The sequence below is a fragment of the Bacteroides gallinarum DSM 18171 = JCM 13658 genome (assembly GCF_000374365.1).
Taxonomy (GTDB): Bacteria; Bacteroidota; Bacteroidia; order Bacteroidales; family Bacteroidaceae; genus Bacteroides; species Bacteroides gallinarum.
The window spans coordinates 1-103,823 of sequence record NZ_KB894131.1; the positions used below are offsets into that span (position 1 = coordinate 1).

64 protein-coding genes and 1 tRNA gene are annotated in these 103,823 nt (G+C 49.2%); 46 read left to right on the top strand and 19 right to left on the bottom strand.

All coding sequences use genetic code 11. The features are described 5' to 3' along the window. Positions 1–352: 352 nt before the first annotated feature. Positions 353–1,552: an acetate kinase gene (locus tag C233_RS0110890; protein ID WP_018667626.1), complete on the bottom strand. Its 1,200-nt coding sequence runs from the start codon at positions 1,550–1,552 to the stop codon at positions 353–355. Between the two features lie 110 nt (positions 1,553–1,662). Beyond that, positions 1,663–2,679: a phosphate acetyltransferase gene (gene pta / locus C233_RS0110895; protein WP_018667627.1), complete on the bottom strand. Its 1,017-nt coding sequence runs from the start codon at positions 2,677–2,679 to the stop codon at positions 1,663–1,665. Between the two features lie 233 nt (positions 2,680–2,912). Between pta and C233_RS0110900 the strand changes: the two genes are divergently transcribed. The 4 genes from C233_RS0110900 (at position 2,913) to C233_RS0110915 (ending at position 5,993) form a co-directional block, all read left to right on the top strand. Beyond that, positions 2,913–3,251, top strand: coding sequence for a CidA/LrgA family protein (locus C233_RS0110900; RefSeq protein WP_018667628.1), 339 nt, complete (start codon positions 2,913–2,915; stop codon positions 3,249–3,251). Continuing rightward, the gene (locus C233_RS0110905; protein WP_018667629.1) at positions 3,248–3,943 is read left to right on the top strand and encodes an LrgB family protein; all 696 of its coding nucleotides are present in this window, start codon (positions 3,248–3,250) and stop codon (positions 3,941–3,943) included. Before C233_RS0110900 ends, C233_RS0110905 begins: the two co-directional genes overlap by 4 nt. Positions 3,944–3,996: 53 nt before the next feature. Next, positions 3,997–4,911, top strand: a complete 915-nt coding sequence (locus tag C233_RS0110910) for a DUF2156 domain-containing protein (protein ID WP_018667630.1) — start codon at positions 3,997–3,999, stop codon at positions 4,909–4,911. 65 nt (positions 4,912–4,976) lie between these two features. Further along, complete coding sequence (locus tag C233_RS0110915) at positions 4,977–5,993, top strand: GNAT family N-acetyltransferase (RefSeq protein ID WP_018667631.1); 1,017 nt, start codon at positions 4,977–4,979, stop codon at positions 5,991–5,993. Positions 5,994–5,998: 5 nt separating this feature from the next. Here the strand turns inward: C233_RS0110915 and C233_RS0110920 are convergent, their stop codons facing one another. The 4 genes from C233_RS0110920 to folP form a co-directional block, all read right to left on the bottom strand. Next, positions 5,999–7,318 carry a TldD/PmbA family protein gene (locus C233_RS0110920; RefSeq protein ID WP_018667632.1) on the bottom strand — a complete coding sequence of 440 codons (1,320 nt, stop codon included), beginning with the start codon at positions 7,316–7,318 and terminating at the stop codon, positions 5,999–6,001. Between the two features lie 28 nt (positions 7,319–7,346). Beyond that, the gene (locus C233_RS0110925; RefSeq protein ID WP_025069145.1) at positions 7,347–8,885 is read right to left on the bottom strand and encodes a TldD/PmbA family protein; all 1,539 of its coding nucleotides are present in this window, start codon (positions 8,883–8,885) and stop codon (positions 7,347–7,349) included. A gap of 211 nt (positions 8,886–9,096) precedes the next feature. After that, positions 9,097–9,861: a diadenylate cyclase CdaA gene (gene cdaA, locus C233_RS0110930; protein WP_025069144.1), complete on the bottom strand. Its 765-nt coding sequence runs from the start codon at positions 9,859–9,861 to the stop codon at positions 9,097–9,099. Positions 9,862–9,915: 54 nt separating this feature from the next. Beyond that, positions 9,916–10,779: a dihydropteroate synthase gene (folP, locus tag C233_RS0110935; protein ID WP_018667635.1), complete on the bottom strand. Its 864-nt coding sequence runs from the start codon at positions 10,777–10,779 to the stop codon at positions 9,916–9,918. Positions 10,780–10,956: 177 nt separating this feature from the next. On the opposite strand from folP, the gene C233_RS0110940 reads away from it, so the two are divergent. Next, positions 10,957–12,255, top strand: a complete 1,299-nt coding sequence (locus tag C233_RS0110940) for a UDP-N-acetylmuramoyl-tripeptide--D-alanyl-D-alanine ligase (protein WP_025069143.1) — start codon at positions 10,957–10,959, stop codon at positions 12,253–12,255. Here the strand turns inward: C233_RS0110940 and C233_RS0110945 are convergent. Beyond that, positions 12,246–12,650, bottom strand: a complete 405-nt coding sequence (locus C233_RS0110945; protein WP_018667637.1) for a VanZ family protein — start codon at positions 12,648–12,650, stop codon at positions 12,246–12,248. The genes C233_RS0110940 and C233_RS0110945 overlap by 10 nt on opposite strands. A gap of 103 nt (positions 12,651–12,753) precedes the next feature. On the opposite strand from C233_RS0110945, the gene C233_RS0110950 reads away from it, so the two are divergent. Both C233_RS0110950 and C233_RS0110955 read left to right on the top strand, forming a co-directional pair. Next, positions 12,754–14,121 carry a sodium-dependent transporter gene (locus tag C233_RS0110950; protein WP_018667638.1) on the top strand — a complete coding sequence of 456 codons (1,368 nt, stop codon included), beginning with the start codon at positions 12,754–12,756 and terminating at the stop codon, positions 14,119–14,121. 6 nt (positions 14,122–14,127) lie between these two features. After that, positions 14,128–15,060 carry a ComEA family DNA-binding protein gene (locus C233_RS0110955; protein ID WP_018667639.1) on the top strand — a complete coding sequence of 311 codons (933 nt, stop codon included), beginning with the start codon at positions 14,128–14,130 and terminating at the stop codon, positions 15,058–15,060. 16 nt (positions 15,061–15,076) lie between these two features. Here the strand turns inward: C233_RS0110955 and C233_RS0110960 are convergent, their stop codons facing one another. From C233_RS0110960 to C233_RS0110970, 3 genes are all read right to left on the bottom strand, one after another. Further along, the gene (locus tag C233_RS0110960; protein WP_018667640.1) at positions 15,077–15,733 is read right to left on the bottom strand and encodes an ABC transporter ATP-binding protein; all 657 of its coding nucleotides are present in this window, start codon (positions 15,731–15,733) and stop codon (positions 15,077–15,079) included. 183 nt (positions 15,734–15,916) lie between these two features. After that, a complete protein-coding gene (locus C233_RS0110965) occupies positions 15,917–16,627 on the bottom strand; it encodes a tRNA threonylcarbamoyladenosine dehydratase (protein WP_018667641.1) in 711 nt (236 codons plus the stop codon). An 80-nt stretch (positions 16,628–16,707) separates the two neighbouring features. Further along, the gene (locus C233_RS0110970; protein WP_018667642.1) at positions 16,708–18,831 is read right to left on the bottom strand and encodes a cation:proton antiporter; all 2,124 of its coding nucleotides are present in this window, start codon (positions 18,829–18,831) and stop codon (positions 16,708–16,710) included. A 153-nt stretch (positions 18,832–18,984) separates the two neighbouring features. Here C233_RS0110970 and C233_RS0110975 point away from each other — a divergent pair, with 153 nt between their 5' ends. Further along, positions 18,985–19,992: an aspartate-semialdehyde dehydrogenase gene (locus C233_RS0110975; protein WP_018667643.1), complete on the top strand. Its 1,008-nt coding sequence runs from the start codon at positions 18,985–18,987 to the stop codon at positions 19,990–19,992. Between the two features lie 242 nt (positions 19,993–20,234). Here C233_RS0110975 and C233_RS0110980 read toward each other — a convergent pair whose 3' ends face one another. The 4 genes from C233_RS0110980 to C233_RS0110995 form a co-directional block, all read right to left on the bottom strand. Then, positions 20,235–21,260 carry a hypothetical protein gene (locus C233_RS0110980; protein ID WP_018667644.1) on the bottom strand — a complete coding sequence of 342 codons (1,026 nt, stop codon included), beginning with the start codon at positions 21,258–21,260 and terminating at the stop codon, positions 20,235–20,237. Positions 21,261–21,328: 68 nt separating this feature from the next. Next, complete coding sequence (locus C233_RS0110985) at positions 21,329–22,981, bottom strand: SusD/RagB family nutrient-binding outer membrane lipoprotein (protein ID WP_025069142.1); 1,653 nt, start codon at positions 22,979–22,981, stop codon at positions 21,329–21,331. A 19-nt stretch (positions 22,982–23,000) separates the two neighbouring features. Beyond that, the gene (locus tag C233_RS0110990; protein ID WP_244149067.1) at positions 23,001–26,207 is read right to left on the bottom strand and encodes a SusC/RagA family TonB-linked outer membrane protein; all 3,207 of its coding nucleotides are present in this window, start codon (positions 26,205–26,207) and stop codon (positions 23,001–23,003) included. A 421-nt stretch (positions 26,208–26,628) separates the two neighbouring features. Next, positions 26,629–27,477 (bottom strand): hypothetical protein, encoded by an 849-nt coding sequence (locus tag C233_RS0110995; protein WP_025069281.1) that lies wholly within the window; start codon positions 27,475–27,477, stop codon positions 26,629–26,631. 577 nt (positions 27,478–28,054) lie between these two features. On the opposite strand from C233_RS0110995, the gene C233_RS0111000 reads away from it, so the two are divergent. After that, positions 28,055–31,543, top strand: a complete 3,489-nt coding sequence (locus tag C233_RS0111000; RefSeq protein WP_025068577.1) for a SusC/RagA family TonB-linked outer membrane protein — start codon at positions 28,055–28,057, stop codon at positions 31,541–31,543. A 13-nt stretch (positions 31,544–31,556) separates the two neighbouring features. Beyond that, on the top strand, positions 31,557–33,425 hold the full coding sequence (locus tag C233_RS0111005; protein WP_018667649.1) for a RagB/SusD family nutrient uptake outer membrane protein: 1,869 nt from the start codon (positions 31,557–31,559) through the stop codon (positions 33,423–33,425). 92 nt (positions 33,426–33,517) lie between these two features. On the opposite strand, the gene C233_RS0111010 is transcribed toward C233_RS0111005, so the two are convergent. Continuing rightward, the gene (locus tag C233_RS0111010; RefSeq protein ID WP_018667650.1) at positions 33,518–34,537 is read right to left on the bottom strand and encodes a family 10 glycosylhydrolase; all 1,020 of its coding nucleotides are present in this window, start codon (positions 34,535–34,537) and stop codon (positions 33,518–33,520) included. Positions 34,538–34,825: 288 nt separating this feature from the next. Between C233_RS0111010 and C233_RS0111015 the strand changes: the two genes are divergently transcribed. The 14 genes from C233_RS0111015 to C233_RS0111080 all read left to right on the top strand — a co-directional run bounded on the left by C233_RS0111015 (position 34,826) and on the right by C233_RS0111080 (position 56,936). Then, positions 34,826–35,992 carry an exo-beta-N-acetylmuramidase NamZ family protein gene (locus tag C233_RS0111015; RefSeq protein ID WP_026314833.1) on the top strand — a complete coding sequence of 389 codons (1,167 nt, stop codon included), beginning with the start codon at positions 34,826–34,828 and terminating at the stop codon, positions 35,990–35,992. 73 nt (positions 35,993–36,065) lie between these two features. After that, the gene (locus C233_RS0111020; protein WP_018667652.1) at positions 36,066–37,526 is read left to right on the top strand and encodes a sodium:solute symporter; all 1,461 of its coding nucleotides are present in this window, start codon (positions 36,066–36,068) and stop codon (positions 37,524–37,526) included. 9 nt (positions 37,527–37,535) lie between these two features. Then, the gene (locus C233_RS0111025) at positions 37,536–40,625 is read left to right on the top strand and encodes a golvesin C-terminal-like domain-containing protein (RefSeq protein WP_026314834.1); all 3,090 of its coding nucleotides are present in this window, start codon (positions 37,536–37,538) and stop codon (positions 40,623–40,625) included. A gap of 52 nt (positions 40,626–40,677) precedes the next feature. Continuing rightward, positions 40,678–42,573 (top strand): outer membrane protein assembly factor BamB family protein, encoded by a 1,896-nt coding sequence (locus C233_RS0111030; protein ID WP_018667654.1) that lies wholly within the window; start codon positions 40,678–40,680, stop codon positions 42,571–42,573. A 12-nt stretch (positions 42,574–42,585) separates the two neighbouring features. Then, positions 42,586–44,052 (top strand): glycosyltransferase family 2 protein, encoded by a 1,467-nt coding sequence (locus C233_RS0111035; RefSeq protein ID WP_018667655.1) that lies wholly within the window; start codon positions 42,586–42,588, stop codon positions 44,050–44,052. Between the two features lie 4 nt (positions 44,053–44,056). Further along, positions 44,057–44,989: a DUF4922 domain-containing protein gene (locus C233_RS0111040; protein WP_018667656.1), complete on the top strand. Its 933-nt coding sequence runs from the start codon at positions 44,057–44,059 to the stop codon at positions 44,987–44,989. A gap of 28 nt (positions 44,990–45,017) precedes the next feature. Further along, positions 45,018–46,334, top strand: coding sequence for a SpoIID/LytB domain-containing protein (locus C233_RS0111045; RefSeq protein ID WP_018667657.1), 1,317 nt, complete (start codon positions 45,018–45,020; stop codon positions 46,332–46,334). Between the two features lie 27 nt (positions 46,335–46,361). Further along, positions 46,362–47,684, top strand: coding sequence for an MFS transporter (locus C233_RS0111050; protein ID WP_018667658.1), 1,323 nt, complete (start codon positions 46,362–46,364; stop codon positions 47,682–47,684). A 35-nt stretch (positions 47,685–47,719) separates the two neighbouring features. Continuing rightward, a complete protein-coding gene (locus C233_RS0111055; RefSeq protein WP_018667659.1) occupies positions 47,720–48,958 on the top strand; it encodes an exo-beta-N-acetylmuramidase NamZ family protein in 1,239 nt (412 codons plus the stop codon). A 190-nt stretch (positions 48,959–49,148) separates the two neighbouring features. Continuing rightward, positions 49,149–52,100, top strand: a complete 2,952-nt coding sequence (locus C233_RS0111060) for an FAD-binding and (Fe-S)-binding domain-containing protein (RefSeq protein WP_018667660.1) — start codon at positions 49,149–49,151, stop codon at positions 52,098–52,100. Positions 52,101–52,113: 13 nt separating this feature from the next. After that, a complete protein-coding gene (locus C233_RS0111065; protein ID WP_018667661.1) occupies positions 52,114–53,304 on the top strand; it encodes an acyltransferase family protein in 1,191 nt (396 codons plus the stop codon). A 78-nt stretch (positions 53,305–53,382) separates the two neighbouring features. Beyond that, entirely contained in the window at positions 53,383–54,228 is an 846-nt protein-coding gene (locus tag C233_RS0111070) for a BadF/BadG/BcrA/BcrD ATPase family protein (protein ID WP_018667662.1), read from the top strand. Positions 54,229–54,263: 35 nt separating this feature from the next. Beyond that, a complete protein-coding gene (gene murQ / locus C233_RS0111075; protein ID WP_018667663.1) occupies positions 54,264–55,082 on the top strand; it encodes an N-acetylmuramic acid 6-phosphate etherase in 819 nt (272 codons plus the stop codon). 18 nt (positions 55,083–55,100) lie between these two features. Continuing rightward, entirely contained in the window at positions 55,101–56,936 is a 1,836-nt protein-coding gene (locus tag C233_RS0111080) for a serine hydrolase (RefSeq protein WP_018667664.1), read from the top strand. Between the two features lie 287 nt (positions 56,937–57,223). Here C233_RS0111080 and bamJ read toward each other — a convergent pair whose 3' ends face one another. From bamJ to C233_RS0111095, 3 genes are all read right to left on the bottom strand, one after another. Continuing rightward, a complete protein-coding gene (gene bamJ, locus C233_RS0111085; RefSeq protein WP_018667665.1) occupies positions 57,224–57,883 on the bottom strand; it encodes a BamJ family beta-barrel-assembly machinery protein in 660 nt (219 codons plus the stop codon). Between the two features lie 145 nt (positions 57,884–58,028). Continuing rightward, a complete protein-coding gene (locus C233_RS0111090) occupies positions 58,029–59,570 on the bottom strand; it encodes a glycine--tRNA ligase (protein WP_018667666.1) in 1,542 nt (513 codons plus the stop codon). 271 nt (positions 59,571–59,841) lie between these two features. Next, a complete protein-coding gene (locus C233_RS0111095) occupies positions 59,842–60,312 on the bottom strand; it encodes an HU family DNA-binding protein (protein ID WP_018667667.1) in 471 nt (156 codons plus the stop codon). 317 nt (positions 60,313–60,629) lie between these two features. Between C233_RS0111095 and C233_RS0111100 the strand changes: the two genes are divergently transcribed. From C233_RS0111100 to C233_RS0111155, 12 genes are all read left to right on the top strand, one after another. Further along, the gene (locus tag C233_RS0111100; RefSeq protein WP_018667668.1) at positions 60,630–61,958 is read left to right on the top strand and encodes a family 43 glycosylhydrolase; all 1,329 of its coding nucleotides are present in this window, start codon (positions 60,630–60,632) and stop codon (positions 61,956–61,958) included. A 31-nt stretch (positions 61,959–61,989) separates the two neighbouring features. Continuing rightward, the gene (locus C233_RS0111105) at positions 61,990–64,476 is read left to right on the top strand and encodes a glycoside hydrolase family 9 protein (RefSeq protein ID WP_018667669.1); all 2,487 of its coding nucleotides are present in this window, start codon (positions 61,990–61,992) and stop codon (positions 64,474–64,476) included. A 145-nt stretch (positions 64,477–64,621) separates the two neighbouring features. After that, positions 64,622–65,626, top strand: coding sequence for a glycoside hydrolase family 43 protein (locus tag C233_RS0111110; protein ID WP_026314835.1), 1,005 nt, complete (start codon positions 64,622–64,624; stop codon positions 65,624–65,626). Positions 65,627–65,930: 304 nt separating this feature from the next. Next, complete coding sequence (locus C233_RS0111115; protein ID WP_026314836.1) at positions 65,931–69,068, top strand: SusC/RagA family TonB-linked outer membrane protein; 3,138 nt, start codon at positions 65,931–65,933, stop codon at positions 69,066–69,068. Between the two features lie 44 nt (positions 69,069–69,112). Further along, entirely contained in the window at positions 69,113–70,783 is a 1,671-nt protein-coding gene (locus C233_RS0111120; RefSeq protein WP_018667672.1) for a RagB/SusD family nutrient uptake outer membrane protein, read from the top strand. 654 nt (positions 70,784–71,437) lie between these two features. Next, the gene (locus C233_RS0111125; RefSeq protein ID WP_018667673.1) at positions 71,438–74,533 is read left to right on the top strand and encodes a SusC/RagA family TonB-linked outer membrane protein; all 3,096 of its coding nucleotides are present in this window, start codon (positions 71,438–71,440) and stop codon (positions 74,531–74,533) included. Positions 74,534–74,545: 12 nt separating this feature from the next. Continuing rightward, positions 74,546–76,234: a RagB/SusD family nutrient uptake outer membrane protein gene (locus tag C233_RS0111130; RefSeq protein WP_018667674.1), complete on the top strand. Its 1,689-nt coding sequence runs from the start codon at positions 74,546–74,548 to the stop codon at positions 76,232–76,234. Between the two features lie 108 nt (positions 76,235–76,342). Continuing rightward, positions 76,343–77,425 carry a glycoside hydrolase family 26 protein gene (locus C233_RS0111135; RefSeq protein WP_018667675.1) on the top strand — a complete coding sequence of 361 codons (1,083 nt, stop codon included), beginning with the start codon at positions 76,343–76,345 and terminating at the stop codon, positions 77,423–77,425. Positions 77,426–77,466: 41 nt separating this feature from the next. Beyond that, positions 77,467–78,753: an MFS transporter gene (locus C233_RS0111140; protein WP_018667676.1), complete on the top strand. Its 1,287-nt coding sequence runs from the start codon at positions 77,467–77,469 to the stop codon at positions 78,751–78,753. 4 nt (positions 78,754–78,757) lie between these two features. After that, a complete protein-coding gene (locus C233_RS0111145; RefSeq protein WP_018667677.1) occupies positions 78,758–80,350 on the top strand; it encodes a glycoside hydrolase family 43 protein in 1,593 nt (530 codons plus the stop codon). 18 nt (positions 80,351–80,368) lie between these two features. Beyond that, the gene (locus C233_RS0111150) at positions 80,369–81,427 is read left to right on the top strand and encodes a glycoside hydrolase family 26 protein (RefSeq protein WP_018667678.1); all 1,059 of its coding nucleotides are present in this window, start codon (positions 80,369–80,371) and stop codon (positions 81,425–81,427) included. 30 nt (positions 81,428–81,457) lie between these two features. Beyond that, positions 81,458–84,352 (top strand): ligand-binding sensor domain-containing protein, encoded by a 2,895-nt coding sequence (locus C233_RS0111155; protein WP_018667679.1) that lies wholly within the window; start codon positions 81,458–81,460, stop codon positions 84,350–84,352. A gap of 164 nt (positions 84,353–84,516) precedes the next feature. Here the strand turns inward: C233_RS0111155 and C233_RS0111160 are convergent, their stop codons facing one another. After that, positions 84,517–88,341, bottom strand: coding sequence for a hybrid sensor histidine kinase/response regulator transcription factor (locus tag C233_RS0111160; RefSeq protein WP_018667680.1), 3,825 nt, complete (start codon positions 88,339–88,341; stop codon positions 84,517–84,519). Positions 88,342–88,660: 319 nt separating this feature from the next. Here C233_RS0111160 and C233_RS0111165 point away from each other — a divergent pair, with 319 nt between their 5' ends. The 10 genes from C233_RS0111165 (at position 88,661) to C233_RS0111215 (ending at position 103,175) form a co-directional block, all read left to right on the top strand. Further along, positions 88,661–89,791, top strand: a complete 1,131-nt coding sequence (locus C233_RS0111165; protein ID WP_025068574.1) for an alpha/beta hydrolase-fold protein — start codon at positions 88,661–88,663, stop codon at positions 89,789–89,791. A gap of 46 nt (positions 89,792–89,837) precedes the next feature. Beyond that, complete coding sequence (locus C233_RS0111170) at positions 89,838–90,989, top strand: alpha/beta hydrolase-fold protein (RefSeq protein ID WP_026314837.1); 1,152 nt, start codon at positions 89,838–89,840, stop codon at positions 90,987–90,989. Between the two features lie 29 nt (positions 90,990–91,018). After that, positions 91,019–91,717 carry a hypothetical protein gene (locus tag C233_RS0111175; protein ID WP_018667683.1) on the top strand — a complete coding sequence of 233 codons (699 nt, stop codon included), beginning with the start codon at positions 91,019–91,021 and terminating at the stop codon, positions 91,715–91,717. A gap of 2 nt (positions 91,718–91,719) precedes the next feature. Beyond that, a complete protein-coding gene (locus C233_RS0111180; RefSeq protein WP_018667684.1) occupies positions 91,720–93,171 on the top strand; it encodes a family 43 glycosylhydrolase in 1,452 nt (483 codons plus the stop codon). 342 nt (positions 93,172–93,513) lie between these two features. Next, positions 93,514–96,228 (top strand): DNA gyrase/topoisomerase IV subunit A, encoded by a 2,715-nt coding sequence (locus tag C233_RS0111185; protein ID WP_018667685.1) that lies wholly within the window; start codon positions 93,514–93,516, stop codon positions 96,226–96,228. After that, positions 96,200–97,060, top strand: coding sequence for a DUF3316 domain-containing protein (locus C233_RS0111190; RefSeq protein WP_018667686.1), 861 nt, complete (start codon positions 96,200–96,202; stop codon positions 97,058–97,060). The genes C233_RS0111185 and C233_RS0111190 overlap by 29 nt, the downstream gene beginning before the upstream one ends. A gap of 52 nt (positions 97,061–97,112) precedes the next feature. After that, positions 97,113–98,144, top strand: a complete 1,032-nt coding sequence (locus C233_RS0111195; RefSeq protein WP_128081885.1) for a S41 family peptidase — start codon at positions 97,113–97,115, stop codon at positions 98,142–98,144. A gap of 80 nt (positions 98,145–98,224) precedes the next feature. Further along, positions 98,225–98,306: transfer RNA gene (locus C233_RS0111205), tRNA-Leu, on the top strand. A 174-nt stretch (positions 98,307–98,480) separates the two neighbouring features. Then, a complete protein-coding gene (locus tag C233_RS0111210; protein ID WP_018667688.1) occupies positions 98,481–101,519 on the top strand; it encodes a SusC/RagA family TonB-linked outer membrane protein in 3,039 nt (1,012 codons plus the stop codon). A 132-nt stretch (positions 101,520–101,651) separates the two neighbouring features. Beyond that, positions 101,652–103,175, top strand: coding sequence for a RagB/SusD family nutrient uptake outer membrane protein (locus tag C233_RS0111215; protein ID WP_018667689.1), 1,524 nt, complete (start codon positions 101,652–101,654; stop codon positions 103,173–103,175). Positions 103,176–103,823: the final 648 nt, after the last annotated feature.

Here is a 103,823-nt window from a genome sequence, read left to right on the forward strand (position 1 = left end):
ACAGGAAGACGGAAATCCTGTGGATTTTCTTTGGAATACATACGGCAAATGCCGTACTGATGATAGACAAGATCAGGAACAGGACGGTGAAAGCGGCATGATATGATTTTACAGGCAGAGGCAGAAGATGTCTTCAGACTTCTTCCCGAGCGTCATGTCTTGTAGGGTAAGATTGTGTGAGAAATTACAGGAATAGGACTATAAAAATGGCATATGAAGTGAGTATGCTCTATCATCTTCATATGCCATCTTGATTTTTAGGGACATTTACTGAATATCCCAAAAAAAGAGGGTGCGGGAAACAGCTTTAACCGTTTCCCGCACCCCTATCGGAACTTTATTGCAATGCTTATTATTTCCCGTTCAGGATAGCCATTGTATCGGAGGCAATCATCATCTCCTCGTCGGTGGGGATAACCACCACCTTCACCTTGGAGCTGTCTGCCGAGATTACCGCTTCCTCGCCACGCACCTTGTTCTTCTCCAGGTCTATCTCGACACCCATGAACTCGAGACCTTCGCACACCTCGCTGCGGCAGTTGCACTGGTTCTCGCCTACGCCGCCCGTAAATACGATGATGTCCACACCGCCCAAAGCGGCAGCATACGCACCTACGTATTTCTTGATACGGTAGAAGTACATCTTTTCCGCCAGGATAGCCTTCGGATTGCCGGCAGCCACGGCAGCTTCCAGTTCGCGCATATCACTGGAAACACCGGAAACACCCAGTACGCCACTCTTCTTGTTCAAGAGGTTGGATACCCCGTTTGCGTCCAGGTGCTCCTTCTCCATAATGAAGGTTACGGCGCCTGCGTCGATGTCACCGCTGCGGGTTCCCATCATCAGGCCTTCCAGCGGGGTCAAACCCATACTGGTATCCATGCACTTGCCGTCTTTAATGGCGGAAATAGAACCGCCGTTACCGATATGGCAGGTGATGATTTTCTTTCCTTCCGGCTGTACCCCCAGGAACTCGCACACACGCTTCGATACATAGCGGTGGGAGGTTCCGTGGAAACCGTAACGGCGGACGCCGTATTTCTCGTACAGTTCGTAAGGAACGGCATACATATAGGCATAGTCGGGCATCGTCTGATGAAAAGCCGTATCGAACACGCCGATTTGCGGAACATCGGGCAGGATAGCCGAAACGGCGTTCACACCCTTCAGGTTGGCAGGATTGTGGAGCGGAGCCAAATCGTTGCAGGCCGTAAAAGCATCCAGCACCTCCTGGGTAAGCAATACGGACTCGCTGAACTTCTCTCCGCCATGCACCATACGGTGGCCTACCGCATTGATTTCGTCCAGGGACTTGATTGCGCCGTATTCGGGACTAATCAATGTATTCAGGATAAACTCCACACCTACGGTATGTTCCGGGATATCTTTCTCCAGAATCTTCTTCGTGCCGTCGGGCAGGGTAAGCTTCAGGAAAGACCCTTTCAGGCCGATTTTTTCGATACCACCTTGAGCGATAACCTCTTTGTGGTCCATATCGAACAATTTGTATTTGATAGACGAGCTACCGCAGTTCAATACTAAAACTTTCATGATATTAATTTTGAATTATAAATTATGAATTTCGAATTATGAACCACGAACCATGAACTATGAACAGGAAGAATCCCTCCCCGTCATAATTCATAATTCAAAATTCATAATTATTTATTGTGTTTGGCTGCAATAGCCTGGTTTGCCGTAATTGCAATCATGCGGTACACATCCTCGATAGAGCAGCCGCGCGACAAGTCGTTCACCGGACGGGCTATACCCTGGAGAATCGGACCAACCGCATCTGCATGTCCCAGCCGCTGTACCAGCTTGTAGGAAATATTGCCCACTTCGAGGCTCGGAACAACCAGCACATTGGCGTTGCCTGCAATGGCAGAACCCGGAGCTTTGCTGGCGCCTACTTCGGGAACCAGTGCCGCATCGGCCTGCAACTCGCCGTCGATAGCGATATCGGGAGCCATTTCCTTGGCAATCTTCAAGGCTTCCACCACCTTATCCACCACTTCGTGCTTGGCAGAACCTTTCGTAGAGAAGCTCAACAACGCCACTTTCGGGTCGAGGCCTGCAACAGCCTTAGCTGTACGTGCCGTACAAACGGCAATCTGTGCCAACTGGGAAGCATCGGGAACCGGCGTAACGGCAACGTCGCCCATTACCAGGACACCGTTCTTGCCATATTCGGGAGCATGAGTAAGCAACAGCATCGCACCGGACACGCAAGTAATGCCGGGAGCCGTCTTGATAATCTGCAAAGCCGGACGGAGCACATCGCCGGTAGTATTGCGTGCACCGGCCAACTGGCCGTCCGCATCGCCGTTCTTTATAATCAGGCAGCCCAGGTAAAGCGGGTTAACCACCAGCTTGCGGGCTTCCTCGATTGTCATACCCTTCTTCTTACGCAACTCGAACAGTAATTGTGCGTATTCCTCTTTCTTAGGATGCTCTTCCGGGTCGATAATAGTTGCTTTCGCAATGTTACCAAGCCCCCATTCTTCAGCACATGCGCTGATTTCCTTCGGGTTACCCAAAAGAATCAGGTCTGCAATACCGTCTGTCAAAATCTGATTGGCAGCTTTCAATGTGCGTTCTTCCGTACCTTCGGGAAGGACGATGCGTTGGCGTTCGGCTTTCGCGCGCTCTAAAATTTCATTAATTAATCTTTGCATGATATTTTAATTGTGTATAAGAATCGGCAGTTCGTGTTATTCACAGCGCAAAAGTACATAATTTTGCAATATACACATTGCAATTTCAAGCCTTTTTCTTCCTTAAATGAGAATTATTATAATATTTAACACTAACAGGGGATTTACGGGAGAGTTCCTCATTTCAAATAGCTAACTTTGCAGCGTTTTCAATATATTCAATAGGTAGAGGTATTATTTAATAATCAGGTATTATGATTCGTCAATGCGCTATCCTTTTCGGATGCCTGGCTCTGGGTGAACTGATTGTATACTTGACGGGTATCAAACTTCCGTCCAGCATCATAGGCATGCTGCTGCTCACCCTTTTCTTAAAATTAGGTTGGATAAAACTGCACTGGGTGCAAGGCATGTCCGACTTTCTGGTAGCCAACCTGGGATTCTTTTTCGTCCCGCCCGGCGTAGCCCTCATGCTTTATTTCGATATTATCGCCGCCGAGTTCTGGCCTATAGTCACCGCTTCGCTCGTGAGCACCTTGCTGGTGCTCGTAGTTACCGGGTGGGTTCACCAATTAACACGTAAAATCAAATGAACTTCTTAGAAAACGAATTCTTCCTGCTGGCTATCACGTTCGGGGTATTCTTCTTAGCTAAGCTGCTGCAAAAGAGAACGGGAATCATGCTGCTGAACCCTATCTTACTGACTATCGCCGTGCTTATCCTTTTCCTGAAAGCCGCCGGCATCAGTTACGATACCTACAACGAAGGCGGACGCCTGATTGAATTCTGGCTGAAACCTGCCGTGGTGGCACTGGGCGTCCCCCTGTACCTCCAACTGGAAACTATCAAGAAACAACTGCTGCCTATCCTGCTCTCGCAGTTGGCGGGCTGCATCGTAGGGGTTATCTCCGTGGTGCTGATAGCGAAGCTCATGGGAGCTTCCGATGAAATCATCTATTCGCTGGCTCCCAAATCCGTAACCACCCCGATAGCCATGGAAGTAACGAAATCCATAGGCGGCATCCCCGCACTGACCGCCGCCGTGGTGGTCTGCGTAGGTCTGCTGGGCGGGATACTCGGCTTCAAGGCAATGAAGCTGACACACATCGAAAGCCCCATGGCACAAGGACTCTCGCTGGGAACAGCCGCACACGCCGTCGGCACATCGGCGGCAATGGACGTAAGCAGCAAGTATGGCGCCTTCGCCAGCCTGGGACTCACACTCAACGGAATCTTTACGGCTCTGCTCACCCCCACTATCCTGCGATTGTTAGGGCTGCTCTAACAAAATCCTCTTACTGTTTGTTATTATATACCTAACCAATAGAAAAACTACTTATGATTCCATTCAAAGATATCGAGCTGAAAGACAAAGAGCTTATCACCTCCTTTACCCTGAACAGCCCGCGACGGAACTGCGACCTCTCATTCTCCAACTTATGTAGCTGGCGCTTCCTGTATAACACGAAATTCGCCGTTATGGACGGCTTCCTGCTGCTGAAATTCTGGGCCGACGGGGAACTGGTGTACATGATGCCTATCGGCAACGGCAACCCGGACAAAGTGCTGGATGCCCTGATAGAAGATGCCGCCCGGGAGGGAGAACCTTTCTGCCTGCTGGGTATCTGCGCGGGGATGTGCGCCGAGCTGGAAACCTTCATGCCCGGCAAATTCCAGTTCACGGCAGACAGGGACTATGCCGACTACGTATACCTGCGTTCCGACCTCGCCACCCTATCCGGCAAGAAGTTCCAGGCAAAGCGGAACCATATCAACAAATTCAAGAAAACCTATTCCTACGAATACACCCCGATTACCGCCGACCGCATCCGGGAATGCCTCGACCTGGAGGCAGAATGGTGCAAAGCCAATAACTGCGACCAGCACGAAGGCACGGGCAACGAACGCCGCGCACTGATATACGCCCTTCATAATTTCGATGCGCTGGGACTGACGGGCGGTATTCTCCATGTAGAAGGCAAAATCGCGGCATTCACATTCGGCATGCCTATCAACCGGGACACCTTCGGGGTACATGTGGAAAAAGCCGATACCAGTATAGACGGCGCATACGCCATGATAAACTACGAGTTCGCCAACCACATCCCCGAGCAATACATCTACATCAACCGGGAAGAGGACTTGGGCATCGAAGGACTACGGAAAGCGAAACTCTCCTACCAGCCCGCCATTATCCTGGAGAAATACATCGCCTGCCTGAAAGAACAACCGGTGGAAGCCATTAAGTGGTGATAAGAGAAAGCCGCAGGACAGAGCAGTACAGTACAATAATAATAAGGTAGCAAGGAGGAGCGGAAATGATGCGAGAAAAAGTAAAGGATTTATGGAAACTATGCTTCGGCGACAGCGAGGAATTTACAGACATGTACTTCCGCCTGCGCTACAATAACGACGTCAACATAGCCATTCAAAGCGGCGAAGAAGTGATTGCCGCCCTGCAAGTGCTGCCCTATCCCATGACTTTCGGAGGGCAGGAGATACAGACCGGCTACATATCAGGCGCCTGCACGCATCCCGATTACCGCAACCGCGGAGTTATGCGCGAGCTGTTGTCGCAGGCATTCGCCCGCATGCAACGCAACGGCATGGCGCTCTCCACCCTGATTCCGGCAGAGCCCTGGCTGTTCGGCTACTACGCCGGCGTCGGCTACGCCCCGGTATTTAGGTACACCGCCACAACTTTCACAGCCCAGGCTACAGCCGTATCCGATGAAACGGTCGTGCTGAAAAGCGGCAACGGCTATCAAGAAGAAGCATACCGCTACTTAGACCGGAAACTGCGGGAACGCCCCTACTGCATCCAACATACGGAAGCGGACTACCGGGTAATCCTTTCCGACCTGCAACTGGGCAAAGGAGCTGTCTACACATTGAACCAGGGCAATAAAATAACGGCTCTCGCCGTGGTATATCCGGCAAACGGCTCCTGGTATGCGGGAGAAACCGTTGCAGAAACTCCCCTTATGCGTACCCTACTGTTACAGCGCATCTGCAACCGGCTCGGCATCCCCTCTATCCAGGTACTTACCCCGCCCGACCCATGCCAGGAGGTACAGACACTGGGCATGGCACGCATCATCAACGCCCGGGTGATACTGCAACAATACGCAGCCGCCCACCCGCAGGAAGAAATCAGCATCGCCCTTACAGACCGGCAGATAAGCGCCAACAACGGCTATTACTACCTGAACAACGGCAAGTGCATGAGCAGCGCCAAGCGTCTGCCGGGCAGCCACCTGGCACTCACTGTCGGCGAGCTTGCCGGGAAAATCCTCTCGCCGTTACAGCCCTATATGAGCCTGATGCTGAATTAACGGCATCACAGCCCGCTGAAGTCCACCCCCTCGAACACCAGCGAAGGGATGCGCCAGGAAGAAGACATACGGGGGTCGTTGCCCACAGCCGCCAAAGAAGCCCAGAGCGTAATCATATTCCCCGTAACATTCATCTCGTTTACCGGCCGGGTGAGCTTTCCGTTTTCAATCAGGAAGCCTTCGATGCCGTACGAGAAATCCCCGGAGCTGCTATTGCAGTTGCCGCCGTTGAACCCGGTTACCAGGATTCCCTTCTGCACACCGGCAACCAGCCCGTTCAAATCCTCGCTTCCCGGTTCGAGTACCAGGAGCGAAGGCGAGTTGACCGTAGGCTCCACCCCCATTTTCCTGGAGTTATAGGTATCGATGAAATAAGTTTTCAGCACCCCGCCCTCGAATACCGGGCGCGGTTCCGTAGCCACCCCTTCGCTGTCGAAATAACGTGCACCCCTTGCACCCGCCGTATGGGGTTCATCCCGGAGATTCAGCAATGCAGCGCCCACTTTCGTGCCCAGCTTATCCAGCAGGAAAGAATTCTTCTGCTGCAAGGCGGAGCCGTACAGGGCATCCAATACCGGACGCAGCAGGTCACTTGCATTCCGGGCATCCACCACCATTGTATATTTGCCGGAAGCCGCCTTCTTCTGCCCGATTTTACGCAAGACCTGCTCCAACGCTTCCGCACCGATGCCCGTCTTTATCAGTTTGTCGTAAAACAAAGCCGACTCATACCGATAGGAAGACGGACGCGCCTCCCCTTCTCCCCGTATCGACACATCGGCAGACACGGAAAACCAGGTAGAGCGGGACTCTCCCTCAAAGCCGTTGCTTGCCAGGCGGTAAGAGGCACTTGCGCCGTCGCGGAACGAGGTGCTTACGGATATGATACGGCTGTCCTTGCCCAACACCTCCTCGGCAACAGCACGTGCAACGGCCACTTTGTCGTCCGGGCTAATGTTTTCGTACCGCTCGTCGAACAGTTGCAGGTCGGGCTTTCCGCCTTTATAATAACGGGCTGCATCGGGCAATACGCGCGCCTCGTCCACCGCCAGGTAGCGCGTAGACTCTATTCCATTCTTTATAAACGTTTCCAGCTCCCTCCTGTCCAGGCGGTTGGTCGAATAAGAACCATACTTGCCGTCTACATACAGGCTGATGCCGAGCCCGCTTTCCGATGCCTGCTGCAAACGGTCTATTTGGGCATCGCGCAGTTCGAACGAGGCATTGGAGTCGGAGTACAGCACCAGCTTGGCGGCATGGCATCCATTCTTCAAGGCATAATCCATTGCCCACTGTGCCAGTTTTTTATTATTGTCGGTAATCATATTCTTTTAGTTGAAAGTTGAAAATTATTTAATTTTCCCCTCCTACGGTAAGCTTGCTAACCAATACCGACGGCATGCCGCACGTCACCGGACAAGCCTGCCCGTCCTTGCCGCAAGTCCACGTACCGTTATCTATCTTGTCATTGTCGGCCACCATGGTAATGTCCGCCAGGGCTTTCGGACCGTTGCCTATGATATTGATATCCTTAATGGGCTGCGTAAGCTTTCCGTCCTCAATCAGGTAACCGGACTTCACGAAGAAAGTAAAATCGCCGGCTCCTATCTGCACCTGCCCGTTGGTAAACGTGTCTACGAAAATGCCGTTCTTCACGGTAGCGATGATATCCGCCTCCTTCCTATCGCCCGCCTCCATATACGTGGCGCGCATACGGGGAATGGGCGCGTTGCGGAACGTGTCGCGACGGCCGTTGCCCGTAGGAGGCACGCCGTAATACCGGGCGCTGATGCGGTCGTGCAGGTAACTGGTTAGCACGCCCTCGCGAACGATATAGGTTTTCTGCCCCTCTACGCCCTCGTCGTCGAAGTTCACGGAACCGCGGTTGAAAGGAATCGTACCGTCGTCCACCACGTTGATATGTTCGCTGCACACCTTCCTGTTCAACTGCCCGGAGAATATGGAGATGTCCTTGCGGTTGAAATCCGCCTCGAAAGCATGCCCGATAGCCTCGTGCAGCAAAATTCCCGAGCCGCCCGCACCCATTACTACCGGCATCTCGCCGCCTTTGGGCTTAATAGCCCTGAACAGGACGGACGTCCTGTCCACCACCTCGCGGGCAAGCACGTCCACAATATCGTCTGTCATGAACTCGAAGCCCTTGCGGTAGGAACGCCCGGCATAGCCGTTCTCCATTCTGCCGTTCTCCTCCATGATGCAGACCGCCATGAAAGATACCATTGGGCGGTAGTCGTAGTAGCTGATACCTTCCGAATTGCAGAACAGCACGTGCGACGTACTGTCTTGCAGGCATGCCTGCACCTTCCGCACGCGGTTATCCAGGGAAAAGATTTTCCCGTCGAGCTTCTCCAGGTAAGGAATCTTCTCCCTTACGCTCACATCTTCCCAAGGGGTGGTTACGGCATATCGGTTCCGGGCTACCGTCTTTTCCGTAAGCCCCACGGGGATGCCCGCCTTGCCCGAAGATGCGATGCGGGCGGCAGTGCGGGCGGCGCGCAGCATCTCTTCCAGCGTGATGCCTTCCACATAGGCGTAGCCGCTCCGGTCGCCGGCAAGGACACGCACGCCCATGCCGAAGTCTATATTGGAGCTGCAATTATTCACCTTGCCGTCCATTAGGCTCACACTGTTGTTGAAGGTATGCTCAAAATAAAGGTCGGCGTAATCGCCCCCTTTTTCCAGGGCGGCAGCCATTACCTTCCTTAAATCGGCTTCCGTTACACCGAAATGGCCGATAGCGGCAGCGACGGCAGATTGGGAGTCCGCCCCGCCCAACGCTCCGCACACAGGTTCGGGCACAGCCTGCGAAGGCACGACCAACGAACCCGGTACAGCCATTCCGCCGGTCTGCAAGAAGTTTCGTCTATCCATTCTATTCTGTCAGTTATTCTATTCTGTTATAAGTTATTTATCTTTACAGTAATAAAAGAGCTGAATCCAGCCCTATACCGAACCCTATTCAGTCGTATACTGAGATAGGTTCAGTCGTATACTGAATGGCATTCAGTATACGACTGAATACCCCTCTATTATCATCATTGATAATCAAGCAGTTACAAAGGGCGGCAAATCCTAATCTCTTTTAAATTTCTTTTGTCAGAAGGCTTTCCAGCTCCTCGGCGTTCAAACGCAGGTGGAACTGTCCTTTATATGCCACGGAAATGGCTCCCGTTTCTTCCGACACGATGATTGCATGGGCGTCCGACACCTGGGATATGCCCATGGCGGCGCGATGACGCAATCCCAACTCCTTGGGGATATCCAGGTTATGCGACACGGGCAGGATGCACCCTGCCGCCTTGATACGCTTTTTGCTGATAACCATTGCCCCGTCGTGCAGCGGGCTGTTCTTGAAGAAGATATTCTCTATCAGGCGTTGGTTTATGTTGGCGTCGATAAGCTCTCCCGTGCGCACCACATCGTCCAGCGGCATGTTGTGCTCGATGACAATCAGCGCCCCTACCTTCTGCTTGCCCATGCTGATGCACGCCATTACGACGGGCATGATTTCATCGTGCTCCATGCCCTCTTTCTTGTTGCCGGTAAAGAAGCGTACCAGCGCACTGGCATGTTGGTGCGAGCCCAACGTAAGCAGGAAACGGCGTATTTCGTCCTGGAACAGGATAATCAGCGCCAGCACTCCCACACTGACCAGCTTGTCAAAGATAGACCCCAGCAACTTCATCTCCAACACCTGTGACACCACCAGCCAAATCAGGATGAACACCAGGATGCCCGTAAACACATTGATAGAGCCGGAAGCTTTCATCAGCTTGTACGTATAGTAAAGCAGGAAAGCCACTAACAGGATGTCTATAAAATCTTTTATGCCAAATTCAAAAAACACGGGTTTCAATATTAAGTATTACTAATCAGGTATCGGTTCTCCTCTCAACGCCCGTCATGCCGGCATGGCGCTCTCTTTCTTCATCGCTTCGACGATTTTCACCGTCTCCACCGCCTCGCGCACATCGTGTACGCGGAGTATGTCGGCGCCTTTCAACAGGCAAATGGTGTCCAGCACGGTCGTACCGTTCAACGCTTCCTGGGGGGTGGTTCCCAGCAGGCGGTAAATCATCGACTTACGGGAAACACCTACCAGCAAAGGAAGTTCGAACACCCGGAATTCTTCCAGGTGCGCCAGCAGCTCATAGTTATGCTCCACCGTCTTTCCGAAGCCGAAGCCCGGGTCGAGGATAATGTCTTTCACTCCCAAATCGCGCAGTTGCTGCACCTTACGGGCAAAATACATGAAAACCTCTTTCAGCAGGTTATCATAATGGGGATGTTGCTGCATGCTTTGCGGCGTGCCCTGCATGTGCATCATTATATAAGGTACGTTCAGGGCGGCAACGGTGCGGAACATCGCCTCGTCCATTTCGCCGGCAGCGATGTCATTGATAATCGCCACTCCGTACTCCTCTACGCACATCCTGGCTACATCCGCCCTGAAGGTATCTACCGAGACGACCGCATCGGGCTGCACTTTCCTAAGTATGCCCAGCCCCCTGCGCAAACGCTCCATTTCTTCCGCGGGCGACACATCTTCCGCATTAGAACGCGAGGAATAGGCGCCCACATCGATAATGCCCGCTCCCTCGGCTATAATCTGCTCTATGCGGCGCGCTATGTCCGTTTCCGTCTGCATGCGGCTGCCGGCATAGAACGAATCGGGGGTTACATTGAGAATTCCCATGACACAGGGTGAGGAAAGGTCTAACAGGGAACCGTTGACATTGATATATTTGGGTTGCAGAGCTTTCATGGACAGTTCTTGTTTTGCTTATATTACTGCAAATGTAAACAAAAAAGCCTTTGTTGGTGCTGCCCGGGCTTAAAATAGTTCTTTTTTATATGCGCACAGGCGCAACGTAGCGAATTAAGCCATATCTTTGCAGCGACATCAAACGAATTCCGGACTATGTTCCCCAAAAGAAAAATCATGGATATAACCGCTCTTTACCGAATATTCCTGGGCTGTACCGGTGTTACCACCGACAGCCGCAACTGCCCCCAGGGGTCGTTATTCTTCGCCCTGAAAGGCGATACGTTCAACGGCAATGCGTTCGCCGCCCAAGCGCTGGCTGCCGGAAGCGCCTATGCCGTCGTAGACGAGGCCGCCTGCATACCTGCCGGGGACACGCGTTACATACTGACGGACAACTGCCTGCACACCCTGCAACGGCTCGCCAATTACCACCGCCGCCAACTGGATACGCGCATCATCGGCATTACCGGAACCAACGGCAAAACCACCACGAAAGAGCTGATAGCCGCCGTGCTTTCCAAAAGCCATAACATATTGTACACTCTGGGTAACCTGAACAACTCTATCGGCGTTCCCCTCACCCTGCTCCGCCTGAAAGCGGAGCACAGCCTGGGCGTAGTGGAAATGGGCGCCAGCCACCCCGGCGACATCGAGGAGCTGGTAGGGATAGCCGAGCCCGACTACGGGATTATCACCAACGTAGGGAAGGCGCATTTGGAGGGGTTCGGCTCTTTCGAGGGCGTTATCCGTACCAAAGGCGAGCTGTACGACTACCTGCGGCGGAAAGGCAATGCCACTATCTTCCTGCACCGGGACAATCCCTACCTCGTGGAAATGGCACGAGGGCTGGATGCGGTGACCTACGGCGAGGAGACAGACTCGTATGTAAGCGGACGCATCACCGGCAATTCCCCTTACCTGGCCTTCGAATGGAGAGCCGGAAAAGAGGGCGGACGCCACGAGGTACATACCCGGCTGATAGGCGAATACAACTTCTCCAATGCACTGGCAGCCGTTGCTATCGGCCGTTTCTTCGGGGTGGAACCGGAAAAGATAGACGAGGCGCTGAGCGGGTACGAACCCCGGAACAACCGTTCGCAACTGAAAAAGACTGCGGACAATACCCTAATTATCGACGCCTACAACGCCAACCCCACCAGCATGCTGGCGTCTATCGGCAATTTCCACAAGATGCAGGCGGAACAAAAGATGCTAATATTGGGCGATATGCGCGAACTGGGCGAGGACAGCCCCGCCGAACACCAGAAGATTGTAGATTACCTGGAAGAATGCGGTTTCAAGGAGGTGGTGCTGGTAGGCGAGCTGTTTGCCGCCACCCGCCATACGTATCCGGCTTATCCCGATGCCCCGTCGCTGATAGAGGCGCTCCAAAGGAACAAGCCTTGCGGAAAGACAATCCTGATTAAAGGCTCTAACGGGCTCAAGCTCAATACGGCAGCCGATTATCTCTGACCCCGCAGCCGCCGCGTCATCCGGGGGCGCAGCACGAAATAGGCCGTCAACGACGCCAGGACGGCGCCCGTGGTATTGGCTGCGAAATCCAGCCAGTCACCGCCGCGGTACGTGGTGCAGTATTCTTGCAGCAGCTCCACCATTCCGCTGAACAGCACCGGGCAGGCAAACGCGCCTATCCATGCATGCCACAGGGGTGTGCGGTCTTTCCGGTGCGCCCGCAAGAATTCCAGCCACAGCACACCGGACATGCCGAAGTACATGCACACATGCACCACCTTGTCAAAATTAGGGATAGTACTGAGCTGGGTGGAAGGCGGCTTGAAGAACGACAGGTAAATCACGGCGAGTATCACTGCAAGCGATACCGGATATTTCTTAATATAATATAGCATATTTCAATTTATGAACAACTTATGTGCAAAAATATGGAACATTTTCTATATTTGCACATATTTATAGGTATTAATAACGAATTGTAAGAAAAATCCACGTTTTATGACAAGAAATGAAAGAGCCAACTTCGGGAGCAAACTGGGTGTCATACTCGCCTCGGCAGGTTCCGCAGTAGGTTTGGGTAACATCTGGAGATTTCCTTTCGAGACAGGCAACCACGGCGGAGCCGCCTTCATTCTTATATACCTGGTTTGCGTGCTCATACTGGGTATTCCCATTATGATAGCCGAATTCCTTATCGGACGCCGTTCGCGTGCCAACACCGCCGGCGCCTACCAGAAGCTGGCTCCGGGAACCCAGTGGCGCTGGGTAGGACGAATGGGCGTACTGACGGGATTTCTCATCCTGGGTTATTACTCGGTTGTGGCAGGCTGGACACTGGAGTTTATAGGGGAGGCGGCTACCAACAGCTTCGCCGGCAAATCTCCCGCGGAGTTCATCGCTTCTTTCAACGGTTTTGTCAGTAACCCGTGGCGCCCCGTCATATGGCTGATATTGTTCTTGCTGGCTACTCATTTCATCATCGTGAAAGGGGTGGAAAAGGGCATCGAGAAATCGGCCAAGATAATGATGCCCCTGCTGTTTATCCTGTTGATAGTACTTGCCGTCTGTGCCGTGTCTTTGCCCGGCGCAGGTGCGGGCATCGAATTCCTGCTGAAACCGGATTTCAGCAAAGTGGACGGCAATGTGTTCCTGGGTGCAATGGGGCAGGCGTTCTTCTCGCTAAGCCTCGGCATGGGATGTCTCTGCACGTACGCCTCGTATTTCAGGAACGACACCAACCTGTCCCGAACAGCGCTCAATGTGGCTGGTATCGATACGCTCGTGGCTATCCTTGCGGGCTTCATCATCTTCCCTGCCGCCTTCTCGGTGGGCATCCAGCCGGACGCAGGGCCGAGCCTGCTGTTCATCACGCTGCCCAACGTATTCCAGCAAGCATTCGGCAATATCCCGTGGCTGGCGGTTATCCTGTCGCTCATGTTCTATATCCTGCTGGCGCTGGCGGCGCTGACCTCGACAATCTCCCTGCACGAAGTGGTGACGGCATACCTGCACGAAGAGTTCAACTTTACCCGTGGCAAGGCGGCAAAGCTGGTAACGGCGGGGTGCATCCTGTTAGGCGTATTGTGTTCGCTCTCGCTGGGCGTAGGCAAGGATTATACGATTGGCGGCCTCAACCTGTTCGATTTGTTCGACTTCGTCACTGCCAAAATCATGTTGCCCCTGGGCGGCTTCCTTATCTCCGTATTCATCGGCTGGTATCTGGATAAGAAGATTGTGTGGGAGGAGGTCAGCAATAACGGCGCTTTAAACGTACATATATACAAGTTATTTATTTTTATCCTGAAATTCATCGCTCCGGTAGGCATCGTGCTTATCTTCATCAATGAACTGGGTCTTTTTAAATAAGCCGGAATGGGAAATCCTTTAAAAGAGTTCTTATTCTTCTCCCGGGGAGAAAGGCGGGGCATCCTCGTTCTTATCGCAGGAATCGTCCTCCTCTTCCTCTCCGGGTATTTTTATACCCTTCTGCACGACCGCCGGGAACTTTCCGAAGAAGAAAAGTGGGAACAGGCCGCTGCCCTAAGGGAGTACGACGGCTTCATCCGTTCCGTACACCAGCCCGTCCGTACCCCTTTGCACGACAAGGGGCAATATGCGGCATACCCGGAGGAGGCTGCCGTACCGGTTCCTTTCGACCCCAACCGGGCGGATTCCATTACCCTACGCCGGTCGGGGCTGCCTGCGTGGATAGCAAGGAATATCCTGCGTTACCGGAGCAGAGGAGGAAGATTCCGCAAGACGGAAGATTTCAGGAAAGTGTACGGGTTAACGGAGGAGCAATACCGGACGCTCGCCCCTTACATCTACTTCACGGCGGAGGATAGCGTAAGGGAAACGGTATCCCTGTACCGCCTCCCGCAAGCCGGGAAAGACAGCATCTACAAGTATCCGGCAGGCACGGTACTCGACTTGAACCGGGCAGACACCGCCGAACTGAAAAGAATTCCCGGCATAGGCAGCGGGACAGCCCGGCTGATAGCCGGCTACCGGCAGCGTTTAGGCGGATTTTACCGGATAGAGCAGTTACAGGATATACATTTGGACTATCAGCGGCTGCAAGAGTGGTTTACCGTAGCTCCCTCGGAAGTGCGGCGCATCAACCTGAACCGTGCCGGCACGGAACGTCTCCGCCACCACCCCTATATAAACTTTTACCAGGCAAAAGCCTTTACAGAGTACCGCAAAAAGAGAGGGAAGCTTCATAGCCTCAAGCCATTCGCCCTTTATGAGGAGTTCACGGAAGCCGATTTGGAGCGAATAGGGCACTACGTATGTTTCGAATAAGAGCGTGGTAGGGCTACTACTCCCTACAAACCTCACCGTCTTTCAGGTGAATGGTGCGGTCTGTAATCCGGGACAGCCCCTCGTCGTGCGTTACGATAACGAACGTCTGCCCCAGGCGGTTGCGCAAGTCGAAAAAGAGCTGGTGCAGCTCTTCCTTATTATGTGTGTCCAAGCTGCCGGACGGCTCGTCCGCCAGCACCACCGCAGGATGATTGATAAGTGCGCGGGCAACTGCGACACGCTGTTTCTCGCCACCGGACAGCTCGTTGGGTTTGTGCGAGGCGCGCCCCGCCAACCCCATGAAATCCAATATTCCGGTAGCCTCCTTCCTTGCCTCCTGCTGCCCCATTCCGGCGATAAAAGCCGGTATCATCACATTCTCCAATGCCGTGAACTCCGGTAGCAGTTGATGAAACTGGAACACGAAACCGATATGCTTGTTGCGGAAAGCGGAGAGTTCCTTCTCTTTCAGACGCTCCACCGATGTGCCGTCTATCGTTACCGAGCCTGCATCGGGTCTGTCCAGCGTGCCCATAATCTGCAATAAGGTAGTCTTTCCCGCACCGCTGGGGCCGACAATGCTGACGACCTCACCTTTCTCTATTTCCAGGTCGATACCCCGCAGCACTTGCAGACTGCCGAAACTTTTCGTTATGCCTTGTAATCGTATCATCGTTGTTATTTACTGTTTGGCGATTTGCTATTCATATTTGGTTAATTGCCATTCATATTTGACTATTGGTTATTCATATTTAGCAATTTGCCATTCATATTTGGTTATTCGCTATTCACATTTGACTATTCACATTTAGCGATTTACTATCCATATTCGGTTATTTACTATTCGATAACCTTGTCACAATCTTTTTATGACATATTCCGCCAGGTAGCAGCCGAATACCGCCGGCATATAGCTTACAGTCCCGCATGTGGATTTCTTATTCTGCTCGTCCTCCGTCAGCAACACGGCTTCCGGTGCAGCCTGCTCGGTACTGAACACGACCGGCAGCTTACGCTTGATTCCTAATTTCTGCAAGCGCTTCCTCACCGCCTTGCTCAGTCCACAGTGGTACGTATCCCATATATCGGCAAAACGCACCTGCGTGATGTCGCTCTTTGCCCCCGCTCCCATGCTCGACACAATCCTGATATGCCGTTTCAGCGCCTCCGCTATCAAATGGCACTTAGGGGCGAGCGTATCGATAGCATCCACCACAAAATCGTAGTGCGCGGCATCGAGCAGTTCGGGGATGTTTCCGTCTTTCAGGAATACGGGCAACACCGTTAGCCGTATGTCCGGGTTAATGTCCCTGAAACGTGCCGCCAACACCTCCGCCTTCTCCTTTCCTACGGTGGAGTGCAAGGCCGGCAACTGGCGGTTTATATTGGTGGGCTGCACCGTATCCGCATCCACAATAGTCATTTGCCCGACACCGGCACGGCATATCATCTCGGCGGCATAAGCGCCTACGCCGCCCACACCTACAACCAGCACATGCGCCTGCCGCAACCGTTCCATTTTTTCTTCTCCCAGCAAAAGCCGGGTTCTCTGCTGCCAATCCTCCATTATATCATTACCGAATTATCAATCGTCCGTTACCGATGTGCCCCTACTGCCCAGGAGCCTTCCTCCTCCACCGTCCATGTTTACTTATCCTTAAACCACCTGTAAAACCACTTTCCTACCTTTTCGTAGTGCTGCGCCTCATTACGCGGGTTAGAGAAAGACACGGCATCCTGCGGTTCGCCCAACTGGTCGGGATAGAGTACAATCAGGCTATTATTGGCGAAATACTTGCTCAACTGCGACGGGAGCTTCTCGAAAGAGCTGTCGTAAGAGATAGAACCCCTGCGCGCACTTATCACCACCAGCAAATGGTCGTAATTCACCTGCCCGGTCAATATCAGCAAGTCCCCCCAGTCGTCCAGGCGTGAAAAGTCTGTCAAGGTCTGCCCGTGTTTCTTCTTCACCAGCGCCTGCAACCGCCCGGTCGTCTCCTCGTTGGCAAAGAAATGCACCCGGCAGCCCAGCGTGCCTCCCATTCGGCAGAAATGCTCCACCCACTTCTGAAATCCCGCCTCATACTCCGCCTTGGGAGGGACGGCTACGATAATCCGCCTGATTGTATTAATCGGAATCAGGAACTTGGCAATCATCACTTCACGGTGCAAGCCCTTGAGCAAGTTCTCGGCGAGCATGCCGAAGAAAGAATCCACGATATTCACCTTGCGGTGCAGGCCGATAATCACATCCGTCACTTCGTATTCCTTCGCCGTATGGATGATGCCCGAAGCGATATTCAGGTCATACCGGGTAATCTGGCGCAGAGGCACATCGGCGGAAGCCGTAATCATGGCGGCTTTCTCCAGATACCTCTTTCCGCGAAGCTCCAACCCCTCGGAAGTATTGTTGTCGTTGATTACATTCAATGCCAGCAGATTATCCTTCTGCTTGGTATCGCGTATCAGCAGGGAGAGATTCATCAGGTATTCAATCGTATCCGGGTTCGCCACCGGAATAAGGATTCTCTCCACCTCCACCGTTCGCTCCTCCTCCAGATGCGCCTCGCACATGGCTATCTTACGGGCAGCCCTCTCCGTGATGAAGGAGCTCACTACGCAGGTTACGAGAATCAGCAGCACCGTGCCGTTCAGCACATCCTCATTCAGCAGGCGCTCGCCGCTGGGCAGGATAATGTTGTATCCCACCAGCACCGCCGCCAGCGTAGCGGCAGCCTGCGCATTGCTCAGGCCGAACATCAGCTCGCGTTCTATCGGAGCCATTTTGTAAATCTTCTGCGTCAGCCAGGAAGCAATCCACTTACCCATCAGCGCCACGATAATCATGACAGCGGCAACTTTCAGGGCATCCCCCTGCCCGAAGATTACATGGACGTCTATCAGCATCCCCACCCCTATCAGGAAATAGGGTATGAAAAGGGCATTGCCCACGAATTCCAGGTGATTCATCAGCGGCGACACGTGCGGTATCAGGCGGTTCAACACCAGTCCTGCCAGGAAAGCACCCAGGATACCTTCCATTCCCACGAACTCCATTAGGCCGGCGCCCAGGAAAACCATGGCAAGCACGAAGATGAACTGCATTACATTATCGTCGTAACGGCGGAAAAACCAACGCCCCACACGCGGAAACGAGTACATAATCAAGGCGCCCAGGAATACCACCTTGATAACCAGCCACAGCCAGAACAGCCCGCCGGACTCTCCCTTGAACAAGCCGCCCACCACAGCCAGCACCAGCAACGTAAGCGTGTCCGTTACAGCCGTACCCCCCACAGCGATGCTCACGCTGCGATGCCGCGACACCCCGTAGCGGATTACGATAGGATATGCCACCAACGTATGCGAGGCATACATACTTGCCAGCAATATGGACGTTACCAGGCTGTACTTCAACAGCATCATGTTCGTAACCAGGCCGATACCGATAGGGACGATAAAAGCCAGCAGCCCCAGCATCACAGCCTTGCCGCGGTTCTTCTTGAAGTCTCCCATATTCATTTCCAGCCCCGCCAGAAACATGATATAATAAAGTCCCACCTTACCGAACAACTCGAAACTGCTATCGCGCACCAGGATATTGAAACCGTGCTCGCCGATTACCAGCCCCGCCAGAATCATACCGATGATATGCGGTATGCGGAGCTTGTTCAGCAATATGGGCGCAAACAATATGATAAGGAGTACAAGGAGAAATATCCATGTAGGATCGGTAACGGGAAGTTGCAAGCTAAGATTGAACCAGTCCATACGCAGAGAGTTTTAGGTTTTAACTGCAAAATAACGAAAAAGTTTTCACTTTATGCGGCGTCATACAGCAATTTGTTATAAATTTGCAGCCAATTCTATCATTTATAGATAGATTGAAATCTTTTTATAAACTTAATTAAAAACAAAAGAAAAATGAAAGTAGCTATTGTTGGAGCAAGCGGAGCCGTAGGACAAGAATTCCTGCGAGTGCTCGATGAAAGGAATTTCCCGTTGGACGAGTTGGTGTTGTTCGGTTCTAAACGCAGTGCCGGCACTAAATATACCTTCCGCGGTAAACAAATCGAGGTAAAACTCTTGCAACACAATGATGACTTCAAAGGGGTAGATATCGCTTTCACTTCCGCAGGCGCAGGAACCTCCAAGGAATTCGCCGAAACCATTACCAAGTACGGAGCCGTGATGATTGACAACTCCAGCGCTTTCCGTATGGATGCCGACGTGCCTTTGGTAGTACCCGAAGTGAACGCCGCCGATGCCAAGGAGCGTCCGCGCGGCATCATCGCCAACCCCAATTGCACCACTATCCAAATGGTGGTGGCGTTGAAGGCTATCGAACAGCTCTCCCACATAAAGACCGTACACGTATCCACATACCAGGCAGCCAGCGGCGCAGGCGCCGCCGCCATGGACGAGCTGTACGAGCAATACCGCCAGGTGCTGGCGGGCGAACCGGTGAAAGTCGAGAAGTTCGCCTACCAACTGGCATTCAACCTGATTCCCCAAATCGACGTGTTCACTGAAAACGGATATACCAAAGAAGAAATGAAGATGTACAACGAAACACGCAAGATTATGCACTCCGACGTAAAAGTCAGTGCGACCTGTGTCCGTGTGCCCGCCCTGCGCTCCCACTCCGAAAGCATCTGGGTGGAAACCGAACGCCCCGTATCCGTAGAGGAGGCACGCGAAGCCCTTGCCAAGGGCGACGGCCTTGTATTAATGGACAACCCGGCAGAAAAGGAATATCCGATGCCGCTATTCCTTGCAGGTAAAGACCCCGTATATGTAGGCCGCATCCGCAAAGACCTCAGCAATGAAAATGGACTGACATTCTGGATTGTAGGCGACCAAATCAAGAAAGGCGCTGCGCTGAATGCCGTCCAGATTGCAGAATACCTGATAAAGGAAAAAGCTCTCTAAAAGAGCAAGCTTTTACTATAAGAAGAGAGGTAAAACCAAGATAAGCACTCTGAAAAGTTACAGATTGTAACTGGAAAATATAAAAGAGCCGTATCATTACTCAAATGAAGTGCACCCCCAAAGTTAGACACAAAACTTTTGGGGTGCACTTCAGTCGATACGGCTTTTTTATTGCCGGTAAAAGGTGTATGGTTTCAGATTAAAAGCTTATTTCTTCTAAAGTAGAGTTTTGAAACCTCCTTTTATTGATAACTATCGTAAACTTTCTTACCCATAAACACATATCCTACTCCCTCATGCTTTGTTCCCGAAAGCTCGGAGTGAATATAACCGTTCCTTTCCACGAGTATCGTATGATAAATTGCCCGTTCCGGATTCTTTCTGGAATAAAACAGGATACGCCGATTGTCCGCCGCGTAAGAAATGATACTATCGGTTTCTATTTTCTCCCATTTCAACCCTTTCAGATTCCGCTTCAAGTAGCGTTGCATCAAATAGGTACGATGCCATGTCCCTCCCTTCTTGGAAACAAAAGGCTTACCGTCCAGCAAAGCATTGGCATCATCATAGCAAGCAACGAAAAGATGGTTATCCGGAGAAGCCGCCAACCATTGTTTCAGCTTATTGCCATACCGTTTATCATCCCAATTGTAATTGCTATCGATAAAGGAAATCCTTTTCACATACCCGGGTATTTCAGTATTGGCATCCATAAAGCCGAATATGAAGTTTCCACCGCCGCTATGACTGTTCAGTTCTATATGCGGATTGTATTCTGAAAAGAGAGCGAGGAGATATTCTACCGTTTCCTTGATTTTGTAATCACGCATCGCCCCGGCCTTTCTCCAGCGTCCCCAACTTTTGGAATCGGCTTCCAAATATACAGTTACCCAGTTACAATCACAGGCCGTAGCCCTAAGATAGCGTGTTTGAGCCCCGATATTCTGTATATGGAAGTGCCAGTCATCCCCCTCTTCCAGCGCTTTGCCTATCGTCCATGCCGTACTGTTGCCATTAGGCAAGGCATATAATACGAGTTTGGTCGGCTTATTTCCGTCAAATAAAGATGCCGAAGGCGCATTGATATGGATATTGACTCCCGGAGCATAAACAAAAATCTTTTCCTGCTCGCCGGAAATGGGATTTACGGAAAACCCGGGTAACCGACTACCAGGCTCCGCCTTTTCTTGCGACAGCGTACCCTGCCCGTTCGCTTGGGTGCAAAACAAGGAACATCCGATAAAAACTAAAGAAAACAAACGCTTCATATCATATATAAGAAAAATGCGTAGCCGGATATGACAAGCCGGCTATGCACCAAATAATTCAATCTTAATTAATCAACATCCCACCATACATTATTCTGTATGCTGTTCGTTCCACCCATACGGCTTTCGGCCTCTTTTACATTAGCCGCATTGACCGTATACTCTGAAGACGGATAATAGATGCGCTTAACATACGCGTTCGGAGTATTGTTGGCCTGGTCGGCAGGATTCATAGTGAACACACTTGAACTTACACTTGCAAACGGCATGAGCGTAGGCTTATGGAACTGGCGATGGTCAGCCCAAGTTTCAAAAGAACATTCCTGGAATTGGGCAATATATTTTTGGGTAAGAATCTTATCCATATGTGTATTGCAATCGCCTGTTGTATCATCATATTTGGCGGTAGTCCCATAATAATTAGGAGCGGTAGAAGCCAGATAATCCGTAATCACCGCTTCCGGAATGCCAAACTCAACCATATTTGAGCGTACACCCGCTTCATAAGCATCCTTGGCATTACCGGCGATAAGGCCGCGCTCAATGGCAATTGCTTTCAGGAAGCACAATTCACTATATTTGAATAATTGATATTTTCTGTCAATCGTACCATAGTACCAAGGACCGATTTTAGCAAAGTTACTGACGAACTGTCCGTTATCCATCGCAGCACCCACTGCGGATGTTACGTGTCCCGGGTCTGTTCCGTCCCAATTGCCTTTCATTGCCGGGTCCTGAGGGTCGTCAATCATACCGGCAGGCTCAAACTGAATCGGAGCACGAGGGTCAACCGTAGCAGGAGCGTTTTTGGCAGCGATAATCGCTTCGGTTATATTTGCATTATTCGCACGGTCGGCAGCCGTAGGCCACGCTTGTCCGCCGATACCCGTTACAAGACGCTTATAGGCAGTCGACATGTGCATTACGGCAGAGCCCTTATGATAGTAAATAGGATTCTGCGAGAACTTATCTTCGCCTTGTTTCATATAAGCGGCATCATCTTCACCGGTAAATACTCCGGCCGTAATGGCAGCTTCCGCTTCCGTTTTCGCCTTAGCGGCATCCACATCGGAGATACGGACGGCCATACGCAAACGAATAGAATTGGCAAACTTTTTCCATTTTGCGGCATCACCGCCGTAAATAAGGTCATAAGAACCTACATTGTTAGCAGCCGATTCGTCCAGTTTACTTACCGCATCTTTCAATTCATCGAATATCGTGTAGTAGATATCTTTTTGCGTATCATATTTAGGCTGGTCTATATCATTGGCAGCTTCCGAATAAGGAACATCACCGATACAATTGGTAAGACGTAACATTACATAAGCCTTCCAGATGCGTGCCATCTGAACCACATTATTGTAAACGGGTTTGTCTTCATTGGCGCTAATCAGAGAGTTGGCGTTCGTGAGTACCGTATAGCTCAAATTCCACAAATCGTCAATGTATCGGGAATCAATGTTATAGTCGGAGGCCGACAGACCGTCGTTTGCCGAATATTCGCAGAGCGTACTAATCATCAGCTGGTCTATCTGCTGCCACTGATTGGCATACGGAATACCACGTCCCTGGATAAATATCAACTGGAACTTAGGATCGACCGAACCCGGAGTAGGATTGTTAGGGTCGGTATTCATGTTGTCGAAATCGCCGGTACAACCCGCGAAGGCCATTGAGATACCAACGATGCTTATAATTGTTTTAAATAACTTATTCATATTATTATCCTTTTATGGGTTAGAATGTAACATTAAGATTGAAACCAAATGAACGGGTAGAAGGCAGAGATGCCGTTTCTATACCCTGTCCGTTGCCAGTAGAGTATGTACATTCAGGGTCAAATCCCGGAAGATTATTATACAGGAAGCATACATTGTTAGCCACAGCACTGAGCTTGAGACCTCTGATAATGGTTTTTGCAAACCATTTGTCGGGTAATGTCCAAGTCAGATTCAGCTCGCGCAAACGTACGTTCGTTGTATCATAGATATAATTCCCGATATTGCCGTAGAACTGTCCCCAATAAGTAGTAGGGTCAAGTTCAACCGTATTCGGCAGTCCGGTATTTACATTCACGCCTTGGGAAATAAGTCCCTTACCGGTAGTATAGTACCCCTCACGTCCGGCAACCGTCTCTTTGGTCTGACCGTTGGATTGCAAACGCATCATGGATTGCAGATATACATCACCGCCGTAACGCACATCAATCAAAAAACCGAATGACAAGTTTTTCCAGCGTAATGTAGAACCGATACCGGCCGTCCAATCCGGATTCATATTACCCGATACGCGTAATGTGTTATCGACGATATACTTACCGTCGTCACCTACCAAACGGTTTCCGTTATCATCATACTTAAATCCGTTCGTATAAATCTGTCCGTAAGGTTCGCCAACCGTAGCTCTTACATAACAGTTCTGTCCCATAGGTTGAGCCAAAGTGATAGACTCTACCCCTTCGGTAAGCTCAACAATCTTGGAAGAGTTCTTTGCGAAATTCACCCATACATTCCAATCCCAGTCCTTCGTACGAACAGGTACGGCATTCACTTGAAGTTCCCAGCCCCAGTTGTCTACACGTCCGGCATTGATATACTTAGCGCTGTATCCGGATGTAATGGACGAAGGCATGGAGATGATTTGATTGTATGCACGTTTGTCATAATAAGTAACGTCAAAGCCCAAACGGTTATCAAAGAAACGGACATCGGCACCGAATTCCATGGATTTGATAATCTCCGGTTTCAAATTAGCATTGGTCTTTGTCGAAGGTTCCGCTACACCCATCTGCCCGCCTGCCATGTTGGAAACGGTAGACAGTACAGACAATAACTGATAAGGCTCTGTATCGTTTCCGGCTTCGGCATAAGATGCACGCAATTTACCGAAAGAAATCCATTCGGGAACATTCACCTTGAACTTAGTCAACATGTCGGTTACAGCCCAACCCAAAGAGAATGACGGATACAAGAACGAGCGGTTATTCTTCGGAAGAGTGGAAGACCAGTCGTTACGTACCGTCACATCGAAGAACAAATAATTATCCCAAGACAACTGTCCCAATGCATACAGGGATTGAACTTCCTTCTGTGAATTATAAGTGGATGTTTTTTGGGATACTCCATTCTGGATAGTATAGAGCTCCGGAATATTCAAGCCTTCGGCCGTAGCAACAAAAGTATTGTATTTACGGTTCATCTTATTACCGCCTACCGAAAGAGAACCGGAGAATTTAGAATCGGCGATATTGTCTTTCTGGGCTGTCACCAGGAAATCCACATTATATTCGGTCATATTATATTGCCCCGTAGAGAAACGGCCATCGCTATAACCGGAACTTGAAATCAATCCGTGACGTATCCATTTTTCTGTTTTCTTGCCATAAGTATCGCCACCGAAACGTACCATAGCCTTTAACCAACTGCTGATATCATACGTCAAGGAAGCAAAACCGTTGACGCGGTTCGTAATATCCTGATTACCGGTAAGTGAAGTAGCGGCATACGGGTTATTTACGACTGTAAGCGGCTTGGAATACCAATCCAGAATATTGCCCTCTTCATCGAAAATATTTTTCATCTCGTGCAGATTAATGCTGCGGGGAGTATAAATCAATGCAAAAATAGGGTTAAAACCGGATGCGGAGAACTCCGGCCTTCCCTTACCTTTTTGATAAGTATAGTTCACCTTGGCATCAAGAGTAAGGTTCTTGATAATTTCACCGCCGGCACGAACCGAGAAATTATTCTTACTCAAACTGTTATTGGGAATAACACCTTTACGTGTCGTATTGGAAAGTCCTACGCGATAATTCATCTTGGCTGCTGAACCCGTTACATCTACGGAGTTCGTCCAGGATGTACCCGTATTCATGAAGTCCGAGAAATCATTATTCTTAGCCTCCAAAGGACGGGTCTGTCCTGTCCAGTCGGTAACAACCGTACCCATTTTCGGTCCCCAAGAGTTACGGGAAGTAATATCGAATGCTCCTCCCGTGCCCTGACCATATTCATTCTGGAACTCAGGCTGAATCATTACATTCTCAAAAGTGAAATTGCTATTGTAAGAAACCTGCGTTTTACCGCCTTGTCCCTTCTTGGTAGTAACCAGGATAACACCGTTACCACCGCGTGAACCATACAGAGCGGTAGCCGAAGGACCTTTCAATACAGAGATTGACTCAACATCATCGGGGTTCAGCATTGACAATCCGTCACCGGTATCCGAGAATCCCGTACCCCAAGAATTGGTAGTGGCATCGTCCACACCCTGAGTATTATCGAACGGCACACCGTCCACTACGACCAAAGGCATATTATTACCGGAAATAGAGTTATTACCACGGATAACGATACGATTGGAACCGCCGGGAATAGAAGTTGCAGAAATATTCATACCGGCAACCCTGCCATTCAGTGAAGTAGCGATATTTGCAGTACGGTTCTCGATAAGAGCATCGCCCTTTACATCCTGCACGGAGTAGCCGAGTGCTTTCTTCTCGCGTTTCATACCCAAAGCAGTAACCACGACTTCATCCAGCGCATAATTCGTTCCGCTTAAAGTTATTTTGTATTGCGAGCTGCTTGTAATAGGGACTTCCTGGTTATCATATCCTATATAAGATACAACAAGCATTTTTCCATTCGACGGAATATCCAGCGAGAACTTTCCGTCAACATCCGTTGCAGTACCCACACTTGTGCCTTGTACCAATACTGCCGCTCCGATGATAGGCTCGCCATTAGAGTCTATAACAACTCCCGAAATTTTCTTTGCATGTCGTGCATTCGACGAAGTGGTATTCTGCGCATATACGCTCATTCCGGGGAAGTAACCGCCACACATAAGCATTAAACCGGTTACCGATAGAATAAATAATCTTTTTATCAAAGTAGCCTGTGTTACCATTACATCGGCACTACTTCTTTTGTGTTCTCCATTCATAAATGATTGATGATTTTGTTGTTAATTAAAATAGTATTCTCAAGAAAATGGATAGCGGGTAGATAAATTGGAATAAAATTATCCTACTCTTTTCTGGACTCTTTTACTGTTTCCATAGGCTTCTCTTTTGTTTAAGGGTTCATAACTAATATATTATATCTCTTTTCTACATAAAAAGTCCAAGTTCATGGGGAACTCGGTATAGATTGATTTTGAATTAAATCCAGTTAATTTCTTAACTTCACCGGTCGTTTTAAGAGATAAATCTTGTTATTAACAAAGGCTATAAAGTATTTTATATACTTCATACGTAACAAAGATATATTATTATTTAATATCAAGAACTTTTCTTTGCACTTTTTTAACCTTATACTTTTAATTTTGCAAAAGCTACTCCTATATACCTTATATATATAAGAGTTTAAGGTTCTTCAATATTTAAAGAATGAAATTCTATCAGTCCTTTCATTGGAGTTTCTTCAATTAAGTCCAATCCGATTCCAAATTCACCGGCAACTTCTCTCAATATGGTTGCATAGCTGTTAGCCAATGAACCGACGAATCGGATAGGGTAGTTTTTATAGTCGTATTGGCATACATTTCGAGTGAAGAAATCTCTTAAATTGCTGGTTATCAAATTAAATACATAATCATCATTTGTATAATCAGCCAAGAAGTAAGAAATAGTGGAAAGGAAACGGTTGGGGAACGGACGGTTATATACCGACTCCATGACTTCATTGGGGCTGATACGGAATTTTTCGAAGAAATCCGTCATCACGTATTTGGGAGCCAATCCTTTCAGTACATCGGACAAGAACATTTTGCCCAATACGGCTCCGCTACCTTCATCGCCCAAGATATACCCTCCTGCTTTGACGTTCTTGACTACAATTTTTCCGTCATAAAAGCATGAATTAGAGCCGGTTCCTAAAATACAGGCAATGCCGGCCTCGCATTTGAACAAACCGCGGGCGGCTGCCAGGAGGTCGCTTTCCACTTGGATGGGCGTTTTGAATTGTGCTACCAGTGATGCCCCCAATATATTCTTCTTTTCGTAGGAAGTACATCCTGCTCCATAATAATATACCTGTTCTAATTTCCTTTTGAAAAAAATCTCGGGTAAACCCAAACGGACACTCCGGCTAATCTCTCTTCTTGTTTGGAAGAAAGGATTTAATCCTTCGGTAAAAGCTCGCTGTATCAAGTGATTATCTTCAACCAAGGCCCATTCAGTTCTCGTGGAACCACTCTCCGCAATCAGTTTCATAGGTAGTCAGTTTTAGAGTTGAATACAAATATATAGTTTTTTTTAATATTCCTGCGATAATTCTTCAAAAAGTTTGTTTTACGGTCTGCACCTGCCCTTGTACGCCGGTCGTACGAAATAAAACTCTCGCCAGGCAATAATAGTCTGCGCGTTCATTATAAATAAGTGTCCGTTTATCTGTTTTTAATTCGTTATACGGCTGTCATCCTTGCGTTAGACAGTTGTTTAACGCAAGGATGATATATATCTAACGCAAGGATAACAACTGTCTAACGAATTATTATCCGCTGCTACGAAAACTAATGGATACGGGTACGGAAGATAAGTTTTGCTGTCTGAACGCTTGATTTTTCCTATTGTCCGGATGCGGCCGGGGAATTTCGTATAAGTTCCCCATGAACTTGGAAAACAGGAAAAGAAAAGAGATACGATGTATAAAATTATAAACCCTTAAACTGAAAAACGCCTATGGAGTAATGAAAACACCCAAGAGGATATAGTTTATTCTACCCTCTCATCCGCTCATTTTTGACCTAATTGAAAAACTATTTTTATTAACACTAATCATCAACCACTTATGAATGAAGATCGCAAAAAAAGAGGATTAGTATCAAGTAAACTCCTCATGACAGTGGCTATTTGTACGCTGTTTCTTGGCAGCAGTAATGCCTTTGCTGCCCGGTCTGCTTCCCATGAAAGCCATGGTGTAACTGAACAGATGCAATCTGTCGCTGTGAATGTTTTAGTAGTAGATACCCAAGGCGACCCCATTATCGGTGCCAACGTCATAGAGAAAGGCACCACCAACGGAGGTATTACAGACGTCAACGGAAAAATCAGGATGAATGTCAAGGCAGGAGCTATCCTGCAAATTTCTTTTGTAGGATATACCACTCAGGAAATAAAAGCAAAGCCTAACCTGCGGGTAGTATTAAAAGACGACACCGAACTATTGGATGAAGTAGTAGTTGTGGGATACGGTTCGCAAAAGAAAGAAAACTTGACGGGAGCGGTTTCGTCCGTCAATGTAAACCAAACTCTGGAAGGACGTCCGATTGCCGATATCGGCCGTGGCTTACAAGGTACCACCCCGGGACTATCCATTCAAGTACCGAGCGGTGAAGTCGGTTCCGACCCGATTATCAAAATACGCGGGCAAATCGGTTCTATCGAGGGTGAGGCAACCCCTTTGATTTTGCTGGACAATGTGGAAATTCCTTCTATCCAAATGATTAATCCGGACGATATCGAGAGTATCTCCGTCTTGAAAGATGCTGCATCCGCTTCTATCTACGGTGCGAAAGCTGCATTCGGCGTAGTATTGATTACAACGAAGAAAGGTGCCAAGACCGACAAAGTCAATGTATCCTACCAAGGTAATCTCTCTTTCCAAAATATGGCTAAAGAGATGAAAATGGGACAGCTCAATGCATTGGAATATAGCGTGGAAGCAATGAAACGCTCCGGTAAAACAGTTACTGGCGGTATATCGTTCTACATGACAGAAACCGGACTGGAACGTGCCCGTGAATGGCAGAATAAATACGGTGGCAAATTAGGGCCGGACGACCCTTATGTATATGGTCGTGACTGGTATGTGGATGCCAACGGACGGAATATCGGCCTGAGAACTTTCGACCCATATGATTATATGGTACGCGAATGGGCACCGACCCACTCCCACAATGTTTCAATCAATGGAAAGAGCGGAAAAACAACTTATAATATAGGTTTGGGTTATCTGCACCAGAGTGGTATGATGAAGCCTGCCAAGAAAGACGATTTCACCCGTTACAACGCATCCGTACGTTTAAGTACCGAAGTCAATAAATACCTGACTGTACGCGCAGGTTCTATTTTCTCGTCACGCGATAAGAGATATCCGTATGCGACCTCGTCCACCACAGCCGACCCGTGGTTGTACCTGTACCGTTGGGGTCCGAACATGCCGTTAGGTGTAAATGAAGACGGAAACGACTTGCGTAGCCCGTGGTCCGAAACCAAACAAGCCAACACAGCCTCGCAAGTAGACAATTACCTCAACATCAGCCTGGGTACGACGGTCAATGTCACAAAGGACTGGAAATTCGATTTCGACTACACATACGCCAGTGAAACGGGTGTTATCAAGAGGCCTGGAACCCGGTACAGTGCAGCGAATGCATGGATGGCCGGTACATTGAAAACAGATGCCGACGGTAATCAGATTTATGTAAACGACCAGGGACAGCAAGTGGCTGCAACAGCAGAGGGTGCAATGCCTGCATATGAATTGCCGTACCAGGAGTACACGGCTCACGGTTCCAATCCCGACCATATTTACAGAAAGTCTTCGGGAGCCCGCCGCCACACTTTCAACGCAACAACAGATTATAACTGGCAACTGAACGACGATAACAACTTCAAGTTCTTACTCGGTATGAACTTGGTAACTTATGACTACGAGGACAACTGGTCGCAGATTACAGACCTGACCGACATAACCAATCCGCAATTCGACCTTGCCGTAGGTACCCAAACAGCGAGCGGCAACCAAAAGTGGGAAGGCCAAATGGGTTATTTCGGCCGTATCAACTACAACTACAAAGAGAGATACCTGTTGGAAGCTAATTTACGTTACGACGGTACGTCCAAGTTCCCCTCGGGTATGAAATGGCGTTGGTTCCCCTCATTCTCTGCCGGTTGGCGTTTAAGCGAAGAAGCTTTCATGGAATGGGCAAAACCTACATTGAGTTCATTCAAGATTCGCGGTTCATGGGGTATTATCGGCGACCAAACTGTAGATAATGGTTTGTACGTATCTTCTCTCGGTACCGGACAGGTAAGTTGGCTGGGTGCTGACGGACAAAAATTATTCTATCGCAGCACTCCGACAGCTGTATCCGCCTCTATTACTTGGCAGGATATCGCTACACTGGATTTAGGATTCGATGCACGCTTTTTCCACGGTGATTTCGGTGTTACTTTTGACTGGTACCAACGCGATACGCGTAACATGATTGTTCCAGGTGCAGGCGTAGCTTATACTTTCGGTGCAGCCGCTCCTAAAGGCAATTACGGTTCTTTGAGGACACGCGGTTGGGAAATTTCATTGGATTATAATCACCGTTTCAACAATGGGCTGGGTATCAATGCCATGTTTACATTGTCTGATGCCCAGACAGAAATCACGGAATACAGCGATACCCGTCTGATAAGCGATTATTATGTAGGCAAGAAATACGGTGAAATCTGGGGATACAGAACCGAACGTTTGTATCAGAAAGACGATTTCGTATACGACAGTAACGGTGAGCTGGTAACCGTATGGGCTTTGGACGGAAAAGAGGTGGCAGCAGGAACTGCCGGTGCCAAAGAAATGAATAAGCTGAAAGACCCGAACGGAGTATATCAGGACTTCCTGCAATCCGGTGATTTCAAATTCGGTCCGGGCGATGTGAAGTACGCCGATTTGAACGGCGACGGTAAATTGGGCAACGGAGCCGGTACAGTGGAAGACCCGGGTGATAAGGAGGTTATCGGTAATGAAACGCCGAGATTTGAGTATGGTATCCGCCTGGGAGCAGATTACAAAGGTTTCGACTTTTCTATCTTCATGCAAGGTGTAGGTAAACGCCAGATATGGGGTGACGGTTTCCTGGCTATCCCCGGTTACAACACTGCCGACGGTGCTATTCCCGATGCCGTGGCGAGCGATTATTGGACTGAAGACAATACGGGAGCATTCTATGCCCGCCCGTGGAACCAGAACGGTTCGAACGATGCTTACAACTATTACAAGCAGTCCCGTTACCTGTTGGATATGTCTTATTTCCGTATCAAAAACATTACATTGGGATATTCGCTTCCGGAAGATATAATCAAAAAAGTACGTATGCAAAAGGCACGTATCTATGTGGCCCTGGAGAACTTTTTTACATTTGACAACCTGAACGGACTGCCTATCGACCCGGAGGCCATATCGGGATATTCTATGTTCAATACGGAGAACTACAACAGCGGCCGCACCGGTGTGGGAACTCCGACTTTCAAGAGTGTATCAGTAGGCGTACAATTGAACTTCTAATAAACTGAGTTATATGAAAAAATATATATTTGCTTTACTTTCTGCCGCAGCCCTTATAGCAAGCGGATGCGACTCTGTCCTGGAACGTCCGGTATTGACAAAACCGCTGGATGAAACGTATGGAAAGACCGACAATGAGTACCGACTTTATGTCAATGAGGCATACCCCGTTTATTTCGTGGGTTATAACAGCAGTTGGGGCAGCGCTTACGCTCCCTTGAGAGGATACAATTTTTCCGATGACAACGCATCATCGGGAAAACAGACTTCCTTCGAAAATACGATTCCCACCACGCGCGGAAGCTATAATACCAGCGACCTTGCCAATTCATGGATTTCCCAATATGCGGCCGGTAACTGGAACTTTGCCTGGGTACGCAAATGGAATGTAATGATTGATAAGTTGGAAAAATATAAATCTGTTTTGGACGAAGAAACCTATAATCATTGGATGGGGGTAGCCCGTTTCTTCCGCGGCTTTGAATATTGCCGCCTGGTAGAAACTTTCGGCGATGTACCTTATTACAGTAAGGTTATTACCGATGCGGAAACGGACGAGATGTACAAAGACCGCACTCCGCGCAACGAGGTTATGGGATATGTGTATGACGATTTTGACTATGCACTGCAAAATATCCGTAAGGATGACGGTACCCAATACCTGAACAGATACATAGCTGCCGGCTTTATCAGCCGACTGATGTTGTTTGAGGGAACGTGGCAGAAATATCATCAGAATGATACGGAACTGGCAAAAAAATACCTGACGCAAGCAAAAAATGCGGGGGATTTGGTTTTAGGCAGTAATCAATGGCAAATCTCCAGTGATTTCAAGAGCTTGTTCGGGTCAATGGACTTGAGCGGAAACAAGGAAGTGCTGATGTACAGACACTACGATTCGGGCCTCAGCGTAACCCATTGTGTAGCTTCTTATTCCAACGGTACGGAAAGCCAGGGCGGTGCAACGTTGGCATTAGCCAAATCGTTTATCTGTAGCGACGGCAAGGTCTATCAAAATTCGACTCTCGCAAATGCAACAGTTCTTGATGCCGAGAATATGGCTAAAACGCGTGACCCTCGTTTTGAAGCGACATTCTGGGACGAACCCCGTATCCAGGCGGGCACGCTGCTTTATAGCTGGAAGTTCATAGACCGTGTAGGTCCTACTTATTTCGGAGGTACTTACCCTGCCCAATATGGTAGTATGACCAATACCAATGATTATCCGGTAATGCGCTTGGCAGAGGTGATGTTAAACTGGCTGGAAGCCAAAGCCGAGCTGGCACTAATGGGCGGTGACCCTGTAACCCAGGACGACATCAACAATACAATCAATGAAATCCGTAACCGTCCGCTCGATGAAACAGCGCAAGCAAAAGGTATCCAACAGACAGCTCCCATGCAGTTGGCTGACATCACGGATAATTTCGACCCGGAAAGAGACAAAGGCAATTTGGTGGCCGGTGACTATGAAGTGGATCCGTTGATTTGGGAGATTCGCCGCGAACGCCGTATGGAATTCGTTTACGAACATTCCCGTTTGTTGGATTTGAAACGTTGGAAAAAGTTACATTACATGAATAATAAGACATATCCGGATACCATGCTTGGCCTATGGGTAGACTTGCAGGCGGAACTGCCCAATTATCTCGAAGACGATAATATCGGAATTACGACGGTAGCAGTTCCCGACGGTAACGGATACAGGCACATTACTTTCGACGGGACTAATGCCAGCCAGATGAAAGGTTTCTATGTTCCGGAAGCGGCCGAGCCGAGAGACGATTTTAGCGAGCGCTCGTATTTGGCACCTGTGGGCGAAGCTCAAATTAACGAGTACAATGCCAAAGGGTACAAATTGACGCAAACTACCCTCTGGTAACGAAAAGATGTATCAATAAAAGATGTATTGGGAACACAGTATTGATTTTGTTCCCAATACATCTTTTTTATCTACAATGCAATTCCTGCGAATTATTGCAAATTATATTCCCGGTCGATTCTTCTTACCGCCTCCAGCTTCCCGTCTTTCAACAAGGAACGCGCATTGAAAAAATTTACCCCGTCAGCCCCCGATTCAATGGATAGTTTAGCCGCACGATACAAATCATCTGCAGTGATATCGGACACAAACAAACCGGAAACATACTTGTTCTTATGAAAAGTCTCACGCAAGCCATTCTCTACGCTGAACGATATCCAGCCGAGATTTTCCGAATAGAAAGACTGATAGTTCATCGGACATACGATATCCAGTTTCCATGTAGGCCAGTCCTGATAAACCGTCATACGTGCGCGGGTAGGATATGGAAATACAGCAGCCGAAAGTTGCTTACCGCTGGCATGGGTCTCATCGGCAATCTCATTCACCAAAGAGGAAACCTCGTTCAAACGGAATTGCAACCATTCCGGACTCATCCAAGGTGCCTGTAAATCCAACGGCGAATAACCGAACAGTTTTTTAAACTTCTCAATCGCTGCCGGATGATAACCGAAATCATACTCAGCACGATAAGTATCCTGCTGAATCCTGAATTTGTATTGTTGAAGCCGTCTTCCCAACACAGCATCATTATAGCGGATAAAATCGAGATGTACAGATGCCAATCCCTCTAAAGCCGCATACGAAGCTGCCTTATCTTTCATGTAACGGCGGGCTTCCGGAACCGAAGGACTCAACCATTTATAATGTTTCACATAAGGGTCGTACTCATAACTGTTATACCCTATCCTATTGACATCGAACCACTCCGGATGTGCCAAAGCTACAGAATCCCGGGGAGCATTCACGGTAAACATCCAGGCATGTATCTTCACCCCAGGATAAGCCTCGGCGGCTTCGATATAGCGCGCAATTTCTTCGGGAGACCCGCACATATAGTAATTTCTGATTCCCGCCTCGTTAAAAGGCTTCATCCAGCGGACAATAGAGTCGACCGAGGCTGTCTTGTCCACATCGTCCCAAACACCCAAAGCAACCTTCTGTTCCTTCACGGGTATTTTCTTTCTGTTCCTTGCAGAAGCCGGTAATACACTGTAACAAAATAGGCAAATCAATGTTGCAAATAAATAAATGGTTTTCATGATGATGATTTTAAGAGTTATACAACTAAATTAAATTCGTCTGGTAGCAAAGATAGTATTTTCCTGAATATCAGCTCAAGGAACGTCAAAATAATTGCAAATTAATAATTATAATACTAAATATTCGCAAATAAGTGTTTTTGATATTAAAATAAAAAGTATCTTTGTTGCATACAAACTCTCCTTAATAATACTATTATGAAGAAACTGCTGCTATTGACCGTTCTGTTATGTAGTTCATTGCTGTGCCAGGCACAAAAAGAGCGTATAATCTTAGGCGATGAACAGACTTCGGAGTATTTTCCAATCCTGAAAGGCAAGCGGATAGCAATCTTCTCCAATCACACCGGAATGGTGGGAGACAAGCATTTGCTGGACCTCCTGCTGGAGAACGAATTCGATGTAACGGCCATATTCTCGCCCGAGCACGGTTTCCGCGGAGATGCGGATGCAGGAGAGCACGTATCCAGCTCCGTCGATAAGAAGACCGGAGTACCTATCCTTTCCCTTTACGACGGAAAAGACAAAAGACCGAGCGAGGCATCCATGAAGAAGTTCGATATACTGGTTATCGACATACAGGATGTAGGCTTGCGGTTCTATACCTATTACATAACGATGTGCCGGCTAATGGATGCCTGTGCGGAGTATAACCGCAAGGTGCTGTTGCTGGACCGCCCCAACCCGAACGGGCATTATGTGGACGGGCCTATACTGGACATGAAGTACAAATCCGGAGTGGGCTGGCTGCCTATCCCTATCGTACACGGCATGACGCTGGGCGAACTGGCATTAATGGTAAACGGCGAACGGTGGTTGCCCGCCTCGCGTGTATGCGACCTGACCGTCATTCCCTGCAAGAACTATACGCACCAAACGAAATACACGCTACCCATACCGCCGTCGCCCAATCTGCCGAACATGAAGGCTGTTTATCTATATCCGTCTACCTGCTACTTCGAGGGTACTCCCGTGAGCTTGGGCAGAGGGACTTCACTCCCTTTCCAGGTGTACGGGCATCCCGACATGAAGGGATACAGCTACAGCTTTACCCCCAGAAGCATCCCCGGAGCCAAGAACCCGCCGCAACTGGACAAGCTGTGCCACGGGGTGAACCTGAGCGACATGAGCGATGAGGAAATATGGAAGCGCGGCGTAGACCTGAGCTATGTAATCGATGCTTACAAAAACCTGGATATGGGCGACCGTTTTTTCCGTCCGTTCTTCGAGCTGCTGGTAGGAACCGACTATGTACGCAAAATGATAAAGGAGGGAAAGAGCGCCGAAGAAATCAAAAGTCGCTGGAAAGGCGATGTGGAGAAGTTCAAGGAACAGCGCAGACCTTACCTGCTATACGAAGAATAGCCCCTACCCAAGCCGGCTACCGGCCGGCTGCAATTACGATACGAATACCGATAACTAATACCCAATCCGCACGATGAGCCCACTATCCGTTATTATTACCATTGCCGCCTACTTTGCGATACTTTTCACGGTATCATACATTGCCGGCAGGAAAGCAGACAATGCAGGTTTCTTTGTAGGCAACCGCAAATCGTCCTGGTATGTGGTGGCTTTCGCCATGATAGGCTCCAGCATATCGGGAGTGACATATGTATCCGTACCCGGCATGGTTGCCGCCAGCAGTTTCGGTTACCTGCAAATGGTATTGGGATTCGTTGCCGGGCAGTTGATTATCGCATTCGTGCTCACGCCCTTATTCTACCGGATGAACCTGATTTCTATCTACGAATACCTGGAGAACCGCTTCGGGATGTCCTCGTACCGCACGGGCGCCTGGTTCTTCTTCATATCCAAGATGTTAGGGGCGGCGGTACGCCTGTTCCTCGTCTGCCTGACATTGCAGCTACTGGTGTTCGAACCTTTCGGGCTGCCGTTTATCCTGAACGTGGCTATCACCGTGGCATTGGTATGGCTGTACACTTTCCGCGGCGGGGTAAAGTCGCTTATCTGGACGGACTCCCTGAAAACGTTCTGCCTCGTGGTGTCGGTGGTGTTGTGTATCTGCTACATAGCTTCCGACCTGAACCTGTCTTTCGCCGGCATGGTGGGTACGATTGCCGATAGCGATATGTCCCGTATCTTCTTTTTCGACGATGTAAACAGCAAGCAGTATTTCTTCAAGCAGTTCTTTGCCGGAGCATTCACCATGATAGCCATGACGGGATTAGACCAGGATATGATGCAGCGCAACCTCAGTTGCAAGAACTTCAAGGATTCGCAAAAAAATATGATTACCAGCGTCGTTTCGCAGTTCTTCGTTATCCTGCTGTTCCTGATGCTGGGTGTACTGCTGTACATATTTGCCGGCAGCCAGGGCATACAGGTGAGCAAGAGCGACGAACTTTTCCCCGTAATCGCCACCGGCAATTATTTCCCCGCCATTGTGGGTGTATTGTTCATCATCGGCCTGATTTCTTCCGCTTACTCGGCAGCGGGTTCCGCACTGACAGCCCTCACCACCTCTTTCACCGTGGATATCCTGGGCACAAAAGGGAAAACGGAGGAGGAAATAGTAAAAGTAAGGAAGCGGGTGCATGTCGGAATGGCGGTAATAATGGGCATTACCATTTTCGTATTCAACCTACTGAACAATACCAGCGTTATCGACGCCGTATATATCCTGGCAAGTTACACCTACGGCCCTATCCTGGGCTTGTTCGCCTTCGGCATCTTCATGAAGCAGCAGGTGCGCGACAAATACATCCCGCTGATAGCCGTCGCCTCCCCGCTCCTTTGTTTCGTCCTGCAAAAAAACTCGGAAGCATGGTTCAACGGTTACCAGTTCAGCTACGAGCTGCTCATATTCAATGCGCTGTTTACCTTCATCGGGTTATGTATATTGATTAGGAAAGACAAAAAAGAACAATTAACTTAATACATCATCATGAGTGTAAGACTTCACTTTTTATTCAGTATGCTCGCCGCCGCCCTAATCCCCCAGACGGGCGGCGCGCAGGAGCTTCCGCCGGAAACGCTTCAAGAGATAGGAAAGTTTCTGGACGCCACCGCACGGAAAGAGATATCCGTGGGACGCATCACTATCGACTCGGTTGCCATAGAGGGCAACACCCTGCAACTGTTTGCGAATATGAACTGCTCCTACATTCCCTTCCGCGAGGACAACGTGGCGGACATTTACCGGGGCATCAGCGCCCTGCTGCCCGACGGAATGTCGAAATACGAATTGCAGCTACGCACCAACAAGCGCAGCATCGAAGAACTGATTCCCCAGGTATTGCGCTCGAAGAAGGACAAGAAAGTCCCGACATTCAGCCAAAAGGTAGAGAAGCCTTTGGTAACCAGGGTTTCCAGGCCTTATACCCCAACGAACGGCTTGCAAAACCGCCATATCGCCTTATGGCAAAGCCACGGATTCTATTACGAACCGAAGCTCGACCGCTGGGAATGGCAGCGCGCCCGTTGCCTCCAGACCGTAGAGGACTTGTACACGCAGAGTTTCGTGCTTCCCTACCTTATCCCGATGCTGGAGAATGCCGGAGCCAACGTACTGATTCCGCGCGAACGCGATTGCCAGACCGCCGAAGTCATCATCGACAATGACGGCTGCCTCGATACGCGCTCCGTTTATACGGAGATTGCGGCGGAAAAGGCGTGGATGCAAGGTGACGGAAAGGGCTTCGCACATCGCCGTGCCCAATACACCGACTTCGAAAACCCGTTTACAGAGGGTACGTTCCGTACCGTGGAAACCATTAAGAAAGGTAAGGAGAGCGTTGCCCAATGGATTCCCGAGATTCCCCGGAGCGGGCATTATGCCGTCTATGTATCTTACCGTACCCTGCCGAACAGTAGCGACGACGCCCTCTACACCGTTTACCACAAAGGCGGGGTTTCCCGGTTCAAGGTTAACCAGCAAATGGGCGGCGGTACTTGGATTTATCTGGGGACTTTCGGTTTCGATGCCGGAAAGGATAATATGTATAAGGTAACTTTGAGTAACCTTTCCGCCAAGGCGGGGCAAGTTGTAACGGCCGATGCCGTGAAAATAGGCGGCGGCATGGGAAACATCGCCCGCCGGATATCGCAGGAAGGGGCTACGGATAATCTGAGAAGTTCCGACAAAGCCGTCAACGCACCGGGCGGAGCGGGAAACAGCCCGGCAACGCACCGCCCTGCCTTTACCGCCGGCTATCAAAAGAGCGGGTATCCCCGTTTCTGCGAGGCCGCCCGTTACTGGATGCAATGGGCAGGCATTCCGGATAGCGTGTATTCCGAGAGCCGGGGTAAGAACGATTATACCGACGATTATAAGAGCCGGGGCATATGGGTGAATTACCTTGCCGGCGGTTCTGCCGCCAATCCCGCAGCCAAAGGCCTGAACATCCCGGTAGACATGGCATTTGCCTTTCACTCGGATGCCGGGACTACGCTCAACGACTCTATCATCGGGACACTCGGCATTTACCAAACCGACGCTTACGGCGGGGTATTCGCCAACGGTGCGTCGCGCTACCTGTCCCATGACCTGACGGACTTAGTCCAATCCAACATCGTACGGGATGTCCGCACGCTTTACGAGCCGCGCTGGACTCGTCGCGGCAAGTGGAACCAATCTTATTACGAAGCCCGTGTACCACGGGTTCCGACCATGCTGCTCGAACTGCTCTCCCACCAGAACTTCGCAGACATGCGCTACGGGCTCGACCCGCGCTTCCGCTTTACGGTGAGCCGTGCTATCTATAAAGGAATGTTGCAGTTCCTCTGCTCGCAATACCGCATGGATTATATCGTGCAACCTCTGCCGGTAGACCACATGGCATTGCGCATGACCGGCGAGAATGAGATAGAGCTGACCTGGCAACCGGTAGCCGACCCGCTGGAGCCGACCGCCGTTGCCGAGAAATACATCGTTTACACACGCATCGGCGACGGTGATTTCGATAATGGCGTAGTGGTAGACGGGAACAGTTACCGTACCGCCCTGCCCGCCGGCGTCGTATGCAGCTACAAAGTAACCGCCCTCAACAAAGGCGGCGAGAGCTTCCCCTCCGAAATACTTTCAGCCGGCACAGCCTTCAACAGCAAAGGTACGGTAGCGGTGATAAACGGGTTCGACCGCATCAGCGCTCCCGCAGATTTCGTGGCTGCCGCACCGGCCGATACGCTGCTCGCGGGCTTCTTGGACGATTTAGACCACGGAGTACCTTATATCAGGGATATCAGCTATATAGGAAAGATGAAAGAGTACCGCCGCTCTATCCCCTGGATGGACGATGACGCATCCGGTTTCGGCGACAGCTACGGCAACTACGAAACGCAGGTTATCGCCGGCAACACATTCGATTATCCGGCACTGCACGGGGCGGCTATATTGAAGGCGGGATATTCCTTCGTATCGAGCAGCGACGAAGCCGTAGAGGACGGGCAAACCGTGCTGGACGATTATAAATACGTAGACCTCATCCTCGGCAAAGAGTGCCAGACTAAGATAGGCAGAGGCGGGGTGAAACCCTTGGAGTTCAAGACATTCAGCAAGCCGATGCAGGAAAGCATTACGGCTTACTGCAACCGGGGCGGCAATATTTTCGTTTCGGGAGCCTATGTAGGGAGCGACCTTTGGGACAACCGCCTTGCTCCCGCCCTGGAAGAGGACAAGAAGTTCGCTATGGAAGTGCTGAAATACAAGTGGCGCGTAGGACAGGCGGCAACGACGGGCAGAGTGAAGTGCGTGGCCTCTCCGTTCCCCGCCCTTGCAGGAGATTATACCTATTACAACGAGCTGAACGAGGCTTCTTACGTCGTGGAATCTCCCGACGCTATCGAGCCTGCTACGAAAGAGGCATACACCGTTATACGCTATCCGGAGAACAACCTGAGCGCCGGAGTGGCTTACCGGGGCGGATACAAGACGTGCGTACTGGGATTTCCTTTCGAATCGCTGCGCACGGCGGAAGAAAGGGAATGCCTGATGAACGCCATACTGACATTCTTCGACAGCAATGCCAACGAATAAAATAAAGAAACGCCAAGGAATAAATAGAAAGTTATAAAACCAATCATCATCTATGAGCCGAAGATTATTTATCAGTGTCCTGTTTGTTTGCCTGTTGCCCTTCGTGGCACAGGCACAGCAGGGGACGTTCCGTTTCGCACAACTGACGGACATCCATTTGAACCCGGGCAATCCCGCCCCTACCGAAGACCTGCTGCGCTCTATCGCGCAAATCAATGCAACGGACAGCATCGACTTCGTACTGGTGACGGGCGACCTTACCGAAGAGGGCGACCGCGCAACCATGGAGAAAGTGAAATCGTGCCTCGACTTGCTGAAAGCGAAATATTATGTGATACTGGGCAACCACGAAACCAAATGGAGCGATTCCGGCTGTACCGCTTTCGGAGAGATATTCGGCGGCGAACGCTTCGAGTTCGAGCACAAAGGTTTCCTGTTCCTGGGTTTCAACTCCGGCCCGCTGATGCGTATGGCATACGGGCATGTCGTTCCTCAGGACATCCGTTGGCTGACGGAAAGAATGGAGCGGTACAACGCCGGCAGTGCCCTGCCGGACAAGCCCGTGATACTCGTTACCCACTACCCGCTGACAGAGGGAGACGTAGACAACTGGTATGAAGTGACGGATGCCGTGCGCCCGTACAACATACGCCTGTTTATCGGCGGGCATTACCACCGCAACCGCAACCTGCGTTACGACGGCATTCCGGGAATCCTGATGCGCAGCAACCTGCGCGACGGGGACGGCAAGCCGGGATACGGTATCTACGAAGTTACCGGAGACTCCATTCGCGTCTACACCCAACGCATCGGCGAGCCGAAGAAACAGTGGGCTGCCTTCTCGCTGACAGAAGCGTATTACGACCGCAACGGGAAAGCCGGGAAGTACCCGGACTTCTCCGTCAACAAGGAATATCCGCAGGTGAAGGAGCAATGGGTGGTACAGACCGGTGCAGGTATCTATTGCTCGCCGACCGTGGAAAAGGATAAGGTATTCGTAGGCGACGACATGGGATACCTTACCGCCTATGCCCTTAAAAACGGCAAGAAGCTATGGAGCTTCCAATCCGGGAAAAGAATCGTCGGGACACCCGCCGCAAGCGAAGGAGTCGTCGTATTCGGCTCCGCCGACCGCAAGATATACGGCCTGGACGCTGCGGACGGCAGCCTGCTATGGACGGTAGAGGCAGCGGAACCCGTATTGGGAGCTGTAACCATAGACAACGGCATTGCCTATATCGGAGCCAGCGACCATACATTCCGCGCCATAAACATCAGGACGGGAGAGGTAAAGTGGAACTTCACGGGCGTAAAGGGCTATATCGAAACCAAGCCCCTGGTAACGGACAGCAAAGTCATTTTCGGTGCATGGGACAACACCCTGTATGCGCTTGACAAAGCCGACGGCAAGGAACTATGGAAATGGACGGGCGGACTGACCCGCATGCACTTCTCTCCGGCCGCCGTATGGCCGGTAGCCGCCCACGGCAAGGTATTCATCACCGACCCGCAACGTGCCATGACCGCTATCGACATGGAGACGGGCAATACCGTATGGCGCACCTTCCGGTCTATGGTACGCGAAACGATAGGTCTGTCCGAAGACGGGGAACGCATTTACAGTAAAACGATGAACGACAGCATTGTCTGCTACTCCGCCGAGGGCAACCGCCCGCACGAGTTATGGGCGTCCGACGTAGGTTTCGGCTACGAGCACGCTCCCTCCATGCAGGTGGAAAAAGACGGCGTGGTATTCGGGAGTACCAAAGAAGGGCTTATCTTCGCACTGGAAGGTACAACAGGCAAGGTATTGTGGAAACACAAAATCGGCAACTCCCTCATAAGCACCGTAGTGCCGCTCGACAGCAACCGGGTACTGTTTACCGCTACCAGCGGAGAAGCAGGACTGCTGAAGATTAAGAATGGAAAACAAAAAATTAAAAGATAACACTTTATACATATGAAGAAAATCGATTGCTTTATTCCCTACGCAGGAAAAGAACAGGCAGAAAAGACAGTACAAGGATTGCAGGCTACCGGCATCGCCGGAAGCATCTACCTGATAACGACAGACGCCGGCATCGAGCCACTGCCCGGCTGTGAGCTTTTGTCCGCAGACATGCCTTACAGCAGCGCTACCATGAAGGCCATAGCTCAGAGAGCGGATGCGGAATATACACTGCTCTATACGAAAGAGACGACGCTCGAACTGGGGATGTTCGCCCTGGAACGTATGATGCACATTGCCGAAGATACCGGCGCGGGAATGGTATATGCCGACCACTACCAGATAGCCGGCGGCAAGCAGACGAACGCCCCCGTTATCGACTACCAGTTCGGCTCGCTGAGAGACGACTTCAACTTCGGTTCGGTACTTCTGTTCGATACCCCGAAACTGAAAGAGGCAGCCGGGCGCATGACATCCGGTTACAGCTTCGCCGGCCTCTATGACCTGCGCCTGAAGCTGAGCCAGAAGGCAGACCTCGTGCACATCAACGAATACCTGTACAGCGAGGTGGAGAACGATACGCGCAAGAGCGGCGAGAAGATATTCGACTATGTAGACCCCAAGAACCGCAACCGCCAGATTGAAATGGAGGAAGCGTGTACGGAACACCTGAAAGAAATCGGCGGCTACCTGGAACCCCGCTTCGAGCCAATCGAGTTCTCTGCCGGCAACTTCGAATACGAGGCATCCGTCATTATCCCCGTACGTAACCGCATCCGTACTATCCGCGACGCTATACGGTCTGTCCTGAGCCAGAAGGCAGACTTCAAGTTCAACCTTATCATCATCGACAACCACTCCACGGACGGAACGACAGAGGCAATCGACGAGTTCAAGGACGACGGGCGCCTCATCCATATCATCCCCGGGCGCAACGACCTCGGCATCGGCGGCTGCTGGAATATGGGCGTACACCACCCTAAATGCGGCAAGTTTGCCATACAACTGGACAGCGACGATGTATATGCCGGCGAAAACACGCTGGCTACCATGGTACGCGCCTTCTACGAACAGAACTGCGCCATGGTGGTAGGCACTTACATGATGACGGACTTCAACATGAACATGATTGCTCCCGGCATCATCGACCATAAAGAGTGGACGCCGCACAACGGGCGGAACAACGCCCTGCGCATCAACGGGCTGGGTGCGCCGCGCGCATTCTATACCCCGGTACTGCGTGAAGTGAAAGTACCCAACACAAGCTACGGCGAAGACTATGCCCTGGGGCTGAACTTCTCCCGCCGATACCAGATAGGCCGCGTGTACGACGTCGTCTACCTGTGCCGCCGCTGGGACGACAACTCGGACGCTTCGCTGGACATCGTCAAGATGAACGGGCACAACCTGTACAAAGACCGCATCCGTACCTGGGAACTCCAGGCACGTATAGCAATGAACAAGAAAAACAAGCAGTAAGCCTATGAACCAAACCATACATAATCTCCTGACCGGGCAACTCGCCTCCTGGGAAACGGCGCGCAACAACTACGCCGCCCTATCCGGGGTACGGGTAAAAGAGCTGGATGTGAACGGTATTCCCTATAAGGTACAGTTCAACCCGGCACGCATCGTATCCTCCGGAGCCAAAGTAGACGCCCAATCCATTAAGGAGCGCAAGTGCTTCCTCTGCCCCGCCAACCTGCCGGCAGAGCAAAAAGGCATCCCCTTCGAAGGGCACTACGATATACTGGTCAACCCGTTTCCCATATTCCCCCGCCACCTGACGATACCGGAAACGGCGCATGTAGACCAACGCATAGCCCCCCGCTTCGGCGATATGCTGGAGCTGGCACGGCAACTGACCGATTATACAATCTTCTACAACGGGCCCAGATGCGGCGCTTCCGCCCCCGACCATGCACACTTCCAAGCCGGCAACAAAGGCTTCATGCCTATCGAGCAATACTGGCGCGGACAGATAGCGGGCAAGGTCGCGGACTACGGACAAGCCACCCTCTGGTATTTGGACGATGCACCGCGTACCACGCTCGTCATGGAGTGTGCCGACCGGAAAACGGCAATCAAGCTGTTCGACGCCGTTTACCGCTCCCTGGACATACAGCCCGGCGACGACGAACCGATGATGAACCTCCTTGCGATGTACGAAACCGGCAAATGGATTGTCTTCATCTTCCCGCGTGCCAAGCACCGCCCTGCCTGCTACACAGCCGAAGGCGACGCTAACCTGCTGAGTAGCCCCGCCTCCGTAGACTTAGGCGGCGTATTCATCACCCCCGTGGAGAAAGACTTCGTCAAGATAACGGCAGAGGACATCGCACGGATACTGGGTGAAGTATGCCTCCCGCCCGCCGATTTCCAAAAGGTACGGCAACGTATCGCAGAACGAATATAGCAACCGTAATCCCCTTAAACAGACAAGTATGAAAGAACCCAAAGTAGAAGTAGGCATATTGTCCGAACCGCAAATAGAGTTCGTCCTGCACGCCCCCTACCGCATATCCGGCAAGGAAGTCAGCGGCAGGCAGGTAGCCACCTACGACGGAGGTAAAATCCTCTGGAACGGCAGGCAATACGACGAGCTATTGTTCGAACCCTTGCAGGAATCCGCCGCAGCCTTCGAGTTGCTGGACGTAACTATCGGCATAAACTTCCACTGGGAACGCAAAGAAGACCAGCGTTTCCAGGGTTCTTTGAAGATTATCGTGGAAAACGGCAAGCTGACGGGTATCAACGTAGTCAACGTAGAAGACTACCTGACCAGCGTCATATCCAGTGAGATGAGTGCAACAGCCTCTCTGGAACTGCTGAAAGCCCATGCCGTCATCTCGCGTAGCTGGCTGCTGGCACAGATACGGAAGAACAAAGAACTCACGGCAACCCGGGCAGACTACTCCGCCTCCACCCGGACGGACGAGGAACTTATCCGCTGGTACGACCGCGAAGACCACACCCGTTTCGACGTATGCGCAGACGACCATTGCCAACGCTACCAGGGAATTACCCGCGCCTCTACCGACATTGTCAAGCAGGCGATAGCCGCCACGCGGGGTGAGGTGCTTACCTTCGACGGCAAAATCTGCGACGCCCGCTTCTCCAAATGTTGCGGCGGCGCTTTCGAAGAATTCCAGTATTGCTGGGAAGACGTTGCACACCCTTACCTCGCCAAACAGCGCGATTATCCGGCTCCCGAACTGCCCGACCTCACACAAGAACCCGATGCCGACCGCTGGATACGCACCTCCCCCCAGGCATTCTGCAATACGACGGACAAGAAAATCCTGGCGCAAGTACTCAACAACTACGACCAGGAAACCACAGACTTCTACCGCTGGAAAGTAGAATACACCCAAGACGAGCTATCCGCCCTCATCCTGAAACGCTCCGGCATAGATTACGGGCAAATCATCGACCTCGTCCCCATTGCCCGCGGCACTTCCGGACGCCTCTGGAAGCTGAAAATCGTAGGAACGAAGAAAACGCTCACTATCGGCAAAGAGCTGGAAATCCGCCGTACCCTCTCTCCCTCGCACCTTTACAGCTCCGCCTTCGTCGTAGACCGGGCAGACCTGTCGGCAGAAGGCATACCCCGCCGTTTCATCCTTACCGGAGCCGGCTGGGGGCACGGCGTGGGGCTTTGCCAGATAGGAGCCGCCGTAATGGGCGAGCAAGGATATAAGTACGACGCGATACTGCTGCATTACTACATCGGCGCCGGCATCGACAAACTATATGATTAATCCAATAACAAAAAAACGACCAACCGAATGAACAATACCAAGAACATATCGCCCTGGGCATGGGTTCCCACCCTGTACTTCGCGCAAGGCATCCCCTACTTCATCGTGAACAACATCTCCGTACTGATGTTTGCCAAAATGGGAGTTCCCAACGGAGACATGGCACTGTTTACCAGCCTGCTGTACCTCCCCTGGACTATCAAGCCCTTCTGGAGCCCGTTCGTAGACATCATAAAGACCAAAAGGTGGTGGGTCGTTTCCATGCAGATTCTCATGTCGATAGCCTTCATCCTGCTCACGCTCTCCATTCCGCGTCCGGACGAAGCCGTCATGGCCGCCGGGACGACCCCTGTGAGCATGTTCACCTTTACGCTGATACTGTTCATCATCACGGCATTCGCCTCCGCCACGCACGACATTGCCGCCGACGGCTTCTATATGCTGGCGCTGAAGTCCGGCGAACAGGCAGAGTTCGTGGGCATCCGCAGCACCTTCTACCGCCTCGCCTCCATTTTCGGGCAAGGAGTACTCGTAGCCATTGCCGGCGCTATCGAGCTGAAATACGACAACATCCCGCTGTCGTGGACTATCACGATGCTGGTTACCGCCGTCATGTTCAGCGCGGTAAGCCTCTACCACCTGTTCGCGATACCGCGGCCTGCCTCCGACAAATCCGTCCTCGCACCGGGAACCGCCAGTGCAAAGGCTATCTTCAAGGAATTCGGACGCACATTCGCCACCTACTTCACCAAATCCGGCGTGTTGCTCGCCATTGTATTCATGCTGCTCTACCGCCTGCCCGAAGCATTCCTCATCAAGATGTGCATGCCCTTCCTCGTCGCCTCCAAAGAGGCAGGAGGGCTGGGACTCTCCACGGCAGAGGTAGGCATCGTGTACGGCACTATCGGAGTGATATTCCTCACGCTGGGCGGTATCCTCGGAGGGCTGTTCGCATCGCGCATAGGACTGAAAAAATCCATTTGGTGGATGGCGGCATGTATGACGCTGCCCTGCCTGACATTCGTCTACCTGGCCATATGGCAACCCGACAACCTGTTCGCCATATCGACGGCTATCGCTATCGAACAATTCGGTTACGGCTTCGGTTTTACAGCCTATATGCTCTATATGATGTACTTCTCCGAAGGCGAGTTCAAGACATCCCACTATGCTATCTGCACCGCGTTCATGGCGCTGAGCATGATGATTCCGGGCATGTTCGCAGGCTACATCCAGGAAGCAATCGGCTACACCAACTTCTTCTGGCTGGTAATAGCATGCTGCATAGCCACGGTCATCGTCACCGTTTTCGCCGACAGAAGAATCGACCCCGAATACGGCAAGAAATAAAAGAAACGACCCAAAGAAATACAAAGATACCGATTATGAAAAAACTGTTCCTCCTCTGTATCCTCTGCGCCCTAAGCAGTGCCGCCCATGCACAGAAGATACGAATAAAGACCGGCATCGAAGTACTGAAAGAACAAAACTTCAAATGCCTGGAAGGTAAGCGCGTAGGGCTGATTACCAATCCTACCGGAGTAGACAACCGGATGAAATCCACTATCGACATCCTGCACGAAGCCCCCAACGTGAACCTCGTAGCCCTGTATGGCCCGGAGCACGGCGTACGCGGCGACGTACACGCAGGCGACCACGTAACGGACATGAAAGACGCCTCCACCGGCCTGCCCGTTTACTCCCTGTACGGAAGCACGCGCAAGGCGACGCCGGAAATGCTGAAAGACATAGACGTGCTGGTATATGACATCCAGGACATCGGCTGCCGCTCATTTACGTACATCAGCACAATGGGGCTCGCCATGGAAGCCGCTGCCGAGAACGGCAAGGAGCTTATCGTGTTAGACCGCCCCAACCCCGTAGGCGGGCTCAAGATAGAAGGTAACCTTACGGAGGACGACTGCATATCGTTTGTCAGCCAGTTCAAGATACCGTACCTTTACGGGCTTACCTGCGGCGAGCTGGCGTTGATGCTGAACGGGGAGAAGATGCTGAAAGACGGTAAGCAATGCCGGCTGCACGTCGTAAAGATGAAAGGCTGGAAACGCAAAATGGACTATACGCAGACCGGGCTGCAATGGGTTCCCTCCTCCCCGCACATCCCACATCCGCATTCCGCATTCTTCTATCCCGTCAGCGGAATCTTAGGAGAGCTGGGGTATATGTCTATCGGGGTAGGCTATACGATTCCGTTCCAGATGTTCGCCGCCCCGTGGGTGGAAGCGGAGAAACTTGCCGGGAGGCTGAACGGGCTCGATGTGCCGGGCGTCATTTTCCGCCCGATATACCTGAAGCCGTTCTACTCCGTAGGCAAAGGCGAGTTGCTGCAAGGCGTGCAAGTGCACATCGTGGATTTCGCCAAAGCCCCACTGAGCGAAATACAGTTCCTCGTGATGCAGGAAGTGGCAGCCCTCTATCCCGACCGTGCCGTATTCGAGCATGCCGACCAAGGACGCTTCTCCATGTTCGACAAGGTATGCGGCTCGAAGCAGATACGCCAGCGCTTCGGCAAGCGCAACCGCTGGGAGGACATCCGCGACTATTGGTACAAAGACGTCGAGGAGTTCCGCAAGCTGTCGAAGCAGTATTATTTATACAAATAAACTGACAAACCGAAACAACGGCCGATGAGCCGTATATTGAATGCCATTCAGTCGTATACTGAAATAGGTTCAGTCGTATACAGAATGCCATTCAATCGTATAGTGAATACGCCTCCCCATACAACCCTCCCACAGCCTATTGCAACGGAGGTAGGCGGGAAGCGGTACAGGAGTAAAAGGTATATACATTATGGAAAAGAGCAACTACATGGCTTTCCTGCATGAAGCAACACGATTCATCCCGCAGGAAAGGGTTTACACCGACGAACTCCGCCGGCTGGCTTGGGGTACGGATGCAGGCTTCTACCGCCTCATCCCGCAAATCGTAATCCGTTCGGAGAGCGAAGAAGAAATCTCCCGCCTGCTGAAACTGGCAGGCCGCTACAACCTGCCCGTCACCTTCCGGGCGGCAGGAACCAGCCTGTCCGGACAAGCAATCAGCGACTCCATACTTATCGTAGCCGGCAAACACTGGGAGAAGTACAGCCTGTCTCCCGACCACGAGGAAATCACCCTGCAACCCGGTATTACCGGGCAGCGGGTCAATGAGTTGCTGGCGCCCTTCGGACGGAAATTCGCCCCAGACCCGGCTTCCGTAAAAAGCGCCATGGTAGGCGGCATCGTCATGAACAACGCCTCCGGCATGAACTGCGGCACACATGCCAACAGCGATAAAGTACTCCTCTCCGCCCGCATCGTACTGGCAGACGGCACGGTGCTCGATACCGGTGACCCCGTAAGCCGTGCGGCATTCGAAGTGACGCACCGCGACTTCGTACGCCGCATCTGCACGCTCCGCGACGAGGTACGCGCCGACGAGAAGCTGGCGGAGCGCATCCGGTACAAATACTCCATTAAGAATGTAACGGGGCTGAACCTGCTTCCTTTCATCCGCTTCGACGACCCGTTCGACATCATAGCCCACCTCATGGTAGGCTCGGAAGGGACACTGGCATTCCTCTCGCAGGTAACCATGAAAACAGAGTACGACTATCCCTGCAAGGCAAGCGCCATGCTCTACTTCAAGACAATCGAGGAGGCATGCCGCGCCGTAGTAGCCATGAAAGCCCTGGGCAACCCGCAAACCGCGCCTTCCGGTTCCTGGTTTCCGGATGCCGGCGCAGCCATAGTGAAAGGAGCGGAACTGCTGGACTGGAAATCCCTGGCATCGGTAGGCGACCCGGTATTCCTGAAATACAAAGGGGAGGTATGCTCCTCCTCCCTGCCTGGCGTGGAGCCGGGCGACGAAACCGGGCTTACTGCCGTACTGGCCGAAACCAAAGCCCGCAGTGCGGAGGAGCTGCAACAGAATATCCGTGCGATAGAGCACTGCCTCTCCGCCTTCCACACTTATACGCCCGTCCGCTTCACCGACAAGCCCGAGGAATACTCGCAGTACTGGGCTATCCGTTCCGGCATCTTCCCCTCCGTAGGCGGAACGCGGAAACCCGGTACGACCTGTCTTATCGAGGATGTAGCCTTCCACATCGAAGACCTGCCCGAGGCGACCGCCGCATTGCAACAGCTCATAGCCCGCCACGGCTACGAGGATGCCTGCATATACGGGCATGCGCTGGAGGGGAATTATCATTTCATCCTCAACCAATCCTTCGGAAGCGATGCCGAGGTGAAGCGCTACGAAGCCCTGATGAACGATGTAAAGGCGCTAGTTGTAGACCGGTACGACGGTTCGCTGAAAGCCGAGCACGGCACAGGACGCAACATGGCTCCTTTTGTCCGTTACGAATGGGGAGACTCTGCCTACGGGATTATGAAAGCCGTTAAAGAGCTGTTCGACCCCCAAGGTCTGCTGAACCCGGGTGTCATCTTCAACGACGACCCGCAATGCCATATCAAGCATTTCAAACCGCTGCCGCTGATACCGCTGGATGCGGAAAGCCCCGCCGCCAAAGTAAACCGCTGCATCGAATGCGGCTTCTGCGAGGTAAACTGCCTGTCCTGCGGCTTCACCCTCTCCTCGCGCCAGCGCATCGTGCTGCAAAGAGAGCTTGCACGCCTCCGACAGAGCGGCGAAGCCCCCGAACGCCTCGCCCTGCTGGAAAAGCAATACCGCTACCCCGGCAACCAGACTTGCGCCGGAGACGGGCTTTGCTCCATGTCCTGCCCCATGGGAATCAATACGGGCGACCTGACACATATCGTCCGCCAGCAGGAATTGCCGCAAGGCAGCCTCGGCTATAAGGCGGGCAATTTTGCCGCCAACCACTTTGCCGGTATCAAGAGCACCCTGCGCCCCATACTGACGCTGGCGGATTTCGGCCATTCCGTATTAGGGACAAAAACCATGAGCAGCCTTGCCAAAGGCATGCACAATGCTCTCGGCATCCCCCTATGGACTCCGGCAATGCCCAAGGCTTTCAAAGCCCCGCAACTGCCGCCCCACGACTCCCGGCATGACAAGGTAGTCTACTTCCCCAGTTGCATCAACCAGACCATGGGGCTGCCCAGGAAATCTCCTGTGGAGCAGGCATTGGTAAGCAAGATGATTGCACTGCTGCAAAAAGGCGGCTACGAGGTTATCCTCCCCAAAAACATGGAGAAACTATGCTGCGGTACAATCTGGGAAAGTAAGGGCATGCTCGACATCGCCGACCGCAAAACCGCCGAGCTGGAAGCGGCGCTATGGGAAGCCAGCGAACAGGGCAAGTACCCCGTTCTGTGCGACCAAAGCCCGTGCCTGCACCGGATGCGCGAAACAATCCACAAGATGAGACTCTACGAACCGGCAGAGTTCATATATACTTTCCTGCGCGACAGGCTGGTATTCACTCCCACCGACCACCCCGTGGCAATCCACATCACCTGCTCCATGCGCAAAATGGGGCTGGCCGATACGATGATAGCCCTGGCGCGCCTTTGCTCCACCAAGGTCATCGTACCGGAGGAGGTGGGCTGCTGCGGCTTTGCCGGCGACCGCGGCTTTACATATCCCGAACTGAACGCATATGCCCTGCGCAAGCTCCGCCCGCAGCTAAAGGCTGCCGGCGCCGGTATCGGTTACTCCAACAGCCGTACCTGCGAAATCGGGCTGACCACGAATTCCGGCATCCCGTACGTATCCATTGCCTACCTCGTAGACCAATGCACCCAGCCCCGGATACCGGCTCGAACATTAACTTAACACACATAGAATTATGAACAATCCAACAAAGACAAACAAGCGTATCCTTGCCCTCGACATACTCCGGGGCATCACTATCGCGGGAATGATTATGGTTAACAATCCCGGCACATGGGCGCATATCTATGCTCCCCTGCGCCATGCGGAGTGGAACGGCCTCACCCCCACCGACCTCGTGTTCCCATTCTTCATGTTCATCATGGGAATATCCACGTACATCTCCCTGAAAAAGTACGACTTCGAGTTCAGCCATGCCGCCGCCCTGAAAATCCTGAAACGTACCGTACTCATCTTCCTCATCGGCATGGCTATCGGCTGGTTCTCGAGGTTCTGTTATTACTGGGCTTCCCCCACCGAAGGCATCGGCTTCGGCGCACAGCTATGGGAATCCGTATGGAGCTTCGACCGCATCCGTATCCTGGGTGTCATGCAGCGCCTGGCGCTCTGCTACGGTGCTACCGCTATCATCGCCCTCACGATGAAGCACCGTAACATCCCTTATCTTATCGCTACCTTGCTGATAGGTTATTTCATCCTGCTGATGTGCGGTAACGGTTTCGCCTACAACGAAACGAACATCCTCTCCGTTGCCGACCGTGCTATCCTGACCCCCGCACATATGTACAAGGACAACGGCATCGACCCGGAAGGCTTGCTAAGCACCATTCCTTCCATAGCCCACGTGCTGCTGGGCTTCTGCGTAGGGCGCATGATGCTCGGAGGAAACAAAGCGGGGCAAGACCGCGAAAGCCTGCTCAACTCGCACCTCATCAAGCTGTTCCTGGCAGGCACTATCCTTACTTTCTCGGGTTTCCTGCTGAGTTACGGATGCCCTATCAACAAGAAGATATGGTCGCCCACCTTTGTGCTCGCCACCTGCGGACTGGCTTCCAGCCTCCTGGCGCTCCTTATCTGGATAATCGACGTAAAAGGATATAAGAAATGGAGCCTGTTCTTCGAATCGTTCGGTATCAACCCCTTGTTCATGTATGTATTGGGCGGTGTGCTCAGCATCCTCTTCGGCAGCATCAGCTTTCCGTGGGGAGAAGGCAGCATCAGCATACACACATTCCTGTACAAGATACTGCTGATGCCCGTATTCGGCGAAACCGGCGGTTCCTTAGCTTATGCACTGTTGTTCGTGGGTATCAACTGGTGCATCGGCTACCAGCTTTACAAACGAAAGATATATATCAAACTATAAGGCCTCATGGTTTCTGTAATTCAAAACCCGGAATTCCATAAAGCCTGAAATCCCATAAATCAAAAAAACAATATCAAAATGATTCTAATAGCAGACAGTGGCTCTACAAAAACCGATTGGTGCGTTGTAGAAAAAGGACGACTCATCCGGCAGATATCCACGAAAGGAACCAACCCTTTCTTTCAGTCGGAAGAAGAAATCAGTAATGAGATTGCAACGGTACTGTTGCCCCAGTTAGGAACCGGCGCATTGGATGCTGTATATTTCTATGGCGCGGGATGCGGCTTTCCCGACAAGATAGCCATGGTTCACCGTGCCATTACCAGGCATCTCCGGGTAAAGGGGGAAGTAGAGGTGAATACGGACATGCTTGCGGCAGCCCGCGGGCTTTGCCGGCACGAAGCGGGTATCGCCTGTATCATGGGTACGGGCTCCAATTCCTGCTATTACGACGGAAAGCAGATTGTGAATAACGTATCGCCGTTGGGCTTCATCCTCGGAGACGAGGGCAGCGGTGCCGTGTTGGGCAAGCTGCTGGTGGGCGATATACTGAAGAACCAGATGACGCCCGCACTCAAGGAGAAATTCCTCGAACAGTTCGGCCTGACTCCTGCCGACATCATCGACCGCGTTTACCGCAAGCCGTTCCCCAACCGTTTCCTGGCAAGCCTCTCTCCGTTCCTTGCACAGAACCTGGACGAGCCGTGCATACGTACGCTGGTATCGGACAGCTTCAAGGCTTTCCTTAAACGCAACGTCATGCAGTACGAGAATTACCGGAACAGCAAAGTGCACTTCATCGGCTCGGTAGCCTTCTATTACAGAGCCGTACTGGAGGAGGCAGCCCGGGAACTGGGCATCCGGCTGGGTACTATCATCAAAAGCCCCATGGAAGGGTTAATTGAGTATCACAGTGGAAAATGACAAAAGCAGTAAAATAACAAAAAACGAATATCCTTATGTTTGTAAAAATCTCAGAGCAACCTTCGCTCTACAACGACTTGGAAAAGAAGTCCGTCCGCGAAATACTGGAAGATATCAATAACGAAGACCAAAAGGTGGCGCTTGCCGTACAAAAGGCGATACCCCAAATAGAGAAACTGGTAACGCAAATCGTACCCCGCATGAAACAGGGCGGACGTATTTTCTATATGGGCGCCGGCACGAGCGGACGCCTCGGCGTGCTCGACGCCTCCGAGATACCGCCTACCTTCGGCATGCCGCCCACACTGGTAATCGGCCTGATAGCCGGCGGCGACACAGCCCTGCGCAACCCGGTGGAGAATGCGGAAGACGATATGCAACGCGGCTGGGAGGAGCTGGTAGAGCGCAATATCACGGACAAGGATACGGTAATCGGCATAGCAGCGTCCGGCACTACCCCCTACGTAATCGGCGCTTTGCACGAGGCGCGCGAACATGGCATCCTGACGGCGTGCATCACCAGCAACCCCGACTCTCCAATGGCAGCGGAGTCCGACGTGCCTATCGAAATGATTGTAGGTCCGGAATATGTTACCGGCAGTTCCCGCATGAAGTCGGGCACAGGGCAGAAGATGATTCTGAACATGATTACCACCTCCGTAATGATACAGTTAGGCCGCGTAAAAGGCAATAAAATGGTGAACATGCAGCTCAGCAACAAGAAGCTGGTAGACCGCGGCACACGCATGTTGGTCGAAGAATTAGGACTGGACTACGGCAAAGCCAAGGCCCTCCTGCTGATGCACGGCTCCGTAAAGAAAGCGGCGGACGCGTACCGGACAAAAGAACAATAACCCCAATCTCCCCTTGATATGAAAACACTTATCAGCATCTTTCTACTCTTGTCCGGCTTGCAGGCAATCACCGCACAACCTTTGCAGCGCGTTGCCCCCGAACAGGTGGGAATGGATTCACGCAAGCTTATGTATGCCGACCAGGCTATCGAAGCCGCCATTGCCGGCAAGGAAATTCCCGGCGCCGTGCTTGCGGTAGTGCGCAACGGCAAAATGGCTTACCTGAAAGCCTACGGCAACAAACGGCTCTATCCGGACACGGAGCCTATGACTACGAATACCATTTTCGATATGGCGTCTTGCAGCAAATCCATGTCTACCGCCATATGTGCCATGATTTTGGCAGAACGGGGCAAGATACGCTTTCTCGACCCCGTCAGCCGCTATATTCCGGAGTTCAAAGACTGGGAGAGCGAAGACGGAAAAGCCCGGAAGGTCATCCGCATAGCCGACCTGCTGACGCATACTTCCGGCCTGCCGCCTTACGGCCCTACGGAAGAGCTGGAGAAGAAGTACGGTTCGCCCAACCCGGCAGGGCTCATGGAATACATTGCCGGCTGCCAGCGCGACTTCGAGCCCCAAACGGATTTCCAATACAGTTGCCTCAACTTCATCACCCTGCAACACATCATCGAAACCGTCAGCGACCAATCCTTGCGCGACTTCGCCCGCGAGAATATCTTCGACGTATTAGGCATGGCACACACCGACTACCTACCCTGCCGGCGCGATAAAAACGGCAAATGGGTAAATACCGCCCTCCCCTTCCAGCTAAAGGACATCGCCCCGACAGAGAAGCAACCCGGCGGGCAAGTCCTTTGCGGCCAGGTGCACGACCCTCTTGCACGCATCCTCAACGGCGGCATCAGCGGTAATGCGGGCGTATTCTCCTGCGCCGAGGACATCGCCATACTCTGTGCCGCCCTCCAAAACGGCGGCGAATGGAACGGCCGGCGTATCCTCAGCCCGCAGGGTGTAAAGGCTATGCGTACCGTTCCCCGTGCCACAGCCGGGCTGGGACGTTCCTTAGGTTGGGATGTATTTACCGCCTACGCATCCAATTCCGGCGATTTCTTCGGCCCGAACACATACGGGCATACCGGCTATACCGGCACATCCATAGTAATCGACCCCGACAACGATACTTCCGTTATCCTGCTGATTAACGCCGTGCACCCTGAGGACGGACACAGCGTAGTACGCCTGCGCTCGCTGGTATCCAACGTCGTGGCATCCTCCCTCTACCCCGCTGCGCGCACCTACACGGAACACTACTACAAGCGTTTCCTCCAGTTCATGGACGAACCCGCCATAGGCAATAAGGACATCGTAATGCTGGGCAACAGCCTTACGGAAAATGGCGGCGACTGGGCTGCCCGCCTCGGCAATAAGCATGTACGCAACCGTGGCATCATCGGTGACGAGGTAATGGGCATATACGACCGCTTGCACCAGATACTGCCGGGACGTCCTGCCAAGCTATTCCTCCTTACCGGCGTAAACGATGTTTCCCACGACCTGACCTGCGACAGCATCATCGGAATGATTCGCACCACGGTAGAACGTATCCTGGAAGAATCGCCCGACACCAAACTCTATCTGCAAAGCCTCCTCCCTATCAACGAGAGTTTCGGACGTTATAAGAAGTTGGCGGGAAAGACCGGTATGATACCCGAAATCAACAAACGGCTAAAGGCGCTCGCCAAAGAAAAAGGCGTGGACTACATTGACCTCTTCCCTTTGTTCACAGAGAAAGGGAACTATGTACTGCGTGCAGACCTTACTACCGACGGGTTGCATCTGAATGAGGAAGGGTATAAGATATGGGTGAAAGCTATCAAAAAGAAGATTTGACCGGTATTCTCCCTTGCCCGCAAACACAGAAAGGGGGGATGTCAAAACAAAAATGACTACTCTTAAAAGTTACGGATTATAACTATAATAACTGAAAGGGTCGTATCAAGCTCCGTTTTGAGTAATGATACGACCCTTTCTTTTGTCTTTTAGAGTACTCGAATTTCAAATTAAAAGTTCATCTTTTCAATACTGAAGTGCACCCCAAAAGTTTTATGTCTAACTTTTGGGGTGCACTTCAATATTGAGTTTTGACACCCTCTTTTATCAGTTATGCAAAAAAACGTTTATTCGACGATTCCTTCCAAATACACATCGAATGTCAACGACGAATATCCCGGAATAGTACCCGATGAATTACCGCTCGAACCATATCCGCTTTGCCAGGGAATATACAGCATCCAGCGTTCGCCTACCTGCATATATTGCAAAGTCCATGTCCACCCCGGAATAAGCCCCACTTCTGATACCGTAAATTCAGAAGGAGAGTTAAACGCCGTAGGCCATTTGGACGAATCGGACAGTGGCAGCGGTATCTCGCGGTCGGTTGCTCCATAACCGTCGAAGTTACCGTCGAAGTCCTCTCCGGTAATAAAAGTTCCATAATAAAAGACACTGACGGTAGCCCCGTCTCCGCTGAACTTGGGACGTTCGCCCGTTCCGTTTTCCTTCTTTACAAGCTTCTTGCAATATACGTATTGAGGCACCATATTCGTACTGGTCGTCGGCACTTGTATCGCATACAGCTTGCCCAGCTCCATTTTATCAGCATTCTCTGCCGTAAGCACAAGCCTATCGCCCGTCTCACTCTTTATAGAATCGATAAAAGCCTCGTTGCGCGGCCGCCAGTTATCATATTTTCCGGCTTCCTCCACTTCTTCGCAAGCCACAAACGCACCTGCCACAAACAGCAAGAAAGGTAAAAACAAAAGGAATGGTCTTTTCATTTAATTATAAATTACGGAATTACTATTATTTATATCCGTCACCTGTCGCCCGGAAGCGCGGCGAAGAGCTCCACCTGCTCCGCACAAAGCGGGAAGAAGAAATTCTTCGCTACGCCCGGAACGGCACAGACAGACGAAATATTTCTTATTGCAGCGTTTTCAGCAAGGATGTAATGCTTACGCGGTCTGCAATGATATTGTTCAGTTCGGAGATAGCTACACGCTCCTGCTGCATCGTATCGCGGTTACGCAACGTTACGCAGTTGTCTTCCAGCGTCTGGTGGTCTACGGTTACACAATACGGAGTACCGATAGCATCCTGGCGGCGATAACGCTTGCCTATGCTGTCTTTCTCGTCGTATTGGCAGTGGAAATGGAACTTCAGGTCGTTGATGATTTCACGGGCTTTCTCGGGCAGGCCGTCCTTCTTCACCAACGGCATAACCGCCAGTTTCACCGGAGCCAGCGCAGCAGGCAGTTTCAGCACCACACGGGTTTCGCCATTCTCCAACTGCTCCTCGCAATAAGAGGCGGACATGATACTCAGGAACATACGGTCTACGCCGATAGAGGTTTCGATAACGTACGGGGTATAGCTTTCGTTCGTTTCCGGGTCGAAATACTTGATATTCTTGCCGGAGAACTTCTCGTGCTGGGACAAGTCGAAATTCGTACGGCTGTGGATGCCCTCCACTTCCTTGAAGCCGAAAGGCATCAGGAACTCGATGTCGGTAGCGGCGTTCGCATAGTGCGCCAGCTTGTCGTGGTCGTGGTAGCGGTAATGGTCGTCGCCGAATCCCAACGCCTTATGCCATTTCAGGCGCGTCTCCTTCCAGGTCTTAAACCAGTCGAGCTCAGTACCCGGCTTTACGAAGAACTGCATCTCCATTTGTTCGAACTCGCGCATGCGGAAGATGAACTGGCGGGCAACGATTTCGTTGCGGAAAGCCTTACCGATTTGTGCGATACCGAAAGGTATCTTCATACGGCCGGTTTTCTGCACATTCAGGTAGTTCACAAAGATGCCTTGGGCAGTTTCCGGACGAAGGTAAATCTTCATCGCACCTTCCGAGGTGGAACCCATTTCGGTGGTGAACATCAGGTTGAACTGGCGCACTTCCGTCCAGTTCTTCGTACCGCTGATAGGGCAAACGATTTCTTCGTCCAGGATAATCTGGCGGAGCTCCTCGAGGTTGTTATCGTTGAGCGCCTTGGCAAAACGTTCGTGCAAAGCGTCGCGCTTGGCCTGATGCTCCAGCACACGGGCATTCGTGCTGCGGAACTGGGCTTCATCGAAAGCCTCGCCAAAACGCTTGGCGGCTTTGGCAACCTCCTTATTTATCTTGTCGTCGTATTTGGCAAGCTGGTCTTCAATCAGTACATCGGCACGATAGCGTTTCTTGGAGTCTCGGTTGTCAATCAAAGGGTCGTTGAACGCATCTACGTGGCCGCTCGCCTTCCAGATTGTAGGATGCATGAAGATAGCCGAGTCGATACCTACTATGTTTTCGTGCAGCAGCACCATGCTCTGCCACCAGTATTGCTTGATGTTATTCTTCAGTTCCACACCCATTTGGCCGTAATCGTACACGGCCCCCAAACCGTCGTAGATGTCGCTCGAAGGGAACACGAATCCGTATTCCTTACAGTGTGATACGAGTTTCTTAAAAACGTCTTCCTGTGCCATTTTCTGTTGTATCTTAATTAATTTGAAATCTTCATTCAGTTAAAAAGCGCCACAAAGATAGGGATTTATCTTATATGTAGGGCAATAGGGATATTAATTTATGGTAATGTTTGTAGCCCCAACCCCATAAAACGGCCGCACATGGTACAACCGGCAGCGGATTGCATGTGCCGGTTCCTTTTTCGGAGCAGCGCATATCCCTGCCGGCCGACAGCGGACAAGGTTGCCGGATGCTTCCTGTTTCTTAACATTCACGGAGCTATGCCCCGGCTTATTCCTCCTCCGCCTTCTGCCCTTTGTCCGCCCGGCACATGGCAGGCGTTATCTCGCTCTCGGGGAAATACATACTGAAAGGTATCCTAAACGGTTGCACTTCTTTCAGGCGGGCGGTAAGCTTGCGGTCTGCCACGAAGAACACGCGCGAAAGCCTTACTTTTCCGGGCATCACCTGTTCCGGGCGGTCGAAACCGGGGCTGGTAAGAGCCGTCTGGAAAGTGCCCAGGTTGGGAATGGTAACCGACTGCCCCATACTCAGAATATCCTCGACCGTATCTCCCAGCTCCGAAAGGATACCCATAATCATCCCTTGCGGGAAGTGGCTGCGCTTCGACAGCAGTTCCGCCAGCTTCTCTATATTCACTCCGCCGCGTTCCTGCAATTTCTTCTGCACGGCATACCATTGCTCTCTCCTCTTGCCGGACGACAGGTCGGCTTTCTTCCTTACCAGATAGGGTATCGTCATAATCGTACTCCCAATTTTTCGCATTAGTATTATAAAGATGTACGACACCCGGGTGTCAGTACATCCAACACCCGGATGTCAGCACGTCCGACACCCGGATGCCGGCATGTTCAACACCCGGGTGTCGTACATACCAAAAAGGCGAACAAAGATAAGCTTTTATTGCGGATAAAGGAAAAGGAAAACGGTAATTATATCCCGTTATTTCCCTCATTACCGGGTATTTTATTTAAAAGTATAAAAGTCGTATCCAAAAGTGCAAGAAAAAAAGCGCCCCTCCCCGCTACATTTGTGGTGTACAACAATTAAATAATATTATGAAAAAACTTTTCCTTCTACTCGCTGCGGTAGCCGCCGCAACCGGTACGCTCCAGGCACAGAATCCGGTTATCAGGAATCAATTTTCTGCCGACCCCACGGCACGGGTATTCAATGGCAAGGTATATATCTACCCTTCGCACGACATACCCAGCCCGGTAAAACATCTGAAAGAATGGTTCTGCATGGCCGACTACCATGTATTTACCTCGACCAACCTGACCGACTGGACTGACCGGGGAGTTATTCTCTCCCAAAACGAAATACCCTGGGTGCAGCCCGACTCATATTCCATGTGGGCTCCCGAGTGTGTATATAAAGACGGAAAATATTACTTCTACTTTCCCAGTACGCCCAAAGGCGAGGGCAGGCGCGGCTTCAACGTCGGCGTAGCTACCGCCGACAACCCGGAAGGGCCCTTCACGCCGGAAGCCGAACCCATAAAAGGCATATCCGGCATCGACCCCTGCGTCCTTGTGGATACCGACGGAGAAGCGTACATTTACTGGTCGGGACGCGGCATGTCGGTTGCCAAGCTGAAGCCAAACATGAAAGAGCTTGCCTCCGAACCGATGCAGGTTCAAGGGCTGCCCGAAGGCTTCAAGGAAGGGCCGTATGTATTCAAACGCAACGGCAAATACTACTTCACTTTCCCCTGGGTACAGGACAAGACCGAGAACCTGGCTTATGCCATGGGAGACAATCCTATGGGGCCGTTCACTTTCAAAGGAATCATCATGGACGAATCGCCCACCGGCTGCTGGACCAATCACCACTCCATTACGGAATACAACGGCCAATGGTATCTTTTCTATCATCATAACGATTATTCTCCCAATTTCGACAAGAACCGTTCGGTACGTATCGACTCGCTTTTCTTCAACGCAGACGGTACTATCAAGAAGGTGAAGCCAACCTTGCGCGGAGTGGGCATGACCGATGCGCGCAGCAAAATCCAGCTCGACCGCTACTCCGCAATAAGTCCTTACGGAGTGTCCATAGACTATCTGAACCCGGCAGACACATTCCAGGGGTGGCAAATTTTATTCCACAGGGCAGACACGTGGGCGGTGTACAACAATGTCGACTTCGGCGCTGCACCCGTAAAACGGCTCAAAGCGCGCGTACGCTCAGAAAAAGGGGGTACGATAACCTTACAAACTACCGGAGACAAAGGGGTAACGATTGCCGAGCTGTCCGTAAAACCAACCGGGCAATGGGCGGAAATAAGTACAAGTGTACGTAATGCGCCCGAGGGTGTCCAAAGTTTGAAAGCCACCCTTACCGGCGAGCATCCGGTGGCAGTGGACTGGATAAGTTTCGAATAACATAGTACAATTTTTTTAATACCGGCATTTCATGAAAAAACGCTATTCCCTCTTTTCGCTATTATATGGCAAGGTTATCTTACCGTTCATAGGGTTCGCATTGTTCGGCGCCTGCGGGCAGGACGGCTCTCCTTCCTTCACCCAAGTCAACGACTTGGTGCTGAACGACTCCAGTTATTTCGAAACCCGCGGACTGAACTATTTCGTTTTCAACAACAAGTACGATGCTATGTTCGACGATTCCAAAATAAGCGCCGTCGAAATCATTCATCACGGGCTGCGCACCGCTACCAACGGCGATGTCCGCCTCAACCCTACCCCGGGGCAGTGGGACAAATTGCCCACATTCATAAGCCGTACCGTGGACAAAGCGGCCAAGCGTATCGACGTAAACCTGGAATATCCCCAGTATGCTTTTACATATACGCTGACCGGGGAAGCGCGCGATGGCGGTTTCTACCTCAGCGTATCGGTAGACAGGGCACTGCCCGACTCGCTCGTAGGGGTGGCCGGGCTGAACATGGAGTTCTTTCCGCCCGTATTCTTCGAGCACTCTTACTTAATGGACGGCAAACCGGGGCTGTTCCCCACCTCGGCTGCCGACAACATGACCGTTATCAACGGTATTGTGGAACCGACGCCAATGGCTGCCGGTACGGTAATCGAGATAGCTCCCGACGCTCCGTCGAAACATATCACTATCCGTACCACTTTACCGGACAGCAAGCTGATGCTTTTTGACGGGCGCAACAAACAGCAAAACGGTACTTTCGTTGTGCGCACGTTGCTGCCGGCAGGCAAAACCGGCAAGATAGCCGAATGGTTCATACAGGCCGAAACCGATACCCGCTGGTTGCGTACTCCCACTATCAGTTATTCGCAAGTGGGTTATCATCCTGCACAGCAGAAAACGGCCGTGATAGAACTGGACAAGAACGACAAGCCGCTTTCGGACATCACGCTTTATAAAGTCAATGCAGACGGCTCGCTGACGGCTACCTTATCGGGCAAACCGGTAACATGGGGTATGTACACCCGCTATAATTACCTGCAATTCGACTTTTCGCAGGTAGAGGAACCGGGTATCTACAAACTGGCTTACGGCGAGCAGGTAAGCGGCCCGTTCCCAATCGATGCTAATGTGTACCAACGCGCCTGGTATCCTACGCTGGACGTCTTTATGCCGGTACAAATGGACCATATGTTCGTTCGTGAGGCTTACCGCGTATGGCATGGCGCCGCTCACCTGGACGATGCCCGCCAGGCACCGGTGAACTATTCGCACTGGGACGGCTGGAACCAGGGCGCCAACACAGACAATAGGTTCAAACCCGGACAGCATATCCCGGGATTGAATGTAGGCGGTTGGTTCGATGCCGGCGATTTCGACATCCAGACGCCCTCGCAGCAGCAGACAGTACAGTCATTGGCAGATATCTGGGAAGAGTTCGCTCCCGCCCACGACGAAACGACTGTCGACCAGCAGGCACGTTATACCGAGATACACCTGCCCGACGGCAAGCCTGACGTATTGCAGCAAATAGAACATGGCGTATTGCAGCTCGCTGCGCAGGTCGACGCTATCGGATATGCCATTCCGGGTATCAACGAATCGCACCTGTACCAATACCGCCACTTGGGCGATGCCGTAACCAAGACCGACGGTATCGCGGGTAACGAAGATGACCGCATGGCGTTCACCAACCGTACACCCGCCCTCAATTACGGTACTGCTGCTGCATTGGCTGCCGCCGCACGTGTTTTGCCCACCCTCAATCCTTCGCTCGCCAGCAAGGCTTTGCGAATAGCGGAGTTTATCTGGAAAGACGAGCACAGCCGTAAAGCCGGTAAAGAGGAGAAGCCCTCGACACCTTTCAACCGTTTCCAGCAGCTTGCTGCCTCCGAATGCCACGCTGCCTTTGAGTTGTGGCGTGCCACTGACAATGCCACGTACAAGGCACGGGTAGACGAGTTGCTTCCCGAACTGACCAAGCAATTTAACCGGAACGCTGCGCTCATCGTCCGCCTGACGCCGTTCATGGGCGATGCTTTCAAACAGCAGGTAAAACCGCAGATAGAGGCATATATAGCACAGCAGGCCAAGCTGGAAATGCTAAATCCGTTCGGCATCGGCATCAGCCTGAGCAATTGGGCTGGCAATGCTATGATACTCCGCAACGGTATCATCAATTATCAGATTCATAAGTTATTCCCCGAGCTGGCCAACCCGGAGCTGGTATTCCGCAATTTGAACTATATCTACGGTTGCCACCCCTACCATAACCGTTCATTCATATCGGGAGTAGGCGCCCAGCCCAAGAGGGTGGCTTATGGCAATAACCGTGCCGACCACTCGTTCATCCCCGGCGGTATCGTACCGGGTATCCGCCTGCTAAAACCGGACTTCCCGGAGAACCGGGATGACTACCAGTTCCACTGGAGCGAGAATGAGTATGTTATTCCGCTGGCTCCCGATTATATCTATCTGGTTCATGCGGTGAACCGGTTACTGGAATAGAAAATGGCTTATATTTTTCCGATATATACCTAATACTGTAAACTGAATATCTAAAAATATAAGCCGGTAAGTACGTTGCAGGCCTATTTTTGCATCGGGTATCATGCCGGACGAGTTTGATTATACTATTAATAAAATAACACATATGAGAAAGAATTTACTTTTTATCTTCGGTGCCATTTGCCTGCTGGCAGGATGTGCACAACAACCCAAGTTGCCTACTTTCCGCAACACGGGCAATCCGCTTGTTAAAGACAAGTTTACAGCAGACCCGGCTCCGCTCGTACACAACGGTACGCTCTATCTGTATGTAGGGCACGACGAATATTACGAAGGCCAGGACACTGCCCACGGCGGTAAGGAGTTTAACATTACCGAATGGCTCTGTTACTCAACGAAGGACATGCAGACATGGACCGACCACGGTGTCGTACTGAAGCCTACGGACTTTAAATGGGGCATAGGCGAGGCATGGGCAGCCCAGGTGATAGAGCATAACGGCAAGTTCTATTACTATACCACCGTACAGGCTGGCGAGCCTTATAACAGCAAGGCAATCGGCGTAGCTGTCAGCGATTCTCCCACGGGGCCTTTCACCGACGCAATAGGAAAGCCGCTCGTTACCGATGATATGACTCCCAACGGTCCGCGCGGCTGGTGGAACGACATAGACCCCACTGCCTTAATAGACGAGAATGGACAAGCCTGGCTTTCGTGGGGAAATGGGACTTGTTTCCTTGCCAAGCTGAAGCCTAACCTTATCGAAATCGACGGTGATATCGAGGTGGTAGACCTGCCTCGCTACGTGGAAGGTCCCTGGCTCCATAAACGCGGCGACTTGTATTACCTTACGTATGCATCCTTCGGACAAGGACGCGAGAATATATCTTATGCCACCGCTCCCAGCATGGAGGGGCCGTGGACACCACAAGGCGAGCTGACCGGTATGGCGGAAAACAGCTTCACCATTCATCCGGGAATTATAGAGTTCCAGGGACAATGGTATCTGTTTTATCACAATGCTGTCCTGACCCTTGACGGACATACCGGAGCAATAGGACGACGCAGCGTATGTGTGGACGAGTTGCATTATAATCCGGACGGAACGATGCAGCCGGTGGTGCAGACTAAAAAAGGGGTAACGAAATAACACAATATCCAAATCGATGCACACGACAATCTATTGATTTTTATTACAGCTCAATAATACACCGCATTGGCAATGTAAAACCATTATCATTGAAAAGACAATGGTTTTACATTATCGATGCCGAGCTATCCGAGAGTTAACTATTCACCTTTGTTAAACTATAAAAACCGATTTTGCCCATGAGAAAAATGTAAGAAAAAGAAAAACACAAGCAAGCAGATGGGTATGCAACGCAAATGTTGCAATCTATTTATATTCCAACTCTAATACTAAAATTACATTATTTATTAAAAATTACCAATCTATGCTTATGAAAACAAAAATTTTGTTTTTACTGGCATTTGCTGCTTTCTGCTGTACTACGGCAATGGCGCAAATCCAAGTTAAAGGAACTGTTGTCTCAGCTAATGATTCTGAGCCAATGATTGGTGTTGCTATTCTTGAAAATGGAACTACCAACGGCTGTATTACCGATATCGATGGTAACTACTCTATCCAGCTACAGAATAGTAATGCAACTCTTACCGTATCTTTTGTAGGTTATAAGACACAGACAATCAATGTTAATGGTCGTAACAAAATCGACATCCGTATGCAAGAAGACTTAAAAGTACTCGATGAAGTAGTTGTTGTAGGTTATGGCGTTCAACGTAAAAGCGACCTCACAGGAGCTATTGCTTCGGTCAATGGAGATGATATCAAGAACCTCGCAACAGTCGATGCTGCTGCCGCCCTTCAAGGTAAAGCTGCCGGCGTTCAGATTCTGAACACATCCGGTGCCCCCGGTGAAGGAGCGAAGATTCGTATTCGTGGCTATTCATCAAACTCTGACCAACTCGGACCGCTATTGATTGTCGATGGTTTGAAGGTTGATAACATCCAATACCTCGATCCTTCCATGATTGAGTCTATGGAAGTCCTCAAAGATGCCGCCTCGGCTGCAATCTATGGTGCTCAAGCCGGTAATGGCGTCGTCCTTATTACAACAAAGACCGGTAGCAGTGCAAATGGCCGTCCCAAAATTACATACTCTTTCAAGGCCATTAACCAACGTCTTGGCAAAACACCTGAGCTGTTCGGTGCAAAAGACTGGATTAAATACAAAGAAATGTCAGGTTATGATATGAAAACCATGTGTGAGGCTAATGGCGTTGACTACAACAATCCGCAAGAAACAGACTGGATAAAGGAAGTATTCGATACCAGTTGGGCTACTCAACACTCTGTCACATTCCAAGACGGTAACGACAAAGGTCATTTCTTTACTTCTATAAATTACATCGACAATGACGGTATCGTACGTGGCAAGAAAGACACCTACACCCGCCTTACCGCCCAGCTCAATGCAGACTACCAACTCTATAAATGGATAAAGGTCGGCACCAACACTTCTATTGAAAAGTGGGCAACCCGCAACATCACTCACCAGAGTGCTTATGGTTCCATGCTTGCACCGGCTCTCCTGCTCGACCCCTTGACTCCTGTATATTGGGACAGTGTTGATGATTTTACCACAGGCATGAAAGATGTATACGCCACAAATCCTGAAAAAATTCTTGTTGCTCCGAACGGCAAGTACTACGCCACTTCAAAATTCCAAATGGACGACAACGGTAATCCGCTCCTCCAACTCGACCGCCGTAACTACAAAAACTCCGGTTTTACCGTTCGTGGAACGGCTTTCGTAGACCTTACTCCTATTGACGGTCTTGTAATGACATCGCGTTTTTCCTATCGTATTGCGCAAAGCAATAGCCATGACTATTCCGAACCCTATTACATGAACGGCCAAGCCAAAGCTGATGACTACTCCATCTCGGCCAATGCCAATAACAGCCACTACTACCAATGGGAAAACTTCGCAAACTTCAACAAGACATTATTTGATAAGCACAATGTAGGCGCTATGCTCGGTATGTCTTATACAGAAGACCGTTCGGATAATGTATCGGCTTCAGCTACCGGTACAGGTGGCAATAAGATTCTCTCCGGCGATGCTGATAACTTTAAGTATCTTAATTATGTAAATTCAGCTTCGACCACAACAAAAAGTATCGGAAACCTTCCGAGTGTTTCAACCAGCCTCTCCTACTTCGGCCGTCTGCTCTATACCTTCGACAACCGTTACAGCTTGCAGTTCAACTATCGTGCCGATGCATTTGACACTTCCAAACTACCGGCTGACAAACGTTGGGGAAAATTCCCTTCTTTGGCCGCAGGTTGGACTATCAGCAATGAAAAATTCATCAAGGAAAATATCAGTAGCGATATTCTCTCATTTTTGAAGTTCCGTGTATCTTGGGGCCGCAACGGTAATGTAAATGTACTCAGTAACTATCCGTACACCGCACCCATTAGCTACAATGCAGCCTGGTACCAATACGGAGACAGCCCCGAACAATACTACGGTTCTTATCCTTCCGGACTTGCCAATCCGAACCTCAAGTGGGAAACATCCGAGCAGTTGGACCTCGGTCTTGACATGCGTTTCCTGAACGACCGTCTGGCGGTAAGTCTTGACTATTACAACAAAAATACAAAAGACCTTCTTGTAAAAATCAATCCGGTTCCTGAGGTTTATACAAATCAGACTACCGTAAACGCCGGTGAAGTAAATAACAAAGGTTTCGAATTCGAAGCCAGTTGGAAAGACCATATCGGCGACCTTGCATACAGTATCAATGCTAACTTTTCTACATTGAAAAATGAGGTAACTTACCTTTATGACGACCTTCCACGTATCACAGCCAGCAAAGGCGGTGTAGACGGTACAAATAACAAAGTGCATACTGCATTTGAAGAGGGCCACTCCATTTGGTATTTCCGCGCATTCGATTATGTCGGTGTTGATAGCGAGACTGGTGCCCCCCGGTTCCGCAATCGTGAGGGTAAAATCGTTAACTCTTCAGAATTGACAGACGAGGATATGACAGATATCGGCAGTGCCATTCCAAAGTTCACTTATGGAATAACCATTAACCTCGCATACAAAGGATTCGACTTCACGGCATTCGGTACCGGTGTAGCAGGCAATAAGATTTTCAACATCCTCTATCGTGCAGACAGCCCGCTACGTAACTCATTGAGATACTATATGGACAATGCCTGGACTCCGGAGAATAAAGGAGCCTCCATGCCTGCACCTAACCAAGTGGCTACCGACCTTAATTTCTGGGGTTCAAGCGCTTCTATGTTCAACGGTTCTTACTTCAAAATCAAACAACTCCAACTCGGCTACACTTTGCCTAAGAGACTCACTCAGAAAGTGGCAATCAAGAATCTCCGTTTCTTTGTGTCTTTGGATGACTTTTTTACATTCTCCAGTTATCCGGGAATGGACCCTGAAACCGCAACCACAGGCAGAAATGGCGGTGCCGGCTTCGACATAGGTTCGTACCCCACTATGAAGAAGTGTTCATTCGGTGCAAGTTTCTCATTCTAATCGAGACAAGTTTTGCTTGAAAAACTCAAAAAAGTATATTTATTATGAAAAAGATTATATATTCACTTTTAGGTGTTACACTCCTCTTCAGCGCTTGTGAGGATCGTCTCAACATTGAGCAGAAAGGCGTCATCCCGTTTGAAAGCTTCTACCAAACCGATGATGATGCACAGAATGCGCTCAACAACCTCTACCAGTCATTCTGCTTAAATATTGCTGGTAATGAAGGTATTTATGTTGCTCTTCCCATACTCTTCAATGAACCCGGTGACGACATGCTGGCAGCAGGTAATTATTATGGCGACAATGACTTCGGTGCACAACTCAATGAATTTCGTTATGACTCACAGAACGAAGTTATCAAGAATGCCTATTGGGGGCTTTATGGAGTAATTTATGACTGTAACCTTATTCTTGATAATATAGAACCTACTACGGATATCAAAAAACGTGTATGCGCCGAAGCTCGCGCACTCCGTGCCTGGGCGCATTTCACCCTTGCTATCGGGTGGAATTGTCCTCCATTGGTAGACCATGTTCTCCCAGCAGATGCCAAACCAACTAACTATGAAGGCGGTCATGACAAACTCCTCGAATGGTGTGCCTCAGAGGCAGAAGCTGTGGTAAATGACCTTGATGAGCGTACAAGCCCGACAGACAAAGTTGGAGCTTCAAAGGTTACCAAGGGCTTTGCTCTCACCCTCGCAGGTAAGGCCCGTCTCTTTATGGGAGATTATGCAGGTGCAAAAAACAACCTCAAGCAAGTTATCCAATCTGGGAAATACGAACTTGTACCCGGTAATCGCTGGGCAAATCTCTTCCACACATCAGGCGATCTCTGTGAAGAAATGATTTTCCAAGCTAACGTTGTGGAAAATGCAAATATCGGTGAGTGGAGTAACAATATTCAGCGTACAGGCTGGATGTTTATCCAATTCTGGAACTGGCGGACTGACAAATTAGCTTCCATGCCTTCATTCATAGGTGTTGACGGTTGGGGTGGGCACGCCATTCGTGAAGATTTTGCCGCACGTATGTTAGCCAATGACGGTGATTCTTATCGTCGTAAATCAACTTTCCTCACCGCTGACGAATTTCTCTACGAAATGGAGTGGAATGGAACCAAAGACAAAGGATTAACCCGTGCACAACTTGAAACGTCCGATCAAATTGGTATCAAAGACAAAACTGGTCTTTATGGTGTTGGAGAATATTTCGCCAATAAGTTCGTTGCTTGGAAAGAGGATAACACAAAAGGTAGTTGGGGATTCAAAAACCTCACGATTTTCCGTTATGCCGAAGTGCTGTTAATGTATGCTGAGGCTTGTGCACAGACAGACGATGCAGACGGTCTTGGTCTCCAATGCCTTCAGGATATTCAAAATCGTGCAGGTTCTGCTTATGTTTCTGCTCAACTTACATTGGAAGATGTAAAAAAAGAGAAGAGTTTCGAAATGTGGCTCGAGGGAGTTCGTTTCCCGGATATGGTACGCTGGGGCGACACGGATGGCGTTAAAGATAATGGTAAAAACATACCTACCGCTTACGACGCATTCTTCACGAAAGGCGAACCCAAGCATCGTATCTATGTAGAGTATTCAAATCCCAACAGTGGAACAACAGGTTTCATAAAAGGTAAGCATGAATACTTCGCATTCCCATTTGATGCTATTTCTGTTAATCCTAATCTAAAGCAAAATCCAAGTGGTGAATAAGGTATAAAAAAGGCCGAACTCTAAGGTCTTTCCTAGTTAAGCTCTAAAAAGTTTACCCAAAAGTATGTTGATTTTCATAAGTTTGGGTAAGCTTTTTATATCATAACCCTGGTAAAAGGAACAATATCTCCACAAGACACACATTATTAGTTAATAGCACAGAAGATATTTATCTTAAAAGAGTGTCAAGCCGTTATTTTCATTCTTATAACATTCCTACACTTCTCCTCTACTTTATAAACAACCCGGTAACCTCATTTTATAAAAACCAAAGTAATTATACTTTTACATCCTTATCGGTCAAGACAGGTTATTTATACCGTAAATGTAAATGAGTTCCAAGCTCTTTTCCTATATCCGGACCATTCAATAAAATATTGAAGCATTTTTATACATAATCAAAGCATACACTCACATACTCAACTGTTTATCAATAAATTATCATTAAACAAGCGTATTTCAGGCGTATAAATTACTGATAGCCAAAGTAGGTGAAGAGTAGTAGTTTACTTGCTTTTACTCAATACATACTCTACTTTTGCATTAAACAAACAGGCTAAAAGAGAACGGACTACAATGCGCGCTAATTTCGAATATCTCTTTTTTCTGTATTGCATGAAAACACCATTATTAACTATTAAATCTTTTAATATTATGAAGAAAAGACTGCCACTTATCACACTGCGGCCTCTTGCATGGATACTATTCCTTTTTATAACAGCAAGCGGATATGCACAAGAGAGTCTTATTCAAGGTATAGTTACTGATGAAAGTGGAGAACCGCTAATCGGTGTATCTATACAAGACACAAAAACACAAAAAGGTGCTATCTCAGATATAGACGGTAAATTCTCGCTCGAAAGCCATATCGGAAATACGTTGAAAATATCATATATAGGATATCGTACATTAACAGTTACCGCCACCAAAAGTATGCGGGTAGTTATGAACGAAGACAACATGAAACTGGATGAAGTAGTAGTCGTAGGATATGGCGTCCAAAAAAAAGTAAACCTGACAGGTGCCGTAGCTTCCGTGAAAAGCGATGAAATTCTGAAAGCTCAATCAGCAAATACTTCGAATGCACTCATCGGACAAATTCCCGGACTGATAGCCAAACAAACCACGGGAGAACCGGGACTGGATGGTTCACAAATATATATTCGTGGTGTCGCCACGTTCCAGGGAGGAACCTCACCAACCTATATCATTGACGGTATCGAACGCCAGGCAGAAGACTTTGCCCGCATAGACCCCAATGAGATAGAATCGTTGAATGTATTGAAAGATGCCGCCTCAGCAGCTATCTTCGGTATGCGTGGTGCCAACGGAGTTATACTGGTTACCACCAAACGGGGTAATACCGGAAAAGTTCATGTTAAGTATTCGGGCAATGTATCGATACAGAAGCCTACAAGCCTGCCGGAGTTTGCCAATTCTACCGATTATGCCCGGATGAAGAATATATACATGGGCAACACAATTTATACAGACGAGGAAATCAGAAAATTCGCCGACGGCTCTGACCCCGAACGCTATCCGAATACCGACTGGTATAAGGAAATGCTATCAAAGAATGCAGTACAGCATCAGCACAATATTACCGTGGACGGCGGACGCGATAACATCAAGTTCTTTACCAGTTTCGGATATGTACATCAAGATGGTTTGTGGGACAATCTGGACTACGAACGTTACTCTTTAAGAAGCAATATCGATGTAAAAGTCACTTCTACCACTCAGCTCTCAGTGGATGCATCCGGTCGTGTGGAATACCGTCATGGCAGCCCGCAGAGCAGTACCAGTGTTTTCCAGCAACTAATCCGTAATACTCCTGTGTTACTTGCCAAGTATGATAATGGGCTCTACACTGTACCTGATGCCACTCATCCGAACATCATGGCACAAACCAGCAAGGACGCAGGATATAATGATTCACGAAACAATAGTTTACTGACCCGGCTCGAACTGACTCAGGAGCTTCCGTTCATAACGCAAGGGTTAAAAATAAAGGGTGTCTTCTCATACGATAAAAACAATTATGCCCAAAAGACCTGGTCGCTCTCTCCCTACTTGTATATACGCGACCAAGACAATAACTATAACTTACAGCCACGGGGTAGTGCCTCACTCTATCAGAATCAGAATGACAACGAGTATATCGAATGGCAAGGGCATCTTACCTACGATCGTTCTTTCGGCAACCATACCGTTTCAGCCTTGTTAATGGCATTAGGACGTAAAGAAAAATATCACAATGTATGGGTATCTCGTAATTCGTTCGATTCGGACGTAATGGATCAAATCAGTGCTGGTAATAGTACCGGACAACAGTTGGGCGGATACGACAGAGAGTCGGCACGCCTCAGCTACGTAGGCAGGGTCAACTATAATTATGGCGGTAAATACCTATTTGAAGCGAATATTCGCCGAGATGCTTCTGAAAACTTTGCACCCGACAAACGCTGGGGAACATTTGCATCCGCATCTATCGGTTGGGTGATTTCAGAAGAAAAGTTCTTCGAACCTTTGAAGAATAAAATAAACTTCCTAAAAGTCAGGGGGTCTTACGGTACATTGGGTAACGATAATACCGGTGGTGTAGCTTTTCCGTACTACAGTCGTTTCGACTTGTATACTCCACGCGGTTCACATAATGGCGGGTTAGCGAATAATCTTGGTGATTACGTATTCGGTGAATTAGTTAGCAAAGGATTGGCTCCCGGACCTATCGCCAATGCACTGGCAACATGGGAAACTTCAAAAAAAATGAATATTGCGATAGATGCAGGTTTGTTCAATATGCTCAATCTATCCATAGACTTTTTTAAAGAAACCCGTTCCGATATCCTTGCACAACGAGGAAGCGAAGTTCCTTGGTCGTTCGGAGGCGAACTGCCACTCGAGAATATCGGCAAGGTGGAGAATAAAGGTGTCGATGCCAACCTGACATTTAATCATCACATCGGCAAAGTCCGCTACTCCATAGGCGGAAACTTTACTTATGCCCGTAACAAGATATTGGAAATGGCTGAAGCCGCAGGAACTTCCGAGTATTTGAGGAAAACCGGACGTCCTATCTACAGCTACTATGGCTATAAGACAGACGGTATCTTCCAAACGCAACAAGAAATAGATGCGTATGCCAAACAAGAAGTGGCTGGAAGCGACTATGTGACCCGCCCCGGTGATATCAAATATGTAGATGTGAATGGTGATAATGTGGTAAATGCAGATGATATGACCTATTTGGGATACGGCAATGTGCCCGAAATCATATACGGCATCAACGGAAGTTTGGCATGGAAGAATTTCGACCTTAGTTTCCTATTTCAGGGAGCAACACACGTACAGGTTCAATTGAACGGTGGTGTAATTATGCCTTATTTCAATGACGGTAATCTGCCTCAATTTTGGATAAAAGAAGCATGGAGTGAGGACAATCCCAGTGCGCGCTATCCCCGTCTGGAGCAATCCACACATAACTTCCCGAATACGGATTTCCCGCCTGTACAGACCTATCTGTATGACGCATCCTATTTCAGACTGAAAAATATTGAGATAGGTTATAACTTCCCGCGTAAATGGTTGAATAACCTCCGTTTAGAGAATGTACGTGTGTACGTCAGTGGACAGAATCTCTTTACTATTACCGATGTTCCTCAGATAGACCCCGAAAATGTAGACTCACAAGGATGGTCTTATCCGCAAATGAAATCATTTAATGCAGGTATCAGTATTCAATTTTAAACAGATAACATCATGAAAGAAATATTTAAACCGCTATTCATATTACTTGCTGCTATCAGCATGACTTCCTGTTCCGATATGCTGGATATCAAGCCTACAACATTTGTCTCCGACGAATTGATTTGGCAAGATAAAAAGCTTATCGACCAATTCGTTGCCAACACATATGGTACATTGGTATGTGGATTCAACCGTAATACACAAGGATGGGACCAAGATTGGAGTGCCGCTTTCGGCGGTAACTTCGATTCCGGTACCGATGACTTTGACGGTAAATTCGATGCGAATGTAAATCAGTTCAACACAGGACAAATTACTGCACAAAGCACTCCATTTATCGAAGAAGTCTGGAAGAGTAATTACAGTATTATACGCAAATGTAATCTGATTATTGCTGCTGTTCCGGACACTAAAGATGTGGTACTGACACCGGCCGAAAAGAAATATTACGAAGCGGAAGCACGTTTCCTACGGGCATTCTGTTATTTCGACCTTGCTAAAACTTTTGGACGGGCACCGTTGATTACGGAAGCCCAGCAACTGGAAAGTGACTTGCTGGTACCGGCCACAGATTTCGAAGGATTAATAGATTTCATTGTAACCGAAAGTAATAATTATGCAGAGAATCTTGACCTAACAGTTTCTGATGCTATGAAGGGGCGTGCTACACGTGGTGCTTTTCTTGCATTGAAAGCTCGTGCCCTACTTTATCTTGCCAGCCCACTCAATAATACCGCCAATTCTAAAGAACGTTGGGAAAATGCTGCAAAAGCTGCAAAAGAGGTCATGGACTTAGGGATATATCAGCTTTACCGCAACGGCGAGTATGCATACGGCTCTTTATTCTTCGACAAATCGAATGCCAATACAGAAATTATCTTCGAGCGCCGTTTTCAATTTCCGGAAATCACACATAACATTCACATGCAATGGAGTCTTGACCCGGCAGATGCAGACCGTGGTTCCTGGAACGGTTTATATCCTACTCAGAATTTAGCTGACGCTTACGAAACCACAGACGGCAAACTGATTACCGACCCTACATCCATTTATAATCCGCAAGACCCATACGCTAACCGTGATAAACGATTCTATCAAACTTTACTCTATCACGGTAGCTACTGGGAAGGGAGCCAGTTGCTTATGCACCGCCACTTACAAAACCCGGATTGGAGCGGCAACTGTCTACCCAATGAATCTCGTGCACGCTGTGGTTACGGACTCCGCAAAATGATACAGGAATACGACGGCGCATCTGCCGACTTATATACCGGAGCCTTTGCACAAGACAACAACTGGCCTTATTTCCGCTATGCAGAAGTTTTACTGAATTATGCTGAAGCACAGAATGAAGCATTGGCTGCCCCGGACAAGAGTGTGTACGACGCTATTAACGATGTTCGTAACCGTGCAGGCCAACCGGGATTGCCGGAGGGATTATCCCAAAATGAAATGCGTATCCGTATACATAATGAACGTCACGTAGAGTTGTGTTTGGAAGAACACCGCTTCTTCGATTTGCGCCGTTGGAAAGAAGCTACGACTCTACAGGCACCTATCAAGGGAATGACAGTTGAGTTTGATGGAAGTAACAATAACTATAAGATAGTAACTATTGAAGATCGGGTATTCAACGAGAATAATTATTACCTGCCTATTCCCCACAGTGAAACAGAGAAGAACCCGAATCTGATACAGTAGCTTTTCATTTCATCAATTAAAAACCGGGTGTGTTTTCCTGAAAAATAGGTGGAACAAATAACTCTTGTATAGAACTTAAGCTTAATCGAATACAAACTTTTAGCAATCATGAAATCAATACTAAAGTATATTATACTTCCTTTTTTTTTCACCTCTTGTATCGGATGTGAGAATAAAGAACACGATGTCCCCACCCCGGAATCCGACGGGCGGGAACTCTCCAAATACGAACCTGAAGACGGTAAATGTTTTGTCTTCATCGGCCAGGATTTAGGAGCAGTAGGTGGACTGGAGCAGTATAATGAAGGTTACTGCAATCATTTTCAAACTCCGGCAGGAATAACCGTTTATCTGGGGCTGGGAAGTAGCGATACCGATAAAGTATCTGGTCTTTATGACATCGATAACTGGGGTTCAGGCGACTGTTGCGCCAACTTATACCCTCAATCGGAACGTTTTAACAATTCAATGATTGCCGTAGGGCTTGCCATTGTAGGAAATGAAACGAACATAACATCCGGCAAATACGACCGGAAACTGGATATAATAGGTGAATGGTTCAAGAAGCTTGCTCCCCGCCCCGTCTTTCTGCGTATTGGTTATGAATTCGACGGTACGGACTGGAATCATTATATACCCGAAACATATATCCCCGCTTACAGGTATATCAAAGATTATTTTGATGCAGCAGGTATCCGTAACGTAGCCTACGTATGGCAGTCTAAAGGAGACGGCACTCCCTTGTCCGACATGCAGAAATGGTATCCAGGAGATGAATATGTGGACTGGTGTGCTTACTCCTATTTCGGTCAGCCGGATAAGGTGATGATTGAGTTTGCCCGGATGAAAGGTAAACCGGTATTCATAGCCGAATCGACTCCCGTCTTCCAAAAGGGACAGACTTACTTCGATGCAGATATTAAAAAACCGGAGATAGCCCGGAAGATATGGGATGAATGGTTCACCAAATTCTTCAGTGTTATCGAAGAAAACAGCGACGTGGTCAAAGCTTTTTCTTACATCAATGTGGAATGGCTCTCGCAACCTATGTGGATAGTGAATGTAACCTTCCAGCAATGCGATTCGCGTATCCAGCGAAGCGAATATGTAAGCAATCATTGGAAAGAGAAAGTTTCGGGCGATAACTATGTACATGCTACGGAATTGGATTGGAGCAAGTTACCTCACTAAATTAAATATGCTGCAATTATTTACCTTGAATAAATCAATCAATGGATAAAAAAAACAATTTATATCTGTACATCGCTTGCTTTATCGTCTCGATAGGTGGCCTGCTGCTGGGCATATCAGCCAATGTATCGGGAGCAAGCATGTACTTCGGTGACTTTTTCGGTCTGCAATCCGGTTCTTTTCAGGAAGGATTGGCTGTAAGTATTACTATGTTGGCAACCTTCATCGGTAATTTTTTTGCCGGAAATGTCAGTGAAAGAATCGGACGAAAGAAATCACTCATTCTGGCAACACTGCTCTTCTGCTTCTGTACATTGGGCAGTGCGCTCAGTCAGACGTATATGTTCTTTTTGATAAGCCGCTTCATCGGTGGACTGGGCATAGGAATTTCCCTATTGGTAGTCCCAATGTACATTGCAGAACTTGCACCTCCCGATAAACGGGGCTTTCTCGTATCGTTCAATCAACTGAACATCGGAGTAGGTTATTTGGTGGCTTACGCCTCCAATACGTTGGTGAATGGCTGGTTCGATAATCCGGAGCTGAAATGGCGTTGGATGCTCGGATTGGGAACTTTGTTCCCGATTATCTACCTTATCGGATTGACGTTTGTACCGGAAAGTCCGGTATGGGCCGAAAATCGGAGTCAGCAGAAAGACAAGAAAAAGGTTGCACTCTCCTACCGAGAACAGGGACGCAGATTGTTTAAGTACCCAATGCGACTGATATTGTTCATTGCTTTCAGTATTGCCTTCTTCCAAATGGCATGCGGCATCAATGCGGTATTATTCTATGCGCCCAAAGTTTTCGATATGGCGGGTTTCACTCCCGACAGTTCTTTTCTGCAATCCAATCTTATCGGAATATGTATGGTAGTTATGACCCTTGTATCCATGACACTGATTGACCGACTCGGACGAAAGCCTCTGTTGATTATCGGTTCGTGTATCATGATAGCCTCACTGCTGACTATATCCGTCACGTTTTATATATCGGGGGCTCCCGTCATTATCCTAATCGGATTGCTTTGCATGATAGTCGGTTTCTCTATTTCATTAGGGCCGATTACCTGGATATTGCTGTCTGAGATATTCCCGTATCATGTAAAAGGACTGGGTATATCGCTTGCAGGGGTTTTCAATGGAATTATCAGTTTCGTCGTTACCACCCTGTTTCCAATCGAGATAGAGCAATTGGGTACAGGTAATACTTTTATGATTTATACCATTATCATGGTATTCTGTCTGAGCTCCGTCAGCCTATTTTACCCCGAAACGAAAGGATGCAACATGGAAGAACTGGAAAAAGAACTCATAAAAACAACTTAGCACTATGAATATGATTACAAATCCTATACTGACGGGATTTAATCCGGATCCGTCTATCTGCCGCGTAGGAGATGATTACTATATAGCCACCTCCACTTTTGACTGGTTCCCAGGCGTACAGATACATCACTCCCGTGACTTGTTTCACTGGCATTTACTAACCCGGCCACTCACCCGTATATCTCAACTCAATATGAAAGGAAATCCCGACTCCTGTGGAGTCTGGGCACCCAATCTGACCTACAAGGACGGAACATTTTATCTGGTCTACACAGATGTCAAGCATTTTGACGGCAGGTGGAAAGATGCACACAACTATCTTGTGACAACAACCGAAATAGACGGTGAATGGTCCGACCCTATCTACCTGAACAGTAGCGGGTTTGACCCTTCGTTATTCCATGACGAGGACGGGCGTGCCTGGGTGTCCAATCTGCTTGTAGACCACCGAAAGGGGAGATTTTTCGGTGGAATTATCTTGCAGGAATATTCTTACCGGGAACGCCGACTTATCGGAGAGGTTTATTACATCTTCCCCGGTACTCCATTGGGAGTTACGGAGGGTCCTGTACTCTTCAAGCGTAACAGTTGGTATTATCTGATAACAGCCGAAGGTGGAACAGAATATAATCATGCCGTAACTTTAGCACGGTCCCGACAAGTTACCGGCCCTTACGAAGTACATCCGACAAATCCGATACTGACTTCTGCTCGTAATCCGGATTTGTATCTTCAAAAGGCAGGTCACGGTTCGATAGTATCTACCTCTGATGACAAATGGTACCTAACCCACCTTGCAGGACGGCCATTAACGCCCCGTGGCAGATGTATCCTGGGGCGCGAAACATGCTTACAAGAAGTGATATGGCACGAAGATGACTGGCTATACCTGAAAAGCGGAGGTAATGAACCGCAGGTACAAGTTGAAGCTCCCGACTTACCAGTCTGCCGTTGGAAAACTTTACCGGAACGATATGATTTTGAAGATAAGACTATACCTATCGATTTCCAGTCACTCCGCGTACCAATGGACGAAACTTGGGTATCACTCAAAAAACGAGACGGGTTCCTGAGTATTAAAGGCAGGGAATCACTTTGTTCTACTCATAACCAAAGCATGATAGCCAGACGACAACAGGACTTCGACTTTACAGTTACCACCCGGCTAGAATTTCAACCGGATACTTTCCAGCAAATGGCAGGATTAGCTTATTACTATAATACAAGACATTTTTACTATCTCTTTATGTCATGGGAAGATACTTTGAATAGCTATGTATTGAATATATTCGTTAATGATGATAATCGCTGGAGCGAACCGTTACCAGAATATATCCGGCTGGAAAAAGGAGAAGTATGGCTACGAGCAACCGTTCAGAGGGAAAAGTTGAACTTCAGCTATTCCAACGACGGGAAAACATGGCAAGAAATAGGTGGTACATTGGATGCTTCTATCATATCCGATGATTACGTTCGCAACAAGTTTGAATACAAAGCCGCCTTTACCGGAGCTTTCATCGGCATGTGTTGCCAGGATGTATCGGGACGAGGCCAATGGGCCTATTTCGACAGTTTTGAGTACAAACCTTTATTGTAAACTCTATTTATTTACTATATGAAAAAACTATTTTATCTCGCTATAGTTTTCTGTGCCATAGCTTGTACAAACAAAAAGTCTTCTGTAAACTATGCTAAGTTCGAGCCGGAAGACGGCAAGTGCCTGGTCTTCATCGGTCAGGACATGGAAGCAATAGGCGGTGTAGAAGGGAAAGAAGGATATGTCGACTTCTTCGGAACCCCAGCAGGTATAACCATTTATACCAATATTCGCCCGGGAGATGTATCTTACGGATATACTTACCAAGGACTTGACGGGCTTACATCAAATGCCAACTGGGGGGCAGGCAATTGCTTTGCGAACGCACAACTTACATCTCCCTTGCTTAAAGACTGTGACGTAGCTATCGGTCTTGAATTAGTAAACCATGAAGAAAAAGTAGCCAGAGGGGAACATGACAATTATATCATTCGTTTAGGAGAATGGATACAAAACATTGCTCCCCGGAGAGTGTTTCTGCGCATCGGCTACGAATTCGACGGACATGCCTGGAACCACTATCAACCGGAAGCTTACATTGCAGCTTTCCGTCGTATCCATACCATGTTCGATTCACTGAGTATATCCAATGTAGCTTATGTTTGGCAATCTGCCGGAGGCAACAGCAGCATTAATGAACTTTATCAATATTATCCCGGTGATGAATATGTAGATTGGTTTGCATACAGTCAGTTTGCCCAGGGGCGTTGTCAGGCTATGATAGATATGGCCCGTAAGCATGGTAAGCCACTCTTTATCGCAGAGTCTACTCCCATGTTCCAAGAGAAAGGAGTTGTAGCTTCCGAACTTCGCCTTTCTAACCCGGAACAGGCCAATCGTGCCTGGAATACCTGGTACAAAGAACTATTCAATACAGTAGAGAGTAATCCGGATGTTGTGAAAGCATTTTCATACATCAATGCAGACTGGCCCTCGGAGGCAATGTGGCAGGGGGATACAGTGATTTTTAGCAAAATAGATGCACGGTTACAAATCAATCCAGACATCACTGTAAAATGGAAAGAGAAAATGAAAATGGAAAGATATATCCATGAGCCGATAGCTCATATTGAATAAATTTATATTTTTGGAGCAAAAGAGGCTGAAATGAAATACACACTGACATTGTTATTGCTTATCTTTTCCGTTCATGCAAACTCCATAAAGAACTGGTTACCTTATATCAATAACATCAGCCGTATGGAGTATGGTGGAGGAACGCAGAACTGGACAATCACCCGTGACAACAACGGTTGGATTTATGCAGCCAACAATTCCGGGCTATTACAGTTCGACGGTTACTCATGGCATTTGTTCAGCAACGGCATGATTATCCGGACAGCTTACCATGACGGCAAGGGACGTATCTACGTAGGGGCATTCAACAATTTCGGTTATTTCTCACCGGACGAGAAGGGAGCTATGCACTATCATTCCTTATCCGACAATCTGGAAGATAAGTATCGTAATTTCAGTGATGTATGGGATATCTACTGCATAGACCATAGTATCTACTTTGTATCCTACAACCATATATTCAAACTTACAAATGATGAAGTTACCGTCATCAAAAGTAAGGAACGTATGCTCTGCTCCGCTAATATAAACGAGAATTTATATGTGTTCAAAGAGAATACGGGAGTATTTCTGCAAACCGGACAGTTATTTATACCGTTGGCAAGTACGGAAAAAATCAGTAACTATCATATCAGCGAAATACTCCCCTATCAGAATCGAAAGTTATTGCTGATAACCGAATATCACGGCATTTATATCTATGACAATTCAACAACCGTTCCGCTCATTACTCAAAATGACCCGCTACTTAAATCCAGCCAGTTGTATTGTGCAGAAATAAAGGATGACAAAATCTATATCGGAACAATTAAAAATGGATTGATTATTGTAGATATTCCTACGGGAGGGATTGAACAATATGATATTCGGTCAGGGTTACAAAATAATTCCGTACTGAGCTTGAACGTGACCGAAGGAGATAATATATGGTTAGGGCTTGACAATGGTATCAGTTATCTGGAAACCAACAGTTCATTGTCAAACCTCTACACCGGAAACCAAAATTACGGAGTAGGCTACACATCAGTCATTCACAATGGATACATCTATTTCGGGACTAACCAGGGATTGTTTTATAGTCCCTGGCCTATCAAAGATATCCGCCACTTGACTCTCCGTCCCGTAAAGAATGCCGATGGACAAGTATGGAATCTGACAGCTATTGGAAAAACTCTGTTTTGCGGGCACAATAATGGAATTTTCATAATTGAAAAAAAAACTGCTATCCCCCTGATAGGTGAAAATGGCTTTTGGAACTTTACGCCGGTCGGAGGAAATAATTCAAAAGTGTTGGCAGGCAGCTACACTGGATTGGTTTTACTAGAAAATAAAGGTACGGAATCTGCCCCTCACTGGATATCTACGCGAAAAATAAAAGGTTTTAATCTCTCGGTACGTAATGTAGAATATGATGAATTCGATGATATTTGGTGGATATTTCATGGAACAGGTCTGAGTGCTGTTAAATTGGATTCGGAATATAGTAAAGTAGTATCCTGTCAGCATTATCCGAATCGGAATGACTCTTACCAGACCAATCTGTTCAAAGACAAAGGTCGTGTTTACTTCACAACAGATTCCGGCATCTATCGCTATAACTCAATCAAACAAGAATTCGAATTATCAGAAGAATGGAATCAACGTATAGGCAACAAGAAATATCTCCGTGTAGTCAACAATGAAGAAAACAATTGTGTATGGTATATGCAATCCGGCAAACTGAAAATCAACTATATTACTCCACATGGTTATATAACAGATTCTGTCAGTACTGCCCGTTTGCAAAATAACTTAATGGGTACTTTCGAGAGTATCAACAGGGTAGACTCGACTACTTGTGTTATCGGTACTTTGGATGGTTTCAGTCTTTATCGTATCACCACAGATTCGTTGTCATCCTTATCCAACAGTTATAAGTTCCTGATTAAAAAAGTAATAATATCTTCCGGGAACGAAGAAATTGATTCTTATTTCTACAACGGATTTCCAACTGACAGACAATATCAGACTATCCTAAGAAAATATCGTCCGGATGCTTCATACCGGTTCGAAATGAATCCGAATATTAATTCTTATGACAAAATCACTTATTCCGTCCAGCTTAAAGGATTGGATGAACAAATGTTGGCACTAAATACCTCAGGCATAAAAGAATATACTGGACTGAAAGAAGGAAATTACACCTTCCTGATACGCGCATACAATCATCATACCCACCAGATAGAAGTAGAAAAAATTTATCTCAGAATTCTTCCTCCCTGGTATAGAAGTATTTATGCCTACATCCTATATGCACTCCTTATTACTGCACTCGGATATGGAACATATAGACTATTGAACCACAGGTTCAACAAGCAGCATCAAAAGCACCTGGATGAACTAAAGGAAGAAAGCCTTAAGCGGGAATTCAAGCTAAAAGAGGAAGCTCTTGCACAGGAAAAAAGGATTATTGAACTGGAAAATAACAAGCTTCAACAAGAATTATTATTAAAGAGCCAAGAGCTTTCAAACTCCATGTTCTATGTAATTCAAAAGCAGGAAATATTTACTTTCATGCAAGATGAACTCCAGAAAATTTCTGCCTATTTGCGTAAAGAACAGACTAAAGATGCCCTGCGTAAATTGAATAGACTATTAGAAAAAGTACATGCTAATATCGAAGATGAAGATAACTGGCAGAAATTGGAAAATAACTTCAATATCGTACATAATAACTTCCTCAGTCGCTTGAAAGAGCATTATCCCGACCTTACATCCAGCGAATTAAAATTGGCCGCATATATTCGTATGGACTTAATCACTAAAGAAGTAGCACCACTATTCAACCTATCAGAACGAGGTATGGAGTCAGCACGATACAGACTTAGAAAGAAATTAGGTTTATCACGGGAAAAGAACCTGTCGAAATTTCTGCAAAACTTCTAATAAAACTATAAAAACATAGTGAAAAAAATACAATAAAATTAACATCTATTTCTTTCATTTTAGAAAAAATGCATTTCTTAGCTATCTGTCATTCTGATATTAGTTTATGTTCTAAAAAGAAATATAACATCAAACATAACATAAACTTAATAGTTACTTTTCTTTTATATTACCTCCGTCGGTGTTTTTCCAAAAAACTCCTTAAAAACCCTACTGAAATAGGCAGGTGTATTAAATCCACACATTTCGCTTACCTCAGTCACGTTGAACTTACCGGAGCAGAGCAGCTCCATAGCATAGTTCAATCGAATAGAACGAATGAATTCCACTACTGACAAATTAGTAAGTGCCTTTATTTTTTTATAAAGCAACGACTGACTCAAAGCAAGGGCAGAAGCAAACTCTTCTTTACCGAAGTTCTCGTTAGCAATATTGGCACGTACGCACTCGACAGCTTTCTTGATAAATTCATCATTCATACGATTGGCTACAATAGAGCGTACATCATCGCGCTTTGTTTCAATGGCTTTCTGAAGTACCGTACGCCGGTTACGGATGATAGATGTAATACGACTTGCCAACAATGCCATATCAAACGGCTTAACCAAGTAATTATCGGCCCCCAGTCCCAATCCATGTAATTGATTGGTTTTATCGGAAAGGGCGGTAAGCAGAATTACCGGAATATGAGATGTTTCGTAAGTAGACTTAATTCTACAGCAAAGTTCGAATCCATCCATACGCGGCATAACCACATCGGAAACAACGAGGTCGGGCTGCAAGTCATTCAGCATCTCCCAAGCTTGCTGCCCGTCATTAGCAGTAGTTACACGAAAATGTTCACGCAATGGATGTACCATGAATTCGCATAAAGCACGGTTGTCTTCTACAATGAGGATATGCATATCGTGTACCTCCATATCTCCACTTTCAGGTATCTCGATTTTATCTGCTACGGGAACATTGGCAGTTTTCGTTTGGGAAGCATGTCGTAAAGGTACCGTAATATCGAAAGTAGTCCCTATTCCGAGTTCACTGGTTACCGCAATCTTTCCGCCATGAATAGAAATATATCTTTTTGTCATCAACAAGCCGATACCTGAACCTACAGTCTGTGCATTCACTGCATTATCACTGCGATAAAACTCATGAAACAACTTACGTTGTGCCGCTTTACTGATTCCCATACCATAATCCTTGACACGCAGTACCCATTCATTCGCCTTTCCGGTAAAAGTTACTTCAATATGTTCTCCGGAAGTAGAATATTTCACTGCATTGGAAAGCAAGTTGTCGACCACCCTTTCCAGCATATGCACATCGGCCTGTACCCAGTAATCCTCTGGCGTAAGGTCGACTTTAACATCTATTTGTTTTCCGGCAGCATATGAAGCATATATTCCGGTGCGCCGTCTAATGAGGTCGGTAAGATTAAGGTCGGTAAACACTGGCTGTTCGCATCCGACATCCAGCTTTTCGAAATCAAGCAACTGAGTAGCTGTATCGGATAACCGCGTAGTTTGTTCAGAAGCCAGTGCTAGGCATTTGGTTCCCCACTGCGAAAGGGATTTTTCTCTATGCAACTCCTCTATCGGCGCTTTAATGAGCATCAGCGAAGTACGTATATCATGTGCCATGCGTGTAAAAAAGCGTATTTTTTCATCGGAGTAACGACGATGCAAATGCTGTATATAATAACGGCTGGTAAGAAACAGCAAACCGATAATTATGGCTGCCACCAGTAACCGGAACCATATCATTTGCCAAAACGGAGGTTCTACAATAATAGAGAGCTGCCGCTGCGACAACAGACTACCGTCGTACAACCGGATACAAAGCGTATAATTTCCAGCCGGTAAATTAGTGTAGTTGATATACCGATTAGTGGTATAAGTACTCCACGTTTCATCCTGCCCCACCAGCCTCCGCGAAAAGGAAACGGACTTACTGACACATCCCAGCGGAAGTACTGACAATGTAAAAGAATTTTGCGGATAATTCAAATGTAACGTAGAAAGACTGTCGATAGGAACAGACAGATTAAAATCAACCGTTTCCCGGATAGAACGTCCCGATACACGTATATCTGAAAAATAGATACGCCCCGAAGAACGAACAGCATTAATTTTGTCGGGATGAAACAAAACGAGCCCATTGTTACTACCGAAAGCCAGTCTGCCGTCAGGCAGTTGACAAGCCGCATTGACACTGAACGACACATTCGCTAACTGTTGCTGAGTAGCGAATATCCGTACTTGTTTATGGAAAAGATTATAACAGCACAATCCGTTATCCGTACCTATCCATAGGTTATTGCCGGTTAACAATATGCTTTTAGTATAATTACTGGGTAACCCTTGTTGCGTAGTAATGCGTACTTGTTCGGCAGTATGCATATCCAAACCTATCACTCCGCCTGAAGTACATATCCATATGGTACGGCCTGCTACAGCAATATCGTGTACCGTATAGCCAGATAGAAGGACATCGAACTTCCCCGTTTTTTTATCCATTAGCAATAAGCCATAGGCACACCCCAATAAGATTTGCCCAGGTGAAAGCTCTGCAAAGCAATAAACGGGTTGCATATCATACATACGAAGTTTTCCACTGGTAGCATGGCAGCAATACACATTACCTTTGACACCTCCCATCCACACATCACCCTCACTGTCCACATAAGTGGCAAACACAAAACCACCCGCACCGAATATATTGCCGTCATAGCCCGTATAATGATGCAATTCACGGCCTGTAGTTTCATCCAACACATAAAGTCCTTCACCATAAGTACCGGCATAAATACGTCCGTTCTTATCAGTAGCCAACGATAAGAATACTTGCTGGCATCCGCTATATAACTGTTTCCATTTATGAGTACGAGCTTCACGCAAACTGATACCGTCGTTGGTTGCAATCCAAAGGTTTCCCTGGCTATCGGTAACAATATGGTTCACCTCATTATTATGTAACGATTGCGGATTATTGATACCATGTACCAAATGTTCCACATTGGAATGTGTTATTTCTGTATACTGTAAACCTCCACTGTTAGTGGCTGTCCATACCCGGTGCCGGTCATCGACCAACAAGGAGTAAACACTGTTGCCACGCAAAGAAGAAGGATTATCAAGATTTTCGCGCAATACCTGCCGTACCTGACAAGTTTCCGAATCGAGTATCCATATACCACCGCCATCAACACCCACCCAAAGTGAAGTAGTATCGGGTATCAGAATATCCCGTACAATAAGTTTCGGAAATTGTGGAACCGTAGCTTTCCGAGCTATCTGGTCGGCAAGGTCATACCGCCACAATCCTGCATTGTAGGTACCTATCCAAACACGACGGGTATGTGCATCATAGCGAGCAGATGATATAATATAAGGAAGGTGACCTTGCAATTTAGTTTGTGTACGATTATGGGTATCGATACGATATATGGAAGATTGTACAAAGGCCAATGCATAACAACCCTCCAATGGTGTAATATTAGAAATACCCGTTATATCATCGAATGCCTGTATAACCTCTTCACCCGTCCAAAAAAAGATACCGGTACTAGTGCTTATCCATACTCTTCCATCGACATCTATTAACAAATTAGTTACCCAATCCTTATTTCCCAATAATGATGAAAGCGTAAACCAGCGGTCGAATCTATCCAGTACACGGTTGTAACGGAATATCTGTCCATTTTGAGTAGCAACAACCAACAGCCCTCCACGGCAAGCCATTTTGACCTGCATCACATCAGTCGTAGCAAACGGGAGCTGGTAGAGCCGGTAATCATCAGTCGCAACCCGCAAAACCCCAGTACGCGAGGCAGCCCAGACAAATCCGTCATCATCACGCACCACAGCGGTTATTTCACGCATAGAAATACCAGACAAATCATTAATATTACAGAAAGCGAAATCTTGGGATACCACTACATTGGAAAAAACCGATATCAGAAAGGCAAATATTAATAATAAAGCGTTTTTCATATATTATAATTCTATATTACAAAGATAATACAACAATAAACAATAGAAAAACAAACAACAAAATGTTTTTCCTTATACCATTAAGGTAACATACCACGTATTGAAAGTTTGTACAAATTAAAACATTTAATTAATATACAATAATAAATATATGTAATGCGTAACTATACACCATATAGTTTCAGATGAACTAAAGAAAAAAAAGAGTACATATGCCTATATATTACTTAAAAGTGTAAGGAAAGTGTTCAAAAGTACAAAGAAAGGAGCTGGAAATACGGCTATCTTTGCGAAGTCAACAACAAAAAATATAGAATTTATGAACAGAATCCTCACCTTTCTATTGCTTCAAGTAGTATGTTCGGGAATTCTCCTGGCACAACCTAGCCGCCGTACACAGGATGAATCTACACTACCCGGCAAACGTAGCGAGCTCAATGTCCGTAATGCCACGTACCCACGCCTTTTACCCGGCAATCGTATAGAATTTAAAATAAAAGCGCCTGACGCTCAAAAAGTACAAATCGATTTAGGCCGTAAATACGACCTCGTACGCAATACCAATGGCGAATGGAGTTGTATTACCGATTCGCTTACACAAGGTTTTCACTACTATTTTCTTATTATCGACGGAGTATCCGTTGCTGACCCCGCCAGTGAATCTTTCTACGGATGCAGTATGATGACAAGTGGTGTGGAAATTCCTTACCCAGATGGTGATGTACGATTTTATATGTCGGATGTACCCCACGGAGATATCCGTATAAAACGATACTTCTCCAAAACAGCCAATGAATGGAGGCGTATGTTCGTATATTGTCCACCCGGTTACGATACATCCATACAATCCTACCCCGTACTCTATCTACAGCACGGTGGCGGCGAAGATGAACGCGGCTGGTCTAATCAGGGACGCACCGACATCATCATGGACAATTTAATAGCAAAGGGGAAAGCAAAACCCATGATTGTCGTTATGACAGACGGCAACACTAACGATTTCGAAAGCGAACTTCTTAAAGAGTGCATTCCATTCGTAGAAAAAAACTTCCGTGTAAAAACCGACCGTAATAACCGTGCATTGGCAGGACTCTCCATGGGAGGTATCCAAACTTTAAACGTAGGCATTCCTAACCTCGACTATTTTGCTTATTTAGGGGTATTCAGTTCCGGTTGGTGGGCCAATCCTACTCCTTTCGGAGGCGGTAGTGATACCGAGAAATACTATAAAATGTTACAAGATAAAAAAGATGATTACAACACGAAGCTGAAACAATTTTGGATTTCCATGGGAGGCAAAGAAGACATCGCTTACAATAATTGCCAGATAATGATGAAACGCTTCGACCAGATAGGTATCAAATACACATATTTCGAAACCCCGGGCGGGCATACCTGGCCTGTATGGCGCGAAAGCCTATATCAATTCGCCCCGCTTCTTTTCAAATGACAGTAAAAATAGGTAATCAATATATATCATTTTAAACATTCGAATTATGAAAAACGCATTGAACTTTATTTTTCTATTTTTAGCGGCGTTACCCCTAACTGTATATGCTCAGCAAGAGGATTTTCCAGCAGGTACAGTGCCCAACGAACATAATATCAACGGAGCGGAATACCCCCGGATAGGTAAAGACCGGCGGGTACATTTCAGAGTTTTTGCTCCTAACGCAAAAAAAGTAGAAATCAGTTTCCGGGGTGAAATGACCAAAGAAGCAGACGGGTACTGGTCGCTCGTTTCGAAAGAGCCCGAGGTTGTCGGTTTCCACTACTATCAGATAATAGTAGACGGAGTAAGTACAGCCGACCCTAATGGCAAACCATTTTTCGGCATGGGCAAATGGGTAAGCGGTATCGAGATTCCGGAAAAAGGAGTAGACTACTATGCTATCAAGAATGTACCCCATGGTTTGATAAGCCAAAGCTGGTATTATTCCGACATTCGTAAAGAATGGCGTAAGTGCCTCGTCTATACGCCGGCAGAATATGATAAAAATCCCTCCAAAAAGTACCCGGTACTGTATCTGCAACACGGCATGGGAGAAAATGAGACAAGTTGGGCCAATCAGGGCAAGATGAACTTCATCATGGATAATCTGATTGCCGAAGGTAAAGCCAAGCCTATGATTGTAGTAATGGACAACGGCAATATCGAAGTACTCAAAAACAAGCCGGGCGAAAGCCTTGCCGATGCCAGGGCAAAATTCGGTGCCCAATTCCCGGCTATTCTGGTAAATGAAATCATTCCGCACATCGAATCCAGTTTCCGGACACTGACAGACCGGGACAACCGTGCAATGGCCGGACTTTCATGGGGTGGTCTCCTCACTTTCAACACCACATTGAATAACCCGGATAAGTTTGCTTACATCGGCGGTTTCAGCGGAGCAGGCAATATCGACTTAAAGAATATAGACACGACTTATAACGGAGTCTTCAAAGACCGCAAAGCATTTAACGATAGCATCCACGTATTTTTCCTGGGTATCGGTTCGGAAGAACATCCTGAAAGAACGAAGAACCTCAGCGATGGCTTGAAAGCCGCCGGTATCAACAACATCTACTACGAATCTCCGGGTACCGCCCACGAATTTCTCACTTGGCGCAGATGCCTGAAAGAATTTGTTCCATTGCTATTTAAATAATATGTATTATTGAGAAACACACCATAACAATGAAGATTCCTTATTACAGAGTATGGTTGGCGATTTGCTTCGCCACCCTAATGAGTGTGCAGGGATATGCACAGAACAAAGAAACCGCCTCTCGTTTGGCCCCCTATTTTTCATTGGGTACTACCGACATCGTATCACCCGACGATGATGGTTTTATCCGCCGTTGGCTATTGCTCGAACCTATCGACAAGCCTAACCGTAGCAACACGGTATTTACGGACAGCTATATCCGTAAGGCGTTTACTACCGAATATTTTCCCGGACAGTTCACCGTACTGCCCAAAGACGGAGACAAAGTAAAAGTCGGGAAACAGAAGCTGACCTGGCACGCCCTCGACAGTAACCTGTTTAACGTAAAACTATTCCGTTTTGCATCTAATCTTCAAAAACAAATATATGGCGTACTGTTCTGGGCTGTCACAGTTATCAATTGCCCGGAAGACATACCGAATGTCAGGATATCGGTTGGTTCAAATTCCGCCTCTATGTGGTGGTTGAACGGCGAAGAAGCTGTCATTCTATCCGGTGACCGCCGTATGGTAAAAGACGATTGCCTGTCCAAACGGCTGACCTTGAAAAAAGGAAAAAATATTATCCGCGGAGCTGTTATCAACGGACCCGGAATGAGTGATTTCTGTATCCGCCTCCTTGACGAAAAGGGAGCTCCTGTTAAAAACATTACTATCAGTTATAAATAACCATGAAAACAAAAACTATATTCTTGGGTGTTGCAACCCTATTATCCCTGCTGATATCTGAAAAAACAACCGCACAAATCGGAGAACCTTATATACACGACCCTTCCACTATTATGGAATGCGAAGGCAAATATTACACCTTCGGTACAGGCGGAGGCGGACTGATTTCCGAGGACGGCTGGACGTGGAATAGCGGAGGAGTAAGACCCGGAGGAGGTGCGGCTCCCGATGCCGTGAAAATAGGCGACCGTTATCTGATTGCTTACAGCGCCACCGGAGGAGGTCTCGGAGGTAGTCATCGCGGTACGGTACTGACTATGTGGAACAAGACATTAGACCCTAACTCGCCCGATTTCAAATATACGGAAGCAATTGCCGTTGCTTCGTCCGAAGACAATGAGGACTGTGATGCTATCGATGCCGGACTGTTGCTTGACCCTACCGACGGACGCCTGTGGTTATCTTACGGCACCTACTTCGGTTTTATCCGGCTGGTCGAACTCGACCCTGCCACCGGCAAACGAATGGAAGGCAACGAACCTATCAACATCGCTATCGACTGCGAGGCAACCGACCTGATATACCGTGACGGCTGGTACTATCTGCTCGGCACGCACGGCACCTGCTGCGACGGCCCCAATTCTACATACAACATCGTAGTAGGCCGCTCACGCAAAGTCACAGGTCCTTACGTTGACAACATGGGTAGGGATATGCTGGAAGGCGGTGGAAAAATGGTACTCGCTGCAGGAAACCGCCAGACCGGTCCGGGACATTTCGGACGCTTCATCGAAACCGACGGAGTAGAAAAGATGTCATGCCACTTTGAAGCCGATTTCGACCGTGGCGGCCGTAGCGTACTTGCCATACGCCCGCTTCTGTGGAAAAACGGATGGCCGGTAGCAGGTGAAGTATTCAAGGAAGGTACATACGAAATAGAATCCGAACGCAGAGGATACGCTCTTGAACTTTGCGTCGACTTCGTACGCATGGAAGGAGTCAGACACCGTTTCTGGGAAAAAAGTGACGAACCTATCCTGCCTTTGAAGTCGCAAACTCTGGAAGATGTAATCGACACATGGCCGCAAGGTAACATCGATGTAAGAATCGGTGACTACATGTTCCGCCCCCACCAAAGGTGGACAATCACTGCCGTACCCGATGCCGGCGGATATTTAGGAGGCCCTTACTACAAAATAGTGATTGAAGGAACCAACCGCGCACTGGCTGCCACTGCAGATGCCGAGGTAGTGACCGTACCCGAATTTACAGGTACTCCCGAACAACTCTGGAAAATAGAGCAGCTCACCGACGGCACCTACCGTATCATGCCCCAAAAGATACCCGGTATCGATGAAGAACTGGTATTGGTATCCGTAGGCGATAGTACTCCTTCACTCGGTAAATTCGACATGAATAGCGATAATTCCAAATGGAATTTCCGTGACCATTAACAATAAGCGAATCAGCATCATAAAAACAGAAACACAAAAATTATAATATAAATATCAGGCGTGAATGACACAGATTTATAGAAAAGCGCTCCGGTCCATACTCAAAATCTGTCATATTCACGCCTGAACAATTTTATAGAAAAGCAACCTGTCCCTCCGTTCCCGACCGATACGTATCTCCGTAATCCGGAAAAATCGCCCTGATAACTCATAAACCCTGCAGAAAGCGCAGCTTCAAAAAACTCCTACATAGGTTTTCTTTAATGGAATATAATTCGTATTTTTGCCTGCAACCTGCCTAAAACCGGCAGTTATTCATGAATAGACAATTCCCGAACAAATATGAGCGAAGACTTTGAAGGACCGAAAGACGATTTGGATAAAGAACTCCCGGAAGGGGGCGAAATACATTCGGATTATAAACCTGCGGATACGAACGATGCAAACATCAAGCACCAACTGAGCGGAATGTACCAGAACTGGTTCCTGGATTATGCCTCGTACGTAATCCTGGAACGTGCCGTACCCCACATCATGGACGGGTTGAAACCCGTGCAGCGGCGTATCCTGCACTCCATGCGACGTATGGAGGACGGGCGCTACAACAAAGTGGCGAACATCGTGGGGCACACCATGCAGTTCCACCCGCACGGCGATGCCAGTATCGGTGATGCGCTGGTGCAGCTCGGCCAGAAAGACCTGCTCATCGACTGCCAGGGAAACTGGGGTAATATCCTCACGGGAGACAGCGCAGCCGCCCCCCGTTACATAGAGGCACGCCTTTCCAAATTTGCGCTTGATGTGGTGTTCAATCCCAAAACGACCGAATGGAAACTGTCGTACGACGGACGAAACAAAGAACCGGTGACACTGCCCGTCAAGTTCCCGTTGCTGTTGGCGCAAGGCGTGGAAGGTATTGCCGTAGGACTTTCGTCCAAGATACTGCCGCACAACTTCAACGAGCTTTGTGACGCATCCGTAAAATACCTGCACGACGAAGAATTCAGACTCTACCCTGACTTCCAGACGGGCGGTAACATCGACGTATCGAAATACAATGATGGCGAACGCGGCGGCGCCGTACGTGTACGCGCCAAAATTGAAAAGGCAGACAACAAAACGCTCGTTATCCGGGAAATACCCTACGGAAAGACGGTAGCCAGCGTCTGCGACTCTATCGTCAAGGCAAGCGAAAAAGGAAAAATCAAGATAAAAAAAGTAGAAGACCTTACTTCCGGCAGCGTAGAGATACTGGTACATCTCGCCCCCGGCGTGTCGTCGGACAAAACAATCGATGCGCTGTATGCCTTTACGGACTGCGAAGTAAGCGTCTCGCCCAACTGCTGCGTTATCGACGAGCAGAAGCCGCACTTCCTCACCGTAAGCGATGTGTTGAAGAAGTCGGTAGACAATACGCAGGCCTTGCTGCGGCAGGAACTGGAAATACGGAAAGGCGAGATACTGGAAAACCTGCACTTCTCCTCACTGGAAAAGATATTCATCGAAGAACGCATCTATAAAGACAAGGAATTCGAGCAAGCCAAGAGCATGGATGCCGCCTGCGAGCACATCGACGAGCGCCTGACGCCTTACTACCCCACATTCATCCGCGAGGTGACCAAGGAGGACATCCTCCGACTCATGGAGATAAAAATGGCGCGTATCCTCAAATTCAATTCCGACAAGGCGGAAGAACTGATTGCCCGCATGAAAGCGGATATCGAGGAGATAGACCGCCACCTGGCTAACATCGTGGAATACACGGTAGACTGGTTCCGCATGCTGAAAGAGAAATATGGCAAGGCGTTCCCGCGCCGCACGGAACTGCGTAACTTCGATACGATAGACTCCACTAAGGTGGTGGAAGCCAACGAGAAGCTATACATCAACCGCGAGGAAGGCTTTATCGGCACCGGCTTGAAGAAAGACGAGTTCATAGCCAACTGCTCCGACCTCGACGATGTCATCGTTTTCTTCCGCGACGGACGCTACATCATAACGCCGGTAGCGGACAAGAAGTTCGTGGGCAAGAACATACTCTACGCCAACGTATTCAAGAAGAACGACAAACGCACCATTTACAACGTCGTTTACCGCGACGGGAAAGAAGGTACGCATTACATCAAGCGTTTCGCCGTAACTTCCGTAGTGCGCGACCGCGAGTACGACGTGACGCAAGGCACGCCCGACTCGCGCATCGTATATTTCACCGCCAACCCCAACGGCGAGGCGGAAATCATCAAAGTAACGCTCAAGCCCAACCCGCGCATACGCCGCATAATCTTCGAGGAAGATTTCAGCCAGATAAATATCAAGGGACGCCAGGCCATGGGAAATATACTCACCCGCAACCCGGTTCACAAGATAGCCCTGAAACAACGCGGCGGTTCTACGCTGGGCGGACGGAAAGTATGGTTCGACCAGGACGTGCTGCGCCTCAACTACGACGGTCGCGGCGAATACCTCGGCGAGTTCCAGAGCGACGAGCAAATCCTGGTGGTACTGAACAGCGGTGAGTTCTATACCAGCAATTTCGATGTGAACAACCACTACGAAGACAACATACGGGTACTGGAAAAATACGAGGCGGACAAGGTATGGACTGCCGTCCTCTATGATGCCGACCAGCAGAACTATCCGTACATCAAACGTTTCTGTTTCGAGGCGAGCAGCCGCAAGCAGAACTACCTGGGCGAGAACAAGTCCAACCGCCTTATCCTCCTGACGGACGAATACTACCCGCGGCTGGAAGTTATCTTCGGCGGGCACGACAGCTTCCGCGAGCCGCTGGTAATCGAAGCGGACGAGTTTATCGCCGTAAAAGGTTTCAAGGCCAAAGGAAAGCGGCTGACCACCTATACGCTGGACACTATCAACGAATTAGAGCCCACCCGCCGGCGGGAAACCCGGCAGACCAACGAAAATGCCGAAACGGAAGAAGCCGAAATCCTGGACCCCGACCACGGGAAAAGCGAGAGCGACATATTGGACGAATTGACCGGGCAAATGAAACTGTTCTCTAACGATGATGACGACAAGGAAAACGAAACTACCTAAATGGGCGGCGCCGGTTATCTGCCTGGTTCTCCTGCTATGCGGCGGAACCATGCAGGCACAGCTTCCTGCAGAAGCAGAAGGCATGGAGAAAAGCCGTCTCGTAACCCGTGCCACCATGTACGGCGTAGGTTTCACGAATGTATTCGACACCTACCTGTCCCCGCAAGAATATACCGGAATCGATTTCCGTGTCTCGCGCGAGAGTATGCGCATGACCAAATGGATGGACGGCAGGCTTTCCCTGCAAAGCTTCTTCCAGGCAGACCTCGGCTATACCCACAACAAGGTGGACAACAACAATACATTCTCCGCATTGGCAAACTGGAATTACGGGTTGCACTACAACTTCCCCATAACGGATAACTTCAAGCTGCTTGCCGGCGGCCTTGCCGACCTGAACGGCGGTTTCGTTTACAACCTGCGCAACACCAACAATCCGGCATCGGCACGCGCCTACATCAACCTGGACGCTTCAGGCATGGCTATCTGGAACCTGCGGATAAAGAACTACCCGCTGACGCTGCGCTACCAGGTCAATCTGCCGTTAATGGGCGTTATGTTCTCGCCGCACTACGGCCAGTCGTACTACGAAATCTTCTCGCTGGGCAACGGCAGCGGAGTCGTGAAGTTCACCTCATTGCACAACCAGCCGTCGCTACGGCAGATGCTCACGGCGGACTTCCCGGTGGGACGTGCCAAAATGCGCTTCGCCTACGTATGGGACGCCCAGCAATCCAAAGTAAACGATATAAAGACGCATACCTACTCGCACGTATTCATGGTAGGCTTCGTAAAAGAGCTGTACCTGCTGAAAAACAAGAAGAAAAGATAACGGAATGATGAAACGGTAAAGCGACAGAGAGTGATAAATGGTGAATGACAAGATGATAGGATTTCTGAAAAAGACAGCGGTGCTCGTTATCGCCTTCCTTTTGCCGGGCAGTTGCATCCGCGAAGAAGAGGCGGCCGATACCCCGCAGGGGAACTTCGAGGCACTGTGGAAGATTATCGACGAGCAGTACTGCTTCCTGGAATACAAGCAAATAGACTGGGATGCCGTATACGACAAGTACAGTAAGCTCATTACCAACACAATGAGCAGCGAAGGATTGTTCGAAGTATTGGGCAATATGCTCAACGAGCTGCAAGACGGGCATGTCAACCTGGCTTCCGCCCATAACGTATCTTACTACGATGCATGGTATCAGGACTACCCGCGCAACTTCCGCGAAGACATCGTAGAAGACACTTACCTGGGAAAAGCCAGCACCGATTACCGCACCGCCGCAGGCGTCAAGTACAAGATACTCGAAGACAACATCGGCTATATGCGCTACGAGAGCTTCTCCTCGGGCATAGGCGACGGAAATCTGGACGAGATACTCTCCTATCTTGCCGTATGCAACGGCCTTATCATCGATGTGCGCAGCAACGGCGGCGGCAACGTAACGAACTCCACACGCATCGCCGCCCGCTTCACCAATGAAAAAGTGCTTACCGGGTACATCCTCCACAAAACAGGTAAGGGGCATAACGACTTCTCCGACCCCTACCCCATAGAGCTGGAACCCAGCAACAGCATACGCTGGCAAAAGAAAGTCGTAGTGCTTACCAACCGCCGCTCGTACAGCGCCACCAACGATTTCGTCAACCAGATGAGTTGCCTGCCCAACGTCACGATTATGGGCGACAAGACCGGCGGTGGTTCCGGCATGCCCTTCACCTCCGAGCTGCCCAACGGGTGGACGGTACGTTTCTCCGCCAGCCCGCACCTCAGCGCCGGCATGGAGCAGATAGAATGGGGAATAGACCCGGACATCGAAGTGGATATAGACCAAACGGACGAGGCGAACCACATAGACACTATCATCGAAAAGGCACGGGCTTTCCTCAAAGGAGAATGGACGCCGGAGTGAATAGGATAACTTTCTTCATCCTTTCGCTTGTAAAACCGGGAAAACTTCCTATCTTTGCACCGCTGAACGGAAAACACCATGCGGGTGTGGCGTAATTGGCAGCCGCGCCAGACTTAGGATCTGGTGCCGTGAGGCGTGTAGGTTCGAGTCCTATCACCCGCACATGATTTCATAATTTTATAAGTAGTAAGAAAGCTTCGGGAGCATCCGTCTCCCGGAGCTTTTTTTACGCGGGTATGTTAAAAACCGGCGATATACAAAGGTCCGAAATCTTTTTTGCATTCCGATTGTTTCAGAGGAAACAATCGAGTTAGTTATCCACTAAATTTTTATGCAATGAAGAAAAAACCTAAGCTTCCTATGAAGAGAGCCTTTTGGCTGGAGAATCTGTTCCTGGCAGCATGCCTGCTCCTAGTGGCGGCTCCTGGCTTCTCTCAAAACAAAAGAGTGGCGGGCACGGTGACCGATGCGGCGGGCGAACCGCTTATCGGAGCCTCCGTGCTGCAACAAGGCACTTCCAACGGTGTCATTACGGACATCGACGGAAAGTATTCCATTCAAGTACCTCCCGAAGCTACGCTGGAGTTTTCCTACGTAGGCATGGTGAAACAAACTATCAAGGTAGGCAACCGGAGCATTATCGACGTACAGATGCGCGACGACTCGCAAATGCTTGCCGAAACGGTCGTTATCGGTTACGGCAGCGCCAAGAAGCGCGACCTTACCGGCTCTATCACCAACATAAAAGGCGATGAAATCGCCAACAAGCCCGTAGTGAACCCCGTAGCCGCCTTGCAGGGAAAGATAGCCGGCGTACAGGTAATCAACTCCGGCAAAGCCGGTGCAGACCCCGAGATACGCGTGCGCGGAACCAACTCTATCAACGGCTACAAACCGCTGTATGTGGTAGACGGTCTGTTCAACGACAACATCAACTTCCTCAACCCGCAGGACATCGAGTCCATGGAAATCCTGAAAGACCCGTCATCCCTCGCTATCTTCGGCGTACGCGGAGCCAACGGCGTAATCATCATCACCACCAAGAAAGCCAAAGAAGGGCAGACACGCGTCAACATCAACGGCTCGTTCGGCTTCAAAACCGTAACGGACAAGGTTGCCTTAGTCGATGCCGCCGGCTTCAAGGAACTCTACAACGAACAGTTAAGGAATGAAGGAAACCCCGAATTCGACTTCGCCCCGTGGACGGGCAATACCGACTGGCAGGACGAAATCTTCCAGACCGGATTCATTACCAACAACAACATCAGCATAACGGGTGCCTCCGCCAAGCACAGCTTCTACCTCGGTGCGGGCTATGCCTACGAACAGGGCAGCATCAAGCACGAGAAGTACAGCAAAGTAACGCTGAACGTAAGCAATGATTATAAAGTTACAGACAACTTCAAGGTAGGCTTCCAGTTCAACGGCGCACGCATACTGCCCGCCGACACCAAGAGCGTGGCAACAGCTCTCCGTGCCGCTCCGGTAGCCCCTGTATACAATGCGGAATACGGTTTGTACACCACCCTGCCCAGCTTCCAGAAAGCACAGATGAACAACCCTATGGTGGATGTGGACTTAAAAGCCAATACCACCCGTGCGGAGAACTACCGCGCGTCGGGCAACGTATATGCCCAGTGGGACTTCCTGAAAAACTTCCAGTTCAAAGTAATGTACTCCATGGACTACGCCTCCAACAGCAGCCGCACCTATACGCCTATCATCACCGTATTCGACAGCAGCGCCGAGGGCAACATCGTAACCCTCGGCAACGGAAAGACCGGAATCAAACAGACCAAGGAGACAGAGGCCAAAGTACAAAGCGACTACCTGCTGACATACACCAATACCTGGGGCGAACACAACCTGACCGCCACGGCCGGTTTCACTACCTATTACAATAAACTGGAAATGCTGGGCGGAGAACGTACGCAAGGGGTCGGCCTGGTTATTCCCGACAATCCCGACAAATGGTACATCAGCATCGGCGATGCCGCAACCGCCACCAATGAAAGCAAGCAGTGGGAGCGCAGCACCGTATCCATGTTGGGGCGCGTACTCTATAACTACAAGGGCAGATACCTGTTCAACGGCTCGTTCCGTCGCGACGGCTCCTCGGCCTTCTCCTACACCGGCAACCAGTGGCAGAACTTCTACTCTATCGGTGCAGGCTGGCTGATGTCCGAAGAAGAATTCATGAAAGACATCACCTGGCTGGACATGCTGAAGCTGAAAGGCTCATGGGGTACGCTCGGCAACCAGAACCTGGACAAAGCCTATCCCGCCGAACCGCTGCTTACCAACGCTTACTCGGCGGTATTCGGCAAGCCGTCCGCTATCTACCCCGGCTACCAGTTGTCCTACCTACCCAACCCCAATCTTCGCTGGGAGAAAGTGGAAGCCTGGGAAGCGGGTGCGGAAGCCAACTTCCTCCGCAACCGCCTGCACTTCGAAGGGGTGTACTACAAGAAAACCACCAAAGACCTGCTGGCAGAAGTACCGGGCATCTCCGGCACGGTTCCGGGCATCGGTAACCTCGGCTCCATAGAGAACAAAGGAGTGGAGCTCGCCGTTAACTGGCGCGACCAAATCGGCGACTGGGGATATAACGTAGGCGCCAACCTCACTACGATTAAGAACAAAGTACTGAGCCTGGTACAAGAGGGATACTCCATTATCGCCGGCGACAAAAGCCAGAGCTACACCATGGCAGGATATCCTATCGGATACTTCTACGGCTACAAAGTAGAAGGCGTGTACCAAACGGACGAAGAGATAGCCTCCTCCCCCAAGAATACCCTGGCAACCGTTACCCCGGGCGACCTGAAATTCAAGGATGTGGACGGCAACGGCGAAATAACCACTGCCGACCGTACCCTGATAGGCGACCCCACCCCGGACGTTACCTACGGCATCAACCTCGGCGTAAGCTATAAGAACTGGGAGTTCGGCATGGATATGATGGGACAGGGCGGCAACCAGATATTCCGTACCTGGGACAATTACAACTGGAGCCAGTTCAACTTCATGGAGCAACGTATGGGGCGTTGGCACGGACCGGGCACAAGCAACACCCAACCCCTGCTGAATACGAAGCACACTATCAACGCCATGAATTCCGAGTACTACATCGAAGACGGCAGTTTCTTCCGCATCCGCAACGTGCAGTTGGCGTATAACTTCGACAAGACGCTGATTTCCAAAATCGGCATGCAAGCGCTGAAGCTCTACGTCAACATCCAGAACCTGAAAACCTGGAAGCACAACACCGGTTACACGCCCGAATTGGGCGGTACGGCCATCGCCTTCGGCGTAGACGACGGCAGCTACCCCATGCCCGCCGTTTATACATTCGGATTCAACCTGACATTCTAAAAACAATTCACCGCAGAGTACGCAGAGTCTCACAGAGTTCCGCGATTTATTTTGCCGTACATCCGGTAAGGCTCCAATCGAAAAAACATCGTGAAACCCGGCGTCCGCTGCGGCGAACCAAAAACAACAATTATGAAACTGAAAGATAAGATTTCAACCCTGATAACAGGCATGCTCGCCACTTTCGTCCTGGCATCCTGCAACGACTTCCTCGACCGCGACCCGCTGGGACAGTTCACCGAGGACGACGCCCCCAACGCCCTTATCGGCGGAAAGATGTACAACGTGTACTACCTGATGCGCAGCTACAACATCACCGCCGGCATCCCCGCCTTCATGGTGCACATGGTGCGCAGCGAGGATTCCGAGAAAGGGAGCGATGCCGGCGACGGCGCCGACCAGGCAGCTATGTGGGACGACTTCCAGTACACGGCATCCAACGGCACGCTCAGCGCCTACTGGGGGCAGAACTATAAAATCATCTACCAGTGCAACGAAATCCTGGACGACCTGGAAAACAGCGAGCACAAAGACGAGCTGGATAATGTGCGCACCAAAGGCGAAGCGCTGTTCTTCCGCGCCTACTGCTACTTCAACCTCGTACGCGCCTGGGGAGAAGTGCCCCTGGTAACCTTCAAGGTAAAGGAAGCAGCCGACGCCAACGTACCCAAGACCACTGCGGACAAGATATACGAGCAGATAGACAAAGACCTGGCGGAAGCCGAGAAATGCCTGCCGCTTACGTGGACTTCCGAGTACACCGGACGCATCACGTGGGGAGCCGCCCGTTCGCTGCACGCCCGTACTTACATGATGCGCAACGACTGGGACAATATGTACGATGCCTCCACCGATGTCATCAAGTCCGGCATCTACAACCTGAATACCCCGGTAGATAAAGTATTTACCGTCGAAGGCGAGAACTGCGGCGAAAGCATCTTCGAGTTGCAGTGCGAATCGACCGACGCCCTAAAAAACAGCGACGTCATAGGCAGCCAGTTCTGCCAGGTACAAGGCGTGCGCGGAGCCGGAGAGTGGGACCTCGGCTGGGGTTGGCACATGGGCACTACCCTGATAGGCCAGGCATTCGAACCCGGCGACCCGCGTAAAGACGCCACCCTGCTCTACTTTCGCCGGAGCATCGACGAGCCCATTACCCCGGAAAACACCAACAAGCCTTACGGCGAATCGCCCGTATCCACCGCCATGGGAGCCTACTTCAACAAGAAGGCATATACCGAACCCGAACTGCGCAAGAAATATACCAAAGACGGTTTCTGGGTAAATATCCGCCTCATCCGCTATCCGGACGTATTGCTTATGGCCGCCGAAGCCGCCAATGAAAAAGGCATCCCGGGCGAGGCTGCCAGTTACCTGGAACAAGTACGCGCCCATGCACGCGGTACGGACAGTAGCATACTGCCCAAAGTCACCTCTACCGACCAAGGTACACTACGCGATGCCATTCGCCACGAACGCCGTGTAGAGTTGGCATTGGAACCCGACCGCTTCTACGACCTCGTACGCTGGGGCATTGCCAAAGAAGTGCTCCAGGCCGCCGGGAAGAATTACCAGGACAAGAATGCCCTGCTGCCGCTGCCGCAAGACGAGATTGACAAATCGAACGGGGTATTGGTACAGAATCCTAATTACTAAATAATGGGTAGTCAGTTGTTGGTGGTGAGTGAGTAGTGGTGAGTGAGTAACGAGTTGTACGTGGTGGCTAAGGAGTGGCAATTAGCGATTAGTAATGAAGTATTAGTAACAAATGATTAGCTACAAATGATTAGCAACGAATGATTAGTAATGAACCGTTAGCAATGAACCATTTGTGACAAATCGTTAGTAATAAACCATTAACAATTGGTAATTCGTAATGAACAACTCATAATTAGCGATTAGCACCATGTGACATGATAAAGTAAACTAAGGCTGAAAGCCTGTTAGCTCTAAGCCCGGGGAACACCCCGGGTACAAAAAAAGCCCTCTGTTTTTTTACGCCCTGTAAGGGCAAAAGAAGCACATATAAGGCTTTTGCCCTTACAGGGCGCAATGTTAATAATATGCAATACACCCGGGGCGTTGCCCCGGGCTCGGAGATAAGAGCCTTTCAGGCTATAACTGAGAAAGCCCTAATTCATTATCCGGTTTAGAAAACATATAAACGTATTAAAAGGATATGAAAAAAAGGAGATTTAAAAGTGTATAAGAAGCATATTTAAAAAGTATATGAAAAAAAGATATTTAAAAGTGTATAAGAGACATATTTAAAAAGTGTATTTAAAAAGCATATGAAAAAAGTAT

Excerpts from the sequence above, each read along its gene's own strand:
- C233_RS0110890 (WP_018667626.1), bottom strand. The coding sequence starts at position 1,552 with ATGAAAGTTTTAGTATTGAACTGCGGTAGCTCGTCTATCAAATACAAA.
- pta (WP_018667627.1), bottom strand. The coding sequence starts at position 2,679 with ATGCAAAGATTAATTAATGAAATTTTAGAGCGCGCGAAAGCCGAACGC.
- C233_RS0110900 (WP_018667628.1), top strand. The coding sequence starts at position 2,913 with ATGATTCGTCAATGCGCTATCCTTTTCGGATGCCTGGCTCTGGGTGAA.
- C233_RS0110905 (WP_018667629.1), top strand. The coding sequence starts at position 3,248 with ATGAACTTCTTAGAAAACGAATTCTTCCTGCTGGCTATCACGTTCGGG.
- C233_RS0110910 (WP_018667630.1), top strand. The coding sequence starts at position 3,997 with ATGATTCCATTCAAAGATATCGAGCTGAAAGACAAAGAGCTTATCACC.
- C233_RS0110915 (WP_018667631.1), top strand. The coding sequence starts at position 4,977 with ATGATGCGAGAAAAAGTAAAGGATTTATGGAAACTATGCTTCGGCGAC.
- C233_RS0110920 (WP_018667632.1), bottom strand. The coding sequence starts at position 7,318 with ATGATTACCGACAATAATAAAAAACTGGCACAGTGGGCAATGGATTAT.
- C233_RS0110925 (WP_025069145.1), bottom strand. The coding sequence starts at position 8,885 with ATGGATAGACGAAACTTCTTGCAGACCGGCGGAATGGCTGTACCGGGT.
- folP (WP_018667635.1), bottom strand. The coding sequence starts at position 10,779 with ATGAAAGCTCTGCAACCCAAATATATCAATGTCAACGGTTCCCTGTTA.
- C233_RS0110940 (WP_025069143.1), top strand. The coding sequence starts at position 10,957 with ATGGATATAACCGCTCTTTACCGAATATTCCTGGGCTGTACCGGTGTT.
- C233_RS0110945 (WP_018667637.1), bottom strand. The coding sequence starts at position 12,650 with ATGCTATATTATATTAAGAAATATCCGGTATCGCTTGCAGTGATACTC.
- C233_RS0110950 (WP_018667638.1), top strand. The coding sequence starts at position 12,754 with ATGACAAGAAATGAAAGAGCCAACTTCGGGAGCAAACTGGGTGTCATA.
- C233_RS0110955 (WP_018667639.1), top strand. The coding sequence starts at position 14,128 with ATGGGAAATCCTTTAAAAGAGTTCTTATTCTTCTCCCGGGGAGAAAGG.
- C233_RS0110960 (WP_018667640.1), bottom strand. The coding sequence starts at position 15,733 with ATGATACGATTACAAGGCATAACGAAAAGTTTCGGCAGTCTGCAAGTG.
- C233_RS0110965 (WP_018667641.1), bottom strand. The coding sequence starts at position 16,627 with ATGGAGGATTGGCAGCAGAGAACCCGGCTTTTGCTGGGAGAAGAAAAA.
- C233_RS0110970 (WP_018667642.1), bottom strand. The coding sequence starts at position 18,831 with ATGGACTGGTTCAATCTTAGCTTGCAACTTCCCGTTACCGATCCTACA.
- C233_RS0110975 (WP_018667643.1), top strand. The coding sequence starts at position 18,985 with ATGAAAGTAGCTATTGTTGGAGCAAGCGGAGCCGTAGGACAAGAATTC.
- C233_RS0110980 (WP_018667644.1), bottom strand. The coding sequence starts at position 21,260 with ATGAAGCGTTTGTTTTCTTTAGTTTTTATCGGATGTTCCTTGTTTTGC.
- C233_RS0110985 (WP_025069142.1), bottom strand. The coding sequence starts at position 22,981 with ATGAATAAGTTATTTAAAACAATTATAAGCATCGTTGGTATCTCAATG.
- C233_RS0110990 (WP_244149067.1), bottom strand. The coding sequence starts at position 26,207 with ATGAATGGAGAACACAAAAGAAGTAGTGCCGATGTAATGGTAACACAG.
- C233_RS0110995 (WP_025069281.1), bottom strand. The coding sequence starts at position 27,477 with ATGAAACTGATTGCGGAGAGTGGTTCCACGAGAACTGAATGGGCCTTG.
- C233_RS0111000 (WP_025068577.1), top strand. The coding sequence starts at position 28,055 with ATGAATGAAGATCGCAAAAAAAGAGGATTAGTATCAAGTAAACTCCTC.
- C233_RS0111005 (WP_018667649.1), top strand. The coding sequence starts at position 31,557 with ATGAAAAAATATATATTTGCTTTACTTTCTGCCGCAGCCCTTATAGCA.
- C233_RS0111015 (WP_026314833.1), top strand. The coding sequence starts at position 34,826 with ATGAAGAAACTGCTGCTATTGACCGTTCTGTTATGTAGTTCATTGCTG.
- C233_RS0111020 (WP_018667652.1), top strand. The coding sequence starts at position 36,066 with ATGAGCCCACTATCCGTTATTATTACCATTGCCGCCTACTTTGCGATA.
- C233_RS0111025 (WP_026314834.1), top strand. The coding sequence starts at position 37,536 with ATGAGTGTAAGACTTCACTTTTTATTCAGTATGCTCGCCGCCGCCCTA.
- C233_RS0111030 (WP_018667654.1), top strand. The coding sequence starts at position 40,678 with ATGAGCCGAAGATTATTTATCAGTGTCCTGTTTGTTTGCCTGTTGCCC.
- C233_RS0111035 (WP_018667655.1), top strand. The coding sequence starts at position 42,586 with ATGAAGAAAATCGATTGCTTTATTCCCTACGCAGGAAAAGAACAGGCA.
- C233_RS0111040 (WP_018667656.1), top strand. The coding sequence starts at position 44,057 with ATGAACCAAACCATACATAATCTCCTGACCGGGCAACTCGCCTCCTGG.
- C233_RS0111045 (WP_018667657.1), top strand. The coding sequence starts at position 45,018 with ATGAAAGAACCCAAAGTAGAAGTAGGCATATTGTCCGAACCGCAAATA.
- C233_RS0111050 (WP_018667658.1), top strand. The coding sequence starts at position 46,362 with ATGAACAATACCAAGAACATATCGCCCTGGGCATGGGTTCCCACCCTG.
- C233_RS0111055 (WP_018667659.1), top strand. The coding sequence starts at position 47,720 with ATGAAAAAACTGTTCCTCCTCTGTATCCTCTGCGCCCTAAGCAGTGCC.
- C233_RS0111060 (WP_018667660.1), top strand. The coding sequence starts at position 49,149 with ATGGAAAAGAGCAACTACATGGCTTTCCTGCATGAAGCAACACGATTC.
- C233_RS0111065 (WP_018667661.1), top strand. The coding sequence starts at position 52,114 with ATGAACAATCCAACAAAGACAAACAAGCGTATCCTTGCCCTCGACATA.
- C233_RS0111070 (WP_018667662.1), top strand. The coding sequence starts at position 53,383 with ATGATTCTAATAGCAGACAGTGGCTCTACAAAAACCGATTGGTGCGTT.
- murQ (WP_018667663.1), top strand. The coding sequence starts at position 54,264 with ATGTTTGTAAAAATCTCAGAGCAACCTTCGCTCTACAACGACTTGGAA.
- C233_RS0111080 (WP_018667664.1), top strand. The coding sequence starts at position 55,101 with ATGAAAACACTTATCAGCATCTTTCTACTCTTGTCCGGCTTGCAGGCA.
- bamJ (WP_018667665.1), bottom strand. The coding sequence starts at position 57,883 with ATGAAAAGACCATTCCTTTTGTTTTTACCTTTCTTGCTGTTTGTGGCA.
- C233_RS0111090 (WP_018667666.1), bottom strand. The coding sequence starts at position 59,570 with ATGGCACAGGAAGACGTTTTTAAGAAACTCGTATCACACTGTAAGGAA.
- C233_RS0111095 (WP_018667667.1), bottom strand. The coding sequence starts at position 60,312 with ATGACGATACCCTATCTGGTAAGGAAGAAAGCCGACCTGTCGTCCGGC.
- C233_RS0111100 (WP_018667668.1), top strand. The coding sequence starts at position 60,630 with ATGAAAAAACTTTTCCTTCTACTCGCTGCGGTAGCCGCCGCAACCGGT.
- C233_RS0111105 (WP_018667669.1), top strand. The coding sequence starts at position 61,990 with ATGAAAAAACGCTATTCCCTCTTTTCGCTATTATATGGCAAGGTTATC.
- C233_RS0111110 (WP_026314835.1), top strand. The coding sequence starts at position 64,622 with ATGAGAAAGAATTTACTTTTTATCTTCGGTGCCATTTGCCTGCTGGCA.
- C233_RS0111115 (WP_026314836.1), top strand. The coding sequence starts at position 65,931 with ATGCTTATGAAAACAAAAATTTTGTTTTTACTGGCATTTGCTGCTTTC.
- C233_RS0111120 (WP_018667672.1), top strand. The coding sequence starts at position 69,113 with ATGAAAAAGATTATATATTCACTTTTAGGTGTTACACTCCTCTTCAGC.
- C233_RS0111125 (WP_018667673.1), top strand. The coding sequence starts at position 71,438 with ATGAAGAAAAGACTGCCACTTATCACACTGCGGCCTCTTGCATGGATA.
- C233_RS0111130 (WP_018667674.1), top strand. The coding sequence starts at position 74,546 with ATGAAAGAAATATTTAAACCGCTATTCATATTACTTGCTGCTATCAGC.
- C233_RS0111135 (WP_018667675.1), top strand. The coding sequence starts at position 76,343 with ATGAAATCAATACTAAAGTATATTATACTTCCTTTTTTTTTCACCTCT.
- C233_RS0111140 (WP_018667676.1), top strand. The coding sequence starts at position 77,467 with ATGGATAAAAAAAACAATTTATATCTGTACATCGCTTGCTTTATCGTC.
- C233_RS0111145 (WP_018667677.1), top strand. The coding sequence starts at position 78,758 with ATGAATATGATTACAAATCCTATACTGACGGGATTTAATCCGGATCCG.
- C233_RS0111150 (WP_018667678.1), top strand. The coding sequence starts at position 80,369 with ATGAAAAAACTATTTTATCTCGCTATAGTTTTCTGTGCCATAGCTTGT.
- C233_RS0111155 (WP_018667679.1), top strand. The coding sequence starts at position 81,458 with ATGAAATACACACTGACATTGTTATTGCTTATCTTTTCCGTTCATGCA.
- C233_RS0111160 (WP_018667680.1), bottom strand. The coding sequence starts at position 88,341 with ATGAAAAACGCTTTATTATTAATATTTGCCTTTCTGATATCGGTTTTT.
- C233_RS0111165 (WP_025068574.1), top strand. The coding sequence starts at position 88,661 with ATGAACAGAATCCTCACCTTTCTATTGCTTCAAGTAGTATGTTCGGGA.
- C233_RS0111170 (WP_026314837.1), top strand. The coding sequence starts at position 89,838 with ATGAAAAACGCATTGAACTTTATTTTTCTATTTTTAGCGGCGTTACCC.
- C233_RS0111175 (WP_018667683.1), top strand. The coding sequence starts at position 91,019 with ATGAAGATTCCTTATTACAGAGTATGGTTGGCGATTTGCTTCGCCACC.
- C233_RS0111180 (WP_018667684.1), top strand. The coding sequence starts at position 91,720 with ATGAAAACAAAAACTATATTCTTGGGTGTTGCAACCCTATTATCCCTG.
- C233_RS0111185 (WP_018667685.1), top strand. The coding sequence starts at position 93,514 with ATGAGCGAAGACTTTGAAGGACCGAAAGACGATTTGGATAAAGAACTC.
- C233_RS0111190 (WP_018667686.1), top strand. The coding sequence starts at position 96,200 with ATGACGACAAGGAAAACGAAACTACCTAAATGGGCGGCGCCGGTTATC.
- C233_RS0111195 (WP_128081885.1), top strand. The coding sequence starts at position 97,113 with ATGATAGGATTTCTGAAAAAGACAGCGGTGCTCGTTATCGCCTTCCTT.
- C233_RS0111210 (WP_018667688.1), top strand. The coding sequence starts at position 98,481 with ATGAAGAAAAAACCTAAGCTTCCTATGAAGAGAGCCTTTTGGCTGGAG.
- C233_RS0111215 (WP_018667689.1), top strand. The coding sequence starts at position 101,652 with ATGAAACTGAAAGATAAGATTTCAACCCTGATAACAGGCATGCTCGCC.